Annotated in this window: 117 protein-coding genes (2 of these 117 only partly in view); 58 read left to right on the top strand and 59 right to left on the bottom strand. The window is 69.6% G+C overall.

Going from position 1 to position 110985, the window contains the following annotated elements:
• The 3 genes in view from ABZ928_RS44265 to ABZ928_RS44255 are tightly spaced (at most 4 nt apart) and all read right to left on the bottom strand, a layout consistent with a single transcriptional unit that may run on beyond the window.
• Window positions 1-33, bottom strand: partial view of a DUF4253 domain-containing protein gene (locus ABZ928_RS44265; protein ID WP_361532574.1) — the 5' portion only. The gene continues 735 nt to the left of window position 1, outside the view; the window shows 33 of its 768 coding nt (coding positions 1-33); the start codon lies at window positions 31-33; its stop codon lies beyond the left edge, outside the window.
• 4 nt (window positions 34-37) lie between these two features.
• Window positions 38-280 carry a DUF397 domain-containing protein gene (locus tag ABZ928_RS44260; protein WP_361532572.1) on the bottom strand — a complete coding sequence of 81 codons (243 nt, stop codon included), beginning with the start codon at window positions 278-280 and terminating at the stop codon, window positions 38-40.
• On the bottom strand, window positions 277-1104 hold the full coding sequence (locus ABZ928_RS44255) for a helix-turn-helix transcriptional regulator (RefSeq protein WP_361532569.1): 828 nt from the start codon (window positions 1102-1104) through the stop codon (window positions 277-279). The genes ABZ928_RS44260 and ABZ928_RS44255 overlap by 4 nt, the downstream gene beginning before the upstream one ends.
• 113 nt (window positions 1105-1217) lie before the next feature.
• Here ABZ928_RS44255 and ABZ928_RS44250 point away from each other — a divergent pair, with 113 nt between their 5' ends.
• Together ABZ928_RS44250 and ABZ928_RS44245 are read left to right on the top strand one after the other, a co-directional pair.
• Window positions 1218-1646 carry an ATP-binding protein gene (locus ABZ928_RS44250; protein WP_361532566.1) on the top strand — a complete coding sequence of 143 codons (429 nt, stop codon included), beginning with the start codon at window positions 1218-1220 and terminating at the stop codon, window positions 1644-1646.
• Window positions 1647-1654: 8 nt separating this feature from the next.
• Window positions 1655-1870 carry a hypothetical protein gene (locus ABZ928_RS44245; protein WP_361532563.1) on the top strand — a complete coding sequence of 72 codons (216 nt, stop codon included), beginning with the start codon at window positions 1655-1657 and terminating at the stop codon, window positions 1868-1870.
• Between the two features lie 177 nt (window positions 1871-2047).
• Here ABZ928_RS44245 and argS read toward each other — a convergent pair whose 3' ends face one another.
• Entirely contained in the window at window positions 2048-3811 is a 1764-nt protein-coding gene (argS, locus tag ABZ928_RS44240; RefSeq protein WP_361532560.1) for an arginine--tRNA ligase, read from the bottom strand.
• 228 nt (window positions 3812-4039) lie between these two features.
• Between argS and lysS the strand changes: the two genes are divergently transcribed.
• Entirely contained in the window at window positions 4040-5776 is a 1737-nt protein-coding gene (lysS, locus tag ABZ928_RS44235) for a lysine--tRNA ligase (RefSeq protein WP_361532557.1), read from the top strand.
• Between the two features lie 79 nt (window positions 5777-5855).
• Here the strand turns inward: lysS and ABZ928_RS44230 are convergent, their stop codons facing one another.
• From ABZ928_RS44230 to ABZ928_RS44175, 12 genes are all read right to left on the bottom strand, one after another.
• Window positions 5856-6671 (bottom strand): M23 family metallopeptidase, encoded by an 816-nt coding sequence (locus ABZ928_RS44230; protein WP_361532554.1) that lies wholly within the window; start codon window positions 6669-6671, stop codon window positions 5856-5858.
• Entirely contained in the window at window positions 6665-8122 is a 1458-nt protein-coding gene (locus ABZ928_RS44225) for an NAD(P)/FAD-dependent oxidoreductase (RefSeq protein WP_361532551.1), read from the bottom strand. Before ABZ928_RS44225 ends, ABZ928_RS44230 begins: the two co-directional genes overlap by 7 nt.
• Window positions 8119-9846, bottom strand: coding sequence for an ABC transporter ATP-binding protein (locus ABZ928_RS44220; RefSeq protein ID WP_361532548.1), 1728 nt, complete (start codon window positions 9844-9846; stop codon window positions 8119-8121). Before ABZ928_RS44220 ends, ABZ928_RS44225 begins: the two co-directional genes overlap by 4 nt.
• Window positions 9843-10019 carry a hypothetical protein gene (locus ABZ928_RS44215; protein WP_361532545.1) on the bottom strand — a complete coding sequence of 59 codons (177 nt, stop codon included), beginning with the start codon at window positions 10017-10019 and terminating at the stop codon, window positions 9843-9845. Before ABZ928_RS44215 ends, ABZ928_RS44220 begins: the two co-directional genes overlap by 4 nt.
• On the bottom strand, window positions 10016-10804 hold the full coding sequence (locus tag ABZ928_RS44210) for a class I SAM-dependent methyltransferase (RefSeq protein WP_361532542.1): 789 nt from the start codon (window positions 10802-10804) through the stop codon (window positions 10016-10018). Before ABZ928_RS44210 ends, ABZ928_RS44215 begins: the two co-directional genes overlap by 4 nt.
• A gap of 123 nt (window positions 10805-10927) precedes the next feature.
• Entirely contained in the window at window positions 10928-11533 is a 606-nt protein-coding gene (locus tag ABZ928_RS44205) for a hypothetical protein (protein WP_361532539.1), read from the bottom strand.
• Window positions 11530-12936: an alpha/beta fold hydrolase gene (locus tag ABZ928_RS44200; RefSeq protein ID WP_361532536.1), complete on the bottom strand. Its 1407-nt coding sequence runs from the start codon at window positions 12934-12936 to the stop codon at window positions 11530-11532. The genes ABZ928_RS44205 and ABZ928_RS44200 overlap by 4 nt, the downstream gene beginning before the upstream one ends.
• A 630-nt stretch (window positions 12937-13566) precedes the next feature.
• Window positions 13567-13764 (bottom strand): hypothetical protein, encoded by a 198-nt coding sequence (locus ABZ928_RS44195; protein WP_361532533.1) that lies wholly within the window; start codon window positions 13762-13764, stop codon window positions 13567-13569.
• A 14-nt stretch (window positions 13765-13778) separates the two neighbouring features.
• Entirely contained in the window at window positions 13779-13973 is a 195-nt protein-coding gene (locus tag ABZ928_RS44190) for a hypothetical protein (protein WP_361532530.1), read from the bottom strand.
• A 235-nt stretch (window positions 13974-14208) separates the two neighbouring features.
• A complete protein-coding gene (locus ABZ928_RS44185) occupies window positions 14209-15471 on the bottom strand; it encodes a DUF2637 domain-containing protein (protein ID WP_361532527.1) in 1263 nt (420 codons plus the stop codon).
• Window positions 15472-15585: 114 nt separating this feature from the next.
• A complete protein-coding gene (locus tag ABZ928_RS44180; RefSeq protein ID WP_361532524.1) occupies window positions 15586-16470 on the bottom strand; it encodes a DUF3558 family protein in 885 nt (294 codons plus the stop codon).
• Between the two features lie 124 nt (window positions 16471-16594).
• Entirely contained in the window at window positions 16595-17419 is an 825-nt protein-coding gene (locus ABZ928_RS44175) for a DUF3558 domain-containing protein (protein WP_361532521.1), read from the bottom strand.
• Between the two features lie 194 nt (window positions 17420-17613).
• Between ABZ928_RS44175 and ABZ928_RS44170 the strand changes: the two genes are divergently transcribed.
• A complete protein-coding gene (locus tag ABZ928_RS44170) occupies window positions 17614-18807 on the top strand; it encodes an RtcB family protein (RefSeq protein ID WP_361532518.1) in 1194 nt (397 codons plus the stop codon).
• A 37-nt stretch (window positions 18808-18844) separates the two neighbouring features.
• On the opposite strand, the gene ABZ928_RS44165 is transcribed toward ABZ928_RS44170, so the two are convergent.
• The 4 genes from ABZ928_RS44165 to ABZ928_RS44150 all read right to left on the bottom strand — a co-directional run bounded on the left by ABZ928_RS44165 (window position 18845) and on the right by ABZ928_RS44150 (window position 22099).
• Window positions 18845-19678 (bottom strand): hypothetical protein, encoded by an 834-nt coding sequence (locus tag ABZ928_RS44165; protein ID WP_361532515.1) that lies wholly within the window; start codon window positions 19676-19678, stop codon window positions 18845-18847.
• Between the two features lie 145 nt (window positions 19679-19823).
• On the bottom strand, window positions 19824-21080 hold the full coding sequence (locus ABZ928_RS44160) for a tyrosine-protein phosphatase (protein ID WP_361532512.1): 1257 nt from the start codon (window positions 21078-21080) through the stop codon (window positions 19824-19826).
• Window positions 21081-21125: 45 nt separating this feature from the next.
• Complete coding sequence (locus tag ABZ928_RS44155) at window positions 21126-21335, bottom strand: hypothetical protein (protein ID WP_361532509.1); 210 nt, start codon at window positions 21333-21335, stop codon at window positions 21126-21128.
• Window positions 21335-22099: an SDR family NAD(P)-dependent oxidoreductase gene (locus tag ABZ928_RS44150; RefSeq protein WP_361532506.1), complete on the bottom strand. Its 765-nt coding sequence runs from the start codon at window positions 22097-22099 to the stop codon at window positions 21335-21337. Before ABZ928_RS44150 ends, ABZ928_RS44155 begins: the two co-directional genes overlap by 1 nt.
• 179 nt (window positions 22100-22278) lie before the next feature.
• Here ABZ928_RS44150 and ABZ928_RS44145 point away from each other — a divergent pair, with 179 nt between their 5' ends.
• Window positions 22279-22710: a nuclear transport factor 2 family protein gene (locus ABZ928_RS44145; RefSeq protein WP_361532503.1), complete on the top strand. Its 432-nt coding sequence runs from the start codon at window positions 22279-22281 to the stop codon at window positions 22708-22710.
• A gap of 91 nt (window positions 22711-22801) precedes the next feature.
• On the opposite strand, the gene ABZ928_RS44140 is transcribed toward ABZ928_RS44145, so the two are convergent.
• A complete protein-coding gene (locus tag ABZ928_RS44140; RefSeq protein WP_361532500.1) occupies window positions 22802-23137 on the bottom strand; it encodes a YnfA family protein in 336 nt (111 codons plus the stop codon).
• Window positions 23138-23245: 108 nt separating this feature from the next.
• On the opposite strand from ABZ928_RS44140, the gene ABZ928_RS44135 reads away from it, so the two are divergent.
• Together ABZ928_RS44135 and ABZ928_RS44130 are read left to right on the top strand one after the other, a co-directional pair.
• Window positions 23246-23710, top strand: coding sequence for a hypothetical protein (locus ABZ928_RS44135; RefSeq protein ID WP_361532497.1), 465 nt, complete (start codon window positions 23246-23248; stop codon window positions 23708-23710).
• 86 nt (window positions 23711-23796) lie between these two features.
• Entirely contained in the window at window positions 23797-24294 is a 498-nt protein-coding gene (locus ABZ928_RS44130; RefSeq protein WP_361532494.1) for a MarR family transcriptional regulator, read from the top strand.
• 12 nt (window positions 24295-24306) lie between these two features.
• Here the strand turns inward: ABZ928_RS44130 and ABZ928_RS44125 are convergent, their stop codons facing one another.
• Entirely contained in the window at window positions 24307-24705 is a 399-nt protein-coding gene (locus ABZ928_RS44125; protein ID WP_361532491.1) for a helix-turn-helix domain-containing protein, read from the bottom strand.
• Between the two features lie 125 nt (window positions 24706-24830).
• Here ABZ928_RS44125 and ABZ928_RS44120 point away from each other — a divergent pair, with 125 nt between their 5' ends.
• A complete protein-coding gene (locus tag ABZ928_RS44120) occupies window positions 24831-25721 on the top strand; it encodes an NADP-dependent oxidoreductase (RefSeq protein WP_361532488.1) in 891 nt (296 codons plus the stop codon).
• Window positions 25722-25915: 194 nt separating this feature from the next.
• Here ABZ928_RS44120 and ABZ928_RS44115 read toward each other — a convergent pair whose 3' ends face one another.
• The gene (locus tag ABZ928_RS44115; protein WP_361532485.1) at window positions 25916-26260 is read right to left on the bottom strand and encodes a DoxX family protein; all 345 of its coding nucleotides are present in this window, start codon (window positions 26258-26260) and stop codon (window positions 25916-25918) included.
• Between the two features lie 125 nt (window positions 26261-26385).
• Entirely contained in the window at window positions 26386-27834 is a 1449-nt protein-coding gene (locus tag ABZ928_RS44110) for an MFS transporter (protein WP_361532482.1), read from the bottom strand.
• A 138-nt stretch (window positions 27835-27972) separates the two neighbouring features.
• On the opposite strand from ABZ928_RS44110, the gene ABZ928_RS44105 reads away from it, so the two are divergent.
• From ABZ928_RS44105 to ABZ928_RS44085, 5 genes are all read left to right on the top strand, one after another.
• Entirely contained in the window at window positions 27973-29082 is a 1110-nt protein-coding gene (locus ABZ928_RS44105) for an LLM class flavin-dependent oxidoreductase (RefSeq protein ID WP_361532479.1), read from the top strand.
• Entirely contained in the window at window positions 29079-29705 is a 627-nt protein-coding gene (locus ABZ928_RS44100) for a CE1759 family FMN reductase (RefSeq protein WP_361532476.1), read from the top strand. Before ABZ928_RS44105 ends, ABZ928_RS44100 begins: the two co-directional genes overlap by 4 nt.
• 130 nt (window positions 29706-29835) lie before the next feature.
• A complete protein-coding gene (locus ABZ928_RS44095; RefSeq protein ID WP_361532473.1) occupies window positions 29836-30567 on the top strand; it encodes a response regulator transcription factor in 732 nt (243 codons plus the stop codon).
• Window positions 30568-31983, top strand: a complete 1416-nt coding sequence (locus ABZ928_RS44090) for a HAMP domain-containing sensor histidine kinase (protein ID WP_361532470.1) — start codon at window positions 30568-30570, stop codon at window positions 31981-31983. It abuts the gene before it with no gap.
• Between the two features lie 217 nt (window positions 31984-32200).
• Entirely contained in the window at window positions 32201-33463 is a 1263-nt protein-coding gene (locus tag ABZ928_RS44085) for an ArgE/DapE family deacylase (RefSeq protein ID WP_361532467.1), read from the top strand.
• A 27-nt stretch (window positions 33464-33490) separates the two neighbouring features.
• On the opposite strand, the gene ABZ928_RS44080 is transcribed toward ABZ928_RS44085, so the two are convergent.
• Entirely contained in the window at window positions 33491-34180 is a 690-nt protein-coding gene (locus ABZ928_RS44080; RefSeq protein WP_361532464.1) for a hypothetical protein, read from the bottom strand.
• A gap of 324 nt (window positions 34181-34504) precedes the next feature.
• On the opposite strand from ABZ928_RS44080, the gene ABZ928_RS44075 reads away from it, so the two are divergent.
• The 4 genes from ABZ928_RS44075 to ABZ928_RS44060 all read left to right on the top strand — a co-directional run bounded on the left by ABZ928_RS44075 (window position 34505) and on the right by ABZ928_RS44060 (window position 36629).
• Window positions 34505-34882, top strand: coding sequence for a hypothetical protein (locus tag ABZ928_RS44075; protein ID WP_361532461.1), 378 nt, complete (start codon window positions 34505-34507; stop codon window positions 34880-34882).
• Window positions 34883-34944: 62 nt separating this feature from the next.
• Window positions 34945-35310, top strand: a complete 366-nt coding sequence (locus ABZ928_RS44070) for a hypothetical protein (protein ID WP_361532458.1) — start codon at window positions 34945-34947, stop codon at window positions 35308-35310.
• 52 nt (window positions 35311-35362) lie between these two features.
• Entirely contained in the window at window positions 35363-36184 is an 822-nt protein-coding gene (locus tag ABZ928_RS44065; RefSeq protein ID WP_361532455.1) for an STAS domain-containing protein, read from the top strand.
• 40 nt (window positions 36185-36224) lie between these two features.
• Window positions 36225-36629, top strand: coding sequence for a hypothetical protein (locus tag ABZ928_RS44060; protein ID WP_361532452.1), 405 nt, complete (start codon window positions 36225-36227; stop codon window positions 36627-36629).
• Window positions 36630-36744: 115 nt separating this feature from the next.
• Here the strand turns inward: ABZ928_RS44060 and ABZ928_RS44055 are convergent, their stop codons facing one another.
• Window positions 36745-37386: a hypothetical protein gene (locus tag ABZ928_RS44055; protein ID WP_361532449.1), complete on the bottom strand. Its 642-nt coding sequence runs from the start codon at window positions 37384-37386 to the stop codon at window positions 36745-36747.
• Between the two features lie 294 nt (window positions 37387-37680).
• On the opposite strand from ABZ928_RS44055, the gene hemL reads away from it, so the two are divergent.
• The 7 genes from hemL (at window position 37681) to ccsB (ending at window position 45379) form a co-directional block, all read left to right on the top strand.
• On the top strand, window positions 37681-39000 hold the full coding sequence (hemL, locus tag ABZ928_RS44050) for a glutamate-1-semialdehyde 2,1-aminomutase (protein ID WP_361532446.1): 1320 nt from the start codon (window positions 37681-37683) through the stop codon (window positions 38998-39000).
• A complete protein-coding gene (locus tag ABZ928_RS44045) occupies window positions 38997-39680 on the top strand; it encodes a histidine phosphatase family protein (protein WP_361532443.1) in 684 nt (227 codons plus the stop codon). Before hemL ends, ABZ928_RS44045 begins: the two co-directional genes overlap by 4 nt.
• A gap of 110 nt (window positions 39681-39790) precedes the next feature.
• On the top strand, window positions 39791-41092 hold the full coding sequence (locus ABZ928_RS44040) for a hypothetical protein (protein ID WP_361532440.1): 1302 nt from the start codon (window positions 39791-39793) through the stop codon (window positions 41090-41092).
• A 66-nt stretch (window positions 41093-41158) separates the two neighbouring features.
• Window positions 41159-41788 carry a TlpA disulfide reductase family protein gene (locus tag ABZ928_RS44035; RefSeq protein ID WP_361532437.1) on the top strand — a complete coding sequence of 210 codons (630 nt, stop codon included), beginning with the start codon at window positions 41159-41161 and terminating at the stop codon, window positions 41786-41788.
• A 1-nt stretch (window position 41789) separates the two neighbouring features.
• Window positions 41790-42560 carry a cytochrome c biogenesis protein CcdA gene (locus ABZ928_RS44030; protein ID WP_361532434.1) on the top strand — a complete coding sequence of 257 codons (771 nt, stop codon included), beginning with the start codon at window positions 41790-41792 and terminating at the stop codon, window positions 42558-42560.
• A 3-nt stretch (window positions 42561-42563) separates the two neighbouring features.
• Window positions 42564-44282 carry a cytochrome c biogenesis protein ResB gene (locus ABZ928_RS44025; RefSeq protein WP_361532431.1) on the top strand — a complete coding sequence of 573 codons (1719 nt, stop codon included), beginning with the start codon at window positions 42564-42566 and terminating at the stop codon, window positions 44280-44282.
• Entirely contained in the window at window positions 44279-45379 is a 1101-nt protein-coding gene (gene ccsB, locus ABZ928_RS44020) for a c-type cytochrome biogenesis protein CcsB (RefSeq protein ID WP_361532428.1), read from the top strand. Before ABZ928_RS44025 ends, ccsB begins: the two co-directional genes overlap by 4 nt.
• Window positions 45380-45642: 263 nt before the next feature.
• On the opposite strand, the gene ABZ928_RS44015 is transcribed toward ccsB, so the two are convergent.
• On the bottom strand, window positions 45643-46077 hold the full coding sequence (locus ABZ928_RS44015) for a hypothetical protein (RefSeq protein ID WP_361532425.1): 435 nt from the start codon (window positions 46075-46077) through the stop codon (window positions 45643-45645).
• Window positions 46078-46289: 212 nt separating this feature from the next.
• Between ABZ928_RS44015 and ABZ928_RS44010 the strand changes: the two genes are divergently transcribed.
• Genes ABZ928_RS44010 through ABZ928_RS44000 form a run of 3 tightly spaced genes read left to right on the top strand, consistent with a single transcriptional unit; the run spans window position 46290 to window position 48269 of the window.
• The gene (locus ABZ928_RS44010) at window positions 46290-46895 is read left to right on the top strand and encodes an RNA polymerase sigma factor (RefSeq protein ID WP_361532422.1); all 606 of its coding nucleotides are present in this window, start codon (window positions 46290-46292) and stop codon (window positions 46893-46895) included.
• Window positions 46892-47827 carry a CU044_5270 family protein gene (locus tag ABZ928_RS44005; protein ID WP_361532419.1) on the top strand — a complete coding sequence of 312 codons (936 nt, stop codon included), beginning with the start codon at window positions 46892-46894 and terminating at the stop codon, window positions 47825-47827. The genes ABZ928_RS44010 and ABZ928_RS44005 overlap by 4 nt, the downstream gene beginning before the upstream one ends.
• Before the next feature lie 43 nt (window positions 47828-47870).
• Window positions 47871-48269, top strand: coding sequence for an SRPBCC domain-containing protein (locus ABZ928_RS44000; RefSeq protein ID WP_361532416.1), 399 nt, complete (start codon window positions 47871-47873; stop codon window positions 48267-48269).
• Here ABZ928_RS44000 and ABZ928_RS43995 read toward each other — a convergent pair.
• Both ABZ928_RS43995 and ABZ928_RS43990 read right to left on the bottom strand, forming a co-directional pair.
• Window positions 48266-49240 (bottom strand): 2-oxoglutarate and iron-dependent oxygenase domain-containing protein, encoded by a 975-nt coding sequence (locus ABZ928_RS43995; RefSeq protein WP_361532413.1) that lies wholly within the window; start codon window positions 49238-49240, stop codon window positions 48266-48268. The two genes, ABZ928_RS44000 and ABZ928_RS43995, sit on opposite strands and share 4 nt — an antisense overlap.
• A complete protein-coding gene (locus ABZ928_RS43990) occupies window positions 49233-49676 on the bottom strand; it encodes a nucleoside deaminase (RefSeq protein WP_361532410.1) in 444 nt (147 codons plus the stop codon). Before ABZ928_RS43990 ends, ABZ928_RS43995 begins: the two co-directional genes overlap by 8 nt.
• Window positions 49677-49775: 99 nt before the next feature.
• On the opposite strand from ABZ928_RS43990, the gene ABZ928_RS43985 reads away from it, so the two are divergent.
• Window positions 49776-51089 (top strand): PucR family transcriptional regulator, encoded by a 1314-nt coding sequence (locus ABZ928_RS43985; protein ID WP_361532407.1) that lies wholly within the window; start codon window positions 49776-49778, stop codon window positions 51087-51089.
• A gap of 62 nt (window positions 51090-51151) precedes the next feature.
• Here ABZ928_RS43985 and argG read toward each other — a convergent pair whose 3' ends face one another.
• Both argG and ABZ928_RS43975 read right to left on the bottom strand, forming a co-directional pair.
• A complete protein-coding gene (argG, locus tag ABZ928_RS43980) occupies window positions 51152-52606 on the bottom strand; it encodes an argininosuccinate synthase (protein WP_361532404.1) in 1455 nt (484 codons plus the stop codon).
• A gap of 72 nt (window positions 52607-52678) precedes the next feature.
• Window positions 52679-53653, bottom strand: a complete 975-nt coding sequence (locus ABZ928_RS43975) for a zinc-binding dehydrogenase (RefSeq protein ID WP_361532401.1) — start codon at window positions 53651-53653, stop codon at window positions 52679-52681.
• 101 nt (window positions 53654-53754) lie between these two features.
• Here ABZ928_RS43975 and ABZ928_RS43970 point away from each other — a divergent pair, with 101 nt between their 5' ends.
• On the top strand, window positions 53755-54087 hold the full coding sequence (locus ABZ928_RS43970; protein ID WP_361532398.1) for a helix-turn-helix transcriptional regulator: 333 nt from the start codon (window positions 53755-53757) through the stop codon (window positions 54085-54087).
• Between the two features lie 66 nt (window positions 54088-54153).
• The gene (locus ABZ928_RS43965; protein ID WP_361532395.1) at window positions 54154-54762 is read left to right on the top strand and encodes a hypothetical protein; all 609 of its coding nucleotides are present in this window, start codon (window positions 54154-54156) and stop codon (window positions 54760-54762) included.
• Here the strand turns inward: ABZ928_RS43965 and ABZ928_RS43960 are convergent.
• Window positions 54744-56165, bottom strand: coding sequence for a cytosine permease (locus ABZ928_RS43960; protein ID WP_361532392.1), 1422 nt, complete (start codon window positions 56163-56165; stop codon window positions 54744-54746). The two genes, ABZ928_RS43965 and ABZ928_RS43960, sit on opposite strands and share 19 nt — an antisense overlap.
• A gap of 169 nt (window positions 56166-56334) precedes the next feature.
• Between ABZ928_RS43960 and ABZ928_RS43955 the strand changes: the two genes are divergently transcribed.
• Entirely contained in the window at window positions 56335-57306 is a 972-nt protein-coding gene (locus ABZ928_RS43955; protein WP_361532389.1) for a DMT family transporter, read from the top strand.
• On the opposite strand, the gene ABZ928_RS43950 is transcribed toward ABZ928_RS43955, so the two are convergent.
• The gene (locus ABZ928_RS43950) at window positions 57254-58159 is read right to left on the bottom strand and encodes a LysR family transcriptional regulator (RefSeq protein WP_361532386.1); all 906 of its coding nucleotides are present in this window, start codon (window positions 58157-58159) and stop codon (window positions 57254-57256) included. The two genes, ABZ928_RS43955 and ABZ928_RS43950, sit on opposite strands and share 53 nt — an antisense overlap.
• Before the next feature lie 11 nt (window positions 58160-58170).
• Window positions 58171-58578, bottom strand: a complete 408-nt coding sequence (locus ABZ928_RS43945) for a PLD nuclease N-terminal domain-containing protein (protein ID WP_361532383.1) — start codon at window positions 58576-58578, stop codon at window positions 58171-58173.
• 149 nt (window positions 58579-58727) lie between these two features.
• On the opposite strand from ABZ928_RS43945, the gene ABZ928_RS43940 reads away from it, so the two are divergent.
• From ABZ928_RS43940 to mqnP, 3 genes are all read left to right on the top strand, one after another.
• Window positions 58728-59126 (top strand): hypothetical protein, encoded by a 399-nt coding sequence (locus ABZ928_RS43940; RefSeq protein ID WP_361532380.1) that lies wholly within the window; start codon window positions 58728-58730, stop codon window positions 59124-59126.
• A 103-nt stretch (window positions 59127-59229) separates the two neighbouring features.
• Entirely contained in the window at window positions 59230-60687 is a 1458-nt protein-coding gene (locus ABZ928_RS43935; RefSeq protein WP_361532377.1) for a menaquinone biosynthesis decarboxylase, read from the top strand.
• On the top strand, window positions 60684-61586 hold the full coding sequence (gene mqnP, locus ABZ928_RS43930; RefSeq protein WP_361532374.1) for a menaquinone biosynthesis prenyltransferase MqnP: 903 nt from the start codon (window positions 60684-60686) through the stop codon (window positions 61584-61586). The genes ABZ928_RS43935 and mqnP overlap by 4 nt, the downstream gene beginning before the upstream one ends.
• A gap of 12 nt (window positions 61587-61598) precedes the next feature.
• On the opposite strand, the gene ABZ928_RS43925 is transcribed toward mqnP, so the two are convergent.
• Window positions 61599-62201: a rhomboid family intramembrane serine protease gene (locus ABZ928_RS43925; protein ID WP_361532371.1), complete on the bottom strand. Its 603-nt coding sequence runs from the start codon at window positions 62199-62201 to the stop codon at window positions 61599-61601.
• An 80-nt stretch (window positions 62202-62281) separates the two neighbouring features.
• Here ABZ928_RS43925 and ABZ928_RS43920 point away from each other — a divergent pair, with 80 nt between their 5' ends.
• From ABZ928_RS43920 to ABZ928_RS43895, 6 genes are all read left to right on the top strand, one after another.
• Complete coding sequence (locus tag ABZ928_RS43920) at window positions 62282-62971, top strand: UbiX family flavin prenyltransferase (protein WP_361532368.1); 690 nt, start codon at window positions 62282-62284, stop codon at window positions 62969-62971.
• A gap of 83 nt (window positions 62972-63054) precedes the next feature.
• Window positions 63055-63510: an Lrp/AsnC family transcriptional regulator gene (locus ABZ928_RS43915; protein ID WP_361532365.1), complete on the top strand. Its 456-nt coding sequence runs from the start codon at window positions 63055-63057 to the stop codon at window positions 63508-63510.
• 46 nt (window positions 63511-63556) lie between these two features.
• Window positions 63557-64720: an aminofutalosine synthase MqnE gene (gene mqnE / locus ABZ928_RS43910; protein ID WP_361532362.1), complete on the top strand. Its 1164-nt coding sequence runs from the start codon at window positions 63557-63559 to the stop codon at window positions 64718-64720.
• A gap of 103 nt (window positions 64721-64823) precedes the next feature.
• Window positions 64824-65465, top strand: coding sequence for a UdgX family uracil-DNA binding protein (locus tag ABZ928_RS43905; RefSeq protein WP_361532359.1), 642 nt, complete (start codon window positions 64824-64826; stop codon window positions 65463-65465).
• 3 nt (window positions 65466-65468) lie between these two features.
• The gene (locus ABZ928_RS43900; RefSeq protein ID WP_361532356.1) at window positions 65469-65990 is read left to right on the top strand and encodes a GNAT family N-acetyltransferase; all 522 of its coding nucleotides are present in this window, start codon (window positions 65469-65471) and stop codon (window positions 65988-65990) included.
• Window positions 65991-66114: 124 nt separating this feature from the next.
• Window positions 66115-66426 (top strand): DUF4229 domain-containing protein, encoded by a 312-nt coding sequence (locus tag ABZ928_RS43895; RefSeq protein ID WP_361532353.1) that lies wholly within the window; start codon window positions 66115-66117, stop codon window positions 66424-66426.
• 57 nt (window positions 66427-66483) lie between these two features.
• Here the strand turns inward: ABZ928_RS43895 and ABZ928_RS43890 are convergent, their stop codons facing one another.
• The 3 genes from ABZ928_RS43890 to ABZ928_RS43880 form a co-directional block, all read right to left on the bottom strand.
• Window positions 66484-66924 (bottom strand): hypothetical protein, encoded by a 441-nt coding sequence (locus ABZ928_RS43890; RefSeq protein WP_361532350.1) that lies wholly within the window; start codon window positions 66922-66924, stop codon window positions 66484-66486.
• Between the two features lie 84 nt (window positions 66925-67008).
• Window positions 67009-67479: a hypothetical protein gene (locus ABZ928_RS43885; RefSeq protein WP_361532347.1), complete on the bottom strand. Its 471-nt coding sequence runs from the start codon at window positions 67477-67479 to the stop codon at window positions 67009-67011.
• Window positions 67479-68021: a sigma-70 family RNA polymerase sigma factor gene (locus ABZ928_RS43880; protein ID WP_361532344.1), complete on the bottom strand. Its 543-nt coding sequence runs from the start codon at window positions 68019-68021 to the stop codon at window positions 67479-67481. The genes ABZ928_RS43885 and ABZ928_RS43880 overlap by 1 nt, the downstream gene beginning before the upstream one ends.
• A 240-nt stretch (window positions 68022-68261) precedes the next feature.
• Between ABZ928_RS43880 and ABZ928_RS43875 the strand changes: the two genes are divergently transcribed.
• Together ABZ928_RS43875 and ABZ928_RS43870 are read left to right on the top strand one after the other, a co-directional pair.
• Entirely contained in the window at window positions 68262-68960 is a 699-nt protein-coding gene (locus tag ABZ928_RS43875; RefSeq protein ID WP_361532341.1) for a TetR/AcrR family transcriptional regulator, read from the top strand.
• A 70-nt stretch (window positions 68961-69030) separates the two neighbouring features.
• The gene (locus ABZ928_RS43870; protein WP_361532338.1) at window positions 69031-69387 is read left to right on the top strand and encodes a hypothetical protein; all 357 of its coding nucleotides are present in this window, start codon (window positions 69031-69033) and stop codon (window positions 69385-69387) included.
• Between the two features lie 6 nt (window positions 69388-69393).
• Here the strand turns inward: ABZ928_RS43870 and ABZ928_RS43865 are convergent, their stop codons facing one another.
• Both ABZ928_RS43865 and ABZ928_RS43860 read right to left on the bottom strand, forming a co-directional pair.
• A complete protein-coding gene (locus tag ABZ928_RS43865; RefSeq protein ID WP_361532335.1) occupies window positions 69394-70224 on the bottom strand; it encodes a MaoC/PaaZ C-terminal domain-containing protein in 831 nt (276 codons plus the stop codon).
• The gene (locus tag ABZ928_RS43860; protein WP_361532332.1) at window positions 70224-71534 is read right to left on the bottom strand and encodes a 3-oxoacyl-ACP reductase; all 1311 of its coding nucleotides are present in this window, start codon (window positions 71532-71534) and stop codon (window positions 70224-70226) included. The genes ABZ928_RS43865 and ABZ928_RS43860 overlap by 1 nt, the downstream gene beginning before the upstream one ends.
• Window positions 71535-71621: 87 nt before the next feature.
• Here ABZ928_RS43860 and ABZ928_RS43855 point away from each other — a divergent pair, with 87 nt between their 5' ends.
• The 3 genes from ABZ928_RS43855 (at window position 71622) to ABZ928_RS43845 (ending at window position 78613) form a co-directional block, all read left to right on the top strand.
• On the top strand, window positions 71622-72893 hold the full coding sequence (locus tag ABZ928_RS43855) for an acetyl-CoA C-acetyltransferase (RefSeq protein WP_361532329.1): 1272 nt from the start codon (window positions 71622-71624) through the stop codon (window positions 72891-72893).
• A 309-nt stretch (window positions 72894-73202) separates the two neighbouring features.
• A complete protein-coding gene (locus ABZ928_RS43850) occupies window positions 73203-75122 on the top strand; it encodes a long-chain fatty acid--CoA ligase (RefSeq protein ID WP_361532326.1) in 1920 nt (639 codons plus the stop codon).
• A 134-nt stretch (window positions 75123-75256) separates the two neighbouring features.
• Window positions 75257-78613, top strand: a complete 3357-nt coding sequence (locus ABZ928_RS43845; protein WP_361532323.1) for a HEAT repeat domain-containing protein — start codon at window positions 75257-75259, stop codon at window positions 78611-78613.
• 81 nt (window positions 78614-78694) lie between these two features.
• Here ABZ928_RS43845 and ABZ928_RS43840 read toward each other — a convergent pair whose 3' ends face one another.
• Entirely contained in the window at window positions 78695-79588 is an 894-nt protein-coding gene (locus ABZ928_RS43840) for a LysR family transcriptional regulator (RefSeq protein WP_361532320.1), read from the bottom strand.
• A 165-nt stretch (window positions 79589-79753) separates the two neighbouring features.
• Between ABZ928_RS43840 and ABZ928_RS43835 the strand changes: the two genes are divergently transcribed.
• Together ABZ928_RS43835 and kstD are read left to right on the top strand one after the other, a co-directional pair.
• The gene (locus ABZ928_RS43835; protein ID WP_361532317.1) at window positions 79754-80293 is read left to right on the top strand and encodes a DUF6817 domain-containing protein; all 540 of its coding nucleotides are present in this window, start codon (window positions 79754-79756) and stop codon (window positions 80291-80293) included.
• Between the two features lie 113 nt (window positions 80294-80406).
• Window positions 80407-82218 (top strand): 3-oxosteroid 1-dehydrogenase, encoded by a 1812-nt coding sequence (gene kstD / locus ABZ928_RS43830; RefSeq protein ID WP_361532315.1) that lies wholly within the window; start codon window positions 80407-80409, stop codon window positions 82216-82218.
• Between the two features lie 61 nt (window positions 82219-82279).
• Here the strand turns inward: kstD and ABZ928_RS43825 are convergent, their stop codons facing one another.
• The 4 genes from ABZ928_RS43825 to mprA all read right to left on the bottom strand — a co-directional run bounded on the left by ABZ928_RS43825 (window position 82280) and on the right by mprA (window position 84288).
• Entirely contained in the window at window positions 82280-82951 is a 672-nt protein-coding gene (locus ABZ928_RS43825) for a methyltransferase domain-containing protein (RefSeq protein WP_361532312.1), read from the bottom strand.
• Window positions 82952-83023: 72 nt separating this feature from the next.
• Entirely contained in the window at window positions 83024-83239 is a 216-nt protein-coding gene (locus ABZ928_RS43820; protein WP_361532309.1) for a hypothetical protein, read from the bottom strand.
• A gap of 51 nt (window positions 83240-83290) precedes the next feature.
• Window positions 83291-83605, bottom strand: coding sequence for an AzlD domain-containing protein (locus ABZ928_RS43815; RefSeq protein WP_361532306.1), 315 nt, complete (start codon window positions 83603-83605; stop codon window positions 83291-83293).
• A complete protein-coding gene (gene mprA / locus ABZ928_RS43810; protein ID WP_361532303.1) occupies window positions 83602-84288 on the bottom strand; it encodes an MprA protease, GlyGly-CTERM protein-sorting domain-containing form in 687 nt (228 codons plus the stop codon). The genes ABZ928_RS43815 and mprA overlap by 4 nt, the downstream gene beginning before the upstream one ends.
• Window positions 84289-84357: 69 nt before the next feature.
• On the opposite strand from mprA, the gene ABZ928_RS43805 reads away from it, so the two are divergent.
• Window positions 84358-84927 carry an XRE family transcriptional regulator gene (locus ABZ928_RS43805; RefSeq protein ID WP_361532300.1) on the top strand — a complete coding sequence of 190 codons (570 nt, stop codon included), beginning with the start codon at window positions 84358-84360 and terminating at the stop codon, window positions 84925-84927.
• Between the two features lie 110 nt (window positions 84928-85037).
• Here ABZ928_RS43805 and ABZ928_RS43800 read toward each other — a convergent pair whose 3' ends face one another.
• Window positions 85038-85241, bottom strand: a complete 204-nt coding sequence (locus ABZ928_RS43800; RefSeq protein WP_003992177.1) for a cold-shock protein — start codon at window positions 85239-85241, stop codon at window positions 85038-85040.
• 285 nt (window positions 85242-85526) lie between these two features.
• Here ABZ928_RS43800 and ABZ928_RS43795 point away from each other — a divergent pair, with 285 nt between their 5' ends.
• The 4 genes from ABZ928_RS43795 (at window position 85527) to ABZ928_RS43780 (ending at window position 95297) form a co-directional block, all read left to right on the top strand.
• A complete protein-coding gene (locus ABZ928_RS43795) occupies window positions 85527-86375 on the top strand; it encodes a menaquinone biosynthesis protein (protein ID WP_361532297.1) in 849 nt (282 codons plus the stop codon).
• A 31-nt stretch (window positions 86376-86406) separates the two neighbouring features.
• Window positions 86407-88161 (top strand): serine/threonine-protein kinase, encoded by a 1755-nt coding sequence (locus tag ABZ928_RS43790; RefSeq protein WP_361532294.1) that lies wholly within the window; start codon window positions 86407-86409, stop codon window positions 88159-88161.
• An 81-nt stretch (window positions 88162-88242) separates the two neighbouring features.
• Window positions 88243-90618 carry a serine/threonine-protein kinase gene (locus ABZ928_RS43785; protein WP_361532291.1) on the top strand — a complete coding sequence of 792 codons (2376 nt, stop codon included), beginning with the start codon at window positions 88243-88245 and terminating at the stop codon, window positions 90616-90618.
• 185 nt (window positions 90619-90803) lie between these two features.
• On the top strand, window positions 90804-95297 hold the full coding sequence (locus ABZ928_RS43780) for an FtsK/SpoIIIE domain-containing protein (protein WP_361532288.1): 4494 nt from the start codon (window positions 90804-90806) through the stop codon (window positions 95295-95297).
• Between the two features lie 52 nt (window positions 95298-95349).
• Here ABZ928_RS43780 and ABZ928_RS43775 read toward each other — a convergent pair whose 3' ends face one another.
• The 3 genes from ABZ928_RS43775 to ABZ928_RS43765 are packed head-to-tail and all read right to left on the bottom strand — an operon-like array spanning window position 95350 to window position 97666.
• On the bottom strand, window positions 95350-95943 hold the full coding sequence (locus ABZ928_RS43775) for a hypothetical protein (protein ID WP_361532285.1): 594 nt from the start codon (window positions 95941-95943) through the stop codon (window positions 95350-95352).
• Between the two features lie 12 nt (window positions 95944-95955).
• Entirely contained in the window at window positions 95956-97386 is a 1431-nt protein-coding gene (locus ABZ928_RS43770) for a hypothetical protein (protein WP_361532282.1), read from the bottom strand.
• Window positions 97379-97666 (bottom strand): SAV_915 family protein, encoded by a 288-nt coding sequence (locus ABZ928_RS43765; RefSeq protein WP_361532279.1) that lies wholly within the window; start codon window positions 97664-97666, stop codon window positions 97379-97381. The genes ABZ928_RS43770 and ABZ928_RS43765 overlap by 8 nt, the downstream gene beginning before the upstream one ends.
• Before the next feature lie 126 nt (window positions 97667-97792).
• Here ABZ928_RS43765 and ABZ928_RS43760 point away from each other — a divergent pair, with 126 nt between their 5' ends.
• The gene (locus ABZ928_RS43760; protein ID WP_361532276.1) at window positions 97793-98095 is read left to right on the top strand and encodes a hypothetical protein; all 303 of its coding nucleotides are present in this window, start codon (window positions 97793-97795) and stop codon (window positions 98093-98095) included.
• 86 nt (window positions 98096-98181) lie between these two features.
• On the opposite strand, the gene ABZ928_RS43755 is transcribed toward ABZ928_RS43760, so the two are convergent.
• The gene (locus ABZ928_RS43755) at window positions 98182-98442 is read right to left on the bottom strand and encodes a WXG100 family type VII secretion target (protein WP_097267535.1); all 261 of its coding nucleotides are present in this window, start codon (window positions 98440-98442) and stop codon (window positions 98182-98184) included.
• A gap of 207 nt (window positions 98443-98649) precedes the next feature.
• On the opposite strand from ABZ928_RS43755, the gene ABZ928_RS43750 reads away from it, so the two are divergent.
• From ABZ928_RS43750 to ABZ928_RS43735, 4 genes are read left to right on the top strand one after another with little or no spacing between them, the layout of a single operon-like run.
• Window positions 98650-98910 carry a WXG100 family type VII secretion target gene (locus tag ABZ928_RS43750; protein ID WP_361532272.1) on the top strand — a complete coding sequence of 87 codons (261 nt, stop codon included), beginning with the start codon at window positions 98650-98652 and terminating at the stop codon, window positions 98908-98910.
• Between the two features lie 49 nt (window positions 98911-98959).
• Window positions 98960-99799, top strand: coding sequence for a hypothetical protein (locus ABZ928_RS43745; RefSeq protein WP_361532269.1), 840 nt, complete (start codon window positions 98960-98962; stop codon window positions 99797-99799).
• A gap of 23 nt (window positions 99800-99822) precedes the next feature.
• Window positions 99823-101268, top strand: a complete 1446-nt coding sequence (locus ABZ928_RS43740; protein WP_361532266.1) for a PE-PGRS family protein — start codon at window positions 99823-99825, stop codon at window positions 101266-101268.
• A 16-nt stretch (window positions 101269-101284) separates the two neighbouring features.
• Window positions 101285-101848, top strand: a complete 564-nt coding sequence (locus ABZ928_RS43735) for a hypothetical protein (protein ID WP_361532263.1) — start codon at window positions 101285-101287, stop codon at window positions 101846-101848.
• A gap of 91 nt (window positions 101849-101939) precedes the next feature.
• Here the strand turns inward: ABZ928_RS43735 and ABZ928_RS43730 are convergent, their stop codons facing one another.
• The 6 genes from ABZ928_RS43730 to ABZ928_RS43705 all read right to left on the bottom strand — a co-directional run bounded on the left by ABZ928_RS43730 (window position 101940) and on the right by ABZ928_RS43705 (window position 107226).
• Window positions 101940-103373, bottom strand: a complete 1434-nt coding sequence (locus ABZ928_RS43730) for a PE-PGRS family protein (RefSeq protein ID WP_361532260.1) — start codon at window positions 103371-103373, stop codon at window positions 101940-101942.
• Between the two features lie 92 nt (window positions 103374-103465).
• Window positions 103466-104143 (bottom strand): hypothetical protein, encoded by a 678-nt coding sequence (locus ABZ928_RS43725; RefSeq protein WP_361532257.1) that lies wholly within the window; start codon window positions 104141-104143, stop codon window positions 103466-103468.
• 83 nt (window positions 104144-104226) lie between these two features.
• On the bottom strand, window positions 104227-105018 hold the full coding sequence (locus tag ABZ928_RS43720; RefSeq protein WP_361532254.1) for a hypothetical protein: 792 nt from the start codon (window positions 105016-105018) through the stop codon (window positions 104227-104229).
• Window positions 104999-105325 (bottom strand): hypothetical protein, encoded by a 327-nt coding sequence (locus ABZ928_RS43715; RefSeq protein WP_361532251.1) that lies wholly within the window; start codon window positions 105323-105325, stop codon window positions 104999-105001. The genes ABZ928_RS43720 and ABZ928_RS43715 overlap by 20 nt, the downstream gene beginning before the upstream one ends.
• A 19-nt stretch (window positions 105326-105344) precedes the next feature.
• Window positions 105345-106841, bottom strand: a complete 1497-nt coding sequence (locus ABZ928_RS43710; RefSeq protein WP_361532248.1) for a C2 family cysteine protease — start codon at window positions 106839-106841, stop codon at window positions 105345-105347.
• A 25-nt stretch (window positions 106842-106866) separates the two neighbouring features.
• On the bottom strand, window positions 106867-107226 hold the full coding sequence (locus ABZ928_RS43705) for a hypothetical protein (protein ID WP_361532245.1): 360 nt from the start codon (window positions 107224-107226) through the stop codon (window positions 106867-106869).
• A 229-nt stretch (window positions 107227-107455) separates the two neighbouring features.
• On the opposite strand from ABZ928_RS43705, the gene ABZ928_RS43700 reads away from it, so the two are divergent.
• On the top strand, window positions 107456-108490 hold the full coding sequence (locus ABZ928_RS43700) for a hypothetical protein (protein ID WP_361532242.1): 1035 nt from the start codon (window positions 107456-107458) through the stop codon (window positions 108488-108490).
• Between the two features lie 17 nt (window positions 108491-108507).
• Here ABZ928_RS43700 and ABZ928_RS43695 read toward each other — a convergent pair whose 3' ends face one another.
• The 3 genes from ABZ928_RS43695 to ABZ928_RS43685 all read right to left on the bottom strand — a co-directional run.
• Window positions 108508-108942: a hypothetical protein gene (locus tag ABZ928_RS43695; RefSeq protein ID WP_361532239.1), complete on the bottom strand. Its 435-nt coding sequence runs from the start codon at window positions 108940-108942 to the stop codon at window positions 108508-108510.
• 88 nt (window positions 108943-109030) lie between these two features.
• Window positions 109031-109675 (bottom strand): hypothetical protein, encoded by a 645-nt coding sequence (locus ABZ928_RS43690; protein WP_361532236.1) that lies wholly within the window; start codon window positions 109673-109675, stop codon window positions 109031-109033.
• A gap of 61 nt (window positions 109676-109736) precedes the next feature.
• On the bottom strand, window positions 109737-110985 hold the 3' portion of the coding sequence (locus ABZ928_RS43685) for a hypothetical protein (protein ID WP_361532233.1). It continues 863 nt past the right edge of the window; the window shows 1249 of its 2112 coding nt (coding positions 864-2112); its start codon lies beyond the right edge, outside the window — the gene reads right to left on this strand; it ends in the stop codon at window positions 109737-109739.

The raw sequence follows: 110985 nt of genomic DNA, 5'->3' as shown, positions 1-110985 counted from the left end.
TAGCTGGGGGAGGGGGTTGGGGAGCGTTGCCATGGGGTCAGGCGGTGGCGATGAAGGCGGCCCAGGCGGTGGGGGTGAGGTGGAGGGTGGGGCCGGTTGAATCGGGGTTCTTGGAGTCGCGGACGTGGACGGTGTGGGGGCAGGTAGCGATTTCCACGCACTCGCCGCCCTCGTCGCTGCTGCGGCTGGACTTCCGCCAGGCGTAGGCGACTTCGAGGCATTCGCCGCCCTCGTCGCCGCTGTACGTCGACTTGAACCACTGAAGTGCCTCGGTGCTCATTGCTCTCCTAGCAGACGGTCCAGCAGGCCCTTCGACTCCAGTGGGGACAGGGCCTGTGCTCGCAGCATCGCATACTTGCGCGCGAGGATGGACACCTCATCTGCGTCGGAAACCCACTGGCTGCCGCGTTGGCCTTCGATATAGGCCAAGTGCTGATGGTCGGCGGTTTCCAGGAGGACGAAGGGACCGTTCAGCCCGGCGTGGGAGGGACTGGCCATTGGCAGGAACTGCAGGGAGACGCACGGCAGTTCAGCGCACGCCCGTAGATGCCGGAGCTGTTCCGTGCGGACTTCGGCGCCGCCGATCGCGAGGTGCAACACCGGCTCCCAGACCACGAAACTGAGCGTCGGCGGAGTCCCGCGATCCAGGATCTCCTGTCGCTCGATGCGTGCCGCTGCCTTTGTCTGGATCTCCTCCTCTGCGTACGCCGGAACACGCTCTCGCAGGACCGCCTCCGCGTACGCCCGCGTCTGAAGCAGGCCCGGCAACACCTGGTTGGCATAGAGCGACAGCGCGATCGCCTCCCGCTCATGCTCCATATACAGCTCCGCCCACATCGGGAACTGGTCGATCTCCGGCAGGTTCGCCACCCCCGCCGACAGCATCCCCTTGGTCTGGAGGACCTCGTCCAGCAGCGCCGCCAAGTCCGGTTTCAGCGCCCTCCTTCCCTGCTCGATCGACGCGATCGTCTCCTCGTCGACCTGGACCAGCGCGGCCAGGGCGCTCTGGGTCAGGCCCATCGCCCGGCGCGCCGCGCCTAGTTGCTTGCCCAGCATCTTCATCGAGGTCAGGTTCTTCGGCCGCGGCGGCTTCTTCGCGCTCATGCTGGTCTCAATCCCCCAGGGCACACGTACGTCACCGGGTATGAGCCCGTACAAAAAATCTGTACGGGTTCACCGAGTGATCAACGGTAGTGACTCTGCGCGACATTCGTCCCGTGAATGAGCGAAGCCAACTTCCCTTCCAGCGGGATCAGTTCTATCGGCGCGATCGGCGTTCCGTGGGTGCCGCCAGGCGGTTCGCGCTGTGGTCGCTCGTCCATTGGGGGATGGGTGAGTGGGAGCGGGCCGATGATCTGTCGCTCTGCGTCAGCGAGTTGGCCACGAATGCTCTTCTTCATGGGGCTCCGCCCGGACGCGGGTTCTTGCTGCGGGTCCGGTACGACGGTGACGTACTGCGGGTCGAGGTGCACGACAGCGGGGGCGGGGAGCCGTGTGTCTCGGAGCAGGGCGACGAGGAGGGTGGGCGGGGGCTGCTGCTCGTCGCCGCGCTCGCCGACAAGTGGGGGGTGGGGCAGCGGGATCCCGGCAAGGTGGTGTGGTGCGAGTTCGTTCGGCCTGCTGGGGGTGCTCGATGGCTGGTATGACAGGGGACATGGCGACCAGTCAGCTCACGGTGACCGTGCCGGATGAACTCCTTGAAGCCGCGCGTGAGGCTGCGGAGGGAAATCTGTCCGCCTTCGTCGCCAGAGCCATCAGAAGTCAGCTGATGCGTGACGCGATGACGATGTACGCCGAGGACAGCGCCCGTGTCGGCGACGATCTGGATGACCTGTACAGCGCTGCGGAGGACGACCTGTGCGGCAGCTGAAAAGCGGCCAGGTGTGGACTGGTCGCCGTCCGCGTCACGGTGCCGATTCGCGGTGTGGTGTTGGCACCCGACCTCTACAACTTCCGGCTCGCCCGCGGCCAACCAACTGAAAACGCCGCGGCCCGTCCTCCCAGCGGGGGAGAGGACGGGCCGCGGTACGCCTGGTACGACTGGTGCTCAGAGCTTTTCGGGCGTCCTGATGCCCAGCAGGGCCATGCCCTGGTGCAGGGTGCGGGCCGTCAGGTCGCAGAGGAACAGGCGGTTCTCCTTCTGCTCCTCCGTGTCCGCCTTCAGGACCGGGCACTGGTCGTAGAACGTCGTGTACAGCGAGGCCAGTTGGTAGAGGTACGCCGCCAGCTTGTGGGGGGCGTACTCCGCCGTGGCCTCCGCAAGCAACTCGCCGAACGCGTCCAGGTGCAGACCCAACGCCCGCTCCGCCGGGGCCAGTTCGAGCTCCGGGTGGGCTACCGGGCCGGCCGCCTCGGACTTGCGCAGGATCGACTTGATACGGGCGTACGCGTACTGGAGGTAGACCGACGTGTCGCCGTTCAGCGAGACCATCTGGTCCAGGTCGAACTTGTAGTCACGGTTCGGGGACGTGGACAGGTCCGCGTACTTCACCGCGCCGATACCGACGTACCGGCCGTTCTCGACGATCTCCTCCTCGGTCAGGCCCACCCGCTCGGCCTTCTCGCGGACGACCGCCGTGGCCCGGTCGGCGGCCTCGTCCAGGAGGTCCTCCAGCTTGACCGTCTCGCCCTCACGCGTCTTGAACGGCTTGCCGTCCGCGCCCAGCACCGTGCCGTAGCCCATGTTGTGGGCCGTGACCTCGTCCGTGAGCCAGCCCGCGCGGCGGGCCGTCTCGAAGACCATCTTGAAGTGCAGGGACTGGCGTACGTCCACGACGTAGAGGAGCGACGTGGCGTGCAGGTTCTGGACACGGTCGCGGATCGCCGTCAGGTCGGAGGCCGCGTAGCCGAAGCCGCCGTCCGCCTTCTGCACGATCAGGGGGACCGGCTGGTCGTCCTTGCCGCGGATCTCGTCGAAGAAGACCACGAGCGCGCCTTCGGAGCGGACCGCTACGCCCATCTCCTCCAGGAGGCGGGCGGTCTCCGGCATGCCGTCGTTGTACGCCGACTCGCCGACGATCTCGTCGTCCCTGATCTCCATGTCCAGCTTCTCGAAGACCGAGTAGAAGTAGACCTTCGACTCGTCCACGAACTGCTGCCACAGGTCGAGGGTCTCCTTGTCGCCGGACTGGAGGGCGACGACCCGCTTACGGGCACGCTCCTTGAAGTCCTCGTCCGCGTCGAAGACGGCACGGGAGGCCTTGTAGACCCGGTTCAGGTTCGACATCGCCTGCTCGCCGTCCACGTCCTCGGCGGGGGCCAGCTCGCCCGGGTGCTCGAAGAGGTACTGGATGAGCATGCCGAACTGGGTGCCCCAGTCGCCGATGTGGTGGCGGCCGATCGTCCGCTCGCCGGTGAAGTCGAGCATGTTGCGGAGGGCGTCGCCGATCACGGCCGACCTGAGGTGGCCGACGTGCATTTCCTTCGCGACGTTCGGCTGGGCGTAGTCGACGACCGTGATGCCCGGGTTGTCCTTGAGCGGGACGCCGAGGCGGTCGCCGTCGGCGGCGCGGGCGGCGAGGGTGTCGATGATCGCCTTGTCGGTGACCGTGATGTTCAGGAAGCCGGGGCCGGAGACCTCGACGTCCTTGAACAGGCCGGGGGCGGTGATCTTCTCGACCACCTGCGTCGCCAGCTCCCGGGGGTTGGCCTTGGCCTTCTTGGCGAGGGCGAGGATGCCGTTCGCCTGGTAGTCGGCCCGGTCGCTACGTCGCAGCAACGGGTCCGCGCCGGTCGCCTCCGGCAGGGTGGCCGAGAGGGCGGACGCGAGGTGTGCGTTGACGTTGGCGGTGAGGGACGTGACCGAGGCCATGGGTATGGGTGCCGTTCTGGTCGGGGCTGGATTGAGAGTCCCGGTCAGTATCCCACGGGGTCGCAAAGGGGTTTTTCGGTCTCGTTGCCGGGTGCGGGGCGGTGGGGGCTTGTCGCGCAGTTCCCCGCGCCCCTAATAAGCGGCTGCGCCGCTATTCGGGTCTGGGACAATGGGGGGCGTCAGCCGTAGACCGTACCGGCTGCCTCTGGAGAAAGAAGGACGTGCCCCGTGGCTCAGAGCACCGAGACCACCGACTGGGTCTCCCGTTTCGCGGATGAGGTCATCGAGGAGTCGGAGCGTCGGGCCCCGGGCAAACCGGTTGTCGTCGCGTCCGGGCTGTCGCCCTCGGGGCCCATCCACCTGGGGAACCTGCGGGAGGTCATGACCCCGCATCTCGTCGCCGATGAGATCCGGCGGCGTGGGATCCAGGTCCGGCACCTCATCTCCTGGGACGACTACGACCGGTACCGCAAGGTGCCCAAGGGCATCCCCGGGGTCTCCGACGAGTCCCACGCCCAGCACATCGGCAAGCCGCTGACGTCGGTGCCGGCGCCGGCCGGGTCGGCGTACCCGAACTGGGCCGAGCACTTCAAGGCGGCCATGGTCGACGCGCTCGCCGAGCTGGGGGTCGAGTTCGACGGGATCAGCCAGACCGCGCAGTACACCTCGGGTGTTTATCGCGAGCAGATCCTGCACGCCATGAAGCACCGCGCCGACATCGACGCCATCCTCGCCCAGTACCGGACGAAGAAGGCCCCGGCCAAGAAGCAGCAGCAGAAGCCTCTCGACGAGGCCGAGCTGGAGGCCGCCGAGGGGTCCGGCGCCGCCGGTGAGGACGACGGGTCCTCCGGCTCCGCCGGGTACTTCCCGTACAAGCCGTTCTGCGGCAACTGCGAGAAGGACCTGACGACCGTCACCTCGTACGACGACGACACGACCGAGCTGTCGTACACCTGCAACGAGTGCGGCTTCGCCGAGACCGTCCGGCTCAACGAGTTCAACCGCGGCAAGCTGGTCTGGAAGGTCGACTGGCCGATGCGGTGGGCCTACGAGGGCGTTGTGTTCGAGCCGTCCGGGGTCGACCACTCCTCGCCCGGGTCCTCGTTCCAGGTCGGCGGGCAGATCGTCGGGATCTTCGGGGGCAAGCAGCCCATCGGGCCCATGTACGCCTTCGTGGGGATCTCCGGGATGGCGAAGATGTCGTCCTCGAAGGGTGGCGTGCCCACGCCCGGTGACGCGCTTCAGATCATGGAGCCGCAGCTGCTCCGGTGGCTGTACGCCCGGCGCCGGCCCAACCAGTCCTTCAAGATCGCCTTCGACCAGGAGATCCAGCGGCTCTACGACGAGTGGGACAAGCTCGACGCCAAGGTCGCCGACGGGTCCGCCCTGCCCGCCGACGTCGCCGCGCACTCGCGTGCGGTGCGGACCGCGGGCGGGGAGCTGCCTCGTACGCCGCGGCCGCTGCCGTACCGGACGCTCGCGTCCGTCGCGGACATCACCGCCGGGCACGAGGACCAGGCGCTGCGGATCCTCAGCGAACTGGACCCCACCGACCCGATCGGCTCGCTGGACGAGGCCCGGCCGCGCTACGACAAGGCCGAGGCCTGGATCAACACGCATGTGCCCGCCGACCAGCGGACCATCGTGCGCGACGAACCCGACGCCGAGCTGCTGAAGTCCCTCGACGAGGCGTCCGCGGAGTCGCTCCGGCTGCTCCTGGACGGGCTCGCCGACCACTGGTCCCTCGACGGGCTCACCCACCTCGTCTACGGCGTGCCCAAGGTGCAGGCCGGGTTCTCGGCCGACGCCGGGCCCAAGGAGCTGCCCCCGGAGATCAAGACCGCCCAGCGGACGTTCTTCGCGCTCCTTTACCACCTGCTCGTCGGGCGCGACACCGGACCGCGCCTGCCCACGCTGCTGCTCGCGGTCGGGCAGGAGCGGGTGCGGGTGCTGCTCGGGGAGTAAGGCGGTCGGTCGGCTGTACGAGGATGGGGGCGCCCGGTGAACCACCGGGCGCCCCCATCCTCGTACTCGTCGGGGCTCGTCAGGCGCTGAAGTACGTTCCGTCCTCGGGGACGCCCGTCCGCGGTGCCCCCTCGTCGTCGCGGTAGTGCCAGACGAAGGGGACGCCCTGGGCGGTCTCGGAGTCGGGGCCGTTCATGAGCTGGAAGTGGACGTGGGGCTCGGAGGAGTTGCCCGAGTTGCCGCACTCCGCCAGCTGTCGGCCGACGGCGACCCGGTCGCCCACGGCCACGCGGAGGGAGCCCCGCCTGAGGTGGGCGAAGGCCGCGTACACACCGCTGTCCAGGCGCAGGACGACGTGATTGCCCCACAGGTGACCGGGGCGGCCCAGGCTGCGGACGAAACCTTCCAGGAAGAGGTAGGCGTATCCGGGCAGGGAGGTGCGGGTGAGGTGGTCGCGCCGGCCGTCGCCGACGGCCACGACCACGCCGTCGCCGGGGGACAGGACCGGGGTGCCGAAGGCGGGATAGTCGTGAGGGCGGCGGGCCAGGGGCCACAGGGGGCGGAAGCCCGGAGCCGGGTGCGGCTTCGGGTGGTGCGTGAGGTCGATGGCGTACGTCTGCGCGTGGCTGTGGGTGTGGCTGGGGACCTTCGTGCCGGGGCCGTTGAGGGCCTGCCAGCGGCCCGCGACCGGGATCTCCACCGGCGTCGGCGGCCGGTCCTGCCCTGGACGTTGCCGGTGCCATGCCCTCCAGCGCAGGACGGTGCCGAGCAGCAGTAGGACGACACCCGTGAACCACAGCGGGCCGAGGCCCTGTCCGTTCACCACGACGCACACGATGCCGACGGCGATGAGCAGGCCGCTGTGTTTCCGCAGCAGCGTCAGGGGGGTCAGCAACGGGGTACCTCGTTCGGTCGCAGGTCGGGCGGTGTGCGCAGGCCGTGGTGGCGGCGGAGCGCGGACAGGGCGGCGAGGTGGCCGCACATCCCGTGCACGGACGGGCCCGGCGGGGTGGCGGCCGAGCACAGATACACGCCGGGCAGCGGGGTGCTGTACGGGTCCACGCGCGGGGTCGGCCGGGCCAGGGTCTGGCGCAGGGACAGGGCGCCGGCGGAGATGTCCCCGCCGACGTAGTTCGGGTTGTAGGCCGAGTACTGGGCCGCCGACATACCACGGGCCGCGAGGATCGTGTCCGTGAAGCCCGGGGCGTACTCCTCTATACGGGCCCGGATCATGGCGACCGGGTCCCTCGGGTCGCCGTGCGGGACATGGGCGTACGCCCACACCGGGCGCTTGCCGCCGGCCGCCCGGGCCGGGTCGGTCACGGCCGGGTCGACGACCAGGACGAAAGGGCGGGCGACCCGGTGGCCCGCGGCGGTGGCGTTCTCCCGCCGGACGATGTCGGCGTGTGTGCCGCCGAGGTGGACCGTGCCCGCTTGCCGCAGCAGGGGGTCGGACCAGGGGACGGGCTCGCTGACGAGGAAGTCGGCCTTGGCCGCGCCCGGTCCGTAGCGGTAGCGGCGCAGGGCCCGGCGGTAGCGGGCCGGGAGGCGGGGCCCGGCGAGCGCGAGGAACTCCGCCGGGCCCACGTCCAGCAGGACGAGGGGGACGTCGTGCAGTTCCGCCAGGTCCCGGACGCGATGGCCGGTGTGCAGGGCACCGCCGTGGGCGGTGATGTCGGCGACCAGCGCGTCGGCGATGGCGGCACTGCCGCCCTCCGGCAGCGGCCAGCCGGTGGAGTGGGCGGTGTGGGCCAGCAGCAGGGCCACCGCCGCCGAGGTGAGCGACGGCAGCGGGCCGACCGCGTGGGCGGCGACACCGGTCAGGAGCGCTCTGGCCTCCGGTGTCGTGAACGGGGAGCGGCGGGTGGTGTGGGCCAGGACGCGCGGTGCCAGGAGCAGCGGAGTGGTCAGGTCCGCGGGGAGGGTGCGCTGGTCGGACAGGAAGAGGTCGACCACAGCGGTGGACCGTTCGACGAGCGGGCCCAGCAGCCGGGTCCAGCGCGGCCCGTCGGCGCCCAGCCGCTCCGCCGTACCGCTGAGGCTGCGGCTCGCCGCGACCGCGCGGCCACCGGGCAGGGGGTGGGCGTAGGGGAGGTCCGGCTGGAGGAGGCGGACACCGCGGGCCGGCAGGTCGAAGTTCCGGAAGAACGCGGAGGCGGCCGCCATCGGGTGGACGGCCGAGCAGATGTCGTGCACGACGTCGCTGTCGAACAGGGACGCCGAGCGCAGGCCGCCGCCCGGGGTCGTCTCCTTCTCGTACAGGGCCACCTTCAGCCCCGCCCTGGCGAGGGTCACGGCGGCCGCGAGGCCGTTGGGGCCGGTCCCCACGATCGCGGCGTCGGTCATCGGGCCCGCCCCGCGACGGGCGCCAACTGGCCCTCGACCAGCCGTCGGTAGGTCGCGTCGCGCTCCATCAGCTCGCCGTGGGTGCCACCGGCCCGCAGTCTGCCCTCCTCCATGACGAGGATGCGGTCCGCGTCGACGGTGGTGGAGAGCCGGTGGGCGATCGTCAGGACATGGCAGTGCTCGCCGATCGCCGAGACGGCCTTGCGCAGCACACCCTCGGAGTCGGAGTCCAGGTGCGCGGTCGCCTCGTCCAGGAGCAGCACGTCGGGGCGGGTCAGCAGGGCGCGGGCGATGGCGAGCCGCTGCCGCTGTCCGCCCGACAGGCCGGTGCCGCCCTCGCCGAGCCGGGTGTCCAGGCCGTCCGGCAGCGCGGCGACCACGTCGGTCAGATGGGCCGCCGCGAGGGCCTCCGCGATGTCCTCGGCGCCCGCCCGCGGGTTCGCGTAGGTGAGATTCTCCCGCACGGTCCCGCGCATCAGCGGGGCGCCCTGTTCCACCAGACCGATACGGGACCGCAGTTGGTCCAGGCCCAGGGCGGTGACGTCCTGGCCGGCCAGCCGGACCGTGCCCGAGTCCGGTTCGTGGAAGCGCTCCACGAGCTGGAACAGGGTGGTCTTGCCCGCCCCTGACGGGCCGACGATCGCGGTCACGCCGGTGGGCGGGAGGGAGAACGACACCTCGGAGAGAGCGGGGGTGCCGGCGTCGGCGTAGGAGAAGGTGACGTTCCGGAACTCGACCGAGGGGGCGTTCGCGGGCGTGCCGGACACCCGGTCCGGGGCGTGCGCGGCGGGCTCCGCCTCGATCGCGGCCAGCTCCCTGACCCGGTCGATCGCGGCCCGTCCCTGCTGGAGCTCCCCGAGCGACATGAACAGCATCACCAGCGGAGACACCAGATAGAAGAGGTACATGAGGAACGCGGTGAGGTCCGCGATGGGCAGCGCCCCCGTGGCCGTACGCGACATCCCCCAGGTGATGACGACGGCCAGGGACACCTGCGTGCCCACGTTCATGGCGGGCATCAGCAGCGCGGACAGGCGGGTGACTCGGATGCCGCTGACCCGTGCGGCGTCGGCCAGTTCGCCGATGTGGTGGGCCTCGCGGTCCTCGGCGCGCGAGGCCTTCACCGTGGTGAGCGCGCCCAGGACGCGCAGCAGCGCCGAACCGTAGTCGCTGGTGTCCTGCCGGTTGCGCACGGCGGCCCTGCGGACGGCCCGGGCCAACAGGAGACCGGTCACCGAGGCCGCGCCGAGGCAGCCGATCGTGGCCAGCAGCATCCGCCAGTCCAGCCAGGCCATGACGCCGACACAGCCGACGACCGTGAACCCGGACGTGACGATCTGGGACACCGAGGAGGACAGGGCGACCCGGGCCAGGGAGGTGTCGGCGACCGTGCGCGTGAACACGTCCCCGTGCTCCAGCCGGTCGAACGCACGGATACGGGCGTGCAGGAGCCGTCCGGTGAGGGTGGTCCGCAGGTCGAGGACGATGTTCTCGCCGGCCCGTCCGATGAGATAGAAGTGGGTGGCGGCGAGGAGCGCGTCGGCGACGAACAGCCCCGCCAGGAACAGGATCGGCCGTGCGGTCGACCCGTCCACCGCCACCGCTTCGATCAGATCGCTGATGAGCAGCGGCTGCAGCAGCGTCGCGGCCGTGCCGAGCAGGCCCAGCAGGATGCCGACGCCGAGCAGCAGCCGATGGCGGCGCAGGAGGGCGGAGGTGTTCACTGCCTGCCCCTGCCGAGGGCGATCGCGGAGATGACGGCGATGCTGCCCGCGAAGATGAGGCTCTTGACCCAACTCTCCCGGGTGATCTCGCCGTTGCCGCGGAAGACGGTCAGCATGACCGGTACCGCGATGATGAACGCGACGGCGAAGGACACCGCTCGGCTGGTCGTCATGTGGATTCCCTTCCCTGGAGGTGCTCCCGGTCCCTCACGTAGGTGGTGAGGAACATCGGGTAGTCGGGTGTGTACGGCGTCAACCGCCAGTCGGCGTACCGCGCTTCGGGGGTGAGCCCGGCGTGGACGGCGTACTCGTCGACCTCGTCCGGGGTGGTGGGGCGGGCCAGCTCGGTGCCCACCCGGGTGGTGCCGTCGGCCTCGTACCAGATGTGCGAGCACTGCCAGAGGTCGGAGCCGGGAGGCAGGACGGAGTGCGTCTGAAGTCCCGTGCCCGGGTCCGGATACGGGGTGAAGAGGGTCGTACGGGCCAGGCCCTCGTGCATGGCCTCGATGGCGGGCCGGTTGCCGGTCTCGATCACCAGCCGGCCGCCCGGCGCCAGCAGACGCGCCGCCGTCCTGACGACCCGCCGCTGGTCCTCGGCGGTCAGCTGCATCGACAGGACCCCGCACACCGCGTACACGAGCCCGAACGTCCGGTCGCCGGTGTAGCCGCGGATGTCCGCGTGCACGCCGGTGACGTCGGCGGCGGCGGGGTCGGCGGCCAGCAGCGCCAGCATCTCCGGGGAGGAGTCGAGGCCGATGACGTGGCCGGTCCGGTGCGCGAGGGGGATGGCGACACGGCCGGTTCCCACGCCGAACTCCAGGGTGCCCTCGGTGGGGGCGGGGTGCAGGCGGGCAAGGGTCTCGGCCGTGGCGAGGGCGGCGGCGTCCTTGGGGAACACGCGGTCGTACCAGGCGGCGAACTGCCTGCCGTAGCCGATGTCTTCGACGGTGCCGGTCATGTATGGGTCGCTTCCTTTACCGGGTTCGGGCCGTGGGTGGGCCGTGGGGTGTGCCGTCCCGTGCGGGGCGGGACGGGTGGGACGGCACACCCGCTGCGGGTCGCCGCGGGTGTGCCGGACGCCCTAGGACAGGCCCTGGGCCGGGGCCAGGTGCCGCACCGGCGGCTTCATCGGTATGTACGGCGAGACGAACAGGGTCTCCGGCGGCTCGTCCCGGTCGTGGCCCGCGGCCCTTACCACGGCGAACTGGAAGCCCTTCGCCTGCTCGCCGCCCTGTCGCCCGCCCCCCTCCTCGCGGATGGTGCGGCGGACGAACTCGATCAGGATCTGGTACGCGGACAGGTTCTGCGCCTGCCGGACCCCGCCCTTCTGCGCCTCCTGGAGAATCGCCGTGCAGATGTCGAAGACCGCCTTCTCCGGGCGCCGGGAGGCGAACCAGAACGCCTGGTGCCAACGGCGGGGCGCGATCATCTCGATCTCGCTCCACTCGCTGGTCGTGCCGTCCAGGCCGAGCGTCCGGTACGTGTAGTGGAAGTCGTGGACCGCCGGATTCGGGGCGAAGAAGCGCCAGTTGGGCACCATGGAGAACAGATCCTTGGTACGGGCGCGGTCGAACACGAGATGCGGATGCTGGGCGGCCAGCGTCGTCACCAGCATTCCCGCCCCCGCCCAGCGGGCCACCGAGCCGGGTCCGGTGAACGTGTCCTTGAGGAGTGCGCCGAGACTCATCGTCCCGCCTCCGTCCTGGCCATGTCCGCCGTACCGGTGGCGTCCGTCGTGCGGGTGGCGCCCATCGTGCCCGTCGCTTCACCGCCGCGCCGGAGCCCGTCGGCCAGGAACTCGGCCATGAGGGCAGCCGCCCGGTGGGCGTGGCGGGCGTCGGTGAGCATCGAGTCGTGGTCGGCCCCCTCGAGGACCTGGACACCGGACCGGCCGCTACCGCCCTCGTGCGCGCGGGCCAGCTCGTCGTACATCAGCAGCTGCTCAGGATCCTGGTCCACGGTCTGCTGCGCGGCGATGATCAACCCCGGTACGGGTACGGGGGCGACGGTGCCGGTGAACTCCGCGAACTCCTTCTCCACTGCCAGCCACTCGCGCCGCGCGGCCTGCCACAGGCGGGCGTCCGTGTACTGCGCGAACACCTTCTCGCGGTACGCCGTGGGCAGTCTGTCCAGCCAGCCGGGGCGGCTCATCAGGACTCCGGTGCCCAGCCGCAGATAGCGGGCCACATGGGTCAGCGTGTCCCGCAGGTCCTTCGCGCCCGCGCGCTGCCGGTCCGAGCGCTGGAGTTCGGCCGGGTGCGAGGGGTCGAGGTAGACGAGTCCGGCCAGCCGCTCCGGCAACCGCTCGGCGGCCCGCCGGATCAGTTCGCCGCCCAGGGAGTGCCCGACCAGGACCACCGCGCGGTGCTCCGGAACGACCGCGCGAACGAGGTCCTCCAGGTCGTCGACCGACTCCGCCAACCCGTACGGCGCCCCGGTACGGCGGCGGCTGCCCGCGTAGCCCGCGCGGGCGTACGACACGACGGCGTGCCGTGAGCCGTGCGCGAACCGCTCGGTGATCCAGGCGAAGTGCTCCGACGTGGAGGCCAGCCCCGCGCAGAACACCAGGACCGGGGCGTCGGAGTCCGGGCCACCCGCCTCGTACATCAGCTCGTTGCCGTGCCGGGTCACGACGGTGCGGGAAGTGGGCCAGCCCTCCAGGACCACGGCCCGGCGCTGAGCGGCGACCAGGGCGCCGGCGGCGACCGCGCCCGCCAGCAGCACACCCGCGGCCCCGACCGCACGGTCGTCGCGCCCCGCGACCGCCGGGTGGGAGGCGGGTGCGGTGGTGTACGCGACCATCGGATGCATCGCGGGGAACGCCGTCATGAACCGGCCGAGCCCCATGACGAAGCCGTTCGCCACATGGAAACTCCCGGCCGCGGCCAGGAGCGGGCGGGTGAGGCGACCGCCGGCGACATGCACCAGCGGAAACAGGCACTCCATCGCGAGGACGCCGTGCTGCACCGCCTTGGACGTCCGCGGCCAGCGCTGAGTGAGGCGGTAGACCGGCTCGCAGCCGTAGGTACGGGTCCGCATCACCCCCGGCAGCGCACTGGCGTCGCGCCACTTGTCACCTACGAGCTTCACCCAGCCGGACACTCCGTACGACATGCTCGCCTGCAACCCGACATACCAGAGCAGCGCGTCCCGAGTTTTCGGTTTCTTTGCCAACCGGGCCAATCCGGTAACGCTTTGCACCAGATTCGCGACCTGGTCCGAACCATCGGTTCCATAGCGATGTCTTGCCTGCAGAAGAGAGTTCGTCCCGCTGAGAAAGAGACTGCCGACGCCGCGCCACCGCGAATGTCCCGGCAGAAGCATTCCGACACTGACCGCGGCCCGGGTCGTGTGCAGTGCCACGGTCATCTTCTTTCCGCTCACCGCATGGGCAACCCTCCGGAGTATCACATTCTTTGCCTCCGGGGTCCGCTTCATCATCTCCCAGTCATTCAGCCCCCCGGGGTCCATATGCCGATGCTGGTGCAGATATTCCAGAGATGAGGAAAGGGTGGTCAGGGCGGCCAACCTCTCCGATATTCCTATCGCCCTGTCCCGTGACAGCGGAACCGGGCCGAAAACCGCCGATCCGACCTTCTTCAGATTTCTCAAGAAACAGTCCTCCCCGAGTCGTCGAACCCCTCGGCTAGCATGGAAAAGCTGTCGGGCCGCGATTGGCGCGCGGCCCGACAGCCTCACTCGCAGGCGTCGCCGTCAGAGTCAGCCCGCGGCCGCACGCCCCGCCTCATAGGCGCCCACCGCCGCGGCACCCGCGGCCAGACCGCCGGCCGCGTAGGGGCACAGAGCGACGGCGGCCGGCGTGAAGGCCACCGGCAGCATCCGTACGACCCTGTCGTCCTCGACCTCGGTCAGAGTCGGCGATGCGGATCTACGCGCACTCTCAATGATCTGGTTCATCGAGATCCCCCGTCTCAGTTGACGACGCGGCCGGTCACATACGCGCCGACCGGGATGGTGAAAGCCACCGCCGCAGCCGCGATCTTCGCGCCCGCCGGAATGGCCACGGCGGCCGGGGTCGCCATGATCGGCACGCCGTCGGTCGCGGTCATTCCGTCCTGGAGGGAGGGAAAATCCTGCTCGTTCATAAATGCTGCTATCTCGGCCATGAAACTCCTTCTTCTTCGATCGTCCGTCTGGCTTTCTGTGGCATTTCCACAACGGGAAACGGGCATGCCAGTGACGTGGTCATCACTCATATCAAGTGCATTGTGTGTGGTCCATCTCACACGTGCCCGCGGAACTTCGGAACGGTCGATTCCGCCCGGATTGCCGGGCGCGGCGGCGCACGCAAAACCCCCGTACGCGTCCGTACGGGGGCTTCTCGCCGGCGTGCGCTATGCGCTATGCGATGTGGTCCTCTTCCAGTTCCGCGTTGTAGCGGTTCGTGAAGCGGTTGACCATGCGCTTCGCCTCGTCCGGGGGGAGGACGATGCTGAACTCCGCCTCCACGTTCTCGCTGAACTCACGCGGGGTCGGGTAGCCCGTGCCGCTTATCGACTTCTTGAAGACCTGGTAGTACGAGTCCTCGTCCGGTTCCGGGGCGCCGCCGCCCTCACCCAGTTCGCGGGTGCGGCCGGGGGACACCGGGATGGGGAAGCTGCCGGTCTCCTCCGAGGACGGCTCGTCGTACGTCGGCAGTTGCTGTTGCTGGTACTGCTCGGCCAGCTGCTGCTCGGCGTACCACTGGGCGTACTGGTCGGGGTCGTAGGCGGGGTCGTAGTCGCCCTGGTACTCGACCTGCTGGGGGATGTTGAACCACGGGCTCTGATCTTGCTCGGGTTCGTAGGTGGCTTGCTCGGCGCCTTGGTTGCTGACCAGCTCGGGGCGCTGCTCGCTGGGAGGTGCCGCTGCGCCCACCCGTGCCGCCCCAGCGGCACGATTGCCCGCAGCTACGTCGACTTCAGGGGCCGGGGGCAGCAGCACGGGCTCGATGCCCGCCGCCGCCAAGCCCGCCGGAGCCGTCTCCGCCAGCGGGACGCCGTAACGCGCCAGGCGCAGGGGCATCAACGACTCCACCGGGGCCTTGCGGCGCCAGGCGCGGCCGAAGCGGGAGTGGAGGCGGGCCTGGTAGACGAGGCGGTCCTGTTCCAGCTTGATGACCTGCTCGTAGGAGCGGAGCTCCCAGAGCTTCATGCGGCGCCAGAGCAGGAACGTGGGGATGGGGGAGAGGAGCCAGCGGGTGAGGCGGACGCCCTCCATGTGCTTGTCCGCCGTGATGTCGGCGATGCGGCCGATCGCGTGGCGGGCCGCCTCCACCGCCACCACGAACAGGATCGGGATCACCGCGTGCATGCCGACGCCCAGCGGGTCCGGCCAGGCCGCCGCGCCGTTGAAGGCGATCGTCGCCGCAGTCAGGAGCCAGGCTGTCTGGCGGAGCAGCGGGAACGGGATGCGGATCCACGTCAGGAGGAGGTCGAGGGCGAGCAGGACACAGATGCCCGCGTCGATGCCGATCGGGAAGACGTAACTGAAGTTCCCGAAGCCCTTTTTGATGGCGAGTTCACGGACTGCGGCGTACGACCCTGCGAAGCCGATGCCGGCGATGATCACAGCGCCGAACACGACCACGCCGATGAGAACGCGGTGCATCCGAGTCAGCTGCATTGGCGCGGCCACCCGTACTCCCCTCCCCTTGCGTGTTCTTGCGCGCAACAGAGTGGCACATGTGTGCGGCGCACGGGTGGCCGGTAGGGCTCGTCAGCCCCTTCTGAGCGGTGTTCAGCTCTCCTTCGCGGCCGACTTGGACGGAGATGCGGAGTTGGAGGGGGAGTTGGAGGGGGACTTCGACGTAGACGACGAAGCCGACTTCGACGTAGACGGGGAGGGGCTCGTCGCGGTGCTGCCGCCGCCTCCCGTGTTCGCCTTCGTCACCGACGCCACCGCCTCCTTCGCCGCCTTCTCCACCAGCTTGGAGAGGGACGCCGCGCTCGGCGTCTTCTCGCCCGCCAGACCCGCGCCGTTGTAGTCGAGGGTCACGACGACGTTCTCGACCCGCGCGACCAACGTCTGCTGCCGGAAGGACCCTTCCTTCTTCTTCAGGTCGTACGTCACCAGCGTCGCCTGGTCGCCCGTCCCGGACACCGGCGCCGACTTGGCGTTCTTCGCGCCCTCCACCGCCTGCGCGTCCGCGACCTGCTTGTCGAAGTACGTCTGCGCCAGCTTGTCACCCTCGCCGCGCGTGGCGTCCGAGTCGAAACGGAGCAGGGAGACGTTCAGCCAGCGGAACTGGGAGCCCTTGACGCCATTGTTGTCGAGACTCGACCAGGAGCAGCTGCCACGCGTCGCCACATCGTCCGACTTGCCCTGCTTGCCGGACTTCGAGGCCTTCGGTACGAGATCGCCGAGCGTGTCCTTCGAGAGGGCGTCACACGCGTCCGGCAGCGACTTGTACGCCGCCGCCTGCACGGTCGGGGACGCGCTCGCCGAGGCGGAGACGCTCCCACCGGACGCGTCCTTGCCGCCGCTCGCGTCGTCCGAACCGGAATCCGAGGAGCACGCGGTCGCCACCAACATCACCGGGACCGCCGCCACCGCGCCGAGAAAGACGCGGTTCAGGCGCTTCGAACGCTGGACTCGGCTGTCACGCTGTGCTGCTCGCTGCATGGTTCCTTCACTCATGAGGCTGCTCGTGCTCCTGCGGTCGGATCGGGTCCGAGGGGCCACGGTACGCGGTGAGAAAGACGCGCGGCGCGGCTTCAGCCGCATTACGGACGACCCCGAACTGCCCTCAACCCGCCAGGGCGTCCGCCAGCTCGGCAGCCAGATTCCTTGCCCTGTCCTGCATTTCCTTGCTGTCCGGCACGGTGCCGACGGTCGCCGACTGCTCCTCGTACTGGATCGTCACCAACACATTCGACGTGCGGAACGCCACAGTCACCGTGCGCTGCTGCGCCGTCGAACCCGAACTGCTGAGCGCGTCGTCGAGGAACGCCTCGTCGCCCAGATCGTCGAGCGTGCGGGGCTGGAGGCCGGCGGGGGTGGAGGTGGGGGAGGGGGAGGCGCTGGAGGAGGAAGCGGTACTGGAGGAGGCCGTGCCGGAAGGGGTTGTGCTCGGCGTGGCCGAGGAACTCACGTCCGACGTCGCCGACTCCGACGCCGTCGGCTCCGGGAGATCGGCGGCCGTCTGCTGTTCGGCGAAGAGCGACTCCGCCTGGGCGTCGTCGCTCACGGCGGTGTCGTACGACACGACCCGCTCCAGATCGACCAGCAGCCGGTCCGTCGCGTCGGTGGACTCGACCTTCCAGCGGCAACCGACCTTGCGGTCCGTGTCGAAGGTGACGGTCGGCGTGCCCTCGTACGCCGTCTCGCGCTGGTCCTCGTCCGCGATCTGCTGGATACCGGGGAGGAGGGCGTCGAGGGTGCTCTGGCTGATCGCGCCGCACGGTTCCGGGAGGGTGCGGTACTTGCCCGGTTCGGCGACGGCCGAGGCGGTGCCGGCGTCGCCGGGGTTCGCGTCGTCCGTGGTGCCGCCGTCGCCCGAGCCGCCGGTGCAGCCGGCCAGCAACGCGACGAGGAGCGCCGCGACGCCGGGTACGTAGGCCTTCCGCTGCACGGTCGGCTCCTCTCCGTTGCAGGTTGGTTGCTGCTTAGCCGCTGGTTAATGGGTTGCTGGGCAGTGGTGGCCCCTGTGCACCATGTCTATCGCACGCACAGCCGTGGACGCCGGTCCGGAGCACCTTTCGTTGACCTTTGGCGCCGGTTTTGCGATTTGGGACTTCTGCTTGTTTCCGGGGGAATGAGGACGATATGTCGTACGTGGAGATGCCGGGTGCGAAGGTACCCATCCGTATGTGGACCGACCCGGCGTCCGTGGAGGACGTCGCGCTCCAGCAGCTGCGGAACGTGGCGACACTGCCGTGGATCAAGGGCCTCGCCGTGATGCCGGACGTGCATTACGGGAAGGGGGCGACGGTCGGGTCCGTCATCGCGATGCAGGGGGCTGTGTGTCCTGCGGCGGTGGGGGTGGACATCGGGTGCGGGATGTCGGCCGTCAAGACGTCTCTGACTGCCAATGATCTGCCGGGGGATCTGTCGCGGCTGCGGTCGAAGATCGAGGGGGCTATTCCGGTGGGGCGGGGGATGCATGACTCTGCCGTTGAGCCTGGGCGGTTCCATGGGCTCGCCACTGCGGGGTGGGATGACTTCTGGGGGCGGTTTGACGGGGTTGCGGAGGCGGTGAAGTTCCGCCGGGAGCGGGCTTCTTTGCAGATGGGGACGCTTGGAGCCGGGAATCATCTAGTTGAATGTTGTACGGATTCTGAGGGTGCGGTCTGGCTCATGCTGCACTCCGGCTCCCGGAACATAGGCAAGGAACTGGCGGAGTACCACATTGGTGTGGCGCAGAAGCTCCCGCACAACCACGGCCTGGTCAACCGAGACTTGGCAGTGTTCGTATCTGACACTCCGCAGATGGCCGCGTACCGGAACGACCTCTACTGGGCTCAGGAGTACGCCAAGTACAACCGCACCATCATGATGGCCCTCCTCAAAGACGTGATCCGCAAGGAGTTCAAGAAGGCGAATCCCACATTCGAGCCCGAGATTTCCTGCCATCACAACTACGTGGCGGAGGAACGGTACGAGGGGATGGACCTGCTGGTCACGCGCAAGGGGGCGATCCGTGCGGGTTCCGGCGAATACGGAATCATTCCGGGATCGATGGGGACCAGCTCCTACGTTGTGAAGGGGCTGGGTAACGAGAAGGCCTTCAACTCGGCCTCACACGGCGCTGGTCGGCGTATGAGCCGCAGTGCGGCGAAGCGCCACTTCACGGTGCGGGACCTGGAAGAGCAGACGCGAGGTGTCGAGTGCCGCAAGGATGCCGGGGTCTTGGATGAGATCCCGGGCGCTTACAAGAACATCGATCAGGTGATGGCGCAGCAGCGGGACCTCGTTGAGGTTGTGGCGAAGCTGAAGCAGTTCATCTGCGTGAAGGGTTGATGCGCGAGGCCCCCGATCGGGGGCCTCGCGTTATCGGCTATCGCTCGGTCGGCATTGGGGTCTGGCCAGTCCGCAGGCGCCAGAGGCGGATGTAGCAGCTCTTCTCGGTCCGGCCGAGTTCCTTGGCTGCCGCAGCGTCGTTGTTCAGGCGCAGTAGCACGCGGTCCTCATGCGCGGTCCAGCGGCGGCGCTCCGGTGCAACTCTCATATTGGCTGGGCGAATCCAAGCGGACAGCGAATCAGCCGCCGCTTGCTTGCGCTCCAACGCAAGGCAGCCGGGGTAGTAGAGGTGTGTGCTCAGCGCCTGGGCCGCCTCCGTCCAGTAGAGGATGTTGTAGATGCCGTCTCGTCGATTTCGCTTGAGGCTGCGCTCCATGCCTGTGACCTTTCCTGCGTAGAAGCACAGGTAGGCGCCAATGGCGGTGCTGGCGGTGGTCAGCGAGATGAAGGGCAGGCCCTTGCTTGTGTAGCCCACAGAGCCGTCGGCATCGATGATGCCTCGGAGGTAGTCGCGGCGTGAGAACTCGACGTTGGGTGGGGTGACGATCTTCGATTTCCGGCCGTAAGGCAGGCCGAGTTCGTTGATCTTAGTCCTGGCCTCGAGGGAGTGGAGGCTCCAGACTGCCGAGTGGGCGGTCTCAGCGAAGTTCGTGGAGCGCGTGCGCTCGCTGATGCTGCTGTTGTACGGCGTAAGCTTTTGGAACTGGCGCAGGAGGTCGATGTCGCGTGCGTTGATCTCGACAGCCAACCGTCCACGCTGGCGCGACTGTTGGGACAGATGCCCGTCCGCCTGCAAGAAGCCGAACATGTACGCGTACTCCGGGACCGTGAGGTCCATGAACCGGTGGGCGCTAGGCTCGCATTCAGCCATGAGGAAGCGTATTCCTTCCTTGCTGGTCAGGCCCTCGGCCGGGATGGCAGTCCCGGCCGAGGGCCGTCCTGTTGATGTTGTGATGCGAGCCTAGATCTCCTGTTCAGGGGCCGTCTGGGTGATCGATGACGTTCACTCCTGTGAGTTAACTCAGGCGCTTTTCCAGCAGCGTCACCGCGTACGGGCTGCCCAACCCGCCGTCCTTCGCGGGCTGTTCGCCTACCACTGCGTAGCCCGCGGACTCGTAGTACGTGCGGAGGCGGGGGTTGGTGGAGAGGCAGTCCAGGCGGGCGTAGGGGCGGTTTGCGGCTCTGATGCGGGATTCCGCGTGGTGGAGGAGTTCTCGGCCGGTGTGGGGTGGGGCCGTGTGTGGGGTGGTCATCAGGCGGTGGATGTAGCCGGCGTCGTGCGGGCGGGGGCCCCAGGCTGCTTCGTCCGTCCACCAGAGTTCGTAGGCGCCGGACAGGGCTCCGTCTGTGTGGGCCAGCCAGACTTCGCCTTCGCTCATGCGGGACTTGAAGTGGGCCTCGTTCTTTTCTGACGGTTTCCACTGGTCGATTCCTCGGGCCAGCATCCACAGGGAGAGGGAGTCGCGGAGGTGGACCAGGGTGCTTGCGTCGTCCGGGGTCGCCTTTCGGAAGGTCAGGGGGGACCAGGTGGTCGGTGTCGGCTCCAGGAAGGTCTCGCGGAGTTGGGACGACAGCAGCTCCGCGTCCATCGCCAGGGCGTGGGTGATGTAGGCCTCCACCGAGCCGTACTTCTTCTTCAGGGAGTGCAGGAACAGGCGCATCACCGATTCCGGGGCTCTGCCGAAGCCGAGCCAGGTTGGGGACGCACCGTTGTTTCGGGCCTTCCAGTCCGCGAGGAGGTCCGGGGTGGCCAGTTCCGTCAGGCTGAAGTCCTCGATGATCGTGGCTTCGTCGACGCCGAGCAATGACAGGATCAGTGCTGCCAACTCGCCTGTGCGGTCCTTGCCCGAGGCGCAGTGGAAGGCGAGCGGTTCGCTGGAGGACGCCACCAGTTCCAGGGCCGCGCGGATCTCCTTCGTGCCGTCCTCCGCGACCTCCATGTAGCGCTCGGCCAGGTAGGGGCCCGGGTCGATGTCCGGGGCCAAGGCCGCCTGGTTGTACGGGCGTTGCTCGATGCTGAGGTTGTGGTAGGTGAAGGAGGTGTCGTGCGGGACGCGGCCGTTTGCCTCCACCTCCCAGTCGTGGCGCAGGTCGATCACCGTAGTGATGCCGAGGGACAGGAAGCGGGACCAGTCGGGGGTACCGGGGGCCAACTTGCCCAGGGAGTCCGTGCGGTAGAGGCGGCCCGGGCGGATCCTGTGGCCGTCCGCGGTCCGGTAGCCGCCCAGGTCGCGGAAGTTGTGCAGGGCGTCGAAGCGTACGTGTCTGTCCACGGGCAGCGACCATACGGTGTCGCCGCCCGCGCCGACCTGCCCTTTTTACTTCGCGTGCGTCACCGCGTAGATCATCACGAACGCCACGATGTGGATGCCGAAGAGGAAGTAGCCGAGGTAGTACCAGACGATCCGTTCGCGCTTCTTCTCCAGCGCGAGGCGGCGGCGGTCGGTCTCCGCGTCCGCGGCCCTCGCCGCCTCCGCCGCCTCCGCTGTCTCTGCCGGCCTCGTCTCGTCCGCTTCCCCCTCCGTCATCACAGCTCCCTGTGGACCTTCGTGTTCGACGCCTGCGCGCGGGGGCGGAGGACCAGGAGGTCGACGTTGACGTGGCTGGGGCGGGTGACCGTCCAGACGATCGTCTCCGCCACGTCGTCGGCCGTCAGGGGCTCGGCGACGCCGGCGTACACCTTCTCCGCCTTCTCCTTGTCGCCGCCGAAGCGGGTGACCGCGAACTCCTCCGTTTTCACCATGCCGGGGGCGATCTCGATCACCCGGACCGGCTGGCCGACGATCTCCAGGCGCAGGGTCTCGGCGAGGACGTGGGCGCCGTGCTTGGCGGCGACATAGCCGGCGCCGCCCTCGTACGTGCCGTGGCCGGCCGTGGAGGAGACGACGATGACCGTGCCGTCGCCGCTCGCGACGAGCTTGGGGAGGAGGGCCTGGGTGACGTTGAGGGTGCCGAGGACGTTCGTCTCGTACATCGTGCGCCAGTCGGCCGGGTCGCCGGTGGCCACCGGGTCGGCGCCGAGCGCGCCGCCGGCGTTGTTGACCAGGACGCCGATCGTCTTGAAGGCCGACGCGAACTCGTCGACCGCGGCGCGGTCGGTGACGTCCAGCGGGTACGCCGTCGCCTGGCCGCCGGACGCGTTGATCTCCGCCTCCAGGGCCTCGATGCGGTCCTTGCGGCGGGCCGTCAGGACGACGCGGTATCCGGCGGCGGCGAGCTGACGGGCCGTGGCGGCGCCGATTCCGCTGCTCGCACCGGTGACGACGGCGATGCGGGACGCTGCGCTGGGCATGGGCGGGGGCTCCTCGGGTCGGCGTTCAGGTGGCTTTCGGAGGTCTTCGGGCGCCCTGGGGGCCCTGCGGACGGCCTTTCTCAGGATAGGTGGCCCCTGCGGTCTCCTTCCGGGCGGTCCGTATCGCGGGCCCGGTGAGACCATGGGAGTGGTGATCCTCCGGCTCCTGGAGGTGGATCATGGGAGAAGCGCGTGAGGTCATGGACCGGCTCACCGAGGCGGTCACGCACCCGGACCTCAAGGTCATCGCGGAGCTGTACGCGGAGGACGCGGTCGCCTACACCCCCGACGAGGGCGAGATCCATGGGCGCGACAACATCGTCGAGTACTGGCGGCAGATGACGGAGGCGGTCCCCGAAGCCAGCTTCGAAACCCTGCACTCGTACGAGGTCGGCGACACCGCCATCGACGAGGGCTTCTACAGCGGACGGAACACCGGGCCGCTGGCACTGCCCACGGGCGACTCGCTCCCCGCCACGGGCAAGGAGGTCAGGATCCGTGGGGTGGACCTCGCCACGGTGAAGGAGGGCCGGATCACCGAGTACCGGCTCTACTTCGACGAGATGGAGTTCCTGGGGCAGCTGGGGCTGCTGCCGGAGGGGACGCCGTAGAACGTAGAACGTAGAACGTAGAACGTAGAACGTAGAACGCGGAACGTAGAACGCCGCTCGGTCGGTTTCCGCTCAGTCGGCTTCCGGCCGGTCACTCTCCTCGCGGGGCGTACATGATCACCGCCATGCCCGCGAGGCAGATCAGCGCGCCCGTGATGTCCCAGCGGTCCGGGCGGTAGCCGTCCGCTGCCATGCCCCACAGGATCGAACCGGCCACGAAGATCCCGCCGTACGCGGCGAGGATGCGGCCGAAGTGGGCGTCGGGCTGGAAGGTGGCGACGAAGCCGTACGCGCCGAGGGCCAGGACTCCGCCGGTCATCCACAGCCAGCCGCGGTGCTCGCGTACGCCCTGCCAGACGAGCCACGCGCCACCGATCTCGAAGAGCGCGGCGACGACGAAGAGGGCGGCTGAGCGGAGGACGAGCATGGTCCGCAGCCTGCCATACGGGTGCCAGGGGGCCTGTTAGGAGCCTTTCGGCCGCTTCACGTGGGATACATCCGACCGTATGACCACGCTGGAGTGAGGAGTGACGGTATGCGGGTTGTCGCTGTGTGCGTCGCGGCCGCGGTGGCGGTCGGGGGAGTGGTCCCGGTGGCCTCGGCCGTCGACGCCGGGCCCGAGGCCGATCTCGCGTATCACGGGGCCGCCGCCATGGCGTCCGGTCGGGTCGAGGTGCGGTTCACGCCGCGCAACCACGGACCCTCGGCGGTGCCCGACGCGACGGTACGGCTGCGCTGGTCGGAGCCGCTCGCCAACCGTCAGGTGCTGCCGGGCGGGTGTGCGCGGTCGGGGGCGCGGGTGGTGCTGTGCCGGGTGGGTGCGCTGGCGGCGGACGGCGTGGGCGAGGAGATCGGCCTGCGGGTACGGCTACGGGGCGAGCCGTCCGAGGTCCTGCTGGAGATCGACACGGTGTGGAGCGCCGGAGTGGTCGACCGTAACCGGGAGAACGACCGCCAGCGGGTCCTGGTCCTGGACACGGGCGACACGTACTACTTCTGAGGGCGCCGCTGGGTGGCGCTGGGTGGCGCTGGACGGAGATTGGCCGCGCGTACGATCTCTGCACGGCGCAGATGAAGGGGTGCGGGATGGGTGGGGCTGGGCGGGAGCGGTTGCTCGGGGAGTTGGCCGGTGTTTCTCGGCGGTACATGGCCTCCTACGCGCTGTTCAATCAGGCCCTCGCCGATCATCTCGGGCTGCATCCGACCGATCTGCAGTGTGTGAATCTGCTGTCGCTGGAAGGGGCGCCCGTCACCACCGGGCGGATCGCCGAGCTGACCGGGTTGACCACCGGGTCGGCCACTCGGCTCGTGGACCGGCTGGAGCGGGCCGGGTATGTCGTGCGGGAGCGGGACGTCGAGGACCGGCGGCGGGTGCTGGTGGCGACCGTGCCGGAGAAGCTCGTGGAGTTCGGGCGGGTGTGGGACCGGCTCGGCGGTGGGTGGAACGCGCTCTTCGACGACCTCGATGACGCCCAACTGGCGTTGATCATCGAGCACATGCGGCGGACCACGCGGTTCAGTGCCGAGCAGGTGGAGCGGTTGCGGTCCGGGGAGTTGTCCGAGGAACTGTCCGAGGAACTGTAGGAGTCGGCGGCTTCAGTTGGCCGCGTCGTAGCGGTCGCGTGCCTCGTGCACCTCTTCGATGTGGTGCTCCGCCCAGTCCTTCACGGCTGTCAGCAGTACGGCGAGGCTCCTGCCCAGCTGGGTGAGTTCGTAGTCGACGCGGACCGGGACCGACGGGGTGACCGTGCGGACGAGGATGCCGTCGCGTTCCAGGGCGCGCAGGGTCTGGGTGAGCATCTTCGGGCTGACGCCGGCGATCCTGCGGCCGAGGGCGCTGTAGCGCATCGGGCCGGTGCTCAGGGCGGCGACGACGAGGCTGACCCATTTGTCGCTGAGGCGGTCCAGGAGCTGGTTGGTGGGGCAGCTCCGGATGAAGGCGTCGTACTCGACACGGGCCTGTTCGCGCCGCTGGGCCGCGGTCTGGGTCGGCATGGCTCACCTCCATGGGGCTTACGCACTTCCAGGTAACTACTTACGAATCGATAGTAGCTCTTCCTAGGGTTGTGGGCAGAGGGCGAGGAAATACCTCAAATGCCCATGGATCAGGAAGAGTTGACATGCGTGCTGCGGTGGTGAACAGCTTCGGTGGGCCCGAGGTCGTCGAGGTCGTGGAGAGTGCGGTGCCCGAGCCGGGGGCGCGGCAGGTGCGGATCAAGGTGGCGGCGGCCACGGTGAATCCGGTGGACGCGGGGGTGCGGCAGGGCGTCTTCGGGGGTGCGGGGAAGCAGCTCGGGCTCGGGTGGGATGTCGCCGGGACCGTGGACGCGGTGGGCGTGGCGAGTTCGTGGCGGGTCGGGGACGAGGTGGTCGGGCTCCACTACGGGGTGGGGGCCGAGTTGGGGACCCATGCGGAGTACGTCGTCCTGGATACGGCCGCGGTGGCGCTGGCGCCGCGGGGTGTTGATGCGGTGCATGCGGCGACGCTGCCGCTGAATGCGCTGGCCGCCGTACAGGCCCTTGATCTCGCCGAGTTGGAGGAGGGGCAGTCGCTGCTCGTTACCGGAGCCGCCGGGGCTGTGGGTGGGTTCGCTGTTCAACTTGCCTCTCGGCGTGGGGTTTTGGTGACCGGGCTGGCCCGGGAGGGGGATGAGGAGTTCGTACGGTCGCTGGGGGCCGTGGAGTTCGTGTCCTCCGGGGTGGAAGCGGGGGCCCATGACGCCGTGTTCGATGCGGCCGTGTTGGGGGAGCCGGCGTTGGAGTGGGTGCGGGACGGGGGTGTCTATGTCGGGGCCATTCCGCAGGCTCAGCCGGGCTCTGTGCGGGGGGTGCGGACGACTGCCGTCGAGGTGAGCGCGGATGGGGGGCGGCTTGGGGAGTTGGTCGGGCTGGTGGAGAGTGGGGAGTTGACGTTGCGGGTGGCTGAGGTGTTTTCGCTGGGGGAGGCCGCGAAGGCTCATGCTCGGCTGGCTGAGGGTGGTGTTCGGGGGCGGGTGGTGTTGGTTCCCTAGCGGGAGGGGGAGGGGGGCGCGGTTTGGGGTGCCTCGATCGGTTGTTGGGCGGGTGCAGCGCCGATGTGGCTGGTCGCGCAGTTCCCCGCGCCCCTTAGAGGCGGCTGCGCCGCCTTCCAGGGGGCGGCGGTAGCCGCAGATCGATACGGCCCCGCGCCCCGCCGATCGACACAAGCCCCCTCCCCTCAGCGCTCTCACGCCAGCGCCAGTGCCGCCACCACCGGTGCCGCGTACACCAGCGGGAACGGGATGTGGGTGTACCAGCGGGCCCGGGCCACCGTGATGACCGCTCCGGTGAAGTAGAGGACCAGGGCTATGCCCGCCGCTGTTCCGAGGGGCGGGATGAACAGGCCCGCCACCAAGCCCGCCGCGCCCGCCGCCTTCGCCGTGCCCAGGTAGGGCCACCAGGGCTGGGGGACGCGGTAGTCGGTGAGGGCCTTGACGATCCAGTCGGCTCGGGTGAGGACCACGGCGCCGGAGTAGCCGGACATGGCGGCGGCGAGGAGGGTCACGATGACGTGGAGGGTGGGCGTTGACATGGGGCTGGCTCCTTCTGGTGCCGGTGCTGTCGACCGGGTTCATGGAGCTGACGCGGGGCGGGGCGGGAGTGTGACAGGGCGGGTAGATTTTCTTGCGGGGCTCTCATCGGGCCAGTGGTCAGTGGTCAGTGGTGCTGGTCCGGTTGGGGCTGGTGCGGGAGTAGGCGTACGAGGGGCAGGCACAGCGCCAAGGCGGCAGTCACCGTCAGGAGGCTGAGCGTCGTCGCGTGGGGTGTGTCGGTCGGGGTGTGGAAGTAGACCGTCGTCACCGTGGCCGCTCCGAGCGCGTTGGCCAGTTGCTGCACGGCGTTGAGGGAGCCGCTCGCGCTGCCTGCCTCGGTGGGGGCGATGTCGCCGATGGTGACGTCGTAGACGGTGCCGAAGCAGGCGCCCATGCCCATGCCGAGGATGAGGAGGGGTGGGATCAGGGGCCAACTTCCTGTGGACGTACCGGAGTTGTGGATCAGCAGGAGCAGCCAGGCGCAGCCTGTCAGGAGGGTCAGGAGACCGGCGTACACCAGGCGGCGGCCGTGGGTGTGGATCAGGCCGTGGCAGGCGATCGAGGTGATCACTATGCCGATCGTCAGGGGGATCAGGGCGAGTGCGGTGCCGGTGGGGGTGCGGCCCAGGCCCTGTTGGAGGAAGAGGGACAGGACGTAGAGGAGGCCCGCGGTCGCGGCGAAGGCGACTACGCCGAGGGTCAGGCCGGCCGCGAAGCCGCGGTTGTGGAGGAGGGTCGGCTCGATCAGGGGGTGGGCGGCCGTGCGCTGGCGGTGGCAGAAGGCGGCGAAGGAGGCGAGGCCGAGGAGGAGCAGGAGGAGCGGGAGGGGCAGGGGCTGAGAGGTCGTCCAGCCTCTTGTCGAGCCCTCGATCAGGCCGCCCAGCAGGCCCAGCATCGCGCCCGCGAGCAGGACGGCACCCGGGACGTCCACCGAGACCGAGTCGTCGCCTGTGTCTTGTGGCAGCAGGCGGACCGCCGCCAGCAGGGCCGCGCCGCCCAGCAGCAGGTTGATCAGGAACATGGGGCGCCAGCCGAGGCCCGCGATGTCGGCGTCGACCAGGAAGCCGGCGAGGATCGGGCCGCCGACGGCCGACAGGCCCATCGCGGGGCCGAAGAGCGCGAACGCCTTGCCTATCTGGTCGCGGGGCCAGGTGGCGCCGAGGATGCCGAAGCCCTGCGGGATGACCAGGGCTCCGAAGGCGCCCTGGGTGAGGCGGGCGAGGACGAGGGTCGTGGGGTTCGGGGCCAGTCCGCAGGCCAGGGAGGCGGCGAGGAAGCCGGTGAGGCCCAGGAGGAAGAGTCTGCGGCGGCCGTATTTGTCGCCGAGGCGTCCGCCGGGGACCAGCAGGACGCCCAGGGCCAGTGCGTAGGAGGCGCCCAGCCACTGGACCAGGCCCGGGCCGCCGCCCAGGTCGGTGGTGATGGTCGGGGCGGCGATGTTGGTGATCGTCGCGTCGAGGAGGTCCAGGACGTCGGCGGCGAGGATCACGGCGAGGATCGCCCAGCGGGTGCGGGCGGGGATGACGGGGTTTCCGCTTGAGGATTCATTTGCGTTGTGCAGTTTCTGCGTCACGCAGGTAAATATCAACGGGCGGCCGATCGGTGTCAATCGGCTTTCCCCGGGGGTGGAATCGGAGGCTGGAATATGGGGAGGCGAGCGACCGTTGCAGCGCTATAGTTGAACGGTCAACAAACTGGAGGGTGAGCGGTCATGCAGTTCGGGATCTTCAGCGTCGGTGATGTCACACCGGACCCCACCACGGGCCGGACGCCGACCGAGCGCGAGCGGATCAAGGCCATGGTCGCCATCGCGCTGAAGGCCGAGGAGGTCGGGCTTGACGTCTTCGCGACCGGTGAGCATCACAACCCGCCGTTCGTGCCGTCGTCGCCGACGACCATGCTCGGGTACATCGCCGCGCAGACGGAGAGGCTCGTCCTCTCCACCTCCACGACCCTCATCACCACGAACGACCCGGTGAAGATCGCCGAGGACTTCGCGATGCTCCAGCACCTGGCCGACGGGCGTGTCGACCTGATGATGGGGCGCGGGAACACCGGGCCGGTCTACCCCTGGTTCGGGCAGGACATCCGGCAGGGCATCAACCTCGCCATCGAGAACTACGCCCTGCTGCGGCGGCTGTGGCGCGAGGACGTCGTCGACTGGGAAGGGAAGTTCCGGACCGCCCTTCAGGGGTTCACGTCCACGCCCCGGCCGCTGGACGGCGTACCGCCGTTCGTGTGGCACGGCTCCATCCGCTCGCCGGAGATCGCCGAGCAGGCCGCGTACTACGGCGACGGGTTCTTCCACAACAACATCTTCTGGCCGGCCGACCACACCAAGCGGATGGTCGAGCTGTACCGGACCCGGTACGCCCACTACGGGCACGGCACGCCCGAGCAGGCGATCGTGGGGCTCGGCGGGCAGGTCTTCATGCGCAAGAACTCCCAGGACGCGGTGCGGGAGTTCCGGCCGTACTTCGACGTCGCTCCGGTGTACGGGCACGGGCCGTCCCTTGAGGACTTCACCGCCCAGACCCCGCTGACCGTCGGCTCGCCCGAGCAGGTCATCGAGAAGACCCTCGCGTTCCGCGAGTACGCCGGTGACTACCAGCGCCAGCTGTTCCTGCTGGACCACGCCGGGCTGCCGCTGAAGACCGTCCTTGAGCAGCTCGACCTGCTGGGCGAGGAGGTCGTGCCGGTGCTGCGCAAGGAGTTCGCGGTGGGGCGTCCGGCGGATGTGCCGGACGCGCCGACCCACTCGTCCCTGCTGGCCGCCGCCCGCAGGGAAGGCTCGGACGCCCGTGAGGAGGGCTCGGAATGAAGCTCGTCGTCGTCTCGGCGGGGCTGAGTGTGCCGTCGTCCACGCGGTTGCTGGGGGACCGGCTGGCCGCCGCGGTCTCCCGGCAGGCTCCTGTCGAGGTGCGGGTCGTCGAGGTGCGGGAGCTCGCCGTCGAGATCGCGCACAACTTCACCAACGGCTTCCCGGGGCGCAACCTCGCCGCCGCGCTGGACGCGGTGACCGAGGCGGACGCGCTGATCGTCGTGACCCCGGTGTTCTCGGCGTCGTACAGCGGGCTGTTCAAGTCCTTCTTCGATGTGCTGGAGAAGGACGCGCTGGCCGGGAAGCCGGTGCTGATCGCGGCGACGGGCGGCAGCGCGCGGCACTCGCTGGTGCTGGAGCACGCGCTGCGGCCGCTGTTCGCCCACCTGAAGGCCGTCGTGGTCCCGACCGGGGTGTACGCCGCCTCGGAGGACTGGGGCGCCGACGGTCTCGACGGGCGGATCGAGCGGGCGGCGGGGGAGCTGGTGGGGCTGATGACGGGCCTGTCGGCGACCCGGCCGGCCACGTCGGCCGAGCGGGCGGAGTCGGCCGGGGGCGTCCTCACGGTCGTACCGTTCGCCGAGCAGCTGGCCGCGCTGTCGCCGAACGGCGGCCGGGGCTGAGCGGCCGGCGGGCGTGGGTGAGGCGAGGGTAGGGGTCCCCCGTGGGGTTGCCTCTGTGACGGTGAGAGGGCGGTAAAAAGGCTGATCGTCGGCTCGCTCACCCGGCCGAACCGGCGGTCGCCTTGGCAGTATGGGGAGCGTGCCTCAGACCGTTCTGCTCGCCGAAGACGACCGCGCCATCCGTCACGCCCTGGAGCGCGCCCTGACCCTGGAGGGTTACCGGGTCACCGCGGTCGCCGACGGTGTCGAGGCGCTCGCCCAGGCCCACCGCACCCCGCCCGACGTGCTCGTCCTCGATGTGATGATGCCCGGGATCGACGGGCTCCAGGTCTGCCGGGTGCTGCGCGCCGAGGGCGACCGGACGCCGATCCTGATGCTGACGGCGCTCGTGGAGACCCAGGACCGGATCGCCGGCCTGGACGCGGGCGCCGACGACTACGTACTGAAGCCCTTCGACGTCGAGGAGGTCTTCGCCCGGCTGCGGGCGCTGCTGCGGCGCACCGGCGGGGCAAACGGCGGTGCCCCCGCTCCCGTCGAGGCGCCGAAGCAGGCCGTGCCCGAGCGGTACCTGGAGGCGGCCGGGCTGAAGATGGACCCGCAGGCGCGGCGGGCCTGGCGGGACGGGCGGGAGCTGGAGCTGACCCGTACCGAGTTCGAGCTGCTCGAACTGCTGGTGCGCAACAGCGGGATCGTCCTCGACCACTCCACGATCTACGACCGGATCTGGGGGTACGACTTCGGCCCGGGGTCGAAGAACCTCGCCGTCTACGTCGGCTATCTGCGCCGCAAGCTGGACGAACCCGGGGCGCCGCAGCTGATCCATACCGTGCGGGGCGTGGGTTACGTGCTGCGGGAGGACTGAGTGGGGCGGCTCGCGCGGTTGCTGCGCAGGCGGCGGCCCGGGCTGGTCTCCCTCGCCACGACGTTCGCGGTGTCCTTCGCGGCGGTCACGGCCGCCGTCACCGTGCTCGTCGGCATCCTGTCGTACAGCGCCGCGGCCCGGCTGGTCCGCGTCGACCAGCAGTCCGTCTTCGACGAGGTCGTCCAGGATCTGCGCGACGAGGTGCGCCAGCACACGATGACCCCGGAGGACTTCTCCTCGTCGGCGCCGGGGCACGATCTCGTACGTCCCGCCCGTACCGATGTCCAGGTGCTCGGGCCGGACGGGTCGGTCCTCGACCCCGGGAGCCCCGGGCTGCCGGTCACCTCGGCGGACCGCCGGGTGGCGGGCGCGGCGTCCGCGGGGCGGCTGGCCGAGCACAAGGAGGTCGGCGTCGGCAGCGACGTCTACCGGGTCGCGACCGTCTCCCTCGGCGACGGGCGGGGCGCGGTGCAGGTGGCGCAGGAGTTCAGCGACACCGAGGACCTGCTGCGGGCGCTCCAGCAGCGGACGCTGATCCTCATGGCGGCCGTGGTGGTCGCCGCGGGCCTGTTCGGCTGGTGGCTGGCCCGGCGGATCACCCGCCGCCTGGTGATCCTCACCGCGGCCGCCGAGGACGTCGCCCGGACGCGCAGACTGGGCATCCAGGTCCCGGTGACGGGATACGACGAGGTGGGCCGCCTCGGCCGCGCCTTCGACCGCATGCTGGGCCGCCTCGCCCAGTCCGAGGACGACCAGCGCCGCCTCGTCCAGGACGCGGGCCACGAACTCCGTACGCCCCTCACCTCGCTCCGTACGAACATCTCCCTGCTGCGGCGCATCGACGAACTCCCGCCCGCCACCCGCGACGAACTCGTGGCCGACCTCAGCCAGGAGGCCCGCGAACTCACCGACCTCGTCAACGAGCTGGTCGACCTCGCCGCCGGCCAGTCCGACACCGAACCCCCGCAACGGGTCGACCTCGCCGACATCGCCGAGGATGTCGCCGCGCTCGCCCGCCGGCGTACCGGACGCGAGATCGTGGTGCGGGCCAGTGGCGACACGACCACGGACGGGCGGCCGGGGATGCTGACCCGGGCGCTCTCCAACCTCGTCGAGAACGCCGCCAAGTTCGACCGCGAGGGGCGCGCGCCGATCGAGATCACGGTGAACGGGCCCGCCCGCCCGGGGGTGGTGCGGGTGCAGGTCCTGGACCGGGGGCCGGGCATCGCCGACGCCGACCTGGTGCGCGTCTTCGACCGCTTCTACCGCGCCGCCGACGCCCGCTCGCTGCCCGGGTCGGGGCTGGGCCTGTCGATCGTGCGGGAGGTGGCGCTGGCGCACGGGGGCGCGCCGTTCGCGGTACGGCGGGAGGGCGGGGGGTCGGTGATGGGGTTCACGGTGGGGGGCGGGGTCTGAGACCGGGGATGGGCGGCGGCCGTGGCTGGGGCCGGGGCTGGGTCGGAGGGGGTGATTGGCAGTTCCGTTCCGTGCCGCTCGTCGGCGACCTGCGGTTTTGCCCGCCGTCCCTGGAACACATCTGCCAATCACCGCCTCCTGCCCGGCTGCCGGGAGGGGTACGCGGGTCGGCTTGCGGGGATGGCACCGGTGAGGTGTGTGGGAGAGAGGGGGCGCTGTGCTCAGTGCCGAAGAGGCTGCCGTAGTCGCCGGGGTCGATGACGAGGGCGTCGGGCGGATGCTCTGTGAGCTTGTCTCCGTGCCCAGCGTCACCGGGAGTGCGGCCGAGTCCGAGTTGCAGCAGCTGCTCGCCGGGCGGCTGGAGCGGCTCGGGCTCGATGTCGATCTGTGGGCGATGGATCTGGACGCGTTGCGGGCGGATCCGGAGTTTCCGGGGGCGGAGGCCGCGCGGGACGAGGCCTGGGGGCTCGTGGGGCACACCGAGGACGGGGGTGACGGGCCGACGCTGATCCTGCAAGGGCATGTGGATGTCGTGCCACCCGGGGATCTCGGGGCCTGGGACGGGGATCCGTTCGTGCCGAGGGTGGTCGGGGATGTCGTGCACGGGCGCGGGGCCTGTGACATGAAGGCCGGGCTGGTGGCCGAACTGGCCGCGCTGGAGGCGATCCGGGCCGCCGGGGTGCGGTTGCGGGGGCGGGTCGGCGTGCACTTCGTCGTGGGGGAGGAGGACGGGGGGCTCGGGGCGTTCGGGACGCTGCGGCGCGGGCATCGCGGGGACGCGTGCGTCATCGCCGAGCCGACCGGCGGGACCCTCGTCACCGCCAACGCGGGCGCGCTGACCTTCCGGCTCGCCGTCAACGGCAAGTCCGCGCACGGGAGTTCACGGGAGCAGGGCGTCAGCGCCATCGACGCGTATCTGCCGCTGCACCGGGCACTGACGCTGCTGGAGACCGAGCGGAACCGGGATCCGCATCCCCTGATGACCGAGTACGCCATCCCGTACGCCCTCTCCGTCGGCACCCTGCGCTCCGGGGACTGGGCGAGCAGCGTGCCCGATCTGCTGGTCGCGGAGGGGCGGTTGGGGGTGCGGCTGGGGGAGGACCCGGCGGCGGCGCGGGACGCCTTCGAGCGGTGCGTGGGCGAAGTCTGCGCCCAGGACCCCTGGTTGCGGGACCATCCCGTCGACGTGACATGGCCGGGCGGGCAGTTCGCGAGCGGGCGGCTGCCGGAGGGGCATCCGCTGCCCGAGGTGATCCGTGGCGCGCACGCGGACGCCGGGGGGCCTCGGCTCAGGGAGCGCGGAGCGTCGTACGGGAGTGATCTTCGGCTGTACGCCGGGGCCGGGATCCCGACGTTGCAGTTCGGGCCGGGGGACATCCAGGTCGCCCACAGTGCGCGGGAGCAGGTGTCGGTGCGGGAGGTGGTGGCGGTGGCGCGGACGCTGGCGGTGACCGTGTTGCGGACGGTGGGGGTCAAGTAGGGGTTGGGGGCAGAGGGCTGTTCCGGTTTACGCGCCGCTTCCCTCCGCCTCGTCCAGCGCGCGCTTCGCCGCGTTCGCGTCCTGGCCGAGGACCGCCTTCTCCAGGCTGTCGTCGTCCTTGCGGGAGAAGCGTTCGCCGCGGGCGATGTCCTCCTTGGTCAGGACGCGGCCGCACCACTCGCCCTGGTCGCCGACGCCGTCGTCGAAGGGGACGGCGGCACCCTCGCCGAGGACGGTCCAGCCGTCGTCGGTCCAGCGCAGGGCGAGGAGGTAGGTGTGGCCGGTCTCCAGGCGGGGGGCGTTGGAGGCGGTGCGCTTGATGCGGGTGCCGCTCTCCCGGTACACCTGCCAGCCGGGGGCCACCATGTCGAAGCCCTTGGACACCGAGCGTTCCGGGCGCTTGGGTGACGTCCACAGGACGTTGTCGGTGCGGAAGGTCACCGTGCGGTCGGTCCGGTACGCGTACTGCCCGCTCTTGAAGTCCTGCCGGTTGGTCTCCTCCTCCCGTTCCGGGGTGGCGATGACGACCTGGTCGGCGTGGGTGACCCAGTCCTTCGCGGTCTGGGACGGGTAGTCGTCGCTGATCATCCCGCAGCCGACCACCGTGTCCAGACCGCCCTGTCCGACCAGGACGGCCCCGATGACACCGGCGAAGGCCAGAAAGGCGACGGCGGGACGGCCGGCTATGCGGCCGCCGAAGTTCCGGTTCAACGGCATGACGACGTGCTCCCCCGTGTGGATATTGATCCGTGTGCGTATGCGTGTGCGTATGCGGCTGGGGAGCTGGTCAAGATCCACAGCGGCGCGATGATCACCCTACGCAGACGCCGAGGAAGGTGAACAGGAGTCGACTTCAGCTGTCACCAAACCGTCGAAAGGCGGTCCTGAGCCCCCTGAGCCCCGTGTGCAGGGCTTCCGGTGTGACACCTAGGCGGGGATGAGCACCCGTACTCATGTCCGGGTGCGGGGGCCGGGACAGGCTGGAGGCACACACACCGACGACGGATCGAACCGAACCGAACCGAAACGAAGGGACCCGCCATGCCGGACGCCACTCGCCCGCGCCGCCCGCGCCACCCGCACCGCCCGTCGCGGCTGCGGCGGCTTCTCGGGCTCGCGACGGACAACTGGCCCGCCCGGGGTTATCTGGTGGTGTTCGGGGCGTCCGTGCCGGTCATGTTCCTCGCGCCGGACAGTCCCGTCGCGATGCTGCCGCTGCTGCTCACGGAGCCCCTGTCGCTCGCCGGCATGGTGCTTCCCGTCGGGCCCGGCAGTGTCGAGGACGCGGGAGGGCCGGCTCTGGTGGCCGCCTCCGTGGCGATGGGCGGCTGGCTGCTCGTGTGCGCCGTCGTGAACGCCGCCGTGGTCGGGGCGCTCGCCCATCACGTACGGGACACCCGTGCCGCGGGGCACGCGTGACACCCCTCACCTCCGAGCTTCAATCCCCCTTCAACCCCCTCTTCGTAGAGAAAGGCACCGCCGTGGCACGCTCCGCACGCCCCCGATTCCAGAGGCTCCGCGTCCTGCTCGCGCCCGCGACCGACAACTGGCTCTCCCGTGGCTATCTCGCGGTCGTCGCGGTGTCGTTGGGGTTCTTCCTGTGGGCCGTGTACCTGTCGCCGGACCCGGGGTTCGCCGGTATCTATCCGATCCTCGCGACGGCGCCGCTCAGCATGATCGTCAACATCCCGCTGATGGCCCTGGGGCCCGCGTCGGACTCCGCGCTGTCCTGGGTGACCCCGCTCCTCTTCTCCGCCGGCACCGTTCTGTGCGGGCTGGCCAACGCCACCCTGCTCGGGCTCCTCGCCCGCAGGCTGACGGGGCGGGAGCCGTACCCGGCCGCGTGAGGGGCCGTCAGAAGGGCCTGCCACAAGCGGAGGCGCGGGATACCTTGGGACGGTGACCTGGTCGGAGTTGCGCGGGCCCGTGCGCGCGGCCGTCGTCGGCGTCAACGAGCACGTCGCCGTACGGCTGGCCGGCGAACTCGACATGCACGCACTGCCCGCGCTGGTGAACACGCTGCCCCAGGTGGACGCGTACTCCGGGCGCATCGCGCTCGACCTGGGCCGGGTCACCTTCTGCGACTCGGCCGGCGCGAGCGCGCTGCTCGCCTTCTCCCGGCATCTGTCCGCGCAGGGCCGTGCGGTGAGCGTGGAGCGGGTGCACAGCTCGGTGCTGCGGGTGCTGCGGATGACCGGGCACATCGACCAACTGCGCCTGGAACGCGGCTCGGCACCCGTCCTCAACGGCCTGGCGATGCGGCGCAACGGGCAGCTGCTGCGAGGGGTGTTGATCGAGATGCTGCGGCTGACCGGGGCGCCAATGGGCAACGCCCAGCTGTACGACCCCGACACCGGTGTCCTGCGGATCGTGACCCAACGCGGCTTCCACGAGCCGTTCTTGACGTACTTCGAGACGGTGGAGGACCGCGAGTCGGCCTGCGGGGCGGCGGCCCAGGACCGTGCGCCGGTGTTCGTGGAGGAGGTCGAGAGCTCCGGGATCTTCCTCGGGACGCCGGCCCTGGACGTCGTACTCGACGCGGAGGTGCGGTCGGTGATGTCCCTCCCGGTGGCCTCCGGTGACGGCAGGCTCCTCGGTGTGGTGTCGGTGCACCACACCGCGCCGCGCCTGTGGACACCGGACGAGCGGGAGTCGCTGGGCCGCCTGGGCGCGGCCGTACGGGAGGAAAACCCAGGGGTAACTCCCGTTCCTCTCAGGTAAGTTCGGGCTCGATCAGTTGTCCGAAGAGAGGAACTCCGCCTTGCGCAAGTCCCACCGCCGACTGACGACCGCCCTCGGGATCGCCGCGGCCGCCGTGTCGGCGCTCGCCCTGACGACCGCCCCGGCCCTGGCCGCCGGCGAGGTCTACGAGGCCTCCAACTCCATCGTCTCCGCGGACGTGACCGCGAAGACCTACTTCGCGGCGGACGGTGAGATCCTCACCGCCATGGACATGCTGAAGGACGGCCACGGCACGGCCGCCCAGTGGCGCTACAACTCCAGCTCGGCCACGCACTCGTATTACAACGGGAACGGCTACGCCAACCCCAAGGACTGGAACCTCTCCTTCGCCGAGGGCACCACCCTCCAGATCCGCGCCTGCCTCCAGGACGGCTCGGACGGCACGCCGTACCGGTGCGGGGGCTGGGAGTACGCGAAGGCCTGAGCGTCGGTCCGAGTGCCGGCTTGAGTGCCGTACGGCGGTGAAGGGAGCGGGCTCCGGAGAGGGGTTCGCTCCCTTCGCCGGTCTTCGCTCCCTTTGTCGGTCGGGGACCGTCAGATCACGGCCACACCAGGCAGTACGGCTGATGCCCCGCCTCGTGCAGGCGGTGGCTGAAGTCCTGCCACTCGTGGAGCAGCTGGTACACGTTGAACGCGTCCCGCGGGCCGCCGCGGTCCGGGACCGTCGACCAGATGAAGGCCGCCGCGCCGACCGCTTCCTCGCCGATGCCGCGCAGGGGGTCGACGACCGTCATGGGGAGCTTCACGACCGCGTAGTCGGGGTGCAGGACGACGAGTTCCAGCGGGGGGACCTTGTGGAGGGGGACGCCCTCGATGCCGGTGAGGACCATGGCGGCCATCGTCTCCGGCTTGATCTTGGTGAACATGCCGTTCATGCCGAGCTCGTCGCCGCCGAGTTCCTCGGGGCGCATCGAGATCGGGACACGGGCCGCGGTCGCGCCGTCGGGCGCGCCGAAGTACTTGTACGTCACCCCCACCCGACCACCATTCCTGCTCCCCGCCCTCAACTGGTCGATCCGACGTTCGATACGTCGGTCGTCCCGCTCTGTCTCATTCGGAACGCCATGACCTTGGCGTGCCTCTGCGGCCGCTTCCTCCGCGTCGCGCCGGTGCCTTCCCCGCCGGGCACGTCGAGGACCCAGGTCGTCAGTCCCCTCGCCCAGTCCGCCACCGCGATGCATATCTCCACCCGACTGCTTTTCTAGGACGCGTGGCCCCCGCCGCGCAACCCGATCATCGTGTCAGTGACCTCCCCCGCGGCCGCCCGCCGAAACGTGCGCTGAAACACCTGTCCGCAGGATCCTCACAAGGATCTTCGCAGCCTCCGGACCCCGCGGGCCGTACGAGCTGTGTGTATCAGGTGCCAGTTTCGCAGATGCCGTCGGGCCACAGGCCGCGGTCGGCCGGGGCCGCTGGCCTACCCTGAGGAGGAAAGTCGGCAACCGGAGTCCGAGAAGTCGGAGAAGTCGCAGGTCATGAGCGAAACGCCCTATTCATACGATGCGCCTGCCTCACAGGCCCTGTTCGACCGTGCGGCCGCCGTCACACCGGGCGGCGTGAACTCCCCGGTGCGCGCCTTCCGCGCCGTCGGCGGTACGCCCCGGTTCATGGTGTCGGGCCGTGGCCCGTATCTCACCGACGCCGACGGACGCGAGTACGTCGACCTCGTCTGCTCCTGGGGGCCCATGATCCTCGGGCACTCCCAGCCGGACGTGATCGCCGCCGTGCAGGACGCCGTCTCGCGCGGCACCTCCTTCGGTACGCCCGGTGAAGGGGAGGTCGCGCTCGCCGAGGAGATGGTCGGGCGGATCGACCCCCTTGAGCAGGTGCGGCTCGTCTCCAGCGGCACCGAGGCCACCATGTCGGCCATCCGGCTCGCCCGCGGCTTCACCCGGCGGACCAAGGTCATCAAGTTCGCCGGGTGTTACCACGGTCACGTCGACTCGCTCCTCGCCGCGGCGGGCAGCGGTGTGGCGACCTTCGCGCTTCCCGACACCCCGGGTGTCACCGGAGCGCAGGCCGGCGACACCATCGTCCTGCCGTACAACGACCTCGAAGCCGTCCACGAGGCCTTCCACCGGCACCCCGGCGAGATCGCCTGCGTCATCACCGAGGCCTCGCCCGGCAACATGGGCGTCGTCCCGCCGCGGCCCGGCTTCAACCAGGGGCTCAAGGACGCCTGTTCCAAGAACGGCGCCCTCTTCATCTCCGACGAGGTCATGACCGGCTTCCGCACCAGCCGCGCCGGGTGGTTCGGGATCGACGGGGTCCGCCCCGACCTCATGACCTTCGGCAAGGTCATGGGCGGCGGCTTCCCCGCCGCGGCCTTCGGCGGCCGGGCCGACATCATGGCCCACCTCGCGCCCGCCGGGCCCGTCTACCAGGCCGGCACCCTCTCCGGGAACCCGATCGCCACCGCCGCGGGCCTCGCCCAGCTGCGGCTCCTCGACGAGGCCGCCTACGCCAAGGTCGACGCCGTGTCGGCGACCGTCCAGGGGCTCGTCACCGAGGCGCTCACCAAGGAAGGCGTCGCGCACCGGCTGCAGAACGCCTCCAACATGTTCTCCGTCTTCTTCACCGACCGTGAGGTGCGGGACTACGAGGACGCCAAGAAGCAGGAGTCCTTCCGCTTCACCGCGTTCTTCCACTCGATGCTGGCGCAGGGCGTCTACCTGCCGCCGTCCTCCTTCGAGTCGTGGTTCGTGTCCACCGCCCACGACGAGCAGGCGGTTCAGAAGATCGCCGACGCCCTTCCGGCGGCGGCCCGTGCGGCAGCGGAGGCCACGGCAGCATGACCAGCAGCAGCGACATCACCGTCGTCCACCTCATGCGGCACGGCGAAGTGGCCAACCCCGACGGCGTCCTCTATGGGCGGCTCGCCGGGTACCACCTCTCCGAGCTGGGCCGCCAGATGGCCGACCGGGTCGCCGAGCACCTCTCCTCGCGGGACGTGACGTACGTCTGCTCCTCGCCGCTGGAGCGCGCGCAGGAGACGGCCACACCGATCGCCAAGGCCCACGGCCTCGACATCGCGACCGACGGGCGGCTCATCGAGGCCGACAACGTCTTTCAGGGCAAGACCTTCGGCGTCGGCGACGGGGCGCTGAAGAAGCCCGAGAACTGGAAGCACCTCGTCAACCCCTTCAAGCCGTCGTGGGGTGAGCCGTACGTCGACCAGGTCGTCCGCATGGTGGGGGCGCTGGACGCGGCGAAGGACGCGGCGCGCGGGCACGAGGCCGTGCTCGTCAGCCATCAGCTGCCGATCTGGATCGTGCGGTCGTACGTCGAGAAGCGGCGGCTGTGGCACGACCCGCGGCGCCGGCAGTGCACGCTCGCCTCGCTGACGACGTTCACGTACCAGGGCGACAAGATCGTGTCCGTCGGCTACTCCGAGCCCGCGATCGACCTCGTCCCCGCGCATCTGCGGGCCGGCGCCAAGCCGGTGAAGGGGAAAGACAAGGCGTTCGGGGCCTGAGTCCTGTTCTGGGGCTTCTGTTACGTAATCGCGAAAAACAGACGGAACGCCTCCGTTCGTCACGTCCTCTGAATGGGTGACCACCAGAGAACGTGACGAACGGGGATGCCATGCGCACTCTCACCCGACGGGGAGCACTCGGACTCGGTATGGGAGGCGCCGCCGCTCTCGGGCTCGCGGGCTGCGGCACCCTCAACCCGTCAGAGGGGCCGAGCCCTGCCGCAGGTTCCACCACCGGCGGCCACAACAAGCCCGGCGCGCAGACCCACCCCGTCCGCCCCCTCGGCGACGGCTCCACGTCCTACACCGGCAAGCAGCCGAACCAGCCCGCCAAGCCCGAACCGCTGGAGCCGGGGCAGACCCCGCCGCAGTTCGTCGTCTTCTCCTGGGACGGGGCGGGCGAGGTCGGCAACGGACTCTTCCCCCGCTTCCTGGACCTCGCCAAGCAGCACGGCGTCCACATGACCTTCTTCCTCTCCGGGCTCTACCTCCTGCCCGAGTCGAAGAAGCGGCTCTACGACCCGCCGAACAACCCCGTCGGCGCCTCCGACATCGGCTACCTCACCGACGAGCACGTCAAGGCGACCCTGACCAACGTGCGGCGCGCCTGGCTCGAAGGGCACGAGATAGGCACCCACTTCAACGGCCACTTCTGCGGCGGCTACGGCAGCGTCGGCAACTGGACGCCCAAGCAGTGGCGCAGCGAGATCGACCAGGCGAAGGCCTTCGTGAAGGAGTGGCGGACCAACACCGGGTGGACCGATCTGCCCGCGCTGCCCTTCGACTACGACAAGGAGCTCGTCGGCGGCCGTACCCCCTGCCTCCTCGGCCAGGACAACCTGCTGCCGACCGCGAAGGAACTCGGCTGGCGCTACGACGCCTCCTCGCCCGGCGGCCGCCAGGTCTGGCCGGAGAAGAAGGGCGGACTGTGGGACCTGCCGCTCCAGGCGATCCCCTTCCCCGGGCACAGCTTCGAGGTCCTCTCGATGGACTACAACATGCTCGCCAACCAGTCCATCAACTCCACCAACGCCCCCGCCTACAACTACCCCGCCTGGCGCGAGCAGTCCGCCGGCGCCTACATCGCCGGCTTCAAGCGGGCCTACGAGACCAACCGCGCCCCCTTCTTCGTCGGCAACCACTTCGAGCACTGGAACGGCGGCATCTACATGGACGCCGTCGAGGAGGCGCTGAAGCACATCGCGGCCGAGAAGGAGAAGGGCGAGGACGTACGGCTCGTCTCCTTCCGGCAGTTCGTGGACTGGATGGACGTGCAGAAGCCGGAGGTGCTGGCCAAGCTGCGGACGCTCGATGTCGGGCAGACGCCGGCCGGTGGCTGGAACTCGTTCATGAAGGACACCGCCACCGGCACCCCCACGAGCACCTCCGGGAGCTCCGCAAACGCCGCCTGAAATGCGGGTTTCCGCCCGCAAGGGGGGTGCGCAAGATCCTCAGAACGGGCATGCGAAACTTTTCACATGAGTGCCGCCAGCTGCGCCCCCAAGCGTCCTGCCTCCTGGAGTCGCACCCGCCGCGCCGCCCTGACAGTGGCCGGTGGCGCTGTCTCCGCGCTGCTTGTCTCCGCGTGCACCTCCGGAGGCGTCTCCGGCGGCGGCGGTGACACCAACTTCATCATGGGCAAGGACGGCATCTCCACGGTCGAGAAGGGCAAGCGCGACGCCGCTCCCGACCTGTCCGGCAAGACCATCGACGGCAAGCAGCTCGCCGTCTCCTCGTTCAAGGGCAAGATCGTCGTCCTGAACGTGTGGGGATCCTGGTGCAACCCCTGCCGCGCCGAGGCCCCCAACCTGGAGAAGGTCTACAAGGACCTCAAGTCGCAGGGCGTGCAGTTCGTCGGTATCAACGTCGCCGACCCCCAGGTGAACAACGCCCGCGCCTTCGAGAAGGACTTCGGCGTCACCTTTCCCAGCCTGTACGACCCGAGCAGTAAGCTCATGCTCCGCTTCAAGAAGGGCACGCTCAACCCGCAGGCGATCCCCTCCACGCTCGTTCTCGACCGGGACGGAAAGATCGCGGCTCGCTCGCTGGCCGGCCTCAGCGAGGAGAAGCTGCGCTCCATGATCGCCCCGGTTCTCGCGGAGAAGTGACGTGAGCACAGTCACCACGCTTGCCGCAGAGGGCTACAACGGGACGGTGCTCAACGGCACCCTCCTGGTCGCCCTGCCTATCGCGCTGCTCGGCGGACTCGTCTCCTTCTTCTCTCCGTGCGTCCTGCCGCTCGTCCCTGGCTATCTGTCCTACGTCACCGGCGTCACCGGCACCGATCTGGCGGAGGCCCGGCGCGGCCGGATGGTCGCGGGCGCCTCCCTCTTCGTGGCCGGCTTCACCGCCGTGTTCGTCTCCAGCGGGGCCCTGTTCGGATACTTCGGGGCGACGCTCCAGGAACAACAGGGCACTCTGTCCAAGGTGCTGGGCGTGCTCATGATCCTCATGGGCGTGTTCTTCATGGGGCTGATGCCCTGGATGACTCAGCGGGAGTTCCGCTTCCACAAGAAGCCCGCGACCGGACTGGTCGGCGCCCCGCTGCTCGGCGCGCTCTTCGGTGTCGGCTGGACGCCCTGTATCGGCCCGACTCTCGCTTCCGTACTGGCCCTGTCCTCGCAGCAGTCGAGCGCGGGCCGCGGTGCCATATTGACCGTCGCCTACTGCCTTGGCCTCGGCCTGCCGTTCGTGCTCGCGGCGGTCGCCTTCCGTAAGGCGCTCGGCGCCTTCGGCTGGGTCAAGCGCCACTATGTCTGGGTGATGCGGATCGGCGGCACGATGATGATCATTACTGGACTGCTGCTGTTGACCGGCGCCTGGGACAGCCTGGTGCAGGACATGCAGTCCTGGTCCGCCGGATTCAGTGTGGGGATCTGATCGATGAGCAAGACGACGACCAACGCGCCCACCGACCCGACCCCGGCCGCCGGCGACGAGGACCTGGGCGCCGCCGGCTCCCAGCTGTCTACCGCGCCAGCGGAAAGCCTGAACATGCCCGCGCTGGGCATCATCGGCTGGGCCCGCTGGTTCTGGCGGCAGCTCACCTCCATGCGGGTCGCGCTGCTCCTTCTCCTCCTGCTGTCGCTCGGCGCGATCCCCGGCTCGCTGATCCCGCAGTCCGGCACCGACGAGACGAAGGTCGCCGACTTCATCAAGGCCAACCCCACCCTCGGGGACGTCTACGACAAGCTCGGCCTCTTCCACGTCTACAGCTCGGTGTGGTTCTCCTCGATCTACATCCTGCTGTTCGTCTCCCTCATCGGCTGCATCGTGCCCCGCACCTGGCAGTTCGTCGGCCAGCTGCGCGGCCGCCCGCCGGGTGCGCCCCGCCGTCTGACCCGGCTGCCCGCCTACACCACCTGGCGCACCGAGGCCGAGCCCGAGCAGGTCCGCGAGGCCGCGCTCGCCCTGCTGAAGAAGCGCCGCTTCCGCGCCCACCTCGCCGGTGACAACGTCGCCGCCGAGAAGGGCTATCTGCGGGAGGTCGGCAACCTCGCCTTCCACATCGCGCTCATCGTGATGCTGATCGCCTTCGCATGGGGCCAGCTGTTCAAGTCCGAGGGCAACAAGCTCCTCGTCGAGGGCAACGGCTTTTCCAACACGCTGCTCGCCTATGACGACTTCAAGTCCGGCAATCTCTTCACCGCCGACGACCTGACGCCGTTCAGCCTCAGGCTGAAGGACTTCAACGGCACCTACGAGAAGTCCGGCCCCAACCGGGGCACGGCACGCACCTTCCAGGCCAAGCTCACCTACGCCGTCGGCGCCTACGGCAAGGACAAGAAGACCGTCGTCAAGGTCAACCAACCCTTGGAGATCGGCGACTCGAAGGTCTACCTCACGGCCCACGGCTACGCCCCCGTCATCACCGTCCGGGACGGCAAGGGCAACGTCGTGTACCGCGACGCCGTCCCGCTGCTGCCGCTCGACTCCAATGTCACCTCCACCGGTGTCGTCAAGGTCCTCGACGGCTACAAGAACTCCAAGGGTGTGAAGGAACAGCTCGGCATCTCGGCCTTCTTCCTGCCGACCTACACCCAGGGCAGTGAGACGGCGTCGACGTTCCCGGCGATGCTCAACCCCGTGCTGAACCTGACGCCGTACCACGGCGACCTCGGCACCGACTCGGGTATCCCGCAGAGCGTGTACCAGCTCGACAAGTCGCATCTGAAGGGGTTCAAGGACTCCAAGGGCGAGCAGCTCCGGGAGAACTTGAAGCCCGGCGAGACCATGAAACTCCCCAATGGCGCAGGGTCGGTCACCTACGAGGGCACCAAGGAGTGGGCGAACTTCCAGATCACGCAGCAGCCCGGCAGCGGCTGGGCGCTGGGCGGCTCGATCGCCGCGATCTTCGGCCTCGCCGCCTCCCTGTTCATCCAGCGCCGCCGCGTATGGGTCCGGGCCGGCAAGGGCCCCGACGGCATCACGGTCGTCGAGATGGCCGGGCTCGGCCGCAGCGAGTCCGCAAAGGTGCCCGAGGAGCTCGGTGGCCTCGCGGGGATCCTGTACGACCAGGCGCCCGGGGCGCCCGAACCAGACGAAGACTCCACCGACAACCCCAACCCCCACGTCGTACCTGCCGAAGGGGCCGAGAAGTGACTCTCGCCGCCACAACCGAGTTGGCCGCCGCCACCAACGAACACCTCGCGAACCTCAGCAACACGCTGATCTACTCCGCGATGGCCGTCTACACCCTGGCCTTCTTCGCCTACATCACCGAATGGATCTTCGGCAGCCGCAGCAAGATCGGCCGTACCGCTGCCGCGCTGACCGCCGAGGGCAAGGGCAAGAGCAAGGCGCCCGCCGGCATGGTGAAGAAGGGTGGCTCCACCGCCGTACTGGAGCGGCCGAAGGTCGTGGTGCGGGCCGCGGCCGGGCAGCGGGACGTGCCGGACGGGCCCGGGGCGCACGGTGGGGACGAGCAGGGGGACCTCTACGGGCGTATCGCCGTGTCCCTCACGGTGCTCGCCTTTCTCATCGAGCTGGGCGGGGTCATCGCCCGCGCGGCCTCGGTGGAGCGGGCCCCCTGGGGCAACATGTACGAGTTCAACATCACCTTCTCCACGGTCGCCGTCGGCGTGTACCTCACGCTGCTCGCGCTGAAGAAGAACGTGCGCTGGCTCGGGCTGTTCCTGATCACGACGGTCCTCCTCGATCTCGGCATCGCCGTCACTGTCTTGTACACCGCCAGCGACCAGTTGGTTCCCGCCCTTCACTCGTACTGGCTGTACATCCACGTCTCCACGGCGATCCTGTGCGGCGCGGTGTTTTACGTGGGCGCGGTCAGCACGATCCTGTACCTGTTCAAGGACTCGTACGAGAACAAGCTCGCGAACGGCGGCAAGCCCGGCAGCTTCGCCACCTCCTTCCTGGAGCGGCTGCCCGCCTCGGCCTCCCTCGACAAGTTCTCCTACCGCGTCAACGCGGCCGTCTTCCCGCTGTGGACGTTCACGATCATCGCGGGCGCGATCTGGGCGGGCGACGCGTGGGGCCGTTACTGGGGCTGGGACCCCAAGGAGACCTGGGCCTTCATCACCTGGGTTGCCTACGCCTGCTACCTGCACGCCCGCGCCACGGCCGGCTGGAAGGGCCGCAAGGCCGCCTACCTGGCCCTCCTCGCCTTCGGCTGCTGGCTGTTCAACTACTACGGCGTGAACATCTTCGTCTCCGGCAAGCACTCTTACGCGGGCGTGTAGCCCGAGGATGTAACTTCGTGCGGTGAAGCCCGGTTCCCGGTGACCTGAGTCCTGGGAATTGGCCTTCGTTGTACGGACAGACGAAGGAGCGTGGATACGAATCTGCGGAAACGGATTTGCGGCGGGGATCACCACTCGGGACACGGAGCGGGTCACCCTTGGTGGAAGAGGTACGAGGCACTCATGGGCAGCCTCGGATGTGGCACCTGGCGCTCCAGCGGGAATGGAGAATTCCCACCGGAGCACCAAGGGCGCACTACAAACTACGACTTGGCGGAGTAGACGTCAGAGCAAACCTGGCCACTGCTACCACCAATGCAGACCCAGTATGTGTAAGTCCGGTTCTCCGGCAGATCCCCGGTCTTCGTAGCAGTGTAAGGAGAGCTGTGACCATAGGTGCTCGCTTCGCGGATAGGACTGGTACCCAGGTAAGCGGCGATACCGAATCCATCCTTGCGGGGGTCAACCGCCTGAAGCTTGTCTCCGTCGGCGTACCAGTACGCCGCGCCGGCAAACGCACCGTCCTGATAGACGGCGATGTGGCGCGACCCGTCGCTCTGCAAGCCAGTGTCAACAAAGCGGACGTTGTCCGGAACCGCCGCCGAAGCCGTGCCAGCACCTATCGTCACAGCTGCACCCACCATCATGGCAGTGGCAGCAAACACAGAAACGGCGCGCTTGCGGGTAGATGCCTTCACATTTCCTCCTGTGGGGTCAAGAAACAGCAAGATCATATCGAACTTGCACTCGAAGCTGGATCGGATTCAAGCCGCAGGAGGGGATGATCCCGCCCAACACGCACTCCTACGCGGGCGTGTGGGCGGGGACAGAACTCCTTTACGACGAAGGCCGGTTCCCTGTGACCTGAGTCACGGGAACCGGCCTTCGTCGTCCGGACAGGTAGAGGGGCGTGGATACGAATCTGCGGAAACGGATTCGCGCGGGGGACCACGACGCCTTCGGCGATCTCTTCGACGCGTACGCACGCTCCGTCTACAACCACGCCTATCGCCTCACGGGGGAGTGGTCGACCGCCGAGGACGTCGTCTCGCTGACCTTCCTCGACGCGTGGCGGTTGCGTGAGCGGCTCGACGAGGAGGGGGGCTCGCTGCGGCCCTGGCTGCTGGGTATCGCGACCAACGTCACGCGCAACACCCGGCGGGCGGCGCGGAGACATGCCGCCGCCGTGGCTCGGCTGCCGCGCGGCGAGGCGGTACGGGATTTCGCCGACGAGGTCGCGGGGCGGCTCGACGACGCCGCGCAACTGGACGTCGTACGGACTGCGTTGGCGAAGTTGCGGCGGGCCGAGCGTGAGGTGCTGGCGTTGTGCGTGTGGTCTGGGCTCGGGTACGAGGCGGCGGCCGAGGCGCTGGGGGTGCCGGTCGGGACCGTGCGGTCACGGCTCTCGCGCGCGAGAACAAAACTGGCGAAATATATGGAACTCTCCCAAACGGTCGGACAGATGAGAGATGACCGCACCACCGCGGTCAGGCCCCTGAGGGAGGGAAACCGATGAACCAGCTTCCCGAGAAGGACCTTCCACCGGGCCGTCACCGACTGCTCAAGGAGCATCTGATGACCGAGATCCGGCAGGAAGAGAAGAAGCCCGTACGCCGTCCCTGGCTGCGCCCCGCCCTGGTCGCCGGAGCCGTCGCGGCGGTCACCGCCGTGACCCTCACGTTCGCTGTGCCGTCCCACGATGACCCGTTCGTCCCGCCAGTCGTGCACCCCTCCCCGGGTGTCACCCAGGTTCTGGAGGACGCGGCCCTCGCCGCCGAGCACCAGGACGTGCCCAAGGTGCGCGACGACCAGTTCACCTACATCAAGTCCAAGGTGGCTTGGGGCATTTCCGAGCGCACCTGCAAGATTGCGACGGCCGGACCGTTGCAAACCCGGGAGAACTGGAAGTCCGTCGACGGTCGGCGCGAGGGGCTGTTGCGGGACACCGGGGTCGGCACCCTCCCGATCCAGCCGGACCCGGATTCCGAGGACGTCTACCGCAGTTGGGAGAACCTGCCCACCGACCCCGACAAGATGCTCGCCTGGCTGTACGAGCACAAGGGGGGCGAGGGACACAGTGACGCATACTTCGCCTTCAAGGAAGCGACCGGGTTGGTCCTGGAGAGCATCCTGCCCCCCAAGGTCAGCGCCGCGCTCTACCGGGCCGTCGCCAAGATCCCCGGAGTCGTCCTGGTGAAGGACTCCGTGGACGCCGTCGGGCGGCACGGCACCGCCGTCGGGTTCGTGGACGAGAAGGGGGCCAATCGGCAGGAGCTGATCTTCAACAGCAAGACCTGGCTTCCGCTCGGCATCCGGGACGTGGTCCTCAAGGACGCGAAGACCAACCCCGGTGAGGTCTGCAACGGCGTGATCAAGGCCGGCTCCGTCCAGGCCACCACCGCGGTCCTGGAGCGGGCCGTCGTCGACAAGAAGGGCGAGCGCCCGTAACCGACCACGTGCGGAACCTCTTTCCACGGGTCAGGCTGGTGCTATGACCGGTTCCATCGAGCAGGGCACCAGCCAGACCCATGGGAACACGCACATCCTGCATTTCCTGGTGCGCGTGCCCCGGCCCATGGAGAGGGTCTGGGAGGCGGTGGCCACCCCGGAGGGGCTCGCGGGATGGTTCACCGCCGCCGATGTCCTGGAACCCCGGCTCGGCGGCGCGGTCACGCTGCGTGAGCTGGGGAGCGGGCGGATCACCGCGTGGGACGTGGACCGGGTCGCCGAGTACACGGTGGCGGACGGCGACCGGGTCCGTTTCCATCTGGAGCGGGACGGGGACGACGGTACGGTCCTGCGCTTCACCCACGAATATCAGGGCGAGGAGGAGTCCGAGCCGCGTTGGAGGGCCCGCTTCGAGAGGCTGATCGAGCTGTTCGAGGGCTAGTCGACCGTGATCGAGTCCAGCTTCTCCCGCAGATACACATGCGAGTCGAACGGCTCGTACGCCACCCGTCCCACCGGAGCCGGTACCGACTCCACCACCGTGCCCGGGGTGCACTCGCCGAAGTAGACGAGGGACATCAGTTCCTCGGCGGGGGCGTCGGCCGGGGGCGGGAGGACGCGGTGGCGGCCGGAGCGCCAGCGGTCGCCCGTCCAACGGGCCATCAGGTCGCCGATGTTGATGGTGAAGGCGTCCGGGTCGAAGGGCGCGTCCTCCCAGCCGCCCTCGTCGGTGTACACCTGCAACCCGCCCTTGCCCGCCTGCCGGTCGAGGATCGTCACCGTGCCGAAGTCGGTGTGCGGGCCGATGCGGAACTGGCCGGGGGCGGGCTCGCCCATGACCTCGGTCCCCGGGTACCAGTTGATGTTGAAGCCGTACGTCGGGTGGTCCATGTGCCGTGAGAAGAAGTCGTGTTCGAGGCCCAGGGCCACCCCCAGGAGGTCCAGGAGCTGGTTCTCCAGCTCGCCCATCCGCGCCAGGTACTCCTCGCACAGGGTCTGGAGTTCCGGCACCTCGGCCGGCCAGATGTTGGGCGCGTACCACTCGGCGTTGATCACCGGGTCGTCGAAGGGGTCGTGCGTAGCGAAGGTGAGGGACTCCTTGAGGTCCGGCGGGGTCTCCGTACCCTCCGAGTAACCGTTGGCCTCGGCGCCCGGGCCCAGCCACCCCCGCCCGCCGACCTTCGCGGTGTAGGGCTCCTTGACGTCGACGGGCATCCGGAAGAAGGTCCGGGCCGCCTCCCGGATGGCCGCCCGCAGCGCCGGGTCCACCCCGTGCCCGGTGACCAGGAAGAACCCGGCGGTCTGAAGGGCCTCGTCGAGGGTGCGGGCGATCGTGGCGCGGGCCTCGGGGTCGCCCTCGATCCAGGGCCTCAGATCGATCGTGGGGATGCGGGGCTCGTTCGCGTCAGTCACCGATGTCCTCATTCCACAGTGCCGGGTTGTTCTTGATGAAGTCGCGCATCAGGTCGGTGCACTCCGGGTCGTCCAGGAGCACGATCTCCACGCCGTGTTCGGCGAGCCAGTCGTGCCCGCCGTGGAAGGTGGTCGCCTCGCCGACCACCACCCGGGAGATGCCGAACTGCCGGACCAGTCCGGAGCAGTACCAGCAGGGTGAGAGGGTCGTCACCATCGTCGTACCGCGATACGAGCGCTGCCGTCCCGCCGCCCGGAACGCCGCCGTCTCCGCGTGCATGGAGGGGTCGCCGTCCTGGACGCGCCGGTTGTGGCCGCGGCCGAGCAGGGTGCCGTCGGTGCCGTAGAGCGCGGCGCCGATCGGGATCCCGCCCTCGGCGAGCCCGGCGCGGGCCTCCTCGACGGCGGTGGCGAGCCACGTACGGAAAAGGTCCATGCGTCCACTCTCCTGTGGCCGAAACACGAGGGCAACGTGCGGAAAGTACTCTCCCCGCAGCCCGCAGCCGGACGAATTGTCAGCGCCCTGGAGGCTCCCGTGCCCGCACTCACCCTCCGCGAAGTCCTCGCCCTCGACCCCGTCCGCGCGACCGAGCCCGAGCTGCTGGCGGGCGCGGGCGGTCTCGACCGGCCCGTCCGCTGGGTGCACTCCAGCGAGGTCTACGAGGGCGCGAACTTCCTCGACGGCGGGGAACTGCTGCTGACCAACGGCTTCGGTCTGACGGACGCCGACGAGGAGGTCAGGCGCCGGTACGTCCGTGAGCTGGCCGCCAGGGGCGCCGCCGGGCTCGCGGTGGAGGTCGGGCGGTCCCTGCCCGCCATGCCCGCCGAGGTGGTCGACGAGGCCCGCCGCCTGGAGCTGCCGCTCCTCGCCATGCACCGGGTCGTGCCCTTCGTACGGATCACCGAGGCCGCCAACCGGGCCATCGTGGCGCGGGGGCTGTCCGGGCGGTCGGTCGTCGTACGGCCCTGGGGCGACGACCATACGGCGGCGCTGCTGGCCGATCTCGCCGACCGGGCGGCGCTGAACCAGCCCGAGGTCGAGGCACGGGCGGCGCTCGCCGGGTTCCATCCGGGGCCGGGGGCGCGGCTGATCGGGGTGTCGGTGCACGGGGCGCGGGACGCGGGGGTGGTGGACCGGGCGGTGCGGGTGCTGGGCGGGGCGAGTGTGCTGCGGGCGGTGTTCCCGGGGGATGTGCTGGGGCTGGTGGCGTTGCCCGGGACCCGGTCCGGTGACCCCATCCGCGGGGTCCAGGACGCGTTCGGCAGCGCCGCGGAACCCGGGCTCACCGTCGCTGTCGGGCATGCCGTCGCCGTGGGGAGCGGGTGGCTGCGGTGGAGCGACACGCTGCGGGCGGCCCGTACGACGTTGGAGCTGGCGTTGACCGTTCCGGCGGCGGAGCCGGGGGCGCCCGAGGGGCCGTTGGTGACCTCGTCGCGGGCCCTGGCCCTGGAGCGGGAGCTGACGCGCGGCGGGATCGATGCGAACCAGGATCGGTTGGCCCGGTTGGTGCAGCATGCGCTGGGGCCGTTGCTGGAGTGGGAGGCCGCGCATGCGAGTGACCTTGTGCGGACGTTGGAGGTGCATCTGCGGAACGGGTGCTCGCCTACGCGGACGGCGGCTCTGCTGCATATCGGGCGTCAGTCGCTCTATCAGCGGTTGGAGCGGATCGAGTCGTTGTTGGGGTTGGAGATAGGGGATCCGGATCTGCTGGGGGAGTTGCTGGCGGCCGCCTGCGCGCATCGGGTGGTTCGTGGGCGGGCGGGTGCGGCGCCGTCGGGGCTGGTCGCGCTCGCGCGGCGGCAGCCGCACATTCAACACAGCCCCGCGCCCCTTAAGGGGTCTGCCTAGCGTGGGGAATGCGGAAAGGCCGGTCGGGGTTTCCGACCGGCCTTTCTCTTGCCCGTGTTTCCTCAGTCCGTGCCCAGCTCCATCGCCGCCCGGTCCAGCAGGGCGTCCTCCTCGGAGACCTCGCCCCGCGACGCGATGACCTCCGCGCCGCCCTCGGGGAGTTCCGGCATGGTGCCGATGAGGCCCGTCGCCGCTGCCTGGGAGGCGCCGATGGTGGGGCTGCCGGTGCCGATGAGGCCGAGGCCGGCGTACTGCTCCAGCTTGGCGCGGGAGTCGGCGATGTCGAGGTTGCGCATGGTGAGCTGGCCGATGCGGTCGACGGGGCCGAAGGCCGAGTCCTCGGTGCGCTCCATGGAGAGCTTGTCGGGGTGGTACGAGAACGCCGGGCCCGTGGTGTCGAGGATCGAGTAGTCCTCGCCGCGGCGGAGGCGGAGGGTGACCTCGCCGGTCACGGCCGCGCCGACCCAGCGCTGAAGGGACTCGCGGATCATCAGGGACTGCGGGTCCAGCCAGCGGCCCTCGTACATCAGGCGGCCGAGGCGGCGGCCCTCGTTGTGGTACTGGGCGAGGGTGTCCTCGTTATGGATGGCGTTGACGAGGCGCTCGTACGCGGCGTGGAGGAGGGCCATGCCCGGGGCCTCGTAGATGCCGCGGCTCTTGGCCTCGATGATCCGGTTCTCGATCTGGTCGGACATGCCCAGGCCGTGCCGGCCGCCGATGGCGTTGGCCTCCAGGACCAGGTCGACGGCGGAGGCGAACTCCTTGCCGTTGATGGTGACCGGGCGGCCCTGCTCGAAGCCGATGGTGACGTCCTCGGCGGCGATCTCGACCGAGGGGTCCCAGAACTTGACGCCCATGATCGGCTCGACGGTCTCAAGGCCGGTGTCGAGGTGCTCCAGGGTCTTCGCCTCGTGCGTGGCGCCCCAGATGTTGGCGTCGGTGGAGTACGCCTTCTCCGTGGAGTCCCGGTAGGGGAGCTGGTGGGCGACCAGCCACTCGGACATCTCCTTGCGGCCGCCGAGCTCGGTCACGAACGCCGCGTCCAGCCAGGGCTTGTAGATCCGCAGGTGGGGGTTGGCGAGCAGGCCGTAGCGGTAGAACCGCTCGATGTCGTTGCCCTTGTAGGTCGAGCCGTCGCCCCAGATCTGGACGTTGTCCTCCAGCATCGCCCGCACCAGCAGCGTGCCGGTGACGGCACGGCCGAGGGGGGTGGTGTTGAAGTACGCCCGGCCGCCGGAGCGGATGTGGAACGCGCCGCACGTCAGCGCGGCCAGGCCCTCCTCGACCAGCGCGGCGCGGCAGTCGACCAGGCGCGCGATCTCGGCGCCGTAGGTCTTGGCGCGGCCGGGCACCGAGGCGATGTCGGGCTCGTCGTACTGGCCGATGTCGGCCGTGTACGTGCACGGGACGGCGCCCTTGTCACGCATCCACGCGACCGCGACGGAGGTGTCGAGGCCGCCCGAGAAGGCGATGCCGACGCGCTCGCCGGCGGGCAGGGAGGTGAGGACCTTGGACATAGGAAGATTATGCATCAGCGTGCATGGTCATGCAAACCCCGATGGGGAGTGGTGCCCGTCACTCGCCCATCCTCAGCCGCCCACCGCCAGCAGCAGCTTCCCCGTGCTCGTCCGTGACCCCATCAGCCGGTGGGCCTCCGCCGCCTCCGCCAGCCCGAACTCGGCGGTGACGGGGAGGGTGACGGTCCCGTCGGCCACCTTCGCGAACGCCCGCTCGGCCAGGGACCGCAGTTCGGCGGGGGCGGTCTGGGCGAGGGTGAGGATGGAGAAGCCGCCGACCGTGACGCCGTACGGGAAGAGTTCGGGCTGGCCGACGCTCCACGCGGCGGCGCCGCTCGCGTTGCCGAAGGAGACGAGGCGCCCGAAGACCGCCAGCGAGGCGAGTGAGGCGCGGAAGGTGTCGCCGCCGACGGGGTCGAGGGCGAGGTCGGCGCCACGGCCGTCGGTGGCGTCCCGTACGGCCTTCTCGAAGTCGCCGACGAACACCTCGTCGTACGCCCCGTGCTCCTTCGCGAACCCGGCCTTCCCCGCGCTCGACACCACCCCGAGGACCGTCGCCCCGGCCGCCTTCGCCAGCTGCCCGGCGACCGTGCCGATGCCGCCGGCGGCGCCCTGCACGAGGACCGTCTCGCCCGGCTGGAGGCGGCCGACGGAATGGACGAGGGCGTACGACGTCGGCAGGACCGTCGGGAGGGTCGCGGCGGTGCGGAGGCCGACGCCGGAGGGGACCGGGAAGACGGTGGCCGCGTCCGTGACGACGACCTCGGCGTAGGCGCCGCCGGCGCTCAGTGCGGCGACCTCCTGTCCGACGGTGAGCCCGGTGACGCCCGCGCCGAGGGCCCGTACGCGGCCGGAGACCTCAAGGCCCGGCCGGAAAGGGAGGGACGGCACCCGGTAGCCGGTCTCCCTCGCCTTGAGGTCGGCGAAGTTGATCCCGGCGTAGGCGACATCGACGCTCACCTGGCCGGGGCCGGGCTCGGGGACGTCCACGTCGACGACCTGGAGCACCTCGGGACCGCCGTATGCCTTGATCTCCACTGCGCGCATGCCACACCTCAGCCATGAGTGTTCAATGAAAAGCGAACACTCGCGAGTGTATGGTTTTCATCGAACACTCGGCAAGCGGCATACGGAAGGACCACCCCGTCATGGCCACCACCAGTCACCGCGCCGCACCCGAGCACACCCACCCCGACGACGTCCCCGTCCTCACGGCTCTCGCCGCGCTCGCCGATCCCGTACGGGCGCAGCTGGTACGGGAGTTGGCCGCATCCGAGGACTGGACCCGCAGCTGCGGCACCTTCGACGTGCCCGTCGGGAAGGCCGCCAAGAGCCACCACTTCGCGGTGCTGCGCGCGGCGGGGCTGGTGGAGCAGCGGGACGAGGGGGCCAGGCGGGTCAACCGGCTGCGGCGGGCGGAGTTCGACGCGCGGTTCCCGGGGCTGCTGGAGCTGGTGCTGCGCGAGGGCACCATGCCCTGATCAACCCGGCGCCTGATCAACCCGGCTCCTGATGAACCTTCCGGCCCGTTCCGGCGTCGGAGAGGCATGAGGAACCGCAGCTGGATCGTGGCGGCCGTGGCCACCGCCGGTGTGGTGGTGGCGTCGGCTCTGTACATCGACGCGCTGGAGACCGGGCATGCGGACGTGGACGTCGCCGCGAGCTTCTCCCCGTCGCCCCCTGCCGAGGACTGGTGCGTCGGCACCCTCCCGGCGCCCCCGGACGCCGACCCGGAGGAACCCCCGCTGGAGCGGACCCTCGTGCGGCTCGACAAGCTGGCCGCGGGGGAGCACGCCGACGTCTTCACGGGCATGGGCGTCGACGAGGACGCCAACGCCGCCGACATCTGGCGCATCCCCTCCTCCGACCGCTTCGACACCGCCGCGTGCGACGCCGCCGAGAAGGGCGTGACGCTCCGGCTCCACCCCGCCGACGTGAACCGCAAGACCCTCGACGCCCTCGCGGACCGCATCAGCGAGGACATGAACCGCTGGGACGGGACCTTTCAGCTCTGTGAAGTCGGCGTGGACGAGCGGGGGTTCGTGCGGGTGGGGGTCGACGACCCGAAGAAGGCCGAACCCCTCGTGAAGAAGGAGTTCGGCCCTCGGTACATCAAGGTGGAGCACGTCGAGCAGGCTCAGGCCGACGTCGGCTGAACCGTCGGCTGAACCGCCCGGTCCGACTTCCGCAGCACCCAGTACAGCCCGGCGCTCACCACGAACCCGACCAGGCACGTGATGTCACCGAACGACGCCCACTTCTCCGGCACCCAGCCGACGTACTTCTCCTGGTTGGAGAAGAGGGGGACCGACACCGCGATGCCGATCAACAGGGAAGCGATGCCGGGCCAGTTGGAGAAGGCGCGGTCGTTCAGGCGGGCCGCCAGTTCGTCCACCGGGGTACGGGCCTGGAGCCAGCGCTCGACCAGCACCACGCCGAGCCACGGTCCCACCCAGTACGCGATGACCAGCAGGAACGCCTCGTAGGCGTGCCCCGCGTCGGACAGGGACGCCCACGCCGCCGCCGTACCGGCGACACCGGCGAGGACGACGATGGCGCTGCGGCCGAGCCACGGCGGGAGCTTCAGGCCGAGCGAGGTGATCGACATGGCGGACGAGTAGACGTTCAGGGCGTTCGCGGAGATCGCGCCCAGGATGATGGCCAGCAGGACCAAGTTGCTGAGCCAGCCCGGGAGATGACCCGTGAAGGCGGCCGTCGGGGTGGCGCCCTCGGGGGCGACGATCGTGGCCGAGGCCGCGCCGATCACCGCGACGATCGCGATCGAGACGAAGAGGCCGACCGCCGGGTAGACGATCGTCTTCAGACGGTTCGCCGTGCGGGGGAGGTAGCGGGAGTAGTCCGAGGCGCCCGGGTTCCAGCCGGCCGCGTAGCCCCAGGCCGTGCTGAAGGCGAGGAGGAAGCCGCCGATGCCGCCGCCCGCGCCCGAGGAGCCGCCCAGGTTGGCCTCCTTGAAGGTCCACACCCCGGCCAGCAGGAAGATCACCGCCAGTGCCGGGAAGGCGTACTTCTCGAAGGCGTGGACGAAGTTGTGGCCGATGAAGCCGATCACGATCTCCGCCGCGACCACGATCAGGAGGGAGGGGAGCGGGCGCAGGTCCGTCAGGGTGTTCAGCGCGAAGGCCGCGCTGACGCTGTTCACCGCGAACCAGCCGACGCCCGCCACAAGGGCGTTGACGCCCGACGGCAGCAGATTGCCCCGGTAGCCGAAGGCGAAGCGGCCGATCGCCATCTGCGGGACACCGAAGCGCGGGCCGTCAAGGGACAGGATGCCCTGCGTCAGCGAACCCAGTGCCGTGCCCAGGAGCAGCGCGGCCGTCGCCTGCCAGAAGCTCAGGCCGAAGAAGAGGACCGAGATCACGCCGATGTAGACCGTCGCGAACTCGATGTTCGGGGACGCCCACGTCCAGAGCAGCTGGAGCGGGGTGCCGTGCCGCTCGGCGTCCGGGATCGGTTCCGAACCGGCCGTCTCGACGGCGATGACCTTGTCACCGTATGCGGGGGCGATGGCCGTGCTGGAGTCGGCCGGAGCTGTCGTCATGCGAGCCAAGTGTCCGGTTCCGGCCCCTTCGCGCCCAGAGGCGCATTGTCCGCTTCGGAAGCCTCACCGGCGTACAACCTGCACGCATCGACGGCACCGATGGGGGCATCGGCAGGACGCCCCACTGGGCCGTGGACCAGCACCGACGCCCGCTCGTAGCTTCGTGGACATGACCTCAGAGAGCAAGCGCACAGGCAGCGGCGGCGCCGAGACCAAGGGCACCGCCCAGCTGGCCGCCGCGATGATCCTCTCCGGCACCCTCGGCGTCTTCGTCGTCGAGTCGGGCGCCTCGCCGTTCAACGTCGTCTTCTTCCGCGTCCTGTTCGGCGCCCTCGCGCTCGGCGGCTACATCCTCGCCCGCGGCTGGTTCCGCGAACGCCGCCTCGGCTTCACCCCGCGCACCCTCGGACTCGCCGTCCTGGGCGGCGTCTTCATCGTCTTCAACTGGGTGTTCCTCTTCGAGTCGTACGAGAACACCTCGATCTCCGTCGCGACGGTCGTCTACCACACCCAGCCGTTCTACGTCGTGCTCCTGGGCGCCCTGCTCTTCCGCGAGCGCGTCACCCCGGCGAAGGTCGGCTGGATCGGCCTCGCCTTCGCGGGACTGATCCTCGTATCGGGCGTCACACCAGGGGACTTCACCAGCGGCGGGCCGTATGTCCTGGGCGTCGGGCAGGCGTTGCTCGCCGCGCTCCTCTACGGCCTCTCCACCCTCGTCACCAAGCGTGTCACCGGCGTCCGCCCGCACGTCATCGCCCTCGTCCAAGTCCTCGTCGGCATCCCCCTGTTGCTCCCCTTCGCCGACTTCGGCGCGATGGCCGGGACGGGCGTGGACTGGGGCTGGCTGGTCGGGCTCGGCTTCCTCCACACGGGCGTGATGTACGTCCTCATGTACGCCGCCTACGCCAAGCTGCCGGTCTCGAAGATCGCCGTCCTCGCCTTCGTCTACCCGGCGGTCGCGATGGTCATGGACTGGGCGGTGTACGGCCACCACATCGGGCTCGTCCAGGCACTCGGCGTCCCGCTGATCGTGCTGGCCAGCCTGAAGGTGACGCTGGCCAAGAAGTCACCGGCGCCCCGGGCCGTCGTCAGCGGTCCGACGCCGTCTGCTCCCGCACCAGCCGCACCGCAGCCTCGATGAACAGCGTCAGCTGGCGTGGCAGGCGCTTCCCCGCCCGCCACGCCACCTGTGTGTACAGCTGGAAGGGCGGTTCCCAGGGCAGTTCGACCAGCGCCCCGGACGCCAGCTCCGCGCCGACGGTCACCCGGGGCAGCAGCGCGATCCCGAGACCGCCGGCCACACCCCGCTTGGTCGCCTCGATCGTCCCGAACTCCATGAAGGGCGGCGGGGATCCGGTGCGATGGGCGAGCTCGGACTCGAAGAGGTCGCGATACGGGCAGCCCGGTTCGGTGCCGACGAGCTGGACCTCGGCGAGGTCCTCCGTCTTGAGCGCGGGGCTCCTGGTGGCGAGGGGGTGACCGGGCGCGGCGACCAGGACCAGCGGCTCCGGCGTGAGCACCCGGCTCTCCAGCCCGGCGTGCTCGGTCTCCGGCTCCATCAGGAAGCCGACGTCGTACGTCCCCTGCCGCAGCGCCTGCCGGGTCTCGTCGCCGAGCGTCGTGCGCAGGGAGAGCCGCACCTTCGGATAGCGGTGGTGGAACAGCTCCAGGAGCGGCGGCAGCCGGTACGAGGTCAGCGACTCCATCGTCCCGACGGCGAGCGCGCCCGACGGCTCCTCCGCGCCGACGACCGCCGCCCGCGCCTCCTCGCTCAGCTCGATGATCTGCCGCGCGTAGGGGAGGAGGCGCTCACCGGCCTCCGTCAGCCGGATGCGGCTGCCGAGCCGGTCGAAGAGCGGGGTGCCGAGGGAGTCCTCCAGGGCGCGGATCTGGCTGGTCACGCTGGACTGGGCGTACTTCAGCTCGGCGGCGGCCCGGGTGAAGCTCAGGACGGTCGCGACCTTCTCGAAGGTGACCAGCAGCCGCAGTTCCATTCAGACGTCCCTCAGCTGTCCTTGGGGTCCTCGCCGTTGTCCTTGGACTCCTTGCGGCGGAGCTCCTCCTCGCGGCGACGGAGGTCAGCCTCCCAGTCCTTGAGAAGAGCCTCGTCCTTCTTATTGTCCTCCGCGAGGGACTTGAGGAACTCCGGATTGTCGTCCGGCGCGACGAAGGCGGTGCGCTGGTTGCGGTGCCACTCGGAGGGGGTGGAGCCGTCGGGGTTCACGGGCCCCCGGTGCTTACCGGCCACCAGCCAGGCGACCGGGCCGATCAGCACCTCGCCGAAGAGCAGCACGATGATCACCCACACCACCTTCGGCAAGCCCTTGACCTGCTCCTCCGGGGTGTTCAGGCAGTCGATGAAGGCGTAGATCCACAGCGCCAGGACCAGCAGGTAGGGCAGATACCTGAGCATGGTGGTGCGTTCCCCCAGGAGACGGTGACGGGGACGTGGGACGACCCCGGTGACGCGCACAGGGTAGCGGGTGCGGAAAATCTGCACCGACAACGCATCGACAACCCATCGTCAACGCATCGACAGTGGATCGACTCGGGGGAGCGCACATGCATCCGGCAGCCGTTGAACAGAACTTCCGCCTCCGCGCGGAGCGCCTCTCGGCGTGGGGCACGGGCCTGCTCGTCGTCGCAGGGCTGCTGTGGATCTACGCGGCGTGGCAGGTCTTCACGCCGTACGAGTCGACGTACTGGAAGGTCGACTGCTCCGCCCCGGCCTTCTCCGACCGCGAGGGCGTCTACCTCGACTTCGACAACGACCACGACGAGGCCGTCCGCTGCGCCGCCGACCGCGACTGGCCCGCCCCGGTGACCGCGCTGGTACTGGCGACCCCGCTGGCCACGGTGGGCGGGCTGCTGCTGGCCGGCGGCTGGGTGAGCGGCCGGCTGCGGCGGCACGACGAGTGGCTGGAGCGCGTGCGGGAGGAACACGAGCGGGACCGGGACTAGGGCCTGTCCGTCCGGACGGGGACTGACCCGGTCCGGCCATTCGAGGAGTGCCCGGTGCGGGGCGGGCGTCGGTGGCGCGGAGGCCTCGGCGATACTGGAACGCATGGCTTACGACGATCTTCGCTCCCTGCTCAGGGCCCTGGAACGCGAGGGCGACCTCAAGCGCGTCAAGGCCGAGGTGGATCCCTATCTGGAGGTCGGGGAGATCGTCGACCGGGTCCAGAAGTCCGGGGGCCCGGCGCTGCTCTTCGAGAACGTGAAGGGCTCCGCGATGCCCCTCGCGATGAACGTCTTCGGCACCGACCGCCGCCTCCTCAAGGCCCTCGGCCTCAAGTCGTACGCCGAGATCTCGGAGAAGATCGGCGGCCTGCTGCGCCCCGAACTCCCGCACGGCTTCGTGGGCGTACGGGAGGCCTTCGGCAAGCTCGGCGCGATGACGCACGTACCGCCGAAGAAGGTGAAGTCCGGGGACGCTCCGGTGCAGGAGGTGGTGCTGTACGGCGACGACGTCGACCTCGACCAGCTCCCCGCCCTGTTCACCTGGCCGCAGGACGGCGGCTCCTTCTTCAACCTCGGTCTGACGCACACCAAGGACCCGGAATCCGGTATCCGCAACCTCGGCCTGTACCGCCTCCAGCGCCACGACAAGCGCACGATCGGCATGCACTGGCAGATCCACAAGGACAGCCGGAACCACTACCAGGTGGCGGCGAGGCGCGGTGAGCGGTTGCCGGTCGCGATCGCCTTCGGGTGTCCGCCGGCGGTGACGTACGCGTCGACGGCCCCGCTGCCCGGTGACATCGACGAGTACCTCTTCGCGGGCTTCATCGCGGGCAAGCGGATCGAGATGGTCGACTGCAAGACCGTGCCGCTCCAGGTGCCCGCGCAGGCGGAGGTGGTGATCGAGGGCTGGCTGGAGCCGGGCGAGATGCTGCCGGAGGGCCCCTTCGGCGACCACACCGGCTTCTACACCCCGCAGGAACCCTTCCCCGCGCTGAAGATCGACTGCGTGACGATGCGGAAGCGCCCGCTGCTCCAGTCGATCGTGGTCGGCCGCCCCCCGACGGAGGACGGCCCGCTGGGCCGGGCGACGGAGCGCTTCTTCCTGCCGCTCCTGAAGATCATCGTGCCGGACATCGTGGACTATCACCTGCCCGAGGCGGGCGGCTTCCACAACTGTGCGATCGTCTCGATCGACAAGAAGTACCCCAAGCACGCCCAGAAGGTGATGCACGCGATCTGGGGTGCCCACATGATGTCCCTGACCAAGCTGATCGTGGTGGTCGACGCCGACTGCGACGTCCACGACCTGCACGAGGTCGCGTGGCGGGCACTCGGCAACACGGACTACGCCCGCGACCTGAGCGTCGTGGAGGGTCCCGTCGACCATCTCGACCACGCCTCCTACCAGCAGTTCTGGGGCGGCAAGGCGGGGATCGACGCCACGAAGAAGTGGCCCGAGGAGGGCTACACGCGTGACGGCGGCTGGCCGGACATGGTCTTGTCCGACCCGGAGACGGCGGCGAAGGTGGACCGCCGCTGGAAGGAGTACGGCCTGTGAGCAGCGCCTCCGCAGCGATCCCGCAGCCGGGACGCACGAAAGCCTTCCTGCGTCTGGTGATGATCGAGCACTCGATCTTCGCGCTGCCCTTCGCGTACATCGCCGCGCTCACCGCGATGTACGAGTGGGACGAGAACATCCACTGGGGCCGGCTGCTCCTGGTGACGATCTGCATGGTCGGTCTGCGGACCTTCGCGATGGCGGTCAACCGGATCATCGACCGCGAGATCGACGCCCGTAACCCCCGGACGGCCCACCGTGAGCTGGTGACCGGCGCGATGTCCGTGAAGCACGCCTGGACGGGCGCGCTGGTCGCGGTCGTGATCTTCCTGGGCTCGGCGGCGCTGCTGAACCCGCTCTGCCTGGCCCTGGCGCCGGTCGCGGTGATCCCGATGGTGGTCTACCCCTACGGCAAACGCTTCACGAACTTCCCGCAGGCCATCCTCGGCCTCGCCCAGGCGATGGGCCCGGTCGGCGGCTGGCTCGCCATCACCGGCGAGTGGTCCTGGGACGCGGTCCTCCTCGGCCTCGCCGTCGGCATCTGGATCGGCGGCTTCGACCTGATCTACGCCTGCCAGGATGTCGAGACGGACCGCGAGGTCGGCGTCATGTCGGTCCCGGCCCGCTTCGGCATCCCGGCGGCGATCTGGGGCGCGCGGGTGTGCCACGCCCTGACCATGGGGCTGCTGGTCTGGTACGCCGTGGCGACCGACGCGGGCGGCTTCTTCTGGGTCGGCCTGATGATCGTCGCGGCCGCGTTCGTGTACGAGCACAACATCGTCCGCCCCCATGACCTGTCCCGCCTGAACAGGGCGTTCTTCAGCGTCAACGGGTTCATCGGGATCGCCCTGTTCGTGTGTGCGCTGCTGGATCTGCTGGTGCGGGGCCTCACGGTGTGAGGACCGGGGCGTTCACGGTGTGAGCGCCGGTGTGGTGGCCCGGCGGCGGAACACGAACGCCGCCGCCACGCCCGCGATCAGGCCCAGCAGGTGACCCTGCCAGCTGACGCCCGTCTGCGTGGGCGCCAGGCCCATCAGGATGGAGCTGCCCCAGACCGCGCCCACCAGCAGCCCGACCAGGATGCCCAGTGGGCGGCGTTCGACGACTCCGCTCACCAGCAGGAAGCCGAAGAGGCCGAAGATCAGGCCCGAGGCGCCCGCCGTGTTGGTGTGGGCGGGGGCTATGAGCCAGACGCCGAGGCCGTCGGCCACGATGATCAGGGCGGAGACCGCGAGGAAGCGGCGGATGCCGCCCAGGGCCGCCAGGAAGCCCATGACCAGCAGCGGGACGGTGTTCGCGGCCACGTGGCCCCAGCCGAAGTGGATGAAGGACGCCGGGATCACGTCGATCAGTTCGGAGCCCGTACGCGGGACGATGCCGAGGCCGTCCAGGGCGTGCCCGCTCGCCACGTCGACCAGCTCCAGCAGCCACAGCAGCGCGACCCAGCCCAGCATCAGCTTGGCCGCGGCCCTCGCCCGGTCGCCTCGTGACCACTCGAGTCCGCTGTCCGTCATGGCAGCCCCCTTCCCCTTTGACGAACGCCCCGGCCCCCTCGACCGGTTCCCACCCCGTGACGCCGGATAGGCTCGGGGGTGTGAACCCAGTCAAGCCAGGAGAGACGCGGCGTACGCCTTGGATCGTAGGGGTGTCCGGCGCCTCCGGCACCCCGTATGCCGCGTCCGTGCTGCGCGCGCTCCTCGACGCCGGTGAGAGCGTCGACCTGGTCGTCAGCCGGGCCTCGCGGCTCACGCTCCTCGACGAGACGGGGATCTCCTTCCGGGACGCGCACTGGCAGGACGACCTGCGGGAATGGCTGGCCAGGGGCGCGGACGGCAAGCCCGGCAGCTACGACGTCGGCGCCGGCGTCGACCGGGTGCGGTACTGGGCCGCCGGGGACCTCGCCGCGGGGCCGTCCTCGGGGTCGTACCCCGTGAAGGGGATGCTGATCGTGCCCGCCTCGACGGCCTGCGTCGCCGGTGTCGCCCTCGGGCTCTCCAAGGACCTGCTCCAGCGGGCGGCGAGCGTGACCCTCAAGGAGGGGCGCAAGCTGGTGGTGGCGGTCCGGGAGACCCCCTTGAACGGCCAGACCCTGCGGCACCTGGTGACCCTGGACGACGCGGGCGCGACCGTGGTGCCCGCCTCGCCCGCCTTCTACGCGGGGGCGACGCACATCCAGGACCTCGTGGACTTCGTCGCCGGGCGGGTCCTCGACGCGGCGGGTGTCGAGCACCGGCTCTATGAGCGCTGGAAGGGCGAACTCGGCGGCGGAACCCGTACGCCGTGAACGCCATCTGAGCAAGTCGCAGTACCTCTCATCACTACTTCGCATCACTACTTCGGGAACTTTCAGCGGAAGGCTTCGATCGCATGGACGCGGTGGACAGGCAGCTCATCCAGGCCCTGAGGGAGAACGGCCGGGCCTCCTACGCGGAGCTGGGGCGCCTCGTCGGTCTGTCGGGACCCAGCGTCACCGACCGCATCAACCGGCTGGAGGCGGCCGGGGTCATCACCGGTTACCGCGCCACCGTCGACTCCGCCTCGCTCGGCCTCGGCGTCACCGCGCTGATCGGCATCTCCCTCTCCGACGCCGCCGACCACGAGGACGTGGCCCGCCGGCTCAAGGACCTCGGCGAGATCGAGGACTGCTGGTTCATCGCCGGCGACGACTCGTTCATGCTCAAGGTGCGGGCGGCGGACGTGGACGGCCTGGAGAAGATCATCCGGCGGCTGTCCGGGACCAAGGGCGTCTCCCGGACCCGTACGACCATCGTGCTCTCCACGAAATGGGAGAACCGCGTCGGAGAGCTGCCCGAAGAGGTCTGAGTCCGTGGACGTACGGTGGGACACGTCGTCGTAGAAAGGTTGTGGCATGGACGTCGGGCTCAAGCGCGAGCTGGAGGAGAAGGTACGGGAGGGTGTTCGCCTGACCCGTGAGGACGGCATCGCGCTCTACGAGTCGGACGACCTCGCCTGGCTGGGCGGCCTCGCGCACGAGGTGCGGACCCGCAAGAACGGTGACGTCGTCCACTTCAACGTCAACCGGCACCTCAACATGACCAACGTGTGCACGGCGTCCTGCGCCTACTGCTCCTTCCAGCGCAAGCCGGGCGAGAAGGACGCGTACACGATGCGCATCGAGGAGGCGGTGAAGCTCGCGACGGAGATGGAGAGCGAGAACCTCACCGAGCTCCACATCGTGAACGGGCTGCACCCGAACCTGCCGTGGCGGTACTACCCGCGCTCGCTGCGCGAACTGAAGGCCGCGCTGCCGAACGTGTCGCTCAAGGCCTTCACGGCGACGGAGATCCACCACTTCGAGACGATCAGCGGTCTGAGCGCGAGCGAGATCCTCGACGAGCTCATCGACGCCGGTCTGGAGTCCCTCACCGGCGGTGGCGCCGAGATCTTCGACTGGGAGGTCCGGCAGCACATCGTCGACCACCGGACGCACTGGGAGGACTGGTCGCGCATCCACCGCCTGGCGCACCAGAAGGGGCTGAAGACCCCGTCCACCATGCTCTACGGCCACATCGAGGAGCCGAAGCACCGCGTGGACCACGTGCTGCGGCTGCGCGAGCTCCAGGACGAGACCGGCGGCTTCCAGGTCTTCATCCCGCTGCGGTACCAGCACGACTTCGTGGACGTGAAGGACGGCAAGGTCCGGAATCGCTTGCAGGCCCGTACCCAGATGGCGACCGGCGCGGAGGCTCTGAAGACCTTCGCCGTCTCCCGTCTCCTCTTCGACAACGTCCCGCACGTCAAGGTCTTCTGGGTCATGCACGGCGTCCAGACCGCGCAGCTGGCGTTGCAGCACGGTGCGGATGACATGGACGGCTCTGTCGTCGAGTACAAGATCACCCACGACGCGGACAACTACGGCACGCCGAACAAGCTGACGCGGGAAGATCTGCTGGATCTGATCCGGGACGCCGGGTTCCGGCCGGTGGAGCGGAATACGCGGTACGAGGTGATTCGGGAGTACGACGGGCCGGATCCGGCGCGTCGGGAGTCGCCGCAGCCGATGCGGGTGTGATTGCGCCGTTGTCGGGTGCGGCGATGTGGGGGCTGGTCGCGCCCACGCGGCGGTAGCCGCAAATTGATGCAGTCCCGCGCCCCTAAGGGGGTACTCGGGGCCGGTGCTTTCAGAGAGTGCCTATACAGCGGAGCCCTTCGTGCCCCGGCGTGGCGGACTACCCGCTCTTCGTCGTGCCGCTGCCGGGTGTCGGGGGTGCCCGCTGTATCGGGATGCCAGCCAGACCGTGTTCGGGGAGGGGAAGGCCGGCGCTCGGTTGATGCTTGTCGGCGAGCAACCTGGTGATCAAGAGGACCGGCAGGGGAAGCCCTTTGTCGGTCCTGCCGGGAAGCTTCTCGACCGTGCCCTCGCGGAGGCCGGTATCGATCCCGGCGACGCGTATGTCACGAACGCGGTGAAGCACTTCAAGTTCACCCGGGCCGAGCCTCGTAAGCGACGTATTCACAAGGCTCCGAGCCTCCGTGAGATGACCGCGTGTGCGCCTTGGCTGGCGGCGGAACTGGCTGTCGTGGAGCCGGAGTTGATAGTGATCCTGGGGGCGACGGCGGGGAAGGCGCTCCTTGGGTCCTCGTTCAGAGTCACCCAGGATCGCGGTGTGGTGCTGGAGCGGGAGATCCACGGGCGCGAGGAGCGGTTGGTGGCCACCGTGCATCCGTCCTCGGTGCTGCGCTCTGACGACCGCGAGGCCGCGTATCAGGGACTGGTCTCCGATCTGCGGGTGGCGGCGCGCGACCTAGACTCGTGAGGCATGGAGCTCACGTACCACTTGGACCCCGACCTCACCCCCACCCTCCTCGACCAGCTGACGCACCTGTGGGTGGCCGTGAACAACGCGGGTGGGGCGGTCGGGTTCACGGGTACGACGACGTATGACGAGGTACGTCCGGAGGTGGAGCGGTACGAGGAGTCGGTCGCGGCGGGGCGGCATCGTCTCCTCGTCGGTCTGGACCCGGAGGGCCGGCTGCGGGCGACGGCGTTCTTCGGGTTCAACACGCACCGGCTCCAGAGCCACTACGCTTGGCTGTACACCGTGATGGTCGACCCGGCATTGCAGGGCGGCGGCCACGGCCGGACGCTGCTCGCGGAGGCGGAGACGCATGCCCGTGGGTTCGGCCTGGAGGCGCTGAAGCTGACGTGCCGGGGCGGGCTGGGGCTGGAGCGGTTCTACGCCTCCGCCGGGTACAAGGAGGTCGGCCGGGTGCCGGGCGGTCTGCGGGTCTCCGCCGACGACTACCGCGACGACATCATGATGTGGCTGCCGCTGACCTGAGCCGGACCGGTGGGACGCACCCCCTGCAAGATCGCATACCGGCCGTGCTTCACTGGAAGGCGCCCTTTGGGACCCTCACGGGACCGTCAGGGGACCTTCAGCCGGAACGGAAGAGTGGATTGAGATGCTCCGCTACACACTGATGCGCCTCGGGATCTTCGTGGGCTGCCTCGGGGTCGTCTGGGGCCTCGTCTACCTCGGCGTCGCCCCGCGCGGCCTCGGCGACTCCAACGGCATGTGGGTCGTCCTGCTCTCCCTGGTGATCTCCGCCCCCATCAGCTTCATCGCCCTCCGCAAGGAACGCGACCGCGCCTCCATCCAGGTCGCCCAGCGCGTCGACCGCATGAAGTCCAACCTGGAGGCCAACCGCAACCAGGAGGACATCGCCGACGACGCGGCACGGGCACAGGGCGATCAGGCGCCGCAGGCCTCCTGAGTTCTCGGCACTCCGGCTTCCGCAACTTCGTCAACTTCGTCTACTTCATCAACTTCGTCAGCGGACTCGGAGCCGTCCCACCACGTCCTGGGCGTCGTCCACGGCCGACAGGACCTCCTGAGCGGCCCGTCCCTGCTGCCTCGCCTGTGTGAGGGTGCCCGTACCGGCCGGGTGGGACGGGAGGGCCGTACCGAGGAAGGCGTCCAGGCGGTCCACGACGGCCCCGAGGACCGTGCCCACCTCCGGCAGCGCGGGCAGGTCGACACCGCTCAGCTCGTACTTCAGGGAGCGCAGGGTCCGGCAGTCCTCGGAGGCGGCGGTGAGGACGTCGTCCTGGTCGTCGAGGAGGCGTATCCGTACGCCGAGCCGCCGCAGCAGGCGGTCCACTTCGGTGAGGTCGGCGCGTTCCTGGTCGCGACGGCGCAGCCGGCGGGTCAGTTCCCAGCCGACGACGGTGAGGGTGATGGCGACGGCGGCGCTCAACAGGCCCACGAACACAGGGGTTTCACTCCCTTCGGGATAAGCGGGTAGATGACGGGCGCGGTCCCGAACCCCCGGACCGGGACCGCGCCCTGACCCCTCTCAGGAGGAGTCGTGATCCAACTGGCGGTGAGTCTGCCTTCCCTCCGCCTTACCCCCGTTCCACTCGGCAACAGTCAGAACCGCGAGTTGATCTCCCGCCTGCGCGGCCCGGTACCACCAGGCCCGAGCTTCTCGCCCCGTGTTGAGAAGCTCGGTGAGCTCGGCAATGCGGCGAAGTACCCGCGGTTCCGTGTGCAGAGTGGTGTTGCTCCGGAGTTCTTCCAGCTCCAGTTCGAAGAACTCCCTGTGACGCGCTTCCTCCGCGTCACTCTTTCTGCGCCTTCCGCCCCTCTCCGGGCCGGCCACTGGTGTGTGACCGGTCCGGAGCGCGGAATCCCCAGCGCAGCCCTCGTCGGAGGGCTTGATGCCGAGCCTTCCCAGCACGCGGTGCGTGAAGGCTTCGGCATCGAACCCGAGGGCTTCCCTGTTCAGGGATTCGGCGGCCAGGCGCAGACGCTTCTCGGCGTCCATCAAACCTGGTCCTCCTCGGTGTCACAGCCGATCATCTCGCGGAGGCGGGACAACGCGGCTTCGTGATATCTGCGGGCGGTCGTCTCCGTGAGCCCGAGTGCCCGGCCCGCGGCGGCGGTCGACGACTGTCCGACGTAGATGAGATCGATCAGGCCCTGCTGGGTTTCGTCCAGCATCGCCACGGCAGCCCACAACTCGTGCCCCATGGCGCGGAAGACGGCTTCCTCCGCGACATCGCACGCAGCCGGAGACTGGCCGTCCCTCTCGTCCTCCCACGGTGACTCCGGGCGGCGTTCGGCCGCACGGTGGTGGTCGACCACGAGATTGCGGATCGCGGTGTGCACGTATCCGAGAGGAACGGTCTCCTGATCCCTCAGGTGCATCAAGTTCGGCCACGCCTTCCACACCCTGACGAAGGCGGTCTGAAGTATGTCGTCCGCGAGTTGCCTGTTGCCGCAGCGGCGGTAGGCGATCGCGTACAGCCTCGTGCTGTACGACCTGACGAACTCGGTGAAAGTCCGCTCGGTGTCGTCCGGACTCACCGGACCTCTCCGATCTTCAGCAGAACCGAACTGCTCGTTGGAATGGATAACTTGCTGGGAAGAGAGCAGACCTGGAGCATGCCTACCCCTTCGATCGGGGTCCTGGCAGTAGGACCGGCTGACCCGGTCCACCGGACGGAGTCCGGGCGCACAGTGTGCTCACCGGGTTATACGACGCCGAGGGGGGAGTCCGCCGTCGCGGAGGGAAATTTCTCCGAACTCCGACCGTAGGCTTGCCCCATGGGTGCCGTGAAGAGCAAGCGGATGCCGCGGGCGGTGCGGGAGCAGCAGATGCTGGATGCCGCCGTGCGGACCTTCGGGCAGCGGGGGTACATGGCCGCGTCGATGGATGAGATCGCCGAACTGGCGGGGGTGTCCAAGCCGTTGGTGTATCTGTACCTGAATTCGAAGGAAGATCTGTTCACCGCGTGCATCCGGCGCGAGGCCAAGGCGCTCACCGAGGCCATCAGGGTCGGCGTGCACACCGACCTGCCCGCCGACCGCCAACTCTGGGAAGGCCTGCTGGCGTTCTTCACGCACACCGCGCGGAACCCGGACGCCTGGTCTGTGCTGCATCTCCAGGCCCGTACGCACGGGGAGCCCTTCGCCGCCGAGGTCGCCGAGATGCGGGAGGAGATCGTCGCGTTCGTGACGCAGTTGATCGTCGTCGCGGCGCGCGAGGCCCACCGGGACCCCGACCTTCCCGAGCGGGAGGTCGCCGGGCTCGCCGAGGCGCTCGTCGGGGCCGCCGAGTCACTGGCCGCCTGGGCCAACACCACCCCCGGCGTCACCGCGAAGCAGGCGGCGGCGACGCTGATGAACTTCGCGTGGGCGGGGCTGGGGGACCTCATGGAGGGCCGGCCCTGGTCGGCCGGTTCGCCATCGCCCGGCTCGCTATCGTCCGGCTCTCCGCCGTCCGGCTCGCCGTCGTCCGTATGACACCTGTCATGCCGGAAGCCGGACGCCGGACACTGGGGGAACGTCATCGTCCGGACCTACCTTCATCCCCATGACGAAGACCAACGGAGCGCAGCAGCCGGAGAAGACCGACATCAAGGTGAGCCTCATCGGCGGTCACCGCCTCAAGGGCGAGACCCTCCATGAGCGCACCCTCACCGCCTCCCTCATCGGCGGCGCCGACATCGACCTCACCGACATCGACATCCCGGACGGCGCCGAACTCCGCATCACCAAGCTGAGCATCATCGGCGGCGTCCGCCTCCGGGTCCGCCCCGAGGTCCGGGTCGACGTCCACGGCATCCGCCTGGGCGGCGTCAAGGACGACGGCCCGAGCGAGCCCGACGGCCCGACGGTCCGGATCGACGCGTGGGGGCTGCTGGGCGGCGTCAGCGTCCGCCGCGGGTAAGGCCGTTCAGAGTGCGTGGACACTCCCCGTCACATGAACCCGCCCCTCCCCGCCCCGCAACTCGAACCGCTCACCCTCCGCCGCGTACGTCACCCTCCCCGGCAGCAGCACCGGCGCCCTGAACTCCGCCCGTACCAGGGCCGCTTGGGGCGTACCGTGCGCGGCGAGGCAGCGGGCCACCGTCCACATGCCGTGGGCGATGGCGCGCGGGAAGCCGAAGAGGCGGGCGGTGAGGGGGTGGAGGTGGATGGGGTTGCGGTCGCCGGACGCGGAGGCGTAGCGGCGGCCGACGTCCCCGGCGAGGTGCCACTCGGCGACCGTGGGGAGCGGAGCGGCCTTCTCGGCCTGAGTCGGGCCTCCGGACCTGCCGTGCCGCGCCAGATACGTGCTCCGCGACTCCCATACGACGTCGTCGCCGACCCGCATCTCCGTCACCACCCCCGCCTCAGTCCCCCGCCGATGCGGCGCCAAGCCGTCCACGTACACGGTGAGTTCGTACTCCCCGGTCGCGGTGAGCGCACGACGCCGAGTGATGGCGATCGACGTGTGGACGAGCCCGAGCAGCGGCAGCGGGAAGTCCCGGGCGCTCATCAGCCGCATGGCCAGCGGGAAGCCGAGCACATGCGGATACGTCACCGGGAGGGCGTCGTCGCCGGTGGCGAACCCGCACACCCGCTCGTACGCCGCCAGCCGCGCCAGATCGACGCGCAGCCCGGGCAGGACGAGCCGGGGGCGCGTGAACTCGGCGTCGGGTCGGGGCCGTTTGACGGCGGAGAACAGGGCGCCGCGAGCGAACAACGGCCCCAGCGACGGCAGTTGGGTCAGGACGACGGTCATCACGCCCCCAACAGGCTCTGGCCGCAGACCCGTACGACCTGCCCGTTCACCGCACCGGATGCCGGATGCGCGAGCCACGCGGTCGTCTCGGCGACGTCGACGGGCAGCCCGCCCTGCGCGAGGGAGTTCATACGGCGTCCGGCTTCCCGGATGAGGAGGGGGACGGCGGCGGTCATCTTCGTCTCGATGAACCCGGGTGCGACGGCGTTCACGGTCACCCCGTGCTCGGCGAGGGCGCGGGGGGCGAGTGAGCGGACCAGGCCCACCACGCCCGCCTTGCTGGCGCCGTAGTTGGTCTGCCCGGCGTTCCCGGCGAGCCCCGCGATGGAGGCGGTGGCGACGATCCGGCCGTTCGCCTTGATCGCCTTGGCGGAGAGCAGTGCGTCCGTGGTGCGCAGCACGCTCGCCAGATTGACGTCGAGAACCGAACTCCACCGCTCGGCGGGCATGTTGACCAGCCGCCGGTCCCGGGTGATCCCGGCGTTGTGGACCAACACGTCGAGCCCGTCCGGGAGTTCGGCGGCGATCCGCTCACCCGCGTCGGCGGCGGTGATGTCGAGGGCCAGGGCGGTGCCGTTCAGGCGCTCCGCGAGCTTCCGGGCCTCCTCCTCGGCCTGCGGTACGTCCAGTACGACGACATGGGCGCCGTCCCTGGCCAGCGTCTCGGCGACGGCCGCGCCGATGCCACGGGCGGCACCGGTGACGAGCGCGGTACGCCCGGCGAGCGGCCGCTCCCAGTCGACGGCGACTTCTTGCGCGGCCCCTGTCACCTCGATGACCTGGCCGCTCACGTAGGCGGATTTGGGGGAGAGGAGGAAACGGAGGGTGGACTCGGCGGCGTCCCGGTCGGTGAGCCGTACGACGTTCACGGTCCTGCCCCGCCCGATCTCCTTGCCGAGGGAGCGGGTGAAGCCCTCCAGGGCCTGCTGGGCGGCGGCCTGGTGGTGGTCGGCGGGGTCGAGGGGCGCACCGAGAACCACGACCCGCCCGCCTGCCGCGACCTCCCGCACGACGGGGTGCAGGGCCGCGTGGACCCCGGCGAGACCGTCGACGTCCCGCACGCCGGTGGCGTCGAGGACGACGGCGGAGGGGGTGCCGGTGGGGGACCCGGCGGCGGGGGAGTCGCTGGCGGGTGCCTGGCCGGCGGGGGTGCCGGTCTCGCCCGCCCTCAGGTGGAGCACCTCGCCCCCGTCGAGCCCGGGCCGCTCCGGCGTCCAGCGGCGCAGCGCCGCGGGCTGGGGCAGGCCGAGCCGGCGGGTCAGGAAACGGCCGGGCGCGGTGCCGGTGAAGCTCAGATAACGGTCGGGCACGGTCCGTCTCCCCACTCGGTCAGACTTCTTACTCTGGAGTAAGGTTACCGGAGGTAATCCTATGTCACACCTGAGGAGCAGGTCGAGATGAGCCTTCCGAAGCCTCCTGCGGCACGGCGCGTCGCGATCATCGGCGGCACCCGCGTCCCCTTCGCCCGGTCCGACGGCCCGTACGCCACCGCCTCGAACCAGGAGATGCTGACGGCGGTCGTCGACGCCCTCACGGACCGCTTCGGCCTCCAAGAGCCGGGCGCCGTCGGCGAGTTCGTGGCCGGAGCGGTGCTGAAGCACGCCCGCGACTTCAACCTGGCCCGCGAAACGGTCCTGGGCTCGAAACTGGCCCCGACGACCCCGGCGTACGACATCCAGCAGGCCTGCGGGACCGGCCTCCAGGCCGTCATCGCCGCCGCCAACAAGATCACGCTCGGCCAGACCGAGTCGGCGATCGCGGGCGGTGCGGACACGGCGAGCGACGCGCCCCTGGGCGTGAACGACGGGCTGCGGCGGATCCTGCTGGAGGCGCGGCGGGCCAAGTCGACGGGCGGGCGGCTGAAGGCGCTGGCCCGCGTGCGGCCCGCGCACCTCATCCCCGACATCCCCCGCAACGCCGAGCCCCGCACCGGCCTCTCGATGGGCGAACACGCGGCGCTGACGGCCCAGGCCTGGGACATCTCCCGCGAGGCCCAGGACGAGCTGGCGGCGACGAGCCACCAACGCCTCTCGGCGGCGTACGAACGAGGCTTCTTCCAGGACCTGGTGGTGCCGTTCCGGGGCCTGGAGCGCGACCAGAACCTCCGCCCGGGTTCGACAGTGGAGAAACTCGCCTCCTTGAAGCCGGTGTTCGGCCTGGATCAGCCCAACCCCACCATGACCGCGGGCAATTCGACCCCCCTCACGGACGGAGCGGCGGTCGTGCTGCTGGCGTCCGAGGAGTGGGCGGAGGCGCGCGGGCTGGAGCCCCTGGCGTACCTCACGGCGTACGAGACTGCGGCCGTGGACTTCGTGTCCGGCGACGAGGGCCTGCTGATGGCCCCGGCCCATGCCGTACCGCGCATGCTGGAACGGGCCGGTCTCGGGATGCGGGACTTCGACCTCGTAGAAGTCCACGAGGCGTTCGCGTCACAGGTGTTGGCGACGCTGAAGGCGTGGGAGAAGGCGGGCCTGGAGCCGGTGGACCGCGCGCGTCTGAACGTGACGGGCTCCTCCCTGGCGACCGGCCACCCGTTCGCGGCGACGGGTGCGCGGATCGTGGCGACATTGGCGAAGTCGCTGGCGGAGCGGGGCGGTTCGGGAAGGGGCCTGATCTCGGTGTGCGCGGCGGGCGGCCAGGGTGTGACGGCGATCCTCGAACGCCCGTGAGGTGCTGAGTCCGGAGTCTCGAACGACCGTGAGGTACTGAGTCCGGAATCCCGAACGCCCTGTGACGTACTGAATCTCGAACGACCGTAACCGCTAGCTGACAAAGATTCACGTTGCGTCAGAGATTGCACAGAGCCAGCCCCGGAGCCGCCCCGAACTCACACAAACTCGCCACTTGCACCTCCTAGGATCGCCGTCTAACCGCCGGTAACCCCCCAAAGCCGCCCACCACCGGTGAACGTCCAGGTACGCACCGCGCGTACCTAAGCAGCAGAGCGGTATCCAGCTGCGCGCCCCAGGAGCTGCCCAATGTCGTCGTCCCTCCCTTATGTCTCCGCGACCGACTACGACGGAGCACCGGTGCTGGTGGAGCCGGAGATCAAGCGGCTGGACGGCGTGGTCCGGGAGGTCTCCGTCCCGCCGGTCGCGTTCCCGGTGACCCATGGCTCACTGGCGGACCTGCCGTTCGAGAACGCGGAGGTGGCGCCGCAGGACCGCGTCCTCAGCCGCCGTGCGCAGGACGGCAGTTGGGCGGACGTGACGACGACGGAGTTCGCGGCGCAGGTGCTGGCCCTGGCCAAGGGCCTGATATCGGAGGGCCTGCAACCGGGCGACCGTATCGCGGTGATGGCCCGCACGATCTACGAGTGGACGCTGCTCGACTTCGCCGCATGGGCGGCCGGCCTGGTGACGGTCCCGATCTACCCCACCTCCTCGGTCTTCCAGACCCGCTGGATCCTCCAGGACTCGGGCGCGGTGGCGCTGGTGACGGAGACGGTGTCCCAGGCCGCTTCCCTCGGCCCGGAGCTGAACCGGCTGCCCGACCTGAAGCACCTGTGGGTCATCGAGAAGGGCCACGTGGAGCGCCTGGCGGAGCTCGGCCAGACGACCCCCGACGCGGAGATCGACGTACGCCGGGGCATGCTCGGCCCCGACACCCTCGCCACGGTCATCTACACCTCGGGCACGACGGGCCGTCCCAAGGGCTGCGCGATCTCGCACGGCAACTTCCTCGCCGAGGTGGACAACGCGATCGAGATCCTCCACCCGGTCTTCCGATCCCGCTCGGACGAGGAACTGGCGACCCTCCTCTTCCTTCCCATGTCCCACGTCTTCGGCCGCATGGTGGCGATCGCCTGCATCCGGGCCAGGGTCCGCCTGGCCCACGCGCCGAGCCTCAAATCCGAGGACCTCCTGGCCGACCTGGCGAGCTTCAAGCCCACCTTCCTCCTGGTCATCCCGTACATGCTGGAGAAGGTCTTCAACAGCGCGAGAGCCAAAGCGGAGTTGAGCGGCAGAGTCTCGGCCTTCGACCGCGCCGCGAACGTGGCCATCCGCTACGGCGAGGCGACGGAGGCCCGCCAGGCGGGCACGGGCAGCGGGCCGAGTACGGCATTGAAGACGGCCCGCACTTTCTACGACCCCCTGGTCTACCGCCGCATCCGCAACGCCATGGGCGGCCGGGTCCGCCACATCATCAGCGGCGGCTCCCCCCTGGGCCGCAACCTCCACGCCTTCTACTCGGGCGCGGGCATGGAGATCTACGAGGGCTACGGCCTGACGGAGTCAACAGGCGCGGCGACGGTGACCCCGCCCCTGAAGTCCCGCCTGGGAACAGTGGGTTGGCCCCTCCCCGGCACCCGAGTCCGGATAGCGGCAGACGGCGAGATCCTCCTCCAGGGCGGCCAGATCTTCCGCGGCTACTGGGACCCGAACGCGGGCGGAGTCACCCCGGCCTCGGCCGACGGCTGGTTCCCGACGGGCGACATCGGCAGCCTGGACGACGAGGGCTACTTGACGATCACGGGCCGCAAGAAGGAACTCCTGATCACAGCGGGCGGCAAGACGGTGGCCCCCGCCCCACTCGAGAACTGGCTCCGCCAACACCCCCTGGTCTCCCAGTGCATGGTGGTAGGCGACCGCCGCCCTTACGTGGCCGCCCTCATCACCCTCGACATGGAGGGCATCACCCACTGGCGCCAGATGAACGGCAAACACCCGGTCCCGGCAGAACTCCTCCTCGGCGACGAGGAGTTGCAGGCCATCATCCAGCGAGCCGTGGACGAGGCGAACAAGCTGGTCTCCCGCCCCGAGTCCATCCGCCGCTTCACGATCCTCCCGAGGGACTTCACGGAGATGGAGGGCCACCTGACCCCGTCGATGAAGCTGCGGAGGGAGACGGTGATGCGCGACTTCACGGACGAGATCGAGGGCCTGTACGTCCGCTGACGGCGCCCTCCGGCTCACTGATTGGCAGATCCGTTCCAGACCGTCCCTCCGCCCACCTGCGCGTTTGTCACCCACCGATGGAACGGATCTGCCAATCACCGAACGACCCCACCCCCGCCCGCTACCGTCCTGTCATGGGGCGCGACTCGGATCATGTGGCGGCGGGCGGGGAGCGGGCGGTCGGGGCGGGGGGTGACGTCATGGCCGCGGCGACCGGGGATCACAGCAGCGCCTCGTACACCTACGTCGAGAACCAGTATGTGCAGACGCCGCCGGATCCGGCCGGGCCGACGGACGAGGAGAGCGACGAGGCGTTACGGCAATACGCGCGGCGCGTCCACGAGTGCTACGGGCGCCTCGACCTGGAGGTGCTGATCCCCATGGAGGAGGGGGAGCACCCGCCGGTCGAGCTGAACGAGGTGTTCGTGCCGCCGAAGGTCCGGGAGGACCCGCCGCCGGTGGAGCTGCCGCGCGACATCCTCAACCGGCTGGTGGAGAACGGGGAGTGGCCCGGCGAGCTGCCGCTGGAACCGGACACCCTGGAGCGGATCCGGCAGGCGTACATGGAGCGGCCGCTGCGCGATGTGCTCCAGGTGCTGGCGGCCCCGGGCGCGGACCGCGTCGTACTGCTGGGCGACCCGGGCGCCGGGAAGTCGACGCTGGTACGACGGCTCGCGCTGGCCCTGACCGGTGGCGCCCCCCTGGACGGGCTCGACCCGCTCGGGGGCCGGGTGCCCCTGGTGGTGGAACTGCGGGAGTACGCGGCGGGCCAGTGGCGGGAGCGCACCTTCGAGGACTTCCTGGACCATCTGCACACCGTGAAGGGCATGGCGCCGCCCCGCGCGCTCACCGAGCGGCTCCTGGCCGAGGGGCGCGCGATCGTCCTCTTCGATGGGCTCGACGAACTCTTCGACCCGGCCGCGCGCGAGCAGGTCGGCCACCGGATAGCGGACTTCGCGGGACGGTACCGGTCCGCCGGCTGCCGGGTGGTGGTCACCTCACGGGTGATCGGCTACCGGCGCGGAGTCCTGGAGAACGCCGGCTTCGGGCACCACATGATCCAGGACCTGAGCCGGCCGCAGATCCGCCAGTTCGCCGCACAGTGGTACGAGGTCGCCTGCCCGCACGACCCCGAACGCGCCGACCGCCTCTCCCGCCGCCTCACGGAAGCCGTCACCCACTCCCGCCCGGTCGGTGAACTCGCGGGCAATCCCCTGCTGTTGACGATCCTCGCCATCATCGGCCGCCGCCGGGAACTGCCGCGCGACCGGCACGGGGTGTACCGGCACGCGGTCGCCGTCCTGGTGGCCCACTGGGACGAACACGCCAAGCATCTGCGGGCTCCCGCCGACGCGGAGGCCCTCTCCTACCTCGGGGACGAGGACCGGCACGAACTGCTCAGACTCGTGGCCCGCCGGATGCAGGACGGCCGGGGCGGTCTGGGCGGCAACCACATCCACAGCGACGAACTCCTGTCGACGTTCGCGGATTCCCTGCGCGAACAGTACGAACTCCCCCTCGCCCAGGCGGTGTCGGCGGCCCGCACGATGGTCCGGCAGTTCCGGGAACGGAACTTCATCCTCAGCCACTACGGCGGCGGCGTGTACGGATTCGTGCACCGGGCGTTCCTTGAGTACCTGGCGGCGGAGGACATCGAGCGCCGCTACACCCGCGAACGCGAGTGGAACCAGGACGAGTTGATCGACCAGGTCTTCGTACGACGGGCCGCCGACCCCGCCTGGCACGAGGTGCTGCTGCTCCTCGTCGGGCAGATCGGCGAACGCGAGGCCGGCGCCGCCATCGACCGCTTCCTCGCCCTGCACCGCCGCCGTGTCGAACACAGCGACACCAGCCAGCTGGTCCTCGCGCTGCGCGCCCTGGGCGAGGTGCGCAAGATCGGAGTGCTGGCGCGGCAGAGCCGGGAAGTGGTGGACGAGCTGATCGCCCTCTTCTCCGAGGGCGCCCCCAAAGGCCGCTATCCCGTGGAACTCCGCACCATGCACCCGGTCCTGGGCAGCTTCGGCGCCCACTGGAGCGGACGGCGCCCGCTGCTGCGCTGGTTCCATCTGCGGGCCCAGTTCACCTGGAGCGTGGCCGCCTCCTCCGCGCTCGCCTACTCGGTGCACCAGACCCGGGAACTGACCAGGGTGGTCGCCGCCCACTACCGCTCGGCCATCGCCCGCGCCGAGGCCATGGAACTCCTGGCCGCGCGCTGGGCCTCGGAGCCCGACACCTGGGAGCTGCTGCGCGAACGGGTCACCGCCGACCGCAGCGCGGGCTGCCGCCGGGCCGCGCTGTACCTGCTCGGACAGCACGGCGACCGCACCAAGGGCCTCTGGGAGCTGGTCGCCGACCGCCTGGTGAACGACAGCGCCGAGGAGGTACGCAGCCGGGCCCTGCAAGTGCTGTGCCGGCTGTGGCCCGGCCGCCCCGGCACCCGGCGGCTCGCCTTCGAACGGGCGGTGGCCGACCCCGCCCCGGAGTTCCGGGCGCTGGCACTGCGCAGTGTGACCAGCCACTTCGCCGAGTCGAAGGCCGTCGAACCGCTGCTCCGCGAGCGCGCCGTCGCCGACCCCGACCCCCAGGTCCGGGACCTCGCCCTGCGCAAGCTGGTGAACCGCGGTAGCTCCGACAGCACCTGGGAACTCGTCCGCGAACGCGCCGCCGACGATCCCAGCCGGGCCGTCCGCCGAACGGGCGCGCTGCTGCTGCGCCACCACGCGGGGGACCGCACCGTGGCCATCGAACCGAGCGAGCCGGACGGCCCGTTCACGGACCGCCCGGACCGGTCCGAGGACGCCGACGTCCAGCTGCGCCGACAGGGCCTCCAGCAACTCGTACGCGACCGCGCCGACGACCCGGCCACCTGGACCCAGGTCATGGCCTTCCTCGACGACGACCCCGACGAATCGATCCGCGCCGTCGCCGTACGGCTGCTCGGCGGCCACCGCCCCGACCGTCCGGGCACCCACGAGGTGGTCATGGACCGCTGCCTGAACGACCCCAGCGCCCACGTACGCCACTCCGCGCTCCAGATCCTCGCCCGCCAGTGGGGCGACGCCCCGGCCACCAGGGACTTCCTCCGGCAGCGCGCGGTGCTGGACGACGAGGTCCGGGTGCGCTGCGCGGCCCTGGACATGGTCGCCACCTACTGGATCGCGGAACCCGCCTCCCGCGCCCTGCTCCGGGACCGCGCGCACACCGATCCGGGGGTCCGCGCCCGGGTCTCCGCGCTGCGGTGGTGCGCCCTGCACGAGCCGGACGAGGCCGCGGCGGAGCTCGCCCGCGGCGTGGCCCTGACCGACCCCCACCACGACGGCCGCACCGCCGCCCTCTGGATCCTCGCCTTCGGCTGGCCCGCGCACCCGGCGACCCTCCCGTTACTGCGGGCTCGCGCGGAGAAGGACGAGGACGAGAGCGTACGGGAGGAGGCGGCCCGTGCGTCGGCGGCGGCGGAGGCGCTGGCGTCGCTGGCCGACCAACTCCCGTGAGGGGAAGGCGGACCAGGGGGTGGGGGAGAGGGTGAGGTGGTGGCGACGTTCCCGCAGCAGCCCAGCCACCGGCCGGCACCGCTAACGCCCGGGCGTCCGCCGGAACCGCTCCACGGTGTCCGCGAACGCCCGGGCCGGCGGACTGAGCGCATCCCACCGCCGTACGGCCCACCCCACCGGCAACGCCCGCAGCCCCGGCAACGGAACCAGCCGCAACCCCGCCGTGGTGGCCAGCCCGGACAACTCCGGTACGACGGCCCGCCCCACCCCCAACTCGGCGAGCAGCAAGGCCGTGTCCCAGTCGGCGACGTTGGTGTCGTAGATGAACCGAACCCCCAACTCCGCACAGGATGCGTCGAGTTGCGCGGCCGAGGCGGAGTTGGGCGGCAGCCGTATGAGCCGCACCCCGTCCGCCAACTCCTCAACTCCCAGCCGCTCCCGCCCGGCGAGCGGATCATCCGCCCGCACCGCCAGCACCCACGGCAACTCCGCCACCGCCCGCTGCTCGATCCCCCGCACGGGCGGCCCGAGCGTGATCCACGCCAGATCCAACGTGCCGTCAGCGAGCGCGTCGAAGCTCCCGCGCCCCGAACTGACGGTCCGGAACTCCAGGTTGACGCGAGGATGACGCCGCCGGAACTCCACGACCGCGTCCCCCATGAAATGCCGCACGGTAGTAGCCCCGGTAGCGACCCGCACAAACCCACTCGCCCCGTCAACGAGATCCCGCAACTGCCGCACGGCCAGATCCAGCCCGGAGATCCCTTCCGACGCCGCCGCCTCCAACACCCGCCCGGCGGCCGTCGGCACCACGCCCCGAGGCTGCCGCTCCACCAACGCGACCCCGGTCTCCCGCTCCAGCCGCTTCACATGCTGACTCACCGCGGACTGCGTACACCCCAACTCCCGAGCCACCGCACTCAGACTCCCGGCCCGGCACACGGCAACGAACACACGCAGGTCATCAAGGGTCATGCCGCCACGCTAACCCCCAGCAAACTCTTGGATCCAGCAATAAATCCCAAGGATTGACTGGCCCCGACCCCCTGTATGACGATCAACCCAGGGCCCAACGGGCGGCAACCCGCTCCCCACCCGGGACGGAGCGGGTGCCGACCCACCCGACCGAAGGGACCCCGGATGCCGTACGACGCCGTCGCCCAAGCGGACGCATTGCTCAGGGAGTTGGGCGCGGAGGAGATTTCCCACCCGGGCGGCAATCTCCTCACCCATCTCCACCGCGTACGAGCTCGCCTGGCCGCCTGGAACGCCGCCCCCACCCTCCAGCTGGCAGGCCTCTGCCACGCGTTCTACGGCACGGACGGCTTCCCGCACCCGCTCCTCCCGCTCGACCGCCGCCCTGATCTCAGGGAAGCCATCGGCGCGGAGGCGGAGGAGCTCGTGTACTTCTACGCAAGCTGCGACCGCAAGACCACGTACCCCACCCTGACTGACCCCGACGCCCCGTTCCGCGACCGCTTCACCGACGGCACCCACACCCCCGCCCTCCCGCTCCGCCAGGCCTTCGTCGAACTCACCGCCGCCAACGAACTCGACCTCGCCACGGAGAACCCCACCTTCCGCAACCACCATGGGCCAGCCCTCTTCGCCCTCTTCACCCGCTTCCGCCCGCTGCTCAGCGAACCGGCGTGGGAGGACTGCGTGGCCGTGCTCCTGTGAGGGAGGGGCGGGGTTTTGGCTAGGCGCGTGCCCCTTGACTTCACATGGTCCCCGCGTCACATTCCCATTTCTGACACACCCTCAGAAACCCGGTACCCGGGCGGGAGTGACCCATGACGACGACCACGAGCACCGAACCCGCGAGACCGAGCCCGAGCCCCAACGCCAGTGCCAGCCTCAGTCCCAACCCCAATCCCGGCCCTACCCGCCGCCAGCTCCTCGGCACCGCCGCCGCCGCCGGCCTCGCCGTAGCGGCCGCCGCCGGTGTCCCGCAGGCCGCTCATGCCGCTGATCTCCCCCTCCTCGGTACCTACGACGTCGTGGTCGTCGGCTCCGGCGCCGCAGGTATGACCGCCGCGCTCACCGCCGCCAAGCGGGGGCTCACCTGCGTCGTTCTCGAGAAGGCGCCCACCTTCGGCGGGTCTGCCGCCCGTTCCGGGGCCGGGATCTGGATTCCCAACAACTCCGTGATCCTCGCCGCCGGGGTTCCTGACACCCCCGCGAAGGCGGCCGCCTACCTCGCCGCCGTGGTCGGTTCCGATGTGTCCGCCGACCGGCAGGCCGCCTTCCTCGCCAACGGGCCCGCGATGATCTCCTTCGTCATGGCCAACAGCCCGCTGCGTTTCCGGTGGATGGAGGGGTACAGCGACTACTACCCGGAGTTGCCGGGCGGTCTTCCCAACGGGCGTTCCATCGAGCCCGATTACCTCGACGGCAACATCCTCGGCGCCGAACTCGCCCACCTGAACCCGCCGTACATGGAAGTCCCCGACGGCATGGTCGTCTTCAGTGCCGACTACAAGTGGCTCGCCCTGTCCGCGGTGAGCGCGAAGGGGCTGGCCGTCGCCACGGAGTGCCTGGCCCGTGGGACCAAGGCCCTCGCGCTCGGGCAGACGCCGCTCACCATGGGCCGGTCCCTCGCGGCAGGGTTGCGGAAGGGGCTCCTCGACGCGGGCGTACCGGTGCGGTTGAACACCCCGCTCACCGACCTCTACGTCGAGAACGGCACCGTCACCGGAGCCGTCGTCCCCGGCGGTCTCTACCGCGCCCGACGGGGCGTGATCGTCGGTTCGGGCGGCTTCGAGCACAACCTCGCCATGCGCACCCAGTACCAGCAGCAGCCCATCGGCGTCGACTGGACGGTCGGCGCGAAGGAGAACACGGGTGACGGGATCCGGGCTGGGCAGCGGGTCGGCGCCGGGCTCGCGCTCATGGAGGACGCCTGGTGGGGGCCCGCCATCCCCCTCCCCGACCAGCCGTACTTCTGTCTCGCCGAACGCACCCTCCCGGGCGGTCTCCTCGTCAACGCCGCCGGGCGTCGGTTCGTCAACGAGGCCGGGCCCTACAGCGACGTCGTCCACACCATGTACGAGCGCAATCCGACCGACCCCGACATCCCGGCCTGGCTGATCACCGACCAGAACTACCGCAACCGTTACCTCTTCAAGGACATCGCGCCGACCTTCGTCCTCCCCGACGACTGGTACACCTCGGGCGCCGCGAAGAAGGCCTGGACCCTCGACGCCCTCGCCACCGCGATCGGCGTCCCGTCGGCCGCCCTGCGCACGACCGTCGACCGCTTCAACGTCCTTGCCCTGCAAGGCAAGGACACCGACTTCCACCGCGGCGACAGCGCCTACGACCACTACTACACAGACCCCTCCGTCCTCCCCAACTCCTGCCTCGCCCCTCTCTGGCTGCCCCCGTACTACGCCTTCCGTATCGTCCCCGGCGACCTCGGCACCAAGGGCGGCCTGCGCACGGACGCCCGGGCACGCGTGCTGCGGGAGGACGGCACGGTCATCCCCGGCCTGTACGCCGCCGGGAACGCCAGCGCGGCCGTGATGGGCCACAGTTACGCGGGCGCCGGTTCGACGATCGGCCCGGCGATGACGTTCGGCTACATCGCGGCCAGGGATCTTTGACCACGGATCTCTGACCACGGATCTCTGACCAGGGATCTGTGAGCCGAGGTCCCGCCGAGGTCTACCCAGGCCTGCGCGCGATCAGGAACGCCTGCCGCGACAGCTCCGAAGCGTCCGGTTCGCGCACCGTCCGTGAGACGAGCGCGAATCCGGCCGCCTCCAGGAGCTCCACGACCGTCTCCGGCTGCCGTCGCAGGAAGTCGAGGATGACGTCATGGCCGAAGGGCTTGTCGTGCCGCTTCGGCTCGTCGCCGACCTGGAAGGCGATGAGCAGATGGCCACCGGGTGCGAGGACCCGCAGGAACTCCCCGAAGAGACGCGGGAGTTCGTCCACAGGGGTGTGGATGGAGGAGTACCAGGACACGACCCCCGCGAGCGAGCCGTCGGCCACGTCCAGCTCCAGCATCGACCCCCGCTCGAACCGCAGCCCCGGGTTCTCGCGCCGGGCGATCGCCAGCATCGACTCCGAGAGGTCGAGCCCGAACACCGACAGCCCGAGGGAGTCCAGATACGCGGTCACCCGCCCGGGCCCGCACCCCAGGTCGGCCACCGCGCCGCCTCTCCCCACGAGTTCGGCGAAGGCGTCGATCAACGCCCGGTCGATCGGCGTCACCGTCAGCACGTCACGGAACCGCTCGGCGTAGTCCTCGGCGACGGTGTCGTAGAACACCCGGGTCCTGGTCAGGAAGTTGGAGTCGGAGTCGCAGTTGGAGCCGGAGTTGGAGTCGGTCATGGCAGCGGACCCTAGCCGCCGCCACTGACAACAGGCCGGGAGCTCGGCCGGAAGCCCGGTCAGGGCAGGCCCCTAGCCCTCCGGCTGCGCCTCGTCCTGCCCGGCCGCCCGCCGCAGACCTCCGGCTCCGACCGCGACCCCGACGGCCACACCCGGCCCGATCCCCAGGGCGAGCCCGAGTCCGAGGTTGTCGATGACGGTCAGGCCGAGCAGCAGCCCGAGGGCCACCCCGAGGGACAGTCCGAGCGAGACGCTGATCGCGAATCGATTGCCGGCCTCGGTCCCCATGCCCACTTCATCCCTGTGCACTGCTCGTCCGCCCTCGTCCCCCTGAGATCCCTACGCCATTCCGAACGCGCGCAGCACCGCCGCGGTTCCCGCCGCCCCCAGCACCACCACCACGAACGGGGCCTTCCGCCAGGCCAGTACACCCCCGACCAGCACTCCGAGCGGCCGTGCCCACCCCGCGAAGCCTCCGCCCTCGGTCAGCGCCCCCGTGGCGAGCAGGGCGGTCAGCAGGACGACGGCGCCCGCGGCGAGCAGTTCCTGCACGCGTGCGGGCAGCTCCACGCGCCCGTGCAGCGCCGGTCCGACCAGCCGGAAGGCATACGTCCCGACCGCCAGCGCCAGGATCATCGCGACCGTCGCGCTCATGCCGACCGCCTCCGGCCGAAGGCGAGGAGCCCGGCCAGGGCCAGCAGTACGGGGATGCCCGCCGGGGCGACCGGGGTGAGGAGCAGCGCCACGCAGACGCCGAGTGCCGCGGATCGTCGTACGGCCGTGTCGGCGCGCAGCGCGGGCAGGACCAGGGCGACGAGGACGGCGGGGAAGGCCGCGTCGAGGCCGTAGCGGGCGGTGTCGCCGAGGGCGTCGCCCGCGAGGGCTCCGGCGAGGACGCCGATGTTCCAGACGGCGAACAGGCCGAGCCCCGAGACCCAGAACGCCGTACGACGTCGTACCGGATCGGTCTGCGCGAGGGCGAAGGCGACGGTCTCGTCGGTGACGAGGTGGGCTCCGAGGAGGCGGGCAAGCCGGCCGCGGCCGAGGGTGTCCGCGACGGCGAGGCTGTAGGCGGCCGTGCGGGTGTTGAGGAGCAGGCCGGTGGCGGCCGCGGCGAGGGGGCCGCCGCCGGAGAGCAGGACGCCGACCGCGCTGAACTGGGCGGAGCCCGCGTAGACGAGCAAGGACATCACTACGGGCACCCAGATCGGCAGGCCTCCGGCCACGGAGATCGCGCCGAAGGAGACGCCGACGACGCCGCTGGCGAGCCAGACGAGGGAGGCGTCTCTGATCAGCTCCAGGGGGAGGGTCCGGGGTGTTCGCTCTGTCGTACGCATGTTCTTTATAGTGGACAGTAGATGTCTTGTTCGTCAAGGCGAACGTTCATACCGATGGAGCGAACGCATATGTCCGACAGTCAACCGCCGGCCCGACTTCCGCTGGAGTGGATCGCCGCCTCGCTGCGGCGGGAGCGGACCCGCGTAGGCCTGTCGCTGTCCGAGCTCGCCAAGCGGGCCGGGATCGCGAAGTCGACGTTGTCGCAGCTGGAGGGTGGCACCGGGAATCCGAGCGTGGAGACGCTGTGGGCGCTGGCCGTGGCGCTCGGGGTGCCGTTCAGTGCGCTGGTCGAGCCGCCGGCGCCGTCCGTGCAGATCATCCGGGCCGGGCAGGGGCCCTCGGTGGCGTCCGAGCAGGCGAACTATGTCGGCACGCTGCTGTCGTCCAGTCCACCCGGGGCGCGGCGGGACATCTACCGGATCACCGCGGAGCCCGGGGCGGCCCGGGTCTCGGAGCCGCACATCCCCGGCTCGGTCGAGCATCTGATCGTGAGTTCCGGCCGGGTCAAGGCGGGGCCGAAGGGCGAGGAGGCCGAGCTGGGGCCCGGGGACTACATGGCGTACCGCGGGGATGTGCCGCACTCGTACGAGGCGCTGGCGCCCGGGACGGCGTTCGTGCTGGTCATGCAGCACATCTGAGTTCCGCGGTGCGGCTTCTTCTCGGGTGAAAGGCAGGAGCCCCGTTGCCGACAGGCGGCACGGGGCTCCTTGGGTACTGCTCTCAGGTCCGGATCAGAGACTCAGGAGTCTCAGACGGGGGTGACGTTCTCCGCCTGCGGGCCCTTCGGGCCCTGGGTGACGTCGAAGGAGACCTGCTGGTTCTCCTCCAGCGAACGGAAGCCGCTCGCGTTGATGGCGGAGTAGTGGACGAAGACGTCCGGGCCGCCGCCCTCCTGGGCGATGAAGCCAAAGCCCTTTTCGGCGTTGAACCACTTCACGGTTCCGGTAGCCATAAGCCCTCCTTGGGCCCAAAGGGTTGCCCTGCTCCAGAACCTGCAAGTGTGAAACGGTGCTGCACAACTGCATACGTCTGAAAACGACTAGAGCCCGCGGTCACATGCTCCGCAGGCTCTGTACTGCAAGGGAAACCAAACTGCAACTTGCGGCGAGCCTAGCACGAGGGCAGCCGAAAGCAATAGAGGCCAAGATCACGTCACTCGGATGTTTGATCGTGCTCGTGACGGATTGACGGTGGGGGTGGCCATCGTACGTCAGGACCCAGGGTCTAGCCTCACGATGTGGACAATTCACGCACCCGGCCGCGCGTCGGCCACATCCAGTTCCTGAACTGCCTGCCCCTCTACTGGGGGCTCGCCAGAACGGGCACGCTCCTCGATTTCGAGCTGACGAAGGACACCCCGGAGAAGCTCAGCGAGAAGCTGGTGCGGGGAGATCTCGACATCGGCCCCATCACCCTGGTCGAGTTCCTGCGCAACGCCGACGACCTCGTCGCCTTCCCCGACATCGCTGTCGGCTGCGACGGCCCGGTGATGTCCTGTGTGATCGTCTCCCAGGTACCCCTGGACGAGCTGGACGGCGCGAGGGTGGCCCTCGGGTCCACCTCGCGCACCTCCGTCCGGCTGGCGCAGCTGCTCCTGGCCGACCGCTACGGCGTACAGCCCGACTACTACACGTGCCCGCCCGACCTCAGCCTGATGATGCAGGAGGCCGAGGCGGCGGTCCTGATCGGCGACGCGGCGCTCCGGGCGAACCTGCTGGACGGCCCGCGCTACGGCCTGGAGGTCCATGACCTCGGCTCGCTCTGGAAGGAGTGGACCGGACTGCCGTTCGTCTTCGCCGTCTGGGCGGCCCGCCGGGACTACCTGGAGCGCGAGCCGCACATCACCCGCAAGGTCCACGAGGCCTTCCTCGACTCCCGGAACCTCTCCCTCGACGAGGTGGGCAAGGTCGCCGAACAGGCCGCCCGCTGGGAGGAGTTCGACGAGCAGGTCCTGGAGAAGTACTTCACCACCCTCGACTTCCGCTTCGGGGGGCCGCAGTTGGCGGCGGTCGCGGAGTTCGCGCGCCGGGTGGGGCCCACGACGGGTTTCCCGGCGGACGTGAAGGTGCAACTGCTCCAGCCCTAACCTGCATCTGAACCTGATGGGGGGAGGCAGCATGCAGCCGCTCGGAGTCGACGAGCCCACCGTCATGGGGCCCTACCGGCTGCTCGGCCGGCTGGGCTCCGGCGGAATGGGCCGGGTCTACCTCGGCCGCAGCACCGGCGGCCGCACGGTCGCGGTCAAGATCGTGCACCCGCACTTCGCGCTCGACGAGGAGTTCCGCGCCCGCTTCCGCCGCGAGGTCGAGGCGGCGCGGCGGGTCGGCGGCGCGTGGACGGCTCCGGTGCTGGACGCGGACCCGGAGGCGCCGGTGCCGTGGGTGGCGACGGCGTACGCGGCGGGCCCGTCGCTGACGGCCGCGGTCGCGGACGGCGGCCCGCTGCCCGCGCATTCGGTACGGGTGCTGGGGGCGGGGCTCGCGGAAGCGCTCGCGGCGGTGCACGAACTGGGCCTGGTGCACCGGGACGTGAAGCCGTCGAACGTGCTGCTGACCCTGGACGGCCCGTTGCTGATCGACTTCGGCATCGCGCGGGCCACGGACGGTACGGCGTCCCTGACCTCCACGGGAGTCTCCGTCGGCTCGCCCGGCTACATGTCGCCGGAGCAGATCCTCGGCAAGACGGTCACCGGAGCGGCGGACGTCTTCTCGCTGGGCGCGGTCCTGGCGTACGCGGCGACGGGGGAACCGCCGTTCCCGGGTGACTCGTCGGCTTCCCTGCTCTACAAGGTCGTACACGAGGAGCCCGAACTGGGCTCGCTGGACGGCGACGTGCGGGATCTGGTGGCGGACTGCCTGGCCAAGTCCCCGGGGACCCGGCCGACTCCGGGGGAGGTGGCGCGGCGGCTGGCTCCGGAGGGCGCGGCGCGGCTGGTGGCGGGCGGGTGGCTGCCGGGGGCGCTGGTGGAGCAGGTGAGCCGGAGTGCGGTGCGGTTGCTGAATCTGGAGGTGGCGGGGGAGGTCTCGGGGGAGGCGGCGGGGGAAGTCGCTTCGGGGCCGGTGGGGTTCAGCAGTGAGTCGGTGGGTGAGGGGGTGCCGACGGTGGGGGAGTTCGGGCCGGCGCCGGTGATGCCGGGGGCGACTCCGGCTGTGCCCGCTGTCCCCGCTGTGCCCGCTTTCGCCCCGGCTGCCGTACCTGAGCCACGTACCTCCGGACCCCGGGACGCCGTTCCACCCTCAGATTCACCTTCGGGCGCCCGGCCCGGCAGGGTCACCGTCTCCGTGGCGGCGACCTCGGTGCCGGGGGAGGAGGGGCGTGGGCGGCGGATGAGCTGCACGGTGGCGCTCGCCGTCGCGGGGGCGCTGGCGGCGGTGACCGTGGGCTCGGTGTTCCTGTTCGACCTGCTGCCGGGGGAGCGGCGGGACGACGCGGGCGGGTCGGACTCGGGCGCGTACTCGCCGGCGCCGTCGTACTCGTCCTCCTCGCTGCCGACGAGCGAGTCCAGCGCGGCCCAGGAGGCGCCCGCCGAGGTGCCCGCCCGCTATCTCGGCACCTGGGAAGGGGAGGGCAGCGGCTCCGGCATCCCCATGGGCAGCTTCCGCCTGACCGTCGAACAGGCCGCCGTCGGCGAGGAGTTGGGCAAGCTCAAGCAGACGGATATCTTCGGCGGCGTCTGCAACGACACCCTGACCCTGAAGAAGGTCACCGAGACCGAGCTCATCGCCACGTCCGTGGGCGCGAAGAGCAACCACGACGGCTGCAACCCGGCCGCCCACACGGTGCGGTTGAAGCCGGTGGGGGACGACCTCCAGTACATCTCGGAGAGCGCGGCGGAGGGGAATCCGGAGGCGCGGATGTCGAAGGTCGAGTAGCCATCACTACTGTGTCTGCGAAAGCGAACACGATCACACTCACGATCGCAGTCACGATCACGGACACGGGGATGGCCCACCATGCAGACGTTGCAGCCCGACGATCCACGCGAGTTGGGCAGCTACCGCATGCTGCGGCTGCTCGGCGCCGGTGGGATGGGGCGGGTCTACCTGGCCCGTTCGCCGGGTGGCCGGACCGTCGCGGTGAAGGTCGTGCGCCCGGATCTGGCGGCGGACGCCGACTTCCGGGGCCGTTTCCGGCACGAGGTCGAGATAGCGAAGGCCGTCTCCGGCCGCTACACCGCCCCCGTCGTGGACGCCGACCCGGAGGCGGCCCTGCCGTGGCTGGCGACGTCGTACGTCCTCGGCCCTGACCTCACGGACGTGGTCGGCGCGCACGGGGCCCTGCCGGAGCGGACCGTGCGGGCGCTGGCCGCGGGGCTCGCCGCGGCCCTCCAGGAGATCCACGCCGCGGGCCTCATCCACCGCGACCTCAAGCCCTCGAACGTCCTGCTCGCGGCCGACGGCCCGCGCGTCATCGACTTCGGCATCGCACGCGCGGTGGACGGAAACCGTATGACACAGACGGGAGTTGTCGTCGGTTCGCCCGGATTCATGCCGCCGGAGCAGGCGTTGGGCAAGGACGTCGGCCCCGCGGGCGACATCTTCTCGCTCGGTGCGGTCCTGGCCTTCGCGGCGACCGGCCGCGGCGCCTTCGGCGACGGCGCGGTCTCGCACGCTGCGCTGCTCTACCAGGTCGTCCACGGCGAACCGGACCTGACGGACGTACCCCCGTCCCTCCTCGGCCTCATCCGCGCCTGCCTCCAGAAGGACCCGGCCCAGCGACCGGCCCCCGCCGAGATCGTCGCGGCGCTGGCTCCGCAGGGGGTCGAGGGGGTGCTGCGCGACTGGCTGCCGTCGGCGGTGGCGTCGACGATCGCCACGCATGCGGCGGGGATCCTGGACCTTGAGGCGCCGGAGGCACCGGAGGCGGTGCCATCGGCTCCGGCCGCGGGGGCGTTCGGGCCGGCGGTGTCGCCCACGCCGGGGTACGGGTATCCGGCCGGTGGCATCCCCGCGCCCGTGCCTGGTTACGGGACTCCGGCCGGTGGCACTCCCGCGCCCGCCTACGGCACTCCTCCCGCGGGTTACGGATACCCGCCGCCCGCCCCCGGCTACGGCGCCGTCCACCCGGGCACCGTCCAACTCGGCTCCACCCCCACCGCCTCCCCGTCCGCTCCCTCCCGGCGCCGTGCCCTCACCCTCGCGCTCGGTGGTGCCGCGGCCGTCGCCGTGGTCGGGGGCGGGACCGCGTGGTGGCTGGGTATGGACGACGGGAGCTCCGCCCGTGCGTCGGGGGGTGGGGGTGCGGCGGGCAAGGATGGGTCTGCCGAGCCGGTCGAGGAGAACTTCACGACTCCGCCTGCCGGGGTGGCGCCGCAGCCGCTGTGGCACAAGACGCACCCCGATGACAGCGTGGGCACGGCCGTGCCGCCGCTCGTCCACGACGGGCTGCTTCTCGTCGCCGGTGACCCGCTCGTCGCGTACGACGTGAAGACCGGCAAGACCGTGTGGTCCAAGCCGGAGATCTGCCGGCCCGGGGCCCAACTCCTGTTCCACGACGGCAAGGTGTTCCTGGCCGACGGCGACTATGAGGGCGTACTCGTCGCCTATGACGTGAAGACCGGCGAGGAGGCGTGGCGCAGCCGGCTCGGCAAGCTGATCGACGTCGAGGAGACCATCGCCATCGACGGCAAGAACGTGTACGTCACGGTGACCGACTTCAGCGAGTCCAAGTCCGCCACCGACTACCGCACGGGCGTCGCCGCGATCAGTCACGGCACCGGCAAGAAGGTGTGGCTGCAGAAGCGGGACTGGGGCACCGACGACTACGACGTCGAGGGCTCGGTCTCCGGCAAGTACCTGGTGTACACGGACTCCAAGTACAACGTCACCGTCCGGGACACCGCCACGGGCGGCCAGCTGTGGACGAAGAAGATCGGCGACGACTGGGAGTGGCGGCCGACCGTCGCGAACGGTCTCCTCTTCCTGCCGGGCGAGAAGCTGACGGCCGTGGACGCGGACACAGGCGCCACCGTGTGGACGCTCTCACCCAACGGCCGACGCGGCTTCAACGACCCGACGGTCATCGACGGCGTGGCCTATGTCAGGGACTACGACCGCGGCGTGTGGGCCGTCGACGTCAAGACCGGCAAGCGGATCTGGCTCTGCGACGAGGCCAACAAGGGTGCGCAGACGTTCATCAGGGTCGGTACGACGTTGTACGGCGGCGGCAGCTCGCTGGGTGGTGGCGTGGCCGCGCTGAACGCGAAGACCGGCAAGGTCCGCTGGACCTGGACCGACGACAAGAGCGAGGGCGACTGGCAGATCGTCCCCTCCGGGAACCGGCTGCTGGTGACGAGCGGGGCGCAGATCTACGCGATGCCGGCGGTCTGAGCGGGGTCGCCGCGCGGCTCGGTTCGCGGCTCGGTTCGCGGTCCTTCACCGGTTGGCCCGCGATCCTTCACCGCTTGCCCCCGTCCGTCCCCCGGGCGGCCGGGCGCGGGGGCCGGTACTGCCATTAGTCTCCGTTAGCTGAAGTAATGAATGTGGCCACAGGGGCCGACGGGAGGATGACCGCCATGCGGATGCTGGTCACGGTCGTACGGGAAGGCGGTGAGCCGCACGATGTCGTGATCGCGACGGACGACACGGCCACCGCCGGCGAGGTCGCGGAGGTGCTGGCGGAGGCTCTCGGGCACCCGGTCCAGCCGACGACCGGCCACCACGCGGGGAACGTGGTGCAGATGCCCGGCACCGTGATGCCCGGCACCGTGATGCCCGGCTTCGGCGCGCCCGTGACCCGGGGCCCCTCCCTGTGGGCGGACGGCGAGTACTGCGATCCGGCGGCCCCTGCGGCCTCCGTACTCCGTGACGGCATGCGTGTCGCCGTGGACGACTCGATAGGCCCGCTGCTGCGCAAGGGCGAGCCGGTCGGCCAGTACGAGCTCAGGGTGGCCGGCGGTCCCGCCTCCGGCCGGGTCGTCCGGCTCGGCGTCGGCGCGGCCACCGTCGGTGCGGCGCCCACCTGCTCGCTGCCCGTGTCGGACCCCGCGCTGCCGCAGGTCGCGCTGCGCGTGACGATCGACATGAAGGGTGAGACGAAGCTCAGCCCCGAGGGCGACGCCGAGGTCCTGCTCGACGACGAGCCGGTGACGGCCGATGCGGCCGGGACGCCCTGGCCGCTCGGCGGCGTCGTACGCGTCGGCGACTCGCTGCTGGTCCTGGACCGGGTGGCCGAACCCGACGCCCACCTCTCCCTGATGAGCGAGGGCGGCCTCGCCTACAACCGCCCGCCCCGCCTCAACCCGCTGCGGCCCCGGCGCCGTGTGGTCGTACCGGTGCCGCCCAGCAAGAGTGAGAAGGCGAAGTTCCAGTTCATCCTGGCGTTCATGCCGATGCTCTTCGGCCTGACGATGTACTTCATCACCAAGCAGATCTACATGCTGCTGTTCTGCCTGATGAGCCCGATGATGATGGCCGGACAGTGGCTCAGCGACAACCGCGAGGGCAAGAAGAAGGACAAGAACTCGGCGAAGCAGTACAAGAAGGACCTCGCCGAGCACAAGGCCGAACTCGCCGTCCTCGCCAAGGAGGAGCAGCGCGCCCGCCGCGCGGACGCCCCCGACCCGGCCGAGATCCTGCTCTTCGCGACCGGCCCGCGCCGCCGCCTCTGGGAGCGCCGCCTCACCGACCCCGACGCGCTGCTGCTCAGGGTCGGTGTCGGCGGCCTGGAGTCCGACGCCGAGATGGTCATGGCGCGCGGCGGCAACCAGTACGAGGAGGACCGCCCCGAGCCCCCGACGCTCCCCGATGTCCCGGTCACCCTCCCCTTCGGCCGGCTCGGTGTCGTCGGCGTCGCGGGCGACCGGGAGCGCGCGATGGCCACGGCCCGCTGGGTCGCCGTACAGGCGGCGGTCCTGCACAGCCCCCGGGACCTCTCCCTGGTCTCCCTCGCTGCGACCCCGCAGGCCGGCGCCGAATGGCACTGGGTCCACTGGCTGCCCCACACCGACCCCGAGCAGGGCCAGGACTGTGTGGCGCTCGTCGGCTTCGACTCCGAGGGCATCACCCGCCGCGTCAACGAGCTGCTCAACGAACTGGCGCGGCGCAAGGCGGCCCGCGAGCAGCAGAACATGATGGGCCAGCTCTACCCCGACGCGAACATCCTGCTGATCCTCGACGGCGCCCGCCTGCTGCGCCGCGTGCCCGGCGTCCCCCAACTCCTCACCGAGGGACCGCAGTACGGCATCATCGCCCTCTGCATCGACGAGGACGAGCGGCTCCTGCCCGAGGAGTGCAAGGCCGTCGTCGCCTGGCACCCGGACGCCCCGCACCACATCCGCGTACGCGGCTACGGCATGGAGGGCGTCGGCGACATCCTGGCCGACCAGGTGAGCTACGAGTGGTGCGAGCTGCTCGCCCGTTCCCTGGCGCCGGTGCGCGATGTCAGCCGCGACGACGCGGGCGCCGCGCTGCCGACGGCCGCCCGGCTGCTGAACCTGCTGAACATGCCCAACCCGACCGGCGCGGACGTCGAGCGGATCTGGCAGGCGGGCGGTGCCACGACCGCGGCGCCGATCGGTATCGCGGCGGACGGCACGTTCGTCCTCGACATCCGCCGGGACGGCCCGCACGCGCTGGTCGCGGGTACGACGGGTGCCGGTAAGTCGGAGCTCCTCCAGACGATCATCGCGTCGCTCGCGGTGGCGAACCGCCCGGACGCCTTGAACTACGTCCTCATCGACTACAAGGGCGGCAGCGCCTTCATGGACTGCGCCCGCCTCCCGCACACCGTCGGCATGGTGAGCGACCTCGACGCCCACCTCACGGAGCGCGCCCTGGCGTCGCTGGCGGCGGAGTTGCACCGTAGGGAGAAGACCCTCTTCGACGCGGCGGCGAAGGACATCGAGGACTACAACGACACCCGCAAGCTCCGCCCCGAGCTGGAGCCGATGCCCCGACTCGTCCTCGTCATCGACGAGTTCGCGTCCCTGGTGGCCGAACTCCCGGACTTCATCGCGGGCTTGGTCGACATCGCCCGCCGAGGCCGTTCGCTGGGCGTGCACCTGGTGCTCGCGACACAGCGCCCGGCGGGTGTGGTCAGCGCCGACATCAGGGCGAACACGAACCTCAGGATCGCCCTGCGGGTGACGGACGCCGCGGAGTCGATGGACGTCATCGACGCCCCGGACTCGGGCGCGATCGCGAAGTCGACCCCCGGCCGTATGTACGTCCGCTCGGGCGCCCAGTCGCTGGTGGGCGTGCAGTCGGCCCGTATCGGTGGCCGCCGCCCGGCAACGGGACAGACGGGCCCCAAGGCGACCCTGACCCCCCTCCCCTGGACGGGATACTCCCGCCCCTTGCCCAAGCGGCAGGAGTCGGACGACGACGGCACCATGGTCACCGACCTGGCGGTCCTGGTGGACGCGGTGGCCGACGGCGCGGCGCGCATGGGCTTCGGTGAGCAGCGCAGCCCGTGGCTCCCGCCGCTCGCGGAGCAGGTGACGTTGGCGGAGCTGATGTCGTACGACGCGGGTCAGCAGGCGGGGAACGACGTGGCGCCGATCCCGTACGGCCTGATCGACCAGCCGGCGAAGCAGAGCCGCAAGCCGCTGTCCCTGGACCTGGTGCACGGCGAGCACACGTTGCTGCTGGGCGGCGCGCGCTCGGGCCGCTCGACGGCACTGCGCACGCTGGCAGGCTCCCTGGCCCAGGCGACGTCTCCGGATGACGTGCACTTGTACGGCATCGACTGCGGCTCGAACGCCCTGCTGCCGCTGATGCGCCTGCCGCACGTCGGCGCGATCGTCACGCGCGACGAGCCGGACCGCACCCGCCGCCTCATCGAGCGCCTGCTCGCGGAGATCGCCCGCAGACAGCAACTCCTCGCGATGGAGGGCGCGTCGAGCGCGGCGGAACAGCGCGCGTCGGCGGCCCCGGAGGACCGGTTGCCGTGGATGGTCCTGCTGTTGGACAGCTGGGAAGGCTTCGCGTCGACCTTCGAGAGCTACAACTACGGCCAGTTGCTGGAAGCGGCCCAGCGGATCTTCCGTGAGGGTTCTGCGGTGGGCCTGAAGGTAGTGATGACGGCCGACCGAAGCGGCTTGAGCGGCCATGTGTCGTCGGCGTTCGCGGACCGCATGGTCATGCGCTTCGCAGACCCGAACGACTACTCAACGGCAGGCTTGTCCTCCCGTGAGGTCCCGAAGAACATGCCGCCGGGACGCGCGCTGAAGATGACGGACACGGGCGTGGACGAGACGCAGATCGGTCTGTTGGCGGAGGACCCGGCGGGCCAGGCCCAGGTACGCGCGCTGCGGGAAATCGCGGAAGAGGCAAGGACCCGCTTCCCCCGCATCCCGGCGGGCCGCCGCCCCCTGCGCGTCGACGCGCTCCCGTCCCGCATCACGGCGGCGGAGGCGATGTCGCTGGACCCCGACTTCGTGGCCCCGTCCCCGTTGTGGGCCCTGGTCTCGGTCGGCGGCGACGAACTCCACCCCATGGGCATCGACCTGGAGGAGAACGGCCCCGGCTTCGTCATCGCGGGCCCGCCGAAGTCCGGCCGCTCGACGGTACTGATGGCGGCGACGGAGTCGCTGCTGCGGGCGGGCACGCCGGTGGTACTGGTGACGCCGCGCCGTTCGCCTCTCCGCGACCTGGAAGGCCGGGAGGGCGTCCTGGGCGTCCTCAACGCCGAGAGCCGGGGGGACGACCTGGAGGACCTGGTGGAGGGCCTCGGCGGCGGCGCGTACGTCGTTGTCGTCGACGACGCGGAGCTGCTGTACGACACCAACCTCGACGAAGCCCTGGAGACGGTGATCCGCAAGGGCGCCGACGGGGGGATCGGCCTCCTCGCGGCGGGCACGACGGACAGCCTCTCGGGTCAGTACCGAGGCTTCGCGGTGGAGGCACGGAAGTCCCGGAACGGCATGCTGCTCACGCCGCAGACGTCTTCGGACGGGGAGTTGTTCGGGATTCGGTTGCCTGCGAACAGTGGGGGCGGGGCTGTGGGGAGTGGGTTGTTCATCTCCGGTGGGGCGTACGTGCCGGTGCAGGCGGTGATGAACGGCTGAGCAGCGAAACGGGGCCCGGCTCTTGGTGAGCTGGGCCCCGTTTCGCTTTGGGTTATGGCTTGGTGAGGCGGACCTCTTGGGGTGACGGGGTCGGTGGGTCTTCGGGCTGGCGGAGTACCCAGCGGCGGCGGAAGATCAGGGCAACCCCGAATCCCAGAAACACGAAGGCCAGCACCCAGCAAAGGTAAGTCTGCAGGCTGACTGGTGGGTGCTTGACCCAATCACGGGCCAGGATCCGCGAGGGGTCCTTGGCGTCGTAGGTAACGATCATCGAAGCGCCGCTGTGGGTGTCGGGATACTTCCCGGCGTAGTCGGAAAGCTTGACCTCGTTACCCGCCTCGGGACTGCTCACGAGGCGAACCTTCACGTATTTAGGCTTCGAGTCGACATCGGTGACTGTGGCCGCGGCGCTGACACCCCGGGAGCGCAGGTCATCCACCAAGTCCTGTGCTGGGAGCCAGAGAACGAGGGCCATCCCGGTACACAGGAGAGACATCCCCAACTCAGCCAGAATCAGACGGCGTGAGGGGAGCAGGGGGCGTGGTTTCCAAGCTCTGACCCTGGCGGAGAGGCGGCGGTTTCTCTCAATGTGATCCGGAAGCTCATAATCACTCGTACGGTGGCGTTTATTGCTCTTGTCAGTCATTGGCATCCAACCTTATGAGAACCATCCGTCGATCTCTTCACCGACGTCCTTCACCGCGCCTGTAACAGCGTTGACGGCCCTCTGCCCTTTCCCTGACTTGATGATGTACGAAGCGCCATAACCGGCACCGAAACCCAACACGACACCTGCCGCGATTCCCCAGCCAACTGGCCCACCGAAGAACGTGACCGCTGCCATGCCGGCCATCGTCCCTCCGGTGCCGGCAGCCATCCCTCCGGCACTCGCCGCCACCGCGACATCCGCCTCCGTGCCGTGCTCGATGTCCCAAGCCGTGGCCCCGATCGTGAGGACCGTGCCCACCAGCGGCAACTTCCCGCCCGCCACCAGCGCTCGCCCGAACAGCGTCGCCGTGTTCGGTGGTCTCAGCCCGGGAACCTTGCCGATCAGCCAGCTGCCGCCGTCGGCCACCGAAGCTTCCATCAACCGCGAGAACGATCCCATCCCGTACTTGGCCAGGATCCGTTCTGCTTCGAGTGCGGACTTGCCAGAGGCCTGGCCAGCACGGCTTGTGGCCTTCTTGAATCTTCTCTTGTCGGCCTTGCCCTTGGCGTTGACACGCTGATCGTGCAGTCGGCTCGCATCATCGGAGAATGTCTGCGCCTTCTCCCAGAAGTGCGAAGCGTGCTTCGCCTGCATGCCGATCACACTGCCCAGCAAGCCGACAGTGTCGGACCAGGTGTCCGCCGGATCGAGCAGCTTCAGCGTGGCGATCTTCGTGTGCTTCCAGGCGAGGTCCCACAACTCAGGGTCATCCGACTGCATGAGCGCACGATTGAAGACCGCGGTGGGTTCGTCCTCGTTCAGGTCGCCGTGGAACAGGGCGGCCGTCTTCTCGAAACCGGGCGCAGGAGAGTCGGAGTTGACCGCGGTCGTGAACGCCGAGCCGAAGACCTTCGCGTCGGCCTCGGCTGTCGGAGCGTCCGCGGCGGCGATCACCACCTGAAGGTTCTTGACCAGCTCCGGATCCATCTTCGCGTAGAACGCCGAAGTGAAATCCGAGTCACCTTTGTGCAGGGCGAGTTGCCCGGCGATCCGATGGAACTCCGCACCTGCCTGGCCCGGGTCGAGGTCCGCCGCTTTGGCGACTTCCCCGGCGAGCCGCTTCCCGTCCTCCCGAGCCTCACCCACCGTAGGGATCGGCTCCCGGAGCCGCACCAGGGCGTCGGGCTTTTGTACGCCCCCCTCGTCCAGTTCCATCGCGGCGGCCAGCGCCTGACGGCGGCGCAACATGGGCAGCTCGTCGTCGACCCAGCCCGCGATCTTCCCGATCTCGGTGAGGCTGCTCGTGTCCAGGCCGAACTTCCGGAAACGGCTCACGTAGGAGGACTTGGCGCCGTGCAGGTTCTTGCTGCCGGATTCGAGGTCCTTGATGGTCCGCAGGAGGTTGTGCGGATTGATGCCGGAGAAGTTGGGGTCAACCACCGTCGTGGTCCTCCTCCATGGCGTCCGACAGGCGCGGGTCGATCAGCACGGCCGCGGCCCCTGACCCCGCCAGGACCTTCTCCATTTCCCCCGAAGGGATGACGACCCAGGGCTGCTCCTCTCCCATCGCCTCCACCAGCAGGGCGACGGACGTGAAAGCCAGCGCCACGAGCCGCTCCCCGTCCCCATCGCCTGCGACCGGGACAAGGGTCACCTCCGCTCCCTCGACGCCTTCGTCGCCGAGCGGAGAGCCGTCCGGGGCCTGGGGAATCTCGTGCATGGTGGGGAGGACGAGGAATTCCGGATCATTCCACGCCGATAAGGTTGTTGTCACCGTCTCAGATTATGAGAGATACCAGCGAGTCAGTTACCCGTTGAAAATATGAAGATCCAGGGGTGAGTATCCGTGCCGGATTCCGAAGCGAAGGTGCCCAATCCGCGAAAGGCCGACCTTGAACGGCTGCGCAGCGACCTCGTCAAGGAAGTGGAAAGCATCAAGAAGGCGCTCAAGAACCCGACCGAGGAAATCGGCGGAGACAAGGTCTGGGTCGGGAAGAACGCCCGGACGTGGCACACGGAATTGGACGGGCGGCACAAGAGGCTCGGTGCGCAGGTCGACAAGCTGTTGCCGCTCGTCGACGCGGCCATCAGGGGCGAGCCGGAGAAGGTGACGGCGAGTGAGGCCCGTACGTATCACAAGGTGGTCTGAGGCGGCCCGTCACATGCCAACGGGGCGCCCGGCGAAGACTGGAGGGTCTTGGCCGGGCGCCCCGGAAGACTACGTGATCGTGAAGATCAGGTGGCGCGCTCGATGTTGTCCGCGCTGGTGTTCGCCGACTTGCTGGCGTCGTTCAGCGTGTCGACCCACTTGTCGAAGGTCGGCTTCACGTCGTGCCAGTCGTCGCGGAAGCGGTCGGCCTTCGGACCCTTCCAGTAGCTCGTGCTCTCGGTGGTGGCCGACTCCAGAGCCTTGATGAGGGCCTGGAGGTCCGTGGCCTTGCGGCCGAAGAGCTTGGACAAGTCCCGGAGCCGTGCGAGATCTGCACCGCGATCCATGGCGATCCTCCCCGTGTGGTTTCAGAAGCAATCGGACTATCCGTTTGCAACAGGGGACGCTACAGCACCATCCGTGGGTTCCGTCCAATGCCGTAGAAGATCAGGTCGTCCTGTGAACAGTCGGTGTTGACATGGGTCCAGGGGCCCCTGAGAGCGGCGAAGTCGCGCCAGTATGCTGAGGTTCTTGAGGCAGCGGGGGAGGATGCTATGGCGAATCCTGACATACAGGAACTCAACAAGCGCGCCGGTGACTTGAGGTCGCTCGCCGATCACATCGAGAGTCTCGTCGACACCGCCAAGAACCACAGCACGACCGGCATGAAGTCCTGGTCGGGGCCGAACGCGGACAACGTGCGCGGCAAGCTGAAGAGCTGGCAGACCACCTGCGGGACGGTCGCCAAGGCGCTGCGGGACGAGGCCCAGCAGTGTTCCCAGAGCGCCAAGGACTTGCAGGACAACAAGAAGTGAGCCGGCGCGTCGGCCACGGCCGCCGCTGCATGTGAGGAACCCCAGACCAGTGCCTTCGTACGACAGCTCCCGCGCACGTTTCCGGCTGGCCGACCGCCATATCGCCGTGTTCGCCCACCTTCTGGACGGCGAGACGCCTCCCGAGGAGCTGTGGGAGTCGCTGGTCGAGCTCCAGCGCGTGGGCCTGGTCGGCGAGGAGGGGGAACTCGCGCCCCTGCTGCGGGACTTGCTCGGCGCGCTCGCCGATCCCATGGTCATGATTCAGGTGGAGATCACCGGCGAGCACGGGCCCGTCAACCACGGTGTGGTCGTGGGCCAGGAAGCCGTGATCTCCCACGACGGCTGGCCGGGGGAGGAGGAGTCGGAGTACGTCTCCATCGAACCCAACACCCTCGTCTGGGAACTGGCCCGCAAGGTCAATCTGCATCGTGGGGAGAAGCCCGCGGAGGGTGAGCCCGAGGTTCGTGTCGAGACGACCATGGGGGCCCTGGACGCCGCGTTCGTCGCGCTGGAGGAGCCCGGCGCCGATGACGACGCCGCCCGCGACGCCGTACGCAAGGCCCTGGCCGAGGCGGATGCCGGCCTCGCGGAGCCCGCCCTCGGTCACCTTCGTGACCTGGTCGTCTCCCTCAACTCCACGTGGCGGATCACCACCGCCTGGGACGGCAGGCAGGACGGCAAGGACTCCACCATGATCCGCGCCCTCGCCGTCTGGGACTGCGGCCCCCTCGGTTACTGGATCCGCGTACAGCCCGAGGAGCCCATCCTCCCGGGCCAGGTGGGGCCGGACAGTCCGCTGGTGCTGGTGCGGTCGAACCCGGCGGAGGTATGGGAAAAGATCACCGATCTATTGCCGGACCGGGAAGAGCTCTTGATCGACAGCGAGTGACGGTTCGGCCGACGATCTGATGTGTGCGGACCGTCAACCCCGATGACCTGGACCAACTGGCCAAACTGCTCGACGGCAGGGGCGGTGTGGAGGACAGGCTCGACGAAGCCTTCACCCGGGCTTCTCGGCTTGGTGTCAGCGGCAAGCTGACCGCCCTCAAGCCCCTGCGCGGCTGGGTCACCGACACGGCACCGGATCTGCGCAGACGGTCGGCCTACGCCCGTCTTGAGGACGGTGACCCCGGCGCCGGGCTGCGGTGGGCGGGGTTCAACGCCAAGGACATCGCCAGGGCGGGCGTCTATCTCAAGACCCCGGGCGTTCTGCTCATCGCCAATGCCATAGCCACCAGCGGTGATCCGGGCTCGGAGGCCTTCCGCCGCAAGTCCCGGGAGTCCCTGGACGACTGGGTCGACCGGATGCGGGCCCACGCCATCGCGCAGATCCCGGCGCTCGCACCGTACGAGAGCCAGATCGACGAACTCCTCGGTGACGTCGGCGACATCACCTCGACGGTCGGCCACGGCGCGACGGCGGCCTTCCATGGCGTCAACGTCACCAAGGTGCTGGTGGGAAACTCCCTGGCCCGGGGGTTCCTTCAGACACAGCGGCTCAAGGCGGCGGCGCTGCTGCGCTGGCTGCCGACGCGGTACGGCTGGGTGCCGGGCCAGGTCGGTGCCTGGGGGCGGGCGCTGGAACGGGTCAGCCCCGTCATCCGGTCGCTCTCGGCGCCCGGGCAGTGGCTGCCCAGCCGACTCGGCGCGCTGGCCTCGGGCAGTTCCACGTTCCAGCGAGCCAGCGGCCTTCCGGTCGTCGGGACCCGTATCAGTCAGGAGATCGGCGCGGGCTACGACGCCGTGATGCGCAGCGGCATGATGACCAACGCGCTCGTGGGGCGCTTCAGCGCGAGTGACATCGTGACCGCGCTCGTGGGGTCGGACAAGGTCGCCAAGATGTACGGCGGTCTGACGCACGCCGGGCAGATTCCGGGCCGCGCGGCGCAGGCCAGCCTGTGGAAGGTCGGCAAGAACGTCTTCGCCGACCAGCGGCTCCTCGGCGAGGGGCGGCTCGCCGCGATGGGCAAGGGGCTCAAGTTCGCCGGGAGGGCCGGGGGCGCGCTGCGCGCCGTCGGGGTGGTCGGCGGACTGGCCTCGACCGGCTACAGCATCGCCAACGTCGTCTCCCAGGGGAACCCCGCCGAGGCGTTCAAGAAGAAGGGAGCCGGTTACGTCGCCGACGTCGCGGAGATCGGCTTCAATGCCTCCCTTACGGCCGCGACCGTGGCCCCGAACCCCTTCACGCTCGGGGCGGTGGCGGTGACGGGCGCCGTCTACGCGGGGGCTAAGGTCGTCGAGCACTGGGACGACATCAAGAAGGGCGCGGGCGAGGCGACGCGATGGGTCGGCGACAAGGCGAAGGATCTGGGCAAGAGCATCGCCAAGTCCAAGGCGAATCCCATGAACTGGTTCTGAGGGAGCGGCATCTGTCATGAGCGACTTCGCCTTCGACCTGACCCCGCTCACGGCGGACGGCGTCCAGGGGTACCGGGGCCGCATCGGTCCCTTCGGGGATGTGGAAGTGCGCTCGGTCCTCGCGGACGGAAACACCCACCACAACCGGACGGTGCTGGCGGGCGACCGATTCCCCGAGACCGTGTTCAGCGGCGGCGGCACCGGCGGCGTACCGTCCCTCGACGGCGGCTGGTTGCAGATCGATGGCATTCCGGTGCGTATCGACCTCCGGGTCAAGGGAGTTCGCAAGGGCTCTCGGTGGCTGGACATCCGGCACCTGGACCGCGCGTACACCTACCGTTCGGCGGGCGAGGGCAAGGAGGCCGTACTGAGTCGGGGGCCGGTCTCCGTCAGGATCGACCGGGCGGTCGGAAAGCCGGGCGTGGAGCGGGCGGGCGCGGCCGAGGGCGGTGCGGACGCCACCGACCTGGCCATCGCCCTCGTCTTCGAACAGGTCGACACCGCGAGCCTCACCCTCACCGGGGCGCTGCTGGCCATTCCGCGCAACTTCCTCATGGGGAACGGTAGGGACGAGGGCTGACGCACGGGCCTTTTGTCCGTGAGGGCCAGTTTCCTCTTCGTGGTCAGAGCCAGTCCATCTTCGTGGGTCAGAACCAGTCCATCTTCGTGGGTCAGAACCAGTTCATCGGATTCGCCTTGGATTTGGCGATGCTCTTCCCCAGGTCCTTCGCCTTGTTCCCCACCCAGTTCGCGGCCTCGCCCGCGCCCTTCTTGATGTCGTCCCAGTGCTCGACGACCTTGGCGCCGCCGTAGATGAGGCCCGTGCCCACCGCGAGGCCGATGGTGATCGGGTTGGGGGCGATCATGGCCGCGGTGAGGGAGGCGTTGAAGCCGACTTCGGCGACGTCGGCGACGTATCCCGCGCCGTTGCGTTTGAAGGCGTCGACCGGGTTGCCCTGGGAGATGACGTTGGCGGCGCTGAAGCCGGTCGAGAGCACGCCGCCGACGATTCCCGCGCCGCGGAGGAAGCCGGCGGTCTTCGCCGCGGCACCGAGGCCGGTCCGCAGGGCGCCGGCGCCGCGCGCCGCGTTCGTCGCCTCCGCCACCGAGTTGGCGAACCGCTGGCTGTTGGCGGCCTTGGTGAAGACCTTGATGAGACTCGCGTTGCCGGCGCGGGCCACGGGCTGACCCGCGTGCGTGAAGCCGCCGTACATCTTGGCGGCTTCGTCCGAGCCGACGAGGAAGTCGATGACGCCGTTGGCCCGGAGCGTGTTCATGAGGGGAGTGGCGCGGGCCCAGTTGTAGCTCTGGCCGATCAGGTCGCCCTGGAGGCCGCTCGTGAGGGGGATGCGGGAGAGGTTCTGATAGGCGGTGCTGCGGCCGAAGAGCGAGCCGAGCTGGCCGGGCAGCCAGCTGCCGGGGGCGCTCAGGGAGCGGATCTTCGGCGTCCACTTGATCAGACCGTTGCCGGCCGACCTGATCAGCCCGCTGTCGGAACCGCGCAGGACCACTCCGAGCCGGGTCTTCCAGGTGCGCAGCGCCCCCGCCTTCAGGGAGTTGCCGAGCAACGTCTTGGTGAGGGACGCGCCCTGGATGGTGACGACGGCGGTGGCGGCGGTCACCGAACCCCAGTCGCCGTAGAGGCCGATCATGGTGGCGATGGTCTCTTCGTGCGGCTGAAGGCCGGGTATCTGGGAGATCGCGTGCGCTTCGAGCCGTTCGATCCAGTCCGCCAGGGACTCGTCGGGCTGCCGCTTGAACTTCTCGGCGTCCGGATCGTTGCTGGCGGCCACGGAGTTGGCCAACAGGAGGGTGTCCGGCCCGAGTTCGCCCTTGTACTTCTCCATGTCCTTGGCGCTGAACCCGGCCCAGAGCAGACCGGCCTGCGGATCGCCGCTCTCCAGCCGGGCGAAGACGGCCCGCTTACGGAGGTCGGGTGCCGTGTCCGTGACCCAGGAGCGCAGGGGCTTGAGCGAGGCCAGCTTGCTGCTCACGCCGAGCCGGGACGCCCGGGTGAACGCCTCGTCCACCTTGTCCTGCAGGCCGCCGCGACCGTCCAGAAGCTTGGCCAGCTGGTCCAGGTCGTCCGGATTGACGTTCCTCATGCCCACGTTTGCTTCATCCCCCTAAAGCTCCGACGCGGAGCCGCTCTGTCCTTGCCGTTCACGAGGTACGACCGTTCGCGAGGTACGACCGTTCACGAGGTGCGAAGGAGCGCGTACGCGAAGACCAGACGACGGTCCAGCCACCCCGCCCGGACGAGGAAGCGATACTGGGCGTCCGACGTCAGCACCAGCTCGCCGTCGGCCTTCCACTCCAGGACACGTGACTTGGCGGGCTGGTCGCCGCCCTCCGAACCCATGTCGGCCACGGCCTGTACGGCGCCCAGCAGGAACTTCCCGGCGCCCTTCTGGACCATCTCGGTCACCCCGCCCTTCGCCCACTCCGCGCTGCTCACGATCTCGGCGTGCCCGGGCTGTTCGATGCGCCAGGTCGGCTTGAGCGCGTGCTTCAGCGGCGGGATACGGCGGACCGCGCCGACGATCTCTCCCTGCCCGTCGCGGACGGCGTAGCGGCGTGCGCCGTCGGCCTCCTCGGGATCGTCCACGGAGCAGAGCAGACTCCGGCCCTCCACATCCTCGTACAGGCGGAGATCGCTCGCGGTCCCCTGCGGGGGGAAGAAGGCGCAGGGGGCGTGGACCCGCTGCATGCCGCCGCCGTGCGGGACTCTGAAGGCGCGGGCGCCCAGCACGGGCCGCTTGCGCCCGCCGGTCGCCGGCCGCTCCTCGTCGCCGATGGCGAACTCCCACGCGTCGGCCCAGGGCACGACGGGGACGGGAGGCTCGTCGACGTGCTTGCTCTTGCCGAACACCATCTGCCTCCATGCTCGCTGCGCCGGGCCGCTGCCCTACCGTGCTGCCGCCCTACCGGGCTACCGGGTCACCCTAGCTTGACGCTCTACGCGCTGGTCCGCGTCATCCGTACGGCGTCGTCCGTCAGCTCCGAGATCTCGAACCGCACGCCGGCGAACTCGACGGTGTCGCCGACGCGGACGTCCTTGTAGTCGGCCACCGCGATCGCCGCGCAGTTCGCGCCGAGGCCGGCGGTCCCGGTGTCGGTGTCGACGTAGGAGACGGTGATCGACAGGCCGGTGGGGAACTTCCACACACCGCCGTTGTCCAGCAGCGACTGGGTCTCGCCCCTCGCCGGGAACCCCTTCGACGCGGCGGCCAGCACCTCCGGGTTCGTGGTGAAGCAGAGGCCGTTGTCCGCCTCGCCGCCCTGCGACGCGAGGGACTTGGGGGCGGCGGCGAGGGTGGCCTTGTCCTTGGCGTCCTGGGGCTCCAGGACGACCCGGTAGGAGCAGATCTGGCTGACGGTGTAGGCGTGCCCGCCGACGGTGATCCGCTGTCCGGCCTTGACCGACTGCTGCTTCTGGCCGTCCTCGTACTTCGCGCCGTCGCGCAGGGTCGCCGTACGGGTCGTACCGTCGGCGGTCGCGGCGGCGTACTGCACACCGCCGCCCGGCAGCCGGAACCCGCCGCCGCGCAGCACATGGACGCCGTCGGCGGGGGCCTCGCCGACGCACACCGGGCCCTTGTCCTTCGCCGCCGCCTGTGTGGTCGTCGCGGTCGTGGGCGCGTCGGTGGGGTCGCCGCCCGAGCCCCCGGACGACGATCCGCAGCCGGTCAGCGCCAGCAGGGCCGTGACGGCGCCCGCGATGCCGTACTTACTCGCCGGCCTGAGCACCGGTCGCCTCCTTGTTGCTGTCGGCCACGCGGTCGCTGTCGGTCACGCGCTCCAGCACGACGTGGGTGCGGTACTCGACCTCCGTGACCCGCCAGGGGTCGCCGGTGATCTCGACGACAGCACCCGGGGTCAGCTCGTCGTACTCGGCGAGCGGCCGGCCCTCACGGCTGACCTGGATCCGGCCGTGCACCGACGGCTCGCGGAAGATCGTCGCGACGATGCTGTGGGAGCGGCCGTCGTGCTGGACGTCGTACGGGACGTGGTAGCGGAGCACCCAGCGGCCGTCGGACTCGAAGGGGTACTTCACCTGTTGTTCTTTTCGTGCGTTATGGGGCATCGAAGGCCTCGGCTCCCCCGAAGTACTTGTTGAACTCCTCCTGCGACACCGTAATCGGCGGGTATCCCGACACGCCCCACGGGTTGCCGAGGATGACCTTGCCGTCGTCGGTGAAGCCACGCACGTAGTAGGCGTGGTTGGAGTGGTAGACGTTGCCCCACTCCTTGGGGTGGTCCTTGTCGAGCTTCTCGTCGGCGGGCGTGGAGACGGTGACGACCTTCCCGGAGTCGAACGCCTTCTTCAGGCCCTCCAGGCTCTTGTCCTCGTGCTCGCCGATGCCGAGGAAGCCGCCGGCGGTGAGGTCCTCGCCCTCCTGGCCGGTCAGATACGGCGCGGACTTCTTGGGGTCGTCGCCCTCGATGCCGCCGTAGCCGCGCTCGTCGTCGCCGTCCTCGGAGTAGACCATCGCGAAGGCCTTCTCGTAGTACGCCGGCCAGGACTCGCCGTTGCCGTACGTGCTGATCGGGTTGCCGTTGCGGTCGGTCGGCAGGTCGGCGGTCATGGTGACCCACTGGTAGTTGCCGTCCTTGTCCCAGACGCGGACGCTGACCGTGCCGTTCGGGTTCTGCTTGATGCCTTCCTCGATGAACTTGGGGTCTTTCTGGGCGAGTCCGGCGAGTGAGGCGACGTACCAGCAGTCCCCGAACTGGCGCTGGTTGACGTCGTCGGGCGACACGCCGTCGACGATCAGCGGGTCGGAGGGGGTCTGCCAGTGGATGCCGTTGTTGGTCTGGCCGTTCTGGTTGTTGCCGCCCTCCTCGAACGCGCCCGTGTTCGTGAACGTCGGCTGCGTCCCGGGGAACGCCTTCTGGAACTTGTCGAAGTTCTCCGGGCTGATCTTGGACAGCATCCGGCTGAGCGTGGCCCGCCGGGCGTCCTCTCCGAGACCGTTCTCGTCGAAGGGGTTCCAGAAGGAGTCGTCGGTGTCGGTGAGGAGTTGGTTGTAGAAGGCGAGGTCCTTGGGGGAGGCCTTGGAGACGACCGCGTCGAGTTCGGCGGCCGTCAGCCCGTCCAGTTCGCCGGAGATCTTCTCCAGGTCGTCGTGGTTGCCGTTGCTCCCGAAGTCCTTGCCCTGAAGCTCCTGGAGATGCTTCAGCGCGTCGTCGATCTTCTTGGCGTCGGGTGCGGACTCGTCGAGGAAGAGGCTTCCGTCGCTGACGGGGTAGCCGCGCTCGGCGAGTTCCTGCAAGCCCTCTATCTGCTTGATACGCCGCTTCATGGAGGCCTGCATGTCACCGAGCTCGCTGCCGAGCGAGCCGGGCAGGCGCCGGCGACCACCGAAGATCCCCGGCATGGGGATGACGTCCCCCACCAGATCCTGCAGATCGGCGTTGTGCGACGCGCGCTGCCCGCCGGGCAGATTCTGCTGCGCGCTGGTCAGCACGGCGGCCAAGTCGCTGTGCAGCCGCCCGGAATGCCCCGCCAGCGTGTCCAGATCCTTGGCGAGCGCCGTCAGCTTCACGGCGTCGAACCCACGGAACACCATCAGTTGTCGAACCCCCGGAACACCATCAGTTACCGCCGCCCGTCCCGGCCTTGGCCTTGTCCTTCTCCTTGGCCTGCCGGTCCAGCTCCTCGGCCTGCGTCTCCCATCGCGTGGCATCCGCGAGCAGCGACGTGGCCATACCGTTCAGCGTGCTCTGCCGCTTCTGGAGGGTTGCCGTGCACTCGTCGGCGAACGGTCCCTGCCAGATCGCCCCCTCGTCACCGCCGGTACGGAACGCCGCGGCGCGGGGCGTCGCCTTCTTCACGGCGTCATCGAGATACGGGCCGAGGCGGCGGGCGATGGAACGGGCCTCGCGCGCACATCCGCGCAATTTCTCCGCCCGCCTCTTCAATTCGGCGGGGTCTTCGCCGTCTGCGGTGGCCATGTGTGGTTCCTCCCCGTTGACTGCTTGCGCTCGGTCGCCTGTCGACTGTCAGTCGATTGGCGGCCGATCGGCAGTCGATCTGCGACGTTGCCGGTGAAGCATATGAAGGGGGGCGGGGACGGTGAGGGTTGGGGGCGGGAATCTCCTCGACCATCACATCGCCGCCACACGGGTCGGGGCAGGCGTCGTGAGAGGCTGCACGCCGGTCAGGCGATGGGGGAGTTCGGTGTTGAGCTGGCAACTGGGACGGCGACGGCTTCGGCAGGTGGGTGGGGCGGTCGCGGCGGTGCTGGTGCTGGGCGGCGGCCTGCTGTGGTTCAAGGAGCACACACCTGCCGACCGCATGGCGGAGATGTGCGGTGGGGTGCTGCCGGTCGACGAGATGCTGGAGCTGACGGGGACGACCGCGCTCGGCTTCGACCACGCTGACGATGACCTTGAGCTGGCTACGTGGCACTTGACGACGTCGTCCGGTGTGACGGAGCCGGAGGGGCTGTCGGTGGCGTGCCGGACGAATACCGGCGTCGTGGTGTTCATCCAGACGGCCTACGGCACCAACGATCCGTACTTCATCTTCTCCCCGAGCGATGAGGTGCTGCCGCTCCCTCTGGGCGCCGGATGGACGGGCTTTGTCACGGGCGGCACCGTCTCGGTGCTGCTGGAGTGTCCGGACTGGGGCCCGCGGGAAGGCGGCGGGATCCTCGTGACCGCGGAGGGCGGCTCCGACGCCGGAGGCACTCGCGCGACGGTGGCCCGGGTCGCCACCGTGGCGGCCGAGCGGACAGCCGAACGCACCGGCTGCGGAGGTGAGCCCGGCGCGAGGATCACCCAGATTCCGGGCAACGCCGGCGGCCGGAAAGTCTCCACCGACGAGGCGAAGGGCACCTGCGCGACCCTGCGCTCGCATCCACGGATGCGCGAGACGACGGCACCCGGGAGCTCTTCTCTCGAAGAGTGCGTGCTCGGGGAGGAGTTGGTGCTGCGGGCCTTCTACGGCACGTTCATTTCCGAGCGGGACAGGTACGGGCAGTACGGAAGTTTCAGGCAGGCCTCGGGGGACAACTCCGGCGGGGCGTGGGGCTCCGCCACCGACTGCCAGGGGCTGTTCGGCACCGCCGTGTACCAGCTCCGGCCCATCGACGACGGCGACCGCGACCTGGTCTCCGACCCGCTGACCTCGGTGGAACGGGACGATCTGCGGCGCTTCGCGGATCGTTCTGCTGAGCGGCATGGGTGTACGGGACTTGTGCTGCCGAAGGCGTGAGCTGACCGGGCCGGCCCTCAGTGGGTGAACGGCGACTTCGGCCGGTGCCTCTGCTGACTCCACGTCCGCGCCGAGGCGACGGACGCGAACCCGATCAGGGACGCCAGAGCCGAGGCGGCGGCCACCTTCAGCAGCGTGAAGCTGGTGGTGCCGGGGCTGGTCTCACCTGAGGCGTGGTGTTCGACTTGCGCATGGCTGTGGGGTGGCGCCGGGTTTCCGTCTCCGTACGTCGTGACGTCCTTGAGGGAGCCTAGGACTGAGTGTGCGAAGGAGGTCACGGCCGGGTGCGCGGAGCCGAGGGCGCCGCGGTACGCCTCGAACGCGGCGAGCCCCAGGCAGGCGACGGCGGTGGCCAGGAGCAGCGCAGGGAGCAGGTACCACGCCGTGCGAGGGCGGCGTGTGGCATTCCGTGGCCGAGTGGCGGGCGCGTGGGTGTGAGGCTGCCGATGCATAGCCTGATTCTCTGGCTGCCCTGCGACGGCTGTCCTGAGTACGGCTACTCATCCACGGCTGCGGAAAGGGGAGCGCGGCCAACCTCTACTACTGCGGTGTGAGCTGCAGGGAATTGATGAAGGTACGGAGGTAGCTAGGCGCCTCGGCAGACACGATCTCGGAGTGGTTGAGCATGGGCGCCAAGGCGACATTGGTTGTGTCATTGTGCCAGCCGCACGTGGTGAATTTGGTCGCACCGATGGTGACGTCAGCACACTTGATCTTTCCGCCCACAGCGCCCGCCGAGTATGTCTTGACCTGTTTCTGATCGACTTTCGTATTGTAAATTCCGTAGAGCGGGTCCGACGGGTCCGAGGGGCGCAAAGTTCCAGGCTCGTATCTGGCGCGGATTATCAAGGCCTTCCCGCCCGAAGCCCTGTAGGTCAGATTGACCTCACCTTTGGTGATATCGGTGTTGATCGATTCCGATCCGATGCCTGACCACTCGGTATCGTGCGGCTTCGCCTCCGTGTATCCAGCGAAGGTGGACGGCAGCACGGGAACGCGCTGACCGGAGTCGTCATTTCCGCTGCTCGTCGCCCACCACACCCCGCCGCCTACGAGCAGAGCTACGACGGCCACTGAGCCTCCACCGATCAGCAATTTCCGACGGCGCTGAGGGCCGGCATTCGGCGCCGGACCGCCGAGAGCAGAATCCACGCGGATGTTATTGCCGAACGATGAGTCAGTCATGAGTATTCCTGTAATAGTGAGACAGGGTGCGGGTGTTCGATTCTTGAGTGCTGCAGCACGGTTATTCTGGAAGATTCTGGAACTGCTGAGACGTTGCGAAACCATCGCCATGTACTTTGGCGACTACTGCGTAGTCCTGAAGCCATCGTGAATAGGCACTCAGTTGCTGGGGGCTCATTTTGTCCGGGTCCATTACCCGGCCCGAATCGGTGAGAAAGTTATCGGCAGGGCTCTTGATGTAGTTCTTCGGGTTTCCTGTATACGTCGCTCCCTCCCCGTGAATGGTTCCGACGGTGACCGGCTTCGTAATGGCGGGATCATATCCGGGCTTCACGCCGACAGATGTGTCTCCGTCGAGTTGGTGGTTTGCAAGGCGCCGATATCCATCGCGCCACGAGGTATCCAGTTCAGCCTCGGACAGTGCCTTGTACTTGTCCACCAGCCCGCCCGGGGCTTCTTCGGGTTTGACGCTCACTGCCTCCGTCAACCAGCCCGTGAGCAGGCCCGTTGCAGTGCCGGTGAGCTGCTCCTTACCCATGTCAGCGACGGCCGTGGTACCGCCTGTAGCGGCAGCTGTCGCTCCGTCAGCAGCAGTCTCGATGAGCGTCTTGCGGAATTCGTTCACACCCTCAGCCCATGCCGCCGCATCGTCCCCCATGGACTTTTTCGCAGAGGTGAACGCCGTTCCGTACGCCTTCATCATCAGACCACGCTTCATGCTCAGGTACTCGATCGTGTTGTCGTTCTTGCGGTCCGTGTGCACGATCTGGCTGTCGAGCTGGTTGCGGTAGGTGTCGAAGAGCGCGCTCAGCTCACCGGCCGCCTTGGGGTCCCGAGCGGACTCGTTCATCAGGGCCTGCCACATTGGGGCACCCGCCTCCAGGCCGAAGCGGGACGGATCCTGGCCGGCCTTGAACGCCTTCTCGTCCCACTTGGACGCATCCTCGCCGAACCCGCCCGCGCTCGCGTCCCCCATCCAGAACTTGTCGGCTACGGGCGAGGTGATCCCGTTCTCCATGTCCTTCCAGTAGGCGGTGATCAGCTGTGAATAGAAGTAGTCCACCCCTTCGATCGGGTGGATGCTCTTGGCGTCACCGTTCATGTGCTTGTAGTTGTCGAACATGAGACGCGCGGTCAGCTTCTCGGCCAGAGCCTCATTCGTCGAGCGCAGCTCGATGGTTCCCGAGTGCAGCACCTTGACGAGGGCGGCCGGGCGGGACTTGTCCCATGAGTCGGCGGGAGCATAGAGCATGTTCTGGATGCTGTCGTGGTTGTGGTCCATCCATTCGCCCGACGCCTCGGGGCTCTTG

The sequence above is a fragment of the Streptomyces sp. NPDC046909 genome (assembly GCF_040644695.1).
In the GTDB taxonomy this organism is placed as follows: domain Bacteria; phylum Actinomycetota; class Actinomycetes; order Streptomycetales; family Streptomycetaceae; genus Streptomyces.
This window is presented reverse-complemented; position numbering and strand designations above follow the sequence as displayed.

Coding starts and splice junctions, on each gene's coding strand:
- ABZ928_RS43845 (WP_361532323.1), top strand. CDS start 75,257: ATGGGGCGCGACTCGGATCATGTGGCGGCGGGCGGGGAGCGGGCGGTC.
- ABZ928_RS43705 (WP_361532245.1), bottom strand. CDS start 107,226: ATGGCCACCGCAGACGGCGAAGACCCCGCCGAATTGAAGAGGCGGGCG.
- ABZ928_RS43960 (WP_361532392.1), bottom strand. CDS start 56,165: ATGACGACAGCTCCGGCCGACTCCAGCACGGCCATCGCCCCCGCATAC.
- ABZ928_RS43710 (WP_361532248.1), bottom strand. CDS start 106,841: ATGGTGTTCCGTGGGTTCGACGCCGTGAAGCTGACGGCGCTCGCCAAG.
- argG (WP_361532404.1), bottom strand. CDS start 52,606: ATGTCCAAGGTCCTCACCTCCCTGCCCGCCGGCGAGCGCGTCGGCATC.
- ABZ928_RS44255 (WP_361532569.1), bottom strand. CDS start 1,104: ATGAGCGCGAAGAAGCCGCCGCGGCCGAAGAACCTGACCTCGATGAAG.
- ABZ928_RS43875 (WP_361532341.1), top strand. CDS start 68,262: ATGGGTGCCGTGAAGAGCAAGCGGATGCCGCGGGCGGTGCGGGAGCAG.
- ABZ928_RS44135 (WP_361532497.1), top strand. CDS start 23,246: ATGCGGGTTGTCGCTGTGTGCGTCGCGGCCGCGGTGGCGGTCGGGGGA.
- ABZ928_RS43780 (WP_361532288.1), top strand. CDS start 90,804: ATGCGGATGCTGGTCACGGTCGTACGGGAAGGCGGTGAGCCGCACGAT.
- ABZ928_RS43990 (WP_361532410.1), bottom strand. CDS start 49,676: ATGGACCTTTTCCGTACGTGGCTCGCCACCGCCGTCGAGGAGGCCCGC.
- ABZ928_RS43915 (WP_361532365.1), top strand. CDS start 63,055: ATGGACGCGGTGGACAGGCAGCTCATCCAGGCCCTGAGGGAGAACGGC.
- ABZ928_RS43725 (WP_361532257.1), bottom strand. CDS start 104,143: ATGGTGTTCGGCAAGAGCAAGCACGTCGACGAGCCTCCCGTCCCCGTC.
- ABZ928_RS44035 (WP_361532437.1), top strand. CDS start 41,159: ATGAGTGCCGCCAGCTGCGCCCCCAAGCGTCCTGCCTCCTGGAGTCGC.
- ABZ928_RS43855 (WP_361532329.1), top strand. CDS start 71,622: ATGAGCCTTCCGAAGCCTCCTGCGGCACGGCGCGTCGCGATCATCGGC.
- ABZ928_RS43885 (WP_361532347.1), bottom strand. CDS start 67,479: ATGGACGCCGAGAAGCGTCTGCGCCTGGCCGCCGAATCCCTGAACAGG.
- ABZ928_RS44145 (WP_361532503.1), top strand. CDS start 22,279: ATGGGAGAAGCGCGTGAGGTCATGGACCGGCTCACCGAGGCGGTCACG.
- ABZ928_RS43970 (WP_361532398.1), top strand. CDS start 53,755: ATGGCCACCACCAGTCACCGCGCCGCACCCGAGCACACCCACCCCGAC.
- ABZ928_RS43965 (WP_361532395.1), top strand. CDS start 54,154: ATGAGGAACCGCAGCTGGATCGTGGCGGCCGTGGCCACCGCCGGTGTG.
- ABZ928_RS43765 (WP_361532279.1), bottom strand. CDS start 97,666: ATGCACGAGATTCCCCAGGCCCCGGACGGCTCTCCGCTCGGCGACGAA.
- ABZ928_RS44155 (WP_361532509.1), bottom strand. CDS start 21,335: ATGACGGAGGGGGAAGCGGACGAGACGAGGCCGGCAGAGACAGCGGAG.
- ABZ928_RS43690 (WP_361532236.1), bottom strand. CDS start 109,675: ATGACTGACTCATCGTTCGGCAATAACATCCGCGTGGATTCTGCTCTC.
- ABZ928_RS43820 (WP_361532309.1), bottom strand. CDS start 83,239: ATGGGGACCGAGGCCGGCAATCGATTCGCGATCAGCGTCTCGCTCGGA.
- ABZ928_RS44055 (WP_361532449.1), bottom strand. CDS start 37,386: ATGCATCGCGGTGGCGGACTGGGCGAGGGGACTGACGACCTGGGTCCT.
- ABZ928_RS44190 (WP_361532530.1), bottom strand. CDS start 13,973: ATGGCCGAGATAGCAGCATTTATGAACGAGCAGGATTTTCCCTCCCTC.
- ABZ928_RS43865 (WP_361532335.1), bottom strand. CDS start 70,224: ATGACCGTCGTCCTGACCCAACTGCCGTCGCTGGGGCCGTTGTTCGCT.
- ABZ928_RS44025 (WP_361532431.1), top strand. CDS start 42,564: ATGAGCAAGACGACGACCAACGCGCCCACCGACCCGACCCCGGCCGCC.
- ABZ928_RS43925 (WP_361532371.1), bottom strand. CDS start 62,201: ATGACGGACAGCGGACTCGAGTGGTCACGAGGCGACCGGGCGAGGGCC.
- ABZ928_RS43935 (WP_361532377.1), top strand. CDS start 59,230: ATGGCTTACGACGATCTTCGCTCCCTGCTCAGGGCCCTGGAACGCGAG.
- ABZ928_RS44040 (WP_361532440.1), top strand. CDS start 39,791: ATGCGCACTCTCACCCGACGGGGAGCACTCGGACTCGGTATGGGAGGC.
- hemL (WP_361532446.1), top strand. CDS start 37,681: ATGAGCGAAACGCCCTATTCATACGATGCGCCTGCCTCACAGGCCCTG.
- ABZ928_RS44115 (WP_361532485.1), bottom strand. CDS start 26,260: ATGTCAACGCCCACCCTCCACGTCATCGTGACCCTCCTCGCCGCCGCC.
- ABZ928_RS44095 (WP_361532473.1), top strand. CDS start 29,836: ATGGGGAGCGTGCCTCAGACCGTTCTGCTCGCCGAAGACGACCGCGCC.
- ABZ928_RS43735 (WP_361532263.1), top strand. CDS start 101,285: ATGAGCGACTTCGCCTTCGACCTGACCCCGCTCACGGCGGACGGCGTC.
- ABZ928_RS43755 (WP_097267535.1), bottom strand. CDS start 98,442: ATGGATCGCGGTGCAGATCTCGCACGGCTCCGGGACTTGTCCAAGCTC.
- ABZ928_RS43850 (WP_361532326.1), top strand. CDS start 73,203: ATGTCGTCGTCCCTCCCTTATGTCTCCGCGACCGACTACGACGGAGCA.
- ABZ928_RS43840 (WP_361532320.1), bottom strand. CDS start 79,588: ATGACCCTTGATGACCTGCGTGTGTTCGTTGCCGTGTGCCGGGCCGGG.
- ABZ928_RS44180 (WP_361532524.1), bottom strand. CDS start 16,470: ATGCAGCGAGCAGCACAGCGTGACAGCCGAGTCCAGCGTTCGAAGCGC.
- ABZ928_RS43825 (WP_361532312.1), bottom strand. CDS start 82,951: ATGACCGACTCCAACTCCGGCTCCAACTGCGACTCCGACTCCAACTTC.
- mprA (WP_361532303.1), bottom strand. CDS start 84,288: ATGCGTACGACAGAGCGAACACCCCGGACCCTCCCCCTGGAGCTGATC.
- ABZ928_RS44215 (WP_361532545.1), bottom strand. CDS start 10,019: ATGACGACCAGCCGAGCGGTGTCCTTCGCCGTCGCGTTCATCATCGCG.
- ABZ928_RS43940 (WP_361532380.1), top strand. CDS start 58,728: ATGCATCCGGCAGCCGTTGAACAGAACTTCCGCCTCCGCGCGGAGCGC.
- ABZ928_RS44150 (WP_361532506.1), bottom strand. CDS start 22,099: ATGCCCAGCGCAGCGTCCCGCATCGCCGTCGTCACCGGTGCGAGCAGC.
- ABZ928_RS44105 (WP_361532479.1), top strand. CDS start 27,973: ATGCAGTTCGGGATCTTCAGCGTCGGTGATGTCACACCGGACCCCACC.
- ABZ928_RS44080 (WP_361532464.1), bottom strand. CDS start 34,180: ATGCCGTTGAACCGGAACTTCGGCGGCCGCATAGCCGGCCGTCCCGCC.
- ABZ928_RS43950 (WP_361532386.1), bottom strand. CDS start 58,159: ATGGAACTGCGGCTGCTGGTCACCTTCGAGAAGGTCGCGACCGTCCTG.
- ABZ928_RS44120 (WP_361532488.1), top strand. CDS start 24,831: ATGCGTGCTGCGGTGGTGAACAGCTTCGGTGGGCCCGAGGTCGTCGAG.
- ABZ928_RS43695 (WP_361532239.1), bottom strand. CDS start 108,942: ATGCATCGGCAGCCTCACACCCACGCGCCCGCCACTCGGCCACGGAAT.
- ABZ928_RS44170 (WP_361532518.1), top strand. CDS start 17,614: ATGTCGTACGTGGAGATGCCGGGTGCGAAGGTACCCATCCGTATGTGG.
- kstD (WP_361532315.1), top strand. CDS start 80,407: ATGACGACGACCACGAGCACCGAACCCGCGAGACCGAGCCCGAGCCCC.
- ABZ928_RS43775 (WP_361532285.1), bottom strand. CDS start 95,943: ATGACTGACAAGAGCAATAAACGCCACCGTACGAGTGATTATGAGCTT.
- ABZ928_RS43730 (WP_361532260.1), bottom strand. CDS start 103,373: ATGAGGAACGTCAATCCGGACGACCTGGACCAGCTGGCCAAGCTTCTG.
- ABZ928_RS44125 (WP_361532491.1), bottom strand. CDS start 24,705: ATGCCGACCCAGACCGCGGCCCAGCGGCGCGAACAGGCCCGTGTCGAG.
- ABZ928_RS43895 (WP_361532353.1), top strand. CDS start 66,115: ATGCTCCGCTACACACTGATGCGCCTCGGGATCTTCGTGGGCTGCCTC.
- ABZ928_RS44260 (WP_361532572.1), bottom strand. CDS start 280: ATGAGCACCGAGGCACTTCAGTGGTTCAAGTCGACGTACAGCGGCGAC.
- ABZ928_RS44140 (WP_361532500.1), bottom strand. CDS start 23,137: ATGCTCGTCCTCCGCTCAGCCGCCCTCTTCGTCGTCGCCGCGCTCTTC.
- ABZ928_RS44225 (WP_361532551.1), bottom strand. CDS start 8,122: ATGACCGACGCCGCGATCGTGGGGACCGGCCCCAACGGCCTCGCGGCC.
- argS (WP_361532560.1), bottom strand. CDS start 3,811: ATGGCCTCGGTCACGTCCCTCACCGCCAACGTCAACGCACACCTCGCG.
- mqnE (WP_361532362.1), top strand. CDS start 63,557: ATGGACGTCGGGCTCAAGCGCGAGCTGGAGGAGAAGGTACGGGAGGGT.
- ABZ928_RS44205 (WP_361532539.1), bottom strand. CDS start 11,533: ATGAGTCTCGGCGCACTCCTCAAGGACACGTTCACCGGACCCGGCTCG.
- ABZ928_RS43955 (WP_361532389.1), top strand. CDS start 56,335: ATGACCTCAGAGAGCAAGCGCACAGGCAGCGGCGGCGCCGAGACCAAG.
- ABZ928_RS44210 (WP_361532542.1), bottom strand. CDS start 10,804: ATGACCGGCACCGTCGAAGACATCGGCTACGGCAGGCAGTTCGCCGCC.
- ABZ928_RS44185 (WP_361532527.1), bottom strand. CDS start 15,471: ATGCAGCTGACTCGGATGCACCGCGTTCTCATCGGCGTGGTCGTGTTC.
- ABZ928_RS43790 (WP_361532294.1), top strand. CDS start 86,407: ATGCAGCCGCTCGGAGTCGACGAGCCCACCGTCATGGGGCCCTACCGG.
- ABZ928_RS44245 (WP_361532563.1), top strand. CDS start 1,655: ATGGCGACCAGTCAGCTCACGGTGACCGTGCCGGATGAACTCCTTGAA.
- ABZ928_RS43835 (WP_361532317.1), top strand. CDS start 79,754: ATGCCGTACGACGCCGTCGCCCAAGCGGACGCATTGCTCAGGGAGTTG.
- ABZ928_RS44195 (WP_361532533.1), bottom strand. CDS start 13,764: ATGAACCAGATCATTGAGAGTGCGCGTAGATCCGCATCGCCGACTCTG.
- ABZ928_RS43800 (WP_003992177.1), bottom strand. CDS start 85,241: ATGGCTACCGGAACCGTGAAGTGGTTCAACGCCGAAAAGGGCTTTGGC.
- ABZ928_RS44000 (WP_361532416.1), top strand. CDS start 47,871: ATGACCGGTTCCATCGAGCAGGGCACCAGCCAGACCCATGGGAACACG.
- ABZ928_RS44100 (WP_361532476.1), top strand. CDS start 29,079: ATGAAGCTCGTCGTCGTCTCGGCGGGGCTGAGTGTGCCGTCGTCCACG.
- ABZ928_RS43815 (WP_361532306.1), bottom strand. CDS start 83,605: ATGAGCGCGACGGTCGCGATGATCCTGGCGCTGGCGGTCGGGACGTAT.
- ABZ928_RS44165 (WP_361532515.1), bottom strand. CDS start 19,678: ATGGCTGAATGCGAGCCTAGCGCCCACCGGTTCATGGACCTCACGGTC.
- ABZ928_RS43785 (WP_361532291.1), top strand. CDS start 88,243: ATGCAGACGTTGCAGCCCGACGATCCACGCGAGTTGGGCAGCTACCGC.
- ABZ928_RS44005 (WP_361532419.1), top strand. CDS start 46,892: ATGAACCAGCTTCCCGAGAAGGACCTTCCACCGGGCCGTCACCGACTG.
- ABZ928_RS43945 (WP_361532383.1), bottom strand. CDS start 58,578: ATGCTCAGGTATCTGCCCTACCTGCTGGTCCTGGCGCTGTGGATCTAC.
- ABZ928_RS44130 (WP_361532494.1), top strand. CDS start 23,797: ATGGGTGGGGCTGGGCGGGAGCGGTTGCTCGGGGAGTTGGCCGGTGTT.
- ABZ928_RS44045 (WP_361532443.1), top strand. CDS start 38,997: ATGACCAGCAGCAGCGACATCACCGTCGTCCACCTCATGCGGCACGGC.
- ABZ928_RS43870 (WP_361532338.1), top strand. CDS start 69,031: ATGACGAAGACCAACGGAGCGCAGCAGCCGGAGAAGACCGACATCAAG.
- ABZ928_RS43750 (WP_361532272.1), top strand. CDS start 98,650: ATGGCGAATCCTGACATACAGGAACTCAACAAGCGCGCCGGTGACTTG.
- ABZ928_RS44075 (WP_361532461.1), top strand. CDS start 34,505: ATGCCGGACGCCACTCGCCCGCGCCGCCCGCGCCACCCGCACCGCCCG.
- ABZ928_RS43900 (WP_361532356.1), top strand. CDS start 65,469: ATGGAGCTCACGTACCACTTGGACCCCGACCTCACCCCCACCCTCCTC.
- ABZ928_RS43975 (WP_361532401.1), bottom strand. CDS start 53,653: ATGCGCGCAGTGGAGATCAAGGCATACGGCGGTCCCGAGGTGCTCCAG.
- ABZ928_RS43805 (WP_361532300.1), top strand. CDS start 84,358: ATGTCCGACAGTCAACCGCCGGCCCGACTTCCGCTGGAGTGGATCGCC.